The organism is Streptomyces sp. NPDC043996 (genome assembly GCF_056435225.1).
Map to the genome: position 1 here is coordinate 66,300 of NZ_JBWKEY010000003.1, position 114,439 is coordinate 180,738.

General features: G+C 72.6%; 96 protein-coding genes and 3 tRNA genes (1 of these 99 running past the window's edge). 57 read left to right on the plus strand and 42 right to left on the minus strand.

Annotated elements, in window-relative coordinates; all coding sequences use genetic code 11:
* Positions 1–95: 95 nt before the first annotated feature.
* The 3 genes from AC07A4_RS07755 to AC07A4_RS07765 all read right to left on the minus strand — a co-directional run bounded on the left by AC07A4_RS07755 (position 96) and on the right by AC07A4_RS07765 (position 9,055).
* The gene (locus AC07A4_RS07755; RefSeq protein WP_478594486.1) at positions 96–728 is read right to left on the minus strand and encodes a LuxR C-terminal-related transcriptional regulator; all 633 of its coding nucleotides are present in this window, start codon (positions 726–728) and stop codon (positions 96–98) included.
* Positions 729–1,307: 579 nt separating this feature from the next.
* Entirely contained in the window at positions 1,308–7,763 is a 6,456-nt protein-coding gene (locus AC07A4_RS07760) for a thioester reductase domain-containing protein (protein ID WP_478595882.1), read from the minus strand.
* A 47-nt stretch (positions 7,764–7,810) separates the two neighbouring features.
* Positions 7,811–9,055: a PucR family transcriptional regulator gene (locus AC07A4_RS07765; protein ID WP_478594489.1), complete on the minus strand. Its 1,245-nt coding sequence runs from the start codon at positions 9,053–9,055 to the stop codon at positions 7,811–7,813.
* A 338-nt stretch (positions 9,056–9,393) separates the two neighbouring features.
* Between AC07A4_RS07765 and AC07A4_RS07770 the strand changes: the two genes are divergently transcribed.
* Positions 9,394–10,713 (plus strand): acyltransferase domain-containing protein, encoded by a 1,320-nt coding sequence (locus AC07A4_RS07770; RefSeq protein WP_478594491.1) that lies wholly within the window; start codon positions 9,394–9,396, stop codon positions 10,711–10,713.
* 244 nt (positions 10,714–10,957) lie between these two features.
* Here the strand turns inward: AC07A4_RS07770 and msrA are convergent, their stop codons facing one another.
* Together msrA and AC07A4_RS07780 are read right to left on the minus strand one after the other, a co-directional pair.
* The gene (msrA, locus tag AC07A4_RS07775) at positions 10,958–11,506 is read right to left on the minus strand and encodes a peptide-methionine (S)-S-oxide reductase MsrA (protein WP_478594494.1); all 549 of its coding nucleotides are present in this window, start codon (positions 11,504–11,506) and stop codon (positions 10,958–10,960) included.
* A gap of 233 nt (positions 11,507–11,739) precedes the next feature.
* Entirely contained in the window at positions 11,740–12,360 is a 621-nt protein-coding gene (locus AC07A4_RS07780; protein WP_478594496.1) for a TetR/AcrR family transcriptional regulator C-terminal domain-containing protein, read from the minus strand.
* Positions 12,361–12,473: 113 nt separating this feature from the next.
* Between AC07A4_RS07780 and AC07A4_RS07785 the strand changes: the two genes are divergently transcribed.
* On the plus strand, positions 12,474–13,208 hold the full coding sequence (locus AC07A4_RS07785; protein ID WP_478594499.1) for a DUF998 domain-containing protein: 735 nt from the start codon (positions 12,474–12,476) through the stop codon (positions 13,206–13,208).
* Between the two features lie 114 nt (positions 13,209–13,322).
* Complete coding sequence (locus AC07A4_RS07790; RefSeq protein ID WP_478594501.1) at positions 13,323–13,535, plus strand: DUF4287 domain-containing protein; 213 nt, start codon at positions 13,323–13,325, stop codon at positions 13,533–13,535.
* A 100-nt stretch (positions 13,536–13,635) separates the two neighbouring features.
* Here AC07A4_RS07790 and AC07A4_RS07795 read toward each other — a convergent pair whose 3' ends face one another.
* Together AC07A4_RS07795 and AC07A4_RS07800 are read right to left on the minus strand one after the other, a co-directional pair.
* Entirely contained in the window at positions 13,636–14,835 is a 1,200-nt protein-coding gene (locus AC07A4_RS07795; protein WP_478594502.1) for a cytochrome P450, read from the minus strand.
* Between the two features lie 1,239 nt (positions 14,836–16,074).
* Positions 16,075–17,382, minus strand: coding sequence for a helix-turn-helix domain-containing protein (locus AC07A4_RS07800; protein ID WP_478594505.1), 1,308 nt, complete (start codon positions 17,380–17,382; stop codon positions 16,075–16,077).
* 191 nt (positions 17,383–17,573) lie between these two features.
* Here AC07A4_RS07800 and AC07A4_RS07805 point away from each other — a divergent pair, with 191 nt between their 5' ends.
* A complete protein-coding gene (locus tag AC07A4_RS07805; protein ID WP_478594508.1) occupies positions 17,574–18,014 on the plus strand; it encodes a glycine-rich domain-containing protein in 441 nt (146 codons plus the stop codon).
* Positions 18,015–18,181: 167 nt separating this feature from the next.
* Entirely contained in the window at positions 18,182–18,862 is a 681-nt protein-coding gene (locus tag AC07A4_RS07810) for a class I SAM-dependent methyltransferase (RefSeq protein WP_478594510.1), read from the plus strand.
* Positions 18,863–19,180: 318 nt separating this feature from the next.
* Here AC07A4_RS07810 and AC07A4_RS07815 read toward each other — a convergent pair.
* The 3 genes from AC07A4_RS07815 to AC07A4_RS07825 form a co-directional block, all read right to left on the minus strand.
* Positions 19,181–19,254, minus strand: a tRNA-Ile gene (locus AC07A4_RS07815).
* Positions 19,255–19,496: 242 nt separating this feature from the next.
* Positions 19,497–19,569, minus strand: a tRNA-Asn gene (locus AC07A4_RS07820).
* A 5-nt stretch (positions 19,570–19,574) separates the two neighbouring features.
* Positions 19,575–19,647: transfer RNA gene (locus tag AC07A4_RS07825), tRNA-Asn, on the minus strand.
* Between the two features lie 158 nt (positions 19,648–19,805).
* On the opposite strand from AC07A4_RS07825, the gene AC07A4_RS07830 reads away from it, so the two are divergent.
* The 4 genes from AC07A4_RS07830 (at position 19,806) to AC07A4_RS07845 (ending at position 25,598) form a co-directional block, all read left to right on the plus strand.
* Positions 19,806–20,117: a YtxH domain-containing protein gene (locus AC07A4_RS07830; protein WP_478594512.1), complete on the plus strand. Its 312-nt coding sequence runs from the start codon at positions 19,806–19,808 to the stop codon at positions 20,115–20,117.
* A 199-nt stretch (positions 20,118–20,316) separates the two neighbouring features.
* Positions 20,317–21,741: an FGGY family carbohydrate kinase gene (locus AC07A4_RS07835; protein ID WP_478594515.1), complete on the plus strand. Its 1,425-nt coding sequence runs from the start codon at positions 20,317–20,319 to the stop codon at positions 21,739–21,741.
* A 198-nt stretch (positions 21,742–21,939) separates the two neighbouring features.
* Entirely contained in the window at positions 21,940–23,673 is a 1,734-nt protein-coding gene (locus AC07A4_RS07840) for an ABC transporter ATP-binding protein (RefSeq protein WP_478594517.1), read from the plus strand.
* Between the two features lie 26 nt (positions 23,674–23,699).
* Positions 23,700–25,598 (plus strand): ABC transporter ATP-binding protein, encoded by a 1,899-nt coding sequence (locus AC07A4_RS07845; RefSeq protein WP_478594520.1) that lies wholly within the window; start codon positions 23,700–23,702, stop codon positions 25,596–25,598.
* Between the two features lie 6 nt (positions 25,599–25,604).
* On the opposite strand, the gene AC07A4_RS07850 is transcribed toward AC07A4_RS07845, so the two are convergent.
* The 5 genes from AC07A4_RS07850 to AC07A4_RS07870 all read right to left on the minus strand — a co-directional run bounded on the left by AC07A4_RS07850 (position 25,605) and on the right by AC07A4_RS07870 (position 33,043).
* Positions 25,605–26,897 (minus strand): RNA polymerase sigma factor, encoded by a 1,293-nt coding sequence (locus tag AC07A4_RS07850; protein WP_478594522.1) that lies wholly within the window; start codon positions 26,895–26,897, stop codon positions 25,605–25,607.
* Between the two features lie 185 nt (positions 26,898–27,082).
* Entirely contained in the window at positions 27,083–28,990 is a 1,908-nt protein-coding gene (dnaG, locus tag AC07A4_RS07855; RefSeq protein ID WP_478594524.1) for a DNA primase, read from the minus strand.
* A gap of 218 nt (positions 28,991–29,208) precedes the next feature.
* Positions 29,209–30,471 (minus strand): NAD(P)/FAD-dependent oxidoreductase, encoded by a 1,263-nt coding sequence (locus AC07A4_RS07860; protein ID WP_478594526.1) that lies wholly within the window; start codon positions 30,469–30,471, stop codon positions 29,209–29,211.
* Positions 30,472–30,587: 116 nt separating this feature from the next.
* On the minus strand, positions 30,588–31,994 hold the full coding sequence (locus AC07A4_RS07865; protein WP_478594529.1) for a deoxyguanosinetriphosphate triphosphohydrolase: 1,407 nt from the start codon (positions 31,992–31,994) through the stop codon (positions 30,588–30,590).
* A 47-nt stretch (positions 31,995–32,041) separates the two neighbouring features.
* Complete coding sequence (locus AC07A4_RS07870; protein WP_478594532.1) at positions 32,042–33,043, minus strand: sirohydrochlorin chelatase; 1,002 nt, start codon at positions 33,041–33,043, stop codon at positions 32,042–32,044.
* A 437-nt stretch (positions 33,044–33,480) separates the two neighbouring features.
* Between AC07A4_RS07870 and AC07A4_RS07875 the strand changes: the two genes are divergently transcribed.
* Complete coding sequence (locus AC07A4_RS07875; RefSeq protein ID WP_478594534.1) at positions 33,481–35,568, plus strand: molybdopterin oxidoreductase family protein; 2,088 nt, start codon at positions 33,481–33,483, stop codon at positions 35,566–35,568.
* Here AC07A4_RS07875 and AC07A4_RS07880 read toward each other — a convergent pair.
* Positions 35,534–35,956: an ATP-binding protein gene (locus tag AC07A4_RS07880; protein WP_478594537.1), complete on the minus strand. Its 423-nt coding sequence runs from the start codon at positions 35,954–35,956 to the stop codon at positions 35,534–35,536. The two genes, AC07A4_RS07875 and AC07A4_RS07880, sit on opposite strands and share 35 nt — an antisense overlap.
* 199 nt (positions 35,957–36,155) lie before the next feature.
* Here AC07A4_RS07880 and AC07A4_RS07885 point away from each other — a divergent pair, with 199 nt between their 5' ends.
* The 6 genes from AC07A4_RS07885 to AC07A4_RS07910 all read left to right on the plus strand — a co-directional run bounded on the left by AC07A4_RS07885 (position 36,156) and on the right by AC07A4_RS07910 (position 41,886).
* Positions 36,156–37,016: a helix-turn-helix domain-containing protein gene (locus AC07A4_RS07885; RefSeq protein WP_478594540.1), complete on the plus strand. Its 861-nt coding sequence runs from the start codon at positions 36,156–36,158 to the stop codon at positions 37,014–37,016.
* 3 nt (positions 37,017–37,019) lie between these two features.
* Positions 37,020–37,214, plus strand: a complete 195-nt coding sequence (locus AC07A4_RS07890) for a DUF397 domain-containing protein (protein WP_478594543.1) — start codon at positions 37,020–37,022, stop codon at positions 37,212–37,214.
* Between the two features lie 101 nt (positions 37,215–37,315).
* Positions 37,316–37,714: a DUF6507 family protein gene (locus AC07A4_RS07895; protein ID WP_478594546.1), complete on the plus strand. Its 399-nt coding sequence runs from the start codon at positions 37,316–37,318 to the stop codon at positions 37,712–37,714.
* Positions 37,711–39,822 carry a hypothetical protein gene (locus AC07A4_RS07900; protein WP_478594548.1) on the plus strand — a complete coding sequence of 704 codons (2,112 nt, stop codon included), beginning with the start codon at positions 37,711–37,713 and terminating at the stop codon, positions 39,820–39,822. Before AC07A4_RS07895 ends, AC07A4_RS07900 begins: the two co-directional genes overlap by 4 nt.
* Positions 39,803–40,450 carry a pentapeptide repeat-containing protein gene (locus tag AC07A4_RS07905; RefSeq protein WP_478594551.1) on the plus strand — a complete coding sequence of 216 codons (648 nt, stop codon included), beginning with the start codon at positions 39,803–39,805 and terminating at the stop codon, positions 40,448–40,450. Before AC07A4_RS07900 ends, AC07A4_RS07905 begins: the two co-directional genes overlap by 20 nt.
* A 32-nt stretch (positions 40,451–40,482) precedes the next feature.
* On the plus strand, positions 40,483–41,886 hold the full coding sequence (locus AC07A4_RS07910; protein WP_478594554.1) for a DUF6177 family protein: 1,404 nt from the start codon (positions 40,483–40,485) through the stop codon (positions 41,884–41,886).
* Between the two features lie 27 nt (positions 41,887–41,913).
* On the opposite strand, the gene cutA (AC07A4_RS07915) is transcribed toward AC07A4_RS07910, so the two are convergent.
* Positions 41,914–42,219 carry a divalent-cation tolerance protein CutA gene (gene cutA / locus AC07A4_RS07915; protein WP_478595884.1) on the minus strand — a complete coding sequence of 102 codons (306 nt, stop codon included), beginning with the start codon at positions 42,217–42,219 and terminating at the stop codon, positions 41,914–41,916.
* A 271-nt stretch (positions 42,220–42,490) separates the two neighbouring features.
* Between cutA (AC07A4_RS07915) and AC07A4_RS07920 the strand changes: the two genes are divergently transcribed.
* Together AC07A4_RS07920 and AC07A4_RS07925 are read left to right on the plus strand one after the other, a co-directional pair.
* Positions 42,491–43,240: a hypothetical protein gene (locus tag AC07A4_RS07920; RefSeq protein ID WP_478594556.1), complete on the plus strand. Its 750-nt coding sequence runs from the start codon at positions 42,491–42,493 to the stop codon at positions 43,238–43,240.
* Entirely contained in the window at positions 43,237–44,625 is a 1,389-nt protein-coding gene (locus AC07A4_RS07925; RefSeq protein WP_478594559.1) for an ATP-binding protein, read from the plus strand. The genes AC07A4_RS07920 and AC07A4_RS07925 overlap by 4 nt, the downstream gene beginning before the upstream one ends.
* An 8-nt stretch (positions 44,626–44,633) precedes the next feature.
* Here the strand turns inward: AC07A4_RS07925 and AC07A4_RS07930 are convergent, their stop codons facing one another.
* On the minus strand, positions 44,634–45,320 hold the full coding sequence (locus AC07A4_RS07930; protein WP_478594561.1) for an NADPH-dependent FMN reductase: 687 nt from the start codon (positions 45,318–45,320) through the stop codon (positions 44,634–44,636).
* A 64-nt stretch (positions 45,321–45,384) separates the two neighbouring features.
* Here AC07A4_RS07930 and soxR point away from each other — a divergent pair, with 64 nt between their 5' ends.
* From soxR to AC07A4_RS07950, 4 genes are all read left to right on the plus strand, one after another.
* Positions 45,385–45,843, plus strand: coding sequence for a redox-sensitive transcriptional activator SoxR (soxR, locus tag AC07A4_RS07935; protein WP_478594564.1), 459 nt, complete (start codon positions 45,385–45,387; stop codon positions 45,841–45,843).
* 204 nt (positions 45,844–46,047) lie between these two features.
* A complete protein-coding gene (locus AC07A4_RS07940; RefSeq protein WP_478594566.1) occupies positions 46,048–46,893 on the plus strand; it encodes an aminotransferase class IV in 846 nt (281 codons plus the stop codon).
* 206 nt (positions 46,894–47,099) lie between these two features.
* Positions 47,100–47,639 carry a hypothetical protein gene (locus AC07A4_RS07945; protein ID WP_478594569.1) on the plus strand — a complete coding sequence of 180 codons (540 nt, stop codon included), beginning with the start codon at positions 47,100–47,102 and terminating at the stop codon, positions 47,637–47,639.
* Positions 47,640–47,755: 116 nt separating this feature from the next.
* Positions 47,756–48,409, plus strand: coding sequence for a class F sortase (locus AC07A4_RS07950; RefSeq protein WP_478594571.1), 654 nt, complete (start codon positions 47,756–47,758; stop codon positions 48,407–48,409).
* 54 nt (positions 48,410–48,463) lie between these two features.
* Here the strand turns inward: AC07A4_RS07950 and AC07A4_RS07955 are convergent, their stop codons facing one another.
* Complete coding sequence (locus AC07A4_RS07955) at positions 48,464–49,246, minus strand: sulfite exporter TauE/SafE family protein (RefSeq protein WP_478594573.1); 783 nt, start codon at positions 49,244–49,246, stop codon at positions 48,464–48,466.
* Positions 49,247–49,457: 211 nt separating this feature from the next.
* Here AC07A4_RS07955 and AC07A4_RS07960 point away from each other — a divergent pair, with 211 nt between their 5' ends.
* Genes AC07A4_RS07960 through nirD form a run of 3 tightly spaced genes read left to right on the plus strand, consistent with a single transcriptional unit; the run spans position 49,458 to position 53,628 of the window.
* Positions 49,458–50,711, plus strand: a complete 1,254-nt coding sequence (locus AC07A4_RS07960) for an NAD(P)/FAD-dependent oxidoreductase (protein ID WP_478594576.1) — start codon at positions 49,458–49,460, stop codon at positions 50,709–50,711.
* 2 nt (positions 50,712–50,713) lie between these two features.
* Entirely contained in the window at positions 50,714–53,266 is a 2,553-nt protein-coding gene (gene nirB / locus AC07A4_RS07965; RefSeq protein WP_478594579.1) for a nitrite reductase large subunit NirB, read from the plus strand.
* A complete protein-coding gene (nirD, locus tag AC07A4_RS07970) occupies positions 53,263–53,628 on the plus strand; it encodes a nitrite reductase small subunit NirD (RefSeq protein WP_478594582.1) in 366 nt (121 codons plus the stop codon). The genes nirB and nirD overlap by 4 nt, the downstream gene beginning before the upstream one ends.
* A gap of 31 nt (positions 53,629–53,659) precedes the next feature.
* Here nirD and AC07A4_RS07975 read toward each other — a convergent pair whose 3' ends face one another.
* Positions 53,660–54,232, minus strand: a complete 573-nt coding sequence (locus AC07A4_RS07975; protein WP_478594584.1) for a hypothetical protein — start codon at positions 54,230–54,232, stop codon at positions 53,660–53,662.
* Positions 54,233–54,471: 239 nt separating this feature from the next.
* Between AC07A4_RS07975 and AC07A4_RS07980 the strand changes: the two genes are divergently transcribed.
* On the plus strand, positions 54,472–56,331 hold the full coding sequence (locus tag AC07A4_RS07980; protein ID WP_478594587.1) for an APC family permease: 1,860 nt from the start codon (positions 54,472–54,474) through the stop codon (positions 56,329–56,331).
* 474 nt (positions 56,332–56,805) lie between these two features.
* On the opposite strand, the gene AC07A4_RS07985 is transcribed toward AC07A4_RS07980, so the two are convergent.
* Together AC07A4_RS07985 and AC07A4_RS07990 are read right to left on the minus strand one after the other, a co-directional pair.
* Positions 56,806–56,979, minus strand: coding sequence for a hypothetical protein (locus tag AC07A4_RS07985; protein WP_478594590.1), 174 nt, complete (start codon positions 56,977–56,979; stop codon positions 56,806–56,808).
* Positions 56,976–57,233 (minus strand): hypothetical protein, encoded by a 258-nt coding sequence (locus AC07A4_RS07990; RefSeq protein WP_478594592.1) that lies wholly within the window; start codon positions 57,231–57,233, stop codon positions 56,976–56,978. Before AC07A4_RS07990 ends, AC07A4_RS07985 begins: the two co-directional genes overlap by 4 nt.
* Before the next feature lie 36 nt (positions 57,234–57,269).
* Between AC07A4_RS07990 and AC07A4_RS07995 the strand changes: the two genes are divergently transcribed.
* From AC07A4_RS07995 to AC07A4_RS08010, 4 genes are all read left to right on the plus strand, one after another.
* Positions 57,270–57,749, plus strand: a complete 480-nt coding sequence (locus AC07A4_RS07995; RefSeq protein ID WP_478594594.1) for a DNA-processing protein DprA — start codon at positions 57,270–57,272, stop codon at positions 57,747–57,749.
* Positions 57,750–57,774: 25 nt separating this feature from the next.
* Positions 57,775–59,109: a hypothetical protein gene (locus AC07A4_RS08000; RefSeq protein ID WP_478594595.1), complete on the plus strand. Its 1,335-nt coding sequence runs from the start codon at positions 57,775–57,777 to the stop codon at positions 59,107–59,109.
* Positions 59,110–59,226: 117 nt separating this feature from the next.
* Positions 59,227–59,925: an HAD family hydrolase gene (locus AC07A4_RS08005; protein ID WP_478594597.1), complete on the plus strand. Its 699-nt coding sequence runs from the start codon at positions 59,227–59,229 to the stop codon at positions 59,923–59,925.
* Positions 59,922–60,395, plus strand: coding sequence for an NUDIX hydrolase (locus AC07A4_RS08010; protein ID WP_478594600.1), 474 nt, complete (start codon positions 59,922–59,924; stop codon positions 60,393–60,395). Before AC07A4_RS08005 ends, AC07A4_RS08010 begins: the two co-directional genes overlap by 4 nt.
* Positions 60,396–60,601: 206 nt before the next feature.
* Here the strand turns inward: AC07A4_RS08010 and AC07A4_RS08015 are convergent, their stop codons facing one another.
* Positions 60,602–61,282, minus strand: a complete 681-nt coding sequence (locus AC07A4_RS08015) for a DUF4232 domain-containing protein (protein ID WP_478594603.1) — start codon at positions 61,280–61,282, stop codon at positions 60,602–60,604.
* 158 nt (positions 61,283–61,440) lie between these two features.
* Positions 61,441–64,296, minus strand: a complete 2,856-nt coding sequence (locus AC07A4_RS08020; RefSeq protein WP_478594605.1) for an AfsR/SARP family transcriptional regulator — start codon at positions 64,294–64,296, stop codon at positions 61,441–61,443.
* 244 nt (positions 64,297–64,540) lie between these two features.
* Here AC07A4_RS08020 and AC07A4_RS08025 point away from each other — a divergent pair, with 244 nt between their 5' ends.
* Positions 64,541–66,052 (plus strand): alpha/beta hydrolase, encoded by a 1,512-nt coding sequence (locus AC07A4_RS08025; protein ID WP_478594608.1) that lies wholly within the window; start codon positions 64,541–64,543, stop codon positions 66,050–66,052.
* A gap of 21 nt (positions 66,053–66,073) precedes the next feature.
* Here AC07A4_RS08025 and AC07A4_RS08030 read toward each other — a convergent pair whose 3' ends face one another.
* The 3 genes from AC07A4_RS08030 to AC07A4_RS08040 are packed head-to-tail and all read right to left on the minus strand — an operon-like array spanning position 66,074 to position 69,117.
* Positions 66,074–66,910: a carbohydrate ABC transporter permease gene (locus AC07A4_RS08030; RefSeq protein ID WP_478594610.1), complete on the minus strand. Its 837-nt coding sequence runs from the start codon at positions 66,908–66,910 to the stop codon at positions 66,074–66,076.
* Between the two features lie 3 nt (positions 66,911–66,913).
* A complete protein-coding gene (locus AC07A4_RS08035; protein WP_478594612.1) occupies positions 66,914–67,861 on the minus strand; it encodes a carbohydrate ABC transporter permease in 948 nt (315 codons plus the stop codon).
* The gene (locus AC07A4_RS08040; RefSeq protein WP_478594615.1) at positions 67,858–69,117 is read right to left on the minus strand and encodes an ABC transporter substrate-binding protein; all 1,260 of its coding nucleotides are present in this window, start codon (positions 69,115–69,117) and stop codon (positions 67,858–67,860) included. The genes AC07A4_RS08035 and AC07A4_RS08040 overlap by 4 nt, the downstream gene beginning before the upstream one ends.
* 236 nt (positions 69,118–69,353) lie before the next feature.
* On the opposite strand from AC07A4_RS08040, the gene cutA (AC07A4_RS08045) reads away from it, so the two are divergent.
* The 5 genes from cutA (AC07A4_RS08045) to AC07A4_RS08065 all read left to right on the plus strand — a co-directional run bounded on the left by cutA (AC07A4_RS08045) (position 69,354) and on the right by AC07A4_RS08065 (position 72,268).
* On the plus strand, positions 69,354–69,680 hold the full coding sequence (gene cutA, locus AC07A4_RS08045; protein ID WP_478594618.1) for a divalent-cation tolerance protein CutA: 327 nt from the start codon (positions 69,354–69,356) through the stop codon (positions 69,678–69,680).
* A gap of 175 nt (positions 69,681–69,855) precedes the next feature.
* Entirely contained in the window at positions 69,856–71,106 is a 1,251-nt protein-coding gene (locus tag AC07A4_RS08050; RefSeq protein ID WP_478594620.1) for a helix-turn-helix domain-containing protein, read from the plus strand.
* 91 nt (positions 71,107–71,197) lie between these two features.
* A complete protein-coding gene (locus tag AC07A4_RS08055; protein ID WP_478594622.1) occupies positions 71,198–71,668 on the plus strand; it encodes a hypothetical protein in 471 nt (156 codons plus the stop codon).
* On the plus strand, positions 71,665–71,838 hold the full coding sequence (locus AC07A4_RS08060) for a hypothetical protein (protein WP_478594624.1): 174 nt from the start codon (positions 71,665–71,667) through the stop codon (positions 71,836–71,838). The genes AC07A4_RS08055 and AC07A4_RS08060 overlap by 4 nt, the downstream gene beginning before the upstream one ends.
* The gene (locus AC07A4_RS08065) at positions 71,831–72,268 is read left to right on the plus strand and encodes a hypothetical protein (protein WP_478594627.1); all 438 of its coding nucleotides are present in this window, start codon (positions 71,831–71,833) and stop codon (positions 72,266–72,268) included. Before AC07A4_RS08060 ends, AC07A4_RS08065 begins: the two co-directional genes overlap by 8 nt.
* Before the next feature lie 124 nt (positions 72,269–72,392).
* Here AC07A4_RS08065 and ppdK read toward each other — a convergent pair whose 3' ends face one another.
* On the minus strand, positions 72,393–75,119 hold the full coding sequence (gene ppdK / locus AC07A4_RS08070; protein WP_478594629.1) for a pyruvate, phosphate dikinase: 2,727 nt from the start codon (positions 75,117–75,119) through the stop codon (positions 72,393–72,395).
* Between the two features lie 458 nt (positions 75,120–75,577).
* Positions 75,578–76,810, minus strand: coding sequence for an ROK family transcriptional regulator (locus tag AC07A4_RS08075; protein ID WP_478594632.1), 1,233 nt, complete (start codon positions 76,808–76,810; stop codon positions 75,578–75,580).
* Positions 76,811–77,050: 240 nt separating this feature from the next.
* On the opposite strand from AC07A4_RS08075, the gene AC07A4_RS08080 reads away from it, so the two are divergent.
* Positions 77,051–78,574 carry an MGH1-like glycoside hydrolase domain-containing protein gene (locus tag AC07A4_RS08080; RefSeq protein WP_478595887.1) on the plus strand — a complete coding sequence of 508 codons (1,524 nt, stop codon included), beginning with the start codon at positions 77,051–77,053 and terminating at the stop codon, positions 78,572–78,574.
* Entirely contained in the window at positions 78,567–80,591 is a 2,025-nt protein-coding gene (locus AC07A4_RS08085) for an amylo-alpha-1,6-glucosidase (protein ID WP_478594635.1), read from the plus strand. The genes AC07A4_RS08080 and AC07A4_RS08085 overlap by 8 nt, the downstream gene beginning before the upstream one ends.
* 13 nt (positions 80,592–80,604) lie before the next feature.
* Here the strand turns inward: AC07A4_RS08085 and dusB are convergent, their stop codons facing one another.
* On the minus strand, positions 80,605–81,678 hold the full coding sequence (gene dusB, locus AC07A4_RS08090) for a tRNA dihydrouridine synthase DusB (protein ID WP_478595890.1): 1,074 nt from the start codon (positions 81,676–81,678) through the stop codon (positions 80,605–80,607).
* A 200-nt stretch (positions 81,679–81,878) separates the two neighbouring features.
* Entirely contained in the window at positions 81,879–82,859 is a 981-nt protein-coding gene (locus AC07A4_RS08095; protein ID WP_478594637.1) for a helix-turn-helix transcriptional regulator, read from the minus strand.
* 101 nt (positions 82,860–82,960) lie between these two features.
* Here AC07A4_RS08095 and AC07A4_RS08100 point away from each other — a divergent pair, with 101 nt between their 5' ends.
* Together AC07A4_RS08100 and AC07A4_RS08105 are read left to right on the plus strand one after the other, a co-directional pair.
* Entirely contained in the window at positions 82,961–84,409 is a 1,449-nt protein-coding gene (locus AC07A4_RS08100) for an MFS transporter (RefSeq protein ID WP_478594639.1), read from the plus strand.
* Between the two features lie 35 nt (positions 84,410–84,444).
* On the plus strand, positions 84,445–85,908 hold the full coding sequence (locus AC07A4_RS08105; RefSeq protein WP_478594641.1) for an MFS transporter: 1,464 nt from the start codon (positions 84,445–84,447) through the stop codon (positions 85,906–85,908).
* 101 nt (positions 85,909–86,009) lie between these two features.
* On the opposite strand, the gene AC07A4_RS08110 is transcribed toward AC07A4_RS08105, so the two are convergent.
* Entirely contained in the window at positions 86,010–86,354 is a 345-nt protein-coding gene (locus AC07A4_RS08110) for a DUF6247 family protein (protein WP_478594644.1), read from the minus strand.
* Positions 86,355–86,546: 192 nt separating this feature from the next.
* Between AC07A4_RS08110 and AC07A4_RS08115 the strand changes: the two genes are divergently transcribed.
* The 3 genes from AC07A4_RS08115 to AC07A4_RS08125 all read left to right on the plus strand — a co-directional run bounded on the left by AC07A4_RS08115 (position 86,547) and on the right by AC07A4_RS08125 (position 89,815).
* Positions 86,547–87,563 carry an aldo/keto reductase gene (locus tag AC07A4_RS08115; RefSeq protein ID WP_478594647.1) on the plus strand — a complete coding sequence of 339 codons (1,017 nt, stop codon included), beginning with the start codon at positions 86,547–86,549 and terminating at the stop codon, positions 87,561–87,563.
* A 35-nt stretch (positions 87,564–87,598) separates the two neighbouring features.
* Entirely contained in the window at positions 87,599–88,192 is a 594-nt protein-coding gene (locus AC07A4_RS08120; protein WP_478594649.1) for a TetR/AcrR family transcriptional regulator, read from the plus strand.
* Between the two features lie 93 nt (positions 88,193–88,285).
* Positions 88,286–89,815 (plus strand): GMC family oxidoreductase, encoded by a 1,530-nt coding sequence (locus AC07A4_RS08125; protein ID WP_478594650.1) that lies wholly within the window; start codon positions 88,286–88,288, stop codon positions 89,813–89,815.
* A 16-nt stretch (positions 89,816–89,831) separates the two neighbouring features.
* Here AC07A4_RS08125 and AC07A4_RS08130 read toward each other — a convergent pair whose 3' ends face one another.
* Together AC07A4_RS08130 and AC07A4_RS08135 are read right to left on the minus strand one after the other, a co-directional pair.
* Complete coding sequence (locus AC07A4_RS08130; RefSeq protein ID WP_478594652.1) at positions 89,832–90,044, minus strand: hypothetical protein; 213 nt, start codon at positions 90,042–90,044, stop codon at positions 89,832–89,834.
* 145 nt (positions 90,045–90,189) lie between these two features.
* The gene (locus AC07A4_RS08135) at positions 90,190–91,569 is read right to left on the minus strand and encodes a glycine--tRNA ligase (RefSeq protein WP_478594654.1); all 1,380 of its coding nucleotides are present in this window, start codon (positions 91,567–91,569) and stop codon (positions 90,190–90,192) included.
* A gap of 432 nt (positions 91,570–92,001) precedes the next feature.
* On the opposite strand from AC07A4_RS08135, the gene AC07A4_RS08140 reads away from it, so the two are divergent.
* The 4 genes from AC07A4_RS08140 (at position 92,002) to AC07A4_RS08155 (ending at position 95,312) form a co-directional block, all read left to right on the plus strand.
* Positions 92,002–93,012: a metal ABC transporter substrate-binding protein gene (locus tag AC07A4_RS08140; RefSeq protein ID WP_478594656.1), complete on the plus strand. Its 1,011-nt coding sequence runs from the start codon at positions 92,002–92,004 to the stop codon at positions 93,010–93,012.
* Between the two features lie 41 nt (positions 93,013–93,053).
* Positions 93,054–93,836: a metal ABC transporter ATP-binding protein gene (locus tag AC07A4_RS08145; protein ID WP_478594659.1), complete on the plus strand. Its 783-nt coding sequence runs from the start codon at positions 93,054–93,056 to the stop codon at positions 93,834–93,836.
* Positions 93,837–93,848: 12 nt separating this feature from the next.
* Complete coding sequence (locus AC07A4_RS08150; protein ID WP_478594661.1) at positions 93,849–94,742, plus strand: metal ABC transporter permease; 894 nt, start codon at positions 93,849–93,851, stop codon at positions 94,740–94,742.
* A 159-nt stretch (positions 94,743–94,901) separates the two neighbouring features.
* On the plus strand, positions 94,902–95,312 hold the full coding sequence (locus AC07A4_RS08155; protein ID WP_478594664.1) for a Fur family transcriptional regulator: 411 nt from the start codon (positions 94,902–94,904) through the stop codon (positions 95,310–95,312).
* Positions 95,313–95,378: 66 nt separating this feature from the next.
* On the opposite strand, the gene AC07A4_RS08160 is transcribed toward AC07A4_RS08155, so the two are convergent.
* The 3 genes from AC07A4_RS08160 to AC07A4_RS08170 all read right to left on the minus strand — a co-directional run bounded on the left by AC07A4_RS08160 (position 95,379) and on the right by AC07A4_RS08170 (position 97,313).
* On the minus strand, positions 95,379–96,197 hold the full coding sequence (locus AC07A4_RS08160; protein ID WP_478594667.1) for an isoprenyl transferase: 819 nt from the start codon (positions 96,195–96,197) through the stop codon (positions 95,379–95,381).
* Positions 96,198–96,284: 87 nt separating this feature from the next.
* Positions 96,285–97,031 (minus strand): DNA repair protein RecO, encoded by a 747-nt coding sequence (gene recO, locus AC07A4_RS08165; protein WP_478594668.1) that lies wholly within the window; start codon positions 97,029–97,031, stop codon positions 96,285–96,287.
* Between the two features lie 66 nt (positions 97,032–97,097).
* Positions 97,098–97,313: a hypothetical protein gene (locus tag AC07A4_RS08170; protein WP_478594671.1), complete on the minus strand. Its 216-nt coding sequence runs from the start codon at positions 97,311–97,313 to the stop codon at positions 97,098–97,100.
* Positions 97,314–97,604: 291 nt separating this feature from the next.
* Here AC07A4_RS08170 and AC07A4_RS08175 point away from each other — a divergent pair, with 291 nt between their 5' ends.
* Genes AC07A4_RS08175 through AC07A4_RS08185 form a run of 3 tightly spaced genes read left to right on the plus strand, consistent with a single transcriptional unit; the run spans position 97,605 to position 99,419 of the window.
* Positions 97,605–98,447 carry a helix-turn-helix domain-containing protein gene (locus AC07A4_RS08175; RefSeq protein ID WP_478594673.1) on the plus strand — a complete coding sequence of 281 codons (843 nt, stop codon included), beginning with the start codon at positions 97,605–97,607 and terminating at the stop codon, positions 98,445–98,447.
* The gene (locus AC07A4_RS08180) at positions 98,429–98,779 is read left to right on the plus strand and encodes a DUF397 domain-containing protein (RefSeq protein WP_478594676.1); all 351 of its coding nucleotides are present in this window, start codon (positions 98,429–98,431) and stop codon (positions 98,777–98,779) included. The genes AC07A4_RS08175 and AC07A4_RS08180 overlap by 19 nt, the downstream gene beginning before the upstream one ends.
* A complete protein-coding gene (locus tag AC07A4_RS08185; RefSeq protein ID WP_478594679.1) occupies positions 98,769–99,419 on the plus strand; it encodes a helix-turn-helix transcriptional regulator in 651 nt (216 codons plus the stop codon). Before AC07A4_RS08180 ends, AC07A4_RS08185 begins: the two co-directional genes overlap by 11 nt.
* Here AC07A4_RS08185 and AC07A4_RS08190 read toward each other — a convergent pair.
* Positions 99,416–100,012, minus strand: a complete 597-nt coding sequence (locus AC07A4_RS08190) for a TetR/AcrR family transcriptional regulator (RefSeq protein WP_478594682.1) — start codon at positions 100,010–100,012, stop codon at positions 99,416–99,418. The genes AC07A4_RS08185 and AC07A4_RS08190 overlap by 4 nt on opposite strands.
* Positions 100,013–100,112: 100 nt before the next feature.
* Here AC07A4_RS08190 and AC07A4_RS08195 point away from each other — a divergent pair, with 100 nt between their 5' ends.
* Both AC07A4_RS08195 and AC07A4_RS08200 read left to right on the plus strand, forming a co-directional pair.
* Positions 100,113–100,538 carry a nuclear transport factor 2 family protein gene (locus AC07A4_RS08195; RefSeq protein WP_478594685.1) on the plus strand — a complete coding sequence of 142 codons (426 nt, stop codon included), beginning with the start codon at positions 100,113–100,115 and terminating at the stop codon, positions 100,536–100,538.
* Complete coding sequence (locus tag AC07A4_RS08200; RefSeq protein ID WP_478594688.1) at positions 100,531–101,400, plus strand: NmrA family NAD(P)-binding protein; 870 nt, start codon at positions 100,531–100,533, stop codon at positions 101,398–101,400. Before AC07A4_RS08195 ends, AC07A4_RS08200 begins: the two co-directional genes overlap by 8 nt.
* On the opposite strand, the gene AC07A4_RS08205 is transcribed toward AC07A4_RS08200, so the two are convergent.
* Positions 101,358–103,211: a beta-galactosidase gene (locus AC07A4_RS08205; RefSeq protein WP_478595893.1), complete on the minus strand. Its 1,854-nt coding sequence runs from the start codon at positions 103,209–103,211 to the stop codon at positions 101,358–101,360. The two genes, AC07A4_RS08200 and AC07A4_RS08205, sit on opposite strands and share 43 nt — an antisense overlap.
* Before the next feature lie 312 nt (positions 103,212–103,523).
* Here AC07A4_RS08205 and AC07A4_RS08210 point away from each other — a divergent pair, with 312 nt between their 5' ends.
* From AC07A4_RS08210 to AC07A4_RS08230, 5 genes are all read left to right on the plus strand, one after another.
* On the plus strand, positions 103,524–105,140 hold the full coding sequence (locus AC07A4_RS08210; RefSeq protein ID WP_478595895.1) for an ABC transporter substrate-binding protein: 1,617 nt from the start codon (positions 103,524–103,526) through the stop codon (positions 105,138–105,140).
* Between the two features lie 117 nt (positions 105,141–105,257).
* Entirely contained in the window at positions 105,258–106,217 is a 960-nt protein-coding gene (locus AC07A4_RS08215) for an ABC transporter permease (RefSeq protein WP_478594690.1), read from the plus strand.
* On the plus strand, positions 106,217–108,253 hold the full coding sequence (locus AC07A4_RS08220; RefSeq protein WP_478594693.1) for a dipeptide/oligopeptide/nickel ABC transporter permease/ATP-binding protein: 2,037 nt from the start codon (positions 106,217–106,219) through the stop codon (positions 108,251–108,253). Before AC07A4_RS08215 ends, AC07A4_RS08220 begins: the two co-directional genes overlap by 1 nt.
* On the plus strand, positions 108,240–109,349 hold the full coding sequence (locus AC07A4_RS08225; protein ID WP_478594696.1) for an oligopeptide/dipeptide ABC transporter ATP-binding protein: 1,110 nt from the start codon (positions 108,240–108,242) through the stop codon (positions 109,347–109,349). The genes AC07A4_RS08220 and AC07A4_RS08225 overlap by 14 nt, the downstream gene beginning before the upstream one ends.
* Positions 109,346–110,284 (plus strand): dihydrodipicolinate synthase family protein, encoded by a 939-nt coding sequence (locus tag AC07A4_RS08230; protein WP_478594698.1) that lies wholly within the window; start codon positions 109,346–109,348, stop codon positions 110,282–110,284. Before AC07A4_RS08225 ends, AC07A4_RS08230 begins: the two co-directional genes overlap by 4 nt.
* Positions 110,285–110,631: 347 nt before the next feature.
* Here AC07A4_RS08230 and AC07A4_RS08235 read toward each other — a convergent pair whose 3' ends face one another.
* The 3 genes from AC07A4_RS08235 to AC07A4_RS08245 all read right to left on the minus strand — a co-directional run.
* Positions 110,632–111,252, minus strand: a complete 621-nt coding sequence (locus tag AC07A4_RS08235) for a response regulator (RefSeq protein WP_478595897.1) — start codon at positions 111,250–111,252, stop codon at positions 110,632–110,634.
* A 62-nt stretch (positions 111,253–111,314) separates the two neighbouring features.
* Entirely contained in the window at positions 111,315–112,541 is a 1,227-nt protein-coding gene (locus tag AC07A4_RS08240) for a sensor histidine kinase (protein WP_478594700.1), read from the minus strand.
* Positions 112,542–112,655: 114 nt separating this feature from the next.
* Positions 112,656–114,439 carry the 3' portion of an MMPL family transporter gene (locus AC07A4_RS08245; protein ID WP_478594702.1) on the minus strand. The gene runs 313 nt beyond the window's last position, so 1,784 of the gene's 2,097 nt are visible here — the last part of the coding sequence; its start codon lies beyond the right edge, outside the window — the gene reads right to left on this strand; it ends in the stop codon at positions 112,656–112,658.

Here is a 114,439-nt window from a genome sequence, read left to right on the forward strand (position 1 = left end):
GGAGGGTTGGGGAAGCCTTTCGGGGCCCCTGAAACCGGGGCCTGTCTTTCCCTGGTCGTTCCCCCCCCCCCCCCCCCCCCCGGGGCGGCCCCGCGCTACACGTCCTCCTCCAGGTCCGCCTCCTTCACCAGGTAGCCGAACTGGAAGCGGCTCGTCGCGCCGAACATCTGCATGACCTGACCGATGTGCTTGCGGCAGGTGCGCACGGACGTCCCGAGGCGCCGGGCGATGGCCTCGTCCTTGACGCCGGAGATCAGCATCTTGACGATCTCCTTCTTCATGTCCTCGCTGATGGCGTCGATCTCGGCGCGCCCGGTGTCGAACTTCTTGGCCGTCGCCCAGCCGTGCTCGAACGTGGAGTACAGGAAGTCGATGAGCGAGCGCTCCTGCACGATCACGGCCCCGCCGCTCTCCCCGCTCAGCGGGACGAACGCCACCGACCGGTCAAAGATGATGATCTTGCCGAAGAGCGCGCCCGCCGTCCGTATCTCGGCGCCGGAGTCGAGCAGCTTCTCCACGTGCTCCCGCGTCGGGGTGTCGAACCGGGCCGCGTGCTGGTACAGCACGCGCATGCGCACGCCCCGGGCGAGCACCTGCAGATCCCGGGTCTGCGCCTCGATGAGCTCCTCCGCGGATTCCTCGCTCTCGGGCTGCATGCAGACGATTTCATGGGAGCTGTTCGCGGCGGCCTCCGACAGGAGGGAGCGGACCACCTCCGGGACTTTCACGATGTCGAACGAGTTCGCGTGCTGGCTGGCGAACTTGCTCGACCTGAAAAGCAGTGAGAGGCGTGCCAAGTCATTGCGGAGATGACCTATGGCCAGCTTCCGTTCGAGCAAATCAAGTTCGCTCGGAGTCAGTACTTGCGAATAGGAGATGCCAGGGTCGACTGGCACGAACCAGGCGTCCTCGTTGCGGGAAGGACGGATGAGTTCGAGCTCCAGGAGGCTGGCGATGATCTCCCTTCCCTTTTCGGGAGCAAATTCGAAATCACGTGTGATGTCCTCGACCGTGAATCCGTCCCGGTCCAGGCTCCATTCATAGACTTCAAAGCTTCCAGTGACTGGCTTAGGGAACAAGGGCGCTCCAAGTTTCTAAGTATCCCTTCAGATTGCCCTGGCGAAGGGATATTGACTCGAGCGGTGTTCGGCGTCAGCGCCAATATCAATCTATGGGACTCCTCCCCGATAATCCAGTGGCGACGGAACGGGCCTGGGCCCCGTGACCGGGGTGCGGGCACGCGAAACGGCCGGGCCGAGGACATGGGTCCCCGGTCCGGCCGTAGGGGCGGAAGGCGGGCGGCGGCGCTAGCCGAGCGCCCCCGGCGCCGGGAAGTACCCGGCCTTCGCGAAGAACTCCGTGTACGTGCCGAAGAGTTCCGCGTCGATCTCCGGGCAGGCGATGCCCGTGCCCGCGAGGGCGGCTTCCGTCGCGCTGACGTCCATCCGCATGTACAGGGCCGCGCCCGCGGTCATGTACGCCCGGAAGATGTCGATCGTCGGGAAGAGCGCGTTGTCCCGGTCGGCGCGGACGGTGGCGACGAACTCGTCCCAGCCCACCTCGTCCAGGGCGTACCCGGAGGCGCGCAGCCGCTTGACCATCTCGGCGAAGCTGACCGCCACGGGGTTGAACAGGTGGAAGGTACGGCCGTGCCCGGTGCGGGACAGGGCGAGGACGGCCGCGCTGACGTAGTCCACCGGCACCATCGGGAACAGCGCGTCCGCGCCCGCGGGGACCGCCCGCGCCTGGAGGCTGCCCTTCAGGCTCAGCCAGACGAAGTCGCGGGTCTGGCAGGCGCCGTTGGTGCGCGCCCCGGAGATCACGTCGGCGCGGTAGACCGACACGGGAAGGCCGCGCTCCCGCGCGAGGCCGATGATCTTCTCGCCGACGTACTTGCTCTGCCGGTACCCGTTGGTGAGCTCCTCCGGCGGCCCGGTCGGGTCGTCAGGGGTGAGCCCCGCGCCGTCGGGCGCGGGCCGCGCGAAGACGCCGGTGCTCGACACGTAGTGCAGCGGCACCGTGCGGTGCAGCGCGGCGAGCCGCAGCGCCTCCTCCGTGCCGGTCACGTTGGCGGCCTTCAACGACGTGTACGGGTGCAGCCAGTTGACCGTGGCGCCCGCGTGGTACACCACGTCGACCTCGCGGGCGAGCCGGTCGTACGTCTCGGCGTCGAGGCCGAAGCGCGGCTCCGCGAGGTCGCCGGTCAGGACCGTGAGGCGGCCGGGGTCGACCTCGTCCCAGATGCCGTACCAGGTGAGGTTGGCGCGCAGCCGGTCGAGCGCGGCGCGGTCGTCGGCGCCCCGGATCAGACAGTGCACGGTGGCCCCGGTGGACCGCATCAGGTCCCGCAGCAGGAAGGCGCCGACGAACCCGGTGGCTCCCGTGAGGAACACCTGCCCCGGCTCCGCGACCGTGGTGACGACCTCGGCGGCCGGGACCACGTCGGCGGCGAGCCGTATCTCGGCGGCGAAGTCCACCGCGGTCTGCGTGGCCTCGCCGGTCCGGGTGGCGAGCTCCGCGCGGAGGTACTCGATCAGGGCCGCGGGGTGGTCGTAGTCGAAAAGGAGGGTCGGCGGAAGCCGCAGGCCCGTCTCGCCTTCGAGCCGGTTGCGCAGCTCGACCGCGGTCAGCGAGTCGAAACCGAGCTGGGTGAAGACGGTGGCGGGGGCGATGTCGTCGGTTCCGCTGTGGCCGAGCACGGCGGCCACGGAGCCGCGTACCAGATCGAGCAGGAGCTCGCGCTGGCCCCTCTCGTCGAGCGGGGCGAGGCGCTCCGCGAGCTGCCCGGTGTGCTGGGCGGTCGCGGTGACCACGCGCCGCGATGGGCCGCGGACGAGGCTCCACAGGACGGGCAGGACGGGTCCTGGCTGGCGCGCGATCAGGGCGACGTCGAGGTGCATCGGTACGGTCGTCGGGTGGCCCGCGGCGAGCGCCGCGTCGAACAGGCCGGTGCCCTCGTCGGGTGCGATGGGCCTGAGGCCCGACTGCGTCGCCCGCTTCCAGTCGACCTCGGAGAGCCGGGACGCCATGCCGTGCGCCTGCGCCCACGCCGCCCAGGCGAGGGAGTCGCCGGGCAGCCCGTTGGCCCTGCGGTGCTGGGCGAGGGCGTCGAGGAACTGGTTGGCGGCCGAGTAGTTGGCCTGTCCCGGCGAGCCGACGACACCGGCGACGGAGGAGAAGAGGACGAACAGGGCGAGCGGCCGTTCCCGGGTGAGTTCGTGCAGGTTCCAGGCAGCGTCGACCTTGGGCCGCAGCACAGCCGACACCCGCTCCGCCGTCAAGGCGGTGACGATGCCGTCGTCGATCACACCAGCGGTGTGGACGACACCCGTCAGCGGATGCTCCCCCGGCACCGACTCCAGCAGCGCCGCAAGGGCCGCGCGGTCCGCCGCGTCACACGCCTCGACGCGCACCCGCGCGCCCAGCGCGGAAAGCTCCTCCACCAGCTCCGAAACGCCGGGAGCCGCAGCCCCCCGCCGACTCGTCAGCACCAGATGCCGAACGCCGTACTCCACCACCAAGTGCCGCGCGAACAAGCCGCCCAGCGCACCCGTGCCACCCGTCACCAGGACCGTGCCGTCCGGATCAAGCTCGCGCCGGGCCGTGGCGGCCGGGTGGGCCCGCGCGAGGCGGGGTGTGCTCGCCCGCCCCGCGCGGAGCGCCACCTGCTCGTGGCCGGAGGCGATCGCGGCGGCCAGCCGCCCGGCGCTCTCCGGGCTGCCGTCGACGTCGACGAGCGTGACGCGGCCGGGGTTCTCGACCTGCGCGGACCTGACCAGGCCCCACACCGGGGCCGCGCCGGGGTCGATGTCCTCGCCGTCGTGGGTGGCGACGGCGTGGCGCGTGACCAGGACCAGGCGCGCGGTGCCGTGCGCGAGCCCGTCCCGCACCAGGTGGAGGGTCCGAGCGGTGGCCCGGTGCGCGGCGGCCGCCGCGTCGCCGTCCCCGGCCGCCGCGTCGACGACGGCGACGAGGGTGTTCCCCGCGGCGTCCGCGACGCTGTCGACACGGTCCCCGAGGCCGTCCAGGCCCCCCAGGCCGTCCAGCGCGCTGTCGCCGAGTACGGCACAGCGCGCGGGCGTGAGGTCCTCCGCGTCCGGCAGGGCGACCGACGGCCAGACGACGTGGAACAGCGAGTCGCCGTGCGCGCCGTCGGCCTGCCCGGCGGGGGCCGTCGGGCGCCGCCGCAGCGCGCGGGCCTCGCCGACCGGTTCGCCGGTGTCGTCGGCCAGCCACAGCCGGAACGCGTCGTCGCCCTTGGGCCTGATCCAGACCCGGAGCGCGCGCGGGCCTGCCGCGTACAGGTCGAACCCGTGCCAGGACAGGGCGGTGGTGTCGTGCCCGTCGGCGAGCAGCGGGTGCAGCGCGGCGTCGAGCAGCGCGGGGTGGACGCCGAACGACTCCGGGTCGGTGTCGTCGGGCAGCCTCACCTCGGCGAACAGGTCTTCGCCGCGCCGCCACAGCGCCCGCAGGCCCTGGAAGGCCGGGCCGTGGGCGTACCCCTTCTCGTCGAGCCGCGTATAGAAGTCGTCGAGCCCGGCGGGTGTCGCCCCCGGCGGCGGCCAGGCCGCCAGGGAGACCGCGGGCGGTGGCGCCGACTCCGTGAGCAGCCCGGTGGCGTGCACGTGCCAGGGCGCGGCCGGGTCGTCGCGGTCGGGCCGCGAGGCGACGGTGAGCCGCCGGTGACCGTCGTCGCCCGCCGCGCCCACGGTCACCTGGACCTGGACTCCGCTCTTGGCGGGCAGGGCGAGCGGCGTTTCGATCGTCAGGTCGGCGACGGCGGCGCAGCCGACCTCGTCACCGGCGCGGACCACCAGCTCGGCCAGGGCCGCCGAGGGCAGCGTCACGGCGTCGCCGACGCGGTGGTCGGCGAGCCAGGGGTGGGTGTGCCGCGAGAGCTTCCCGGTGAACACCGCGCCGTCGCCGCCCGCGAGGGCGATGCCGGTCGAGAGGACCGGGTGCGTCGGCCCGGCGAGGCCGAGCCCGGGGGTGTTCCGCGCGCCGGGCGAGGTGCTGTCCAGCCAGTACCGCTGCCGCTGGAAGGCGTACGTGGGCAGGTCGACCAGCGCCGCGCCGGTCCCGGCGAAGACCCGCGCCCACTCCACCGCGTGCCCGGCCGCGTACAGCCCGCCCAAAGCACTGAGTACGGTACGCACTTGGGGCTTGTCCCGGCGCTGCGACGCCACGAACGACGCCTCCACGATCTGCGGCCCCATCGACGTCAGCACACCCGCGGGGCCGATCTCCAGGAACCGGGTCACCCCCTGCTCCCGCAGCCGGGTCACGTGGTCCGCGAACCGCACCGCCTCACGGATGTGCTCGACCCAGTACCGGGCCGAGCACACCTCCTCCGCACTCGCGGCCATGGCAATCACCGGCTCGTGGAAGGTGACGGCCTCCACCACCGCCGCGAACTCCTCCAACACCGGGTCCATCAACGGCGAGTGGAAGGCGTGACTGACCGTGAGCCGGTTCGTCTTGACGCCCCGCTCCCGCAGGGCCTCCGCGATACCGGTGACCACGTCCTCGTCCCCGGAGATCACCACCGAGGAAGGCCCGTTGACCGCCGCGACACCGGCCCGCTCCTCATGCCCGTGGAGCAGTTCCCGGACGTCGGCCTCGGTGGCCTGCACCGCCACCATCGCGCCACCGGCGGGCAGCGCCTGCATCAGCCGCCCGCGCGCGGCCACCACCCGGCACGCGTCGGTCAGCGTCAGCACCCCCGCCACATGCGCGGCGGCCAGCTCGCCAATGGAGTGCCCGGTCACGAAGTCCGGCACCACACCCCACGACTCCACCAACCGGAACAGCGCCACCTCGACCGCGAACAGCGCGGGCTGCGTCCACCCCGTCTCATCCAGCCCCGCACCACCGAACACCACATCCCTCAACGACCCGGGCAGCAGGCCGTCGAAGGCGGCACACACCTCGTCGAACGACGCCGCGAACACCGGGAAGGCCTCGTACAACTCACGCCCCATACCGGCCCGTTGCGCCCCCTGGCCGGTGAACAGGAACGCCGTACGGCCTTCCGCCGCGACGCCCGCCACCACCGCACCGGCGCCGGTCTCCCCGGCGGCCAGCGCCCGCAGGCCCGCCACGAGCTCGTCACGGCCGGACCCCACCACGACCCCGCGGTGCTCGAACGCCGACCGCGATGTCGCGAGGGACAGGCCCACGTCCAGCGGGGACGCGCCGCCCTCCACCACGGAAAGGAGCCGCTCCGCCTGCGCCCGCAGCGCCTCCGCCGACCTGGCCGACAGCGCCAACGGCACGGCGGGCAGGGCGCGTTCCGGAGTCTCCTCCGTTGCCAGCCCGGTGTCCTCCGGGGCCTGCTCCAGGACCAGGTGCGCGTTGGTGCCGCTGACTCCGAAGGAGGACACCGCCGCCCGGCGCGGGCGGCCCGTCGTCGGCCACGCGCGCCGCTCGGTCACGAGCTCGACCGCGCCCGCCGACCAGTCGACGGCGGGCGTGGGCTCGTCCACGTGCAGGGTCTTCGGCACCTGGCCGTGCCGCATCGCCATGACCATCTTGATGACACCGGCGACCCCGGCCGCGGCCTGCGTGTGCCCGATGTTCGACTTCAGCGAGCCGAGCAGCAGCGGCTGGTCGTCGGGACGGGACTGGCCGTACGTCGCGAGCAGCGCCTGCGCCTCGATCGGGTCGCCGAGCCGGGTGCCCGTGCCGTGCGCGTCGATGACGTCGACCTCGGCGGGCGAGAGCCCGGCGCTGGCCAGGGCCTGCCGGATGACCCGCTGCTGCGAGGGGCCGCTCGGCGCCGTGAGGCCGTTGGAGGCGCCGTCGGAGTTGACCGCGCTGCCGCGGATCACCGCGAGCACCGGGTGCCCGAGCCGCTGGGCCTCGGACAGCGGGGCGAGGAGCAGCATGCCCACGCCCTCGGACCAGCCGGTGCCGTCGGCGGCCGCGGCGAACGCCTTGCAGCGGCCGTCGGGGGCGAGGCCGCGCTGCCGGGAGAACTCCACGAAGCCGTCCGGCACCGGGATGGCCATCGCGCCGCCCGCCAGGGCCAGCGCGCACTCGCCGCCGCGCAGCGCCGTCACGGCGTGGTGGATCGACACCAGCGACGACGAGCACGCCGTGTCCATGCTGACCGTCGGCCCTTCGAGGCCGAGGACGTAACTGATGCGGCCGGAGGCGACGCTGGTGAGCATCCCGGTCATCGCGTAGCCCTCGGTGCCCGTCGACGAGGAGTCGACCATGGAGGCGTACCCGGTGTACGGCACGCCGACGAACACCCCGGTGTCGCTGCCGCGCAGCGAGCGCGGGTCCACCCGAGCCCGTTCGATGGCCTCCCACGCGGTTTCGAGCAGCAGCCGCTGCTCGGGGGCCATCGCGAGCGCCTCGCGCGGCGAGATCCCGAAAAACGCGGCGTCGAAGCCCTTGATGTCGCTGAGGAACCCGCCCTCGCGCGCGGAGAACTTGCCCACCGCGTCGGGGTCCGGGTCGTACATGCCCTCGACGTCCCAGCCGCGGTCGGCGGGGAAGTCGCCGATCGCGTCGACGCCGTCGGCGGCCAGGCGCCACAGCTCCTCGGGGGTCGACACGTCGCCGGGGTAGCGGCAGGCCATGCCCAGGATGGCGATGGGCTCGGACCGGCTCGACTCAAGCTCGTCGATGCGGGCGCGGGCCTTGTGCAGGTCCGCGGTGACCCACTTGAGGTAGTCGAGGAGCTTCTCGTCCTTGCTCACCTGCTGACCGCCGCCCGCCTGCTGACCGCTCTTCGCCTGCTGACCGCTGCTCATCCGCTCACCGCTGTTCGTCCGCTGACCGCTGTTCGCCTGCTGACCGCTCACTTGGACACCGCCCGGATCGAGTTCTCAAGACCTGCCGCGGGCCCCTGTTCGGCGAGGACCGAAGGGCCGAGCCGTCCCGCCAGGTACAGCGCGAGGTGCAGCCGCAGATGGTCCTCGCGCAGGGAGCGCCCGAGCAGCTGCTCCGCCTTCTTCACCCGGTAGACCACGGTGTTCTTCGCGATGTGCAGGTGCTTGGCCGTGAGGGCCACGCCCCGCTCGTTGTCGAGGAGGCAGCGCACGGTCTCGCGCAGCGCGGCCATCGACCGGGTGTCGTCGGCGAGCGGGCCGAGCTCTCGGCGCACGAAGTCGGCGGTGGAATCGGCGTCGTTGCCGAGGAGGATCACGAGTTCCAGGTCGCCGTAGTCGCACAGCCCGGACGGGCCGGGTTCGGTGATGCGGCCGATCCGCTCCGCGGTGACCGCCTGCTCGTGGGAGCGCTGGAATCCGGCCACTCCGTCGCCGGGCAGCCCTGAGGCGACGCGGACGTGCGGGGGCAGGGCCACCGGCTTGTCCGCCCTGCGCAGTTCGCCCGGCCGGTCGGTGGCGCGGCCGCCCCACGCCCACAGCCGCCCCGGACCCGCGGGGAGCAGCAGCGTCGAGGAGCATCCGGCCTGGTCGAGGAGGCGCAGCGCCGCCGTCTCCAGTTCGCGGGCGCTGTCCGGGGTGATCTCGTCCTGCCACAGGACCAGGGCGACGTGGTGCAGCGTCAGGTCGTAGCGCAGCTGGCGCAGCGTCGTCCTGGTGTCGACGGGCGTCCCCTCAAGAATGGCGGACACCAGTTCGAAGCGCTCACCGACGGACCCCGCGAACCAGCGGTCGCGTTCGGCGGTGAACGTCTCGGTGACCGCGGCGGTGAGGGTCTCCATTCCGTCGAACAGGTCGGCGGATATGGACCTCATCATCGCCGCCTGTTCCTGCGCGGGAATCGTTGTCGCGCAGAACTCGAAGAGACCGCGGGTGAAACTCGCGTGGGTCGCCCTGACGTAGCGGAGCAGGAGGTCGACGGTGGTGTTGTCGCCGATGCGTTCCCTTATGGCATTCGTGAGCTCGATGGCGAGAATCCGGGGAATGGCCCGGATGCCGCTGAGCCTGAGGACGCCCCAGAGCGATATCGCCTCAACGAGTCGGGTTTCACTGCGGGATGTCAGATCGAAGCGGGCGAAAGGATCCTCGGCAAGATCCGCGAGGAGCATGCGACTGTTCTCGATGGCCCATCCTGTGGCGCCGGGCCCGGCGCGCATGACCGCCTCTTCGACCAACTGTGGATTCGTCGCTGGTAAATGGAGTACGGAGTCATCGGTGGGGCGCAGCAGATACAGCAGAGAGCAGGGGGACGAAATCTGCGGTGGCACAGGCATGGTCGCCTGCGACGTGGGATAGCCTGACAAAGCGTAGCCTCCGTACCGGAAAGCGGACGCGACTTGGGTAGTGGAAGCCTATACAAGGCATCACTGGCGGTGGGTAATCCTCCGGTAACCGCCTCCGAGCTGCGGAATTACCGCGCGGTGGGCGGAAGTGGGCGGGAGTGGCGATAACTTGACTTTCGCCGTCCGCTGATTGGCCGTGATGAGGAGTGCTCGTGACCAAGCCGTCCACACAAGACGTCAGGACCGCCGCCGCGACCGGTCCGGTGCCCTGGGTGCTCTCCGGGCGCAGCGCGGCGGGCCTGCGCGCCCAGGCCACCCGGCTGCTCGCCCGGCTCGAGTCCCCGTCGGCGCGCGGCGCCGACGACCTCACGGCCGTGGGCCGCTCCCTGGTGGCGGCCGGTGCGGCCCACGAGCACCGGGCGGTGGTCCTCGGCCGCGACCGCGCGGAGCTGCTCGCCGGGGTGCGCGCGCTCGCCGAGGACCGGCCCGCGCCGCACGTGCTCGGCGGGCGCGCGGCCCGGCCTGGCCCGTCGGGCGGCCGACCGGTGTTCGTGTTCCCCGGCCAGGGCACCCAGTGGGCGGGCATGGCGGTGGAACTCCTGGACACCGCGCCCGTGTTCGCGCGCTCCGTGGCGGACTGCTCGCGGGCGCTTTCGCCGTATCTGGCCTGGTCCCTTGAGGACGTGCTGCGGGAGGTGCCCGGCAGCCCGCCCCTCGACCGGGTGGACGTCGTCCAGCCCGTGCTGTTCTCGATGATGGTGTCGCTGGCCCGGCTGTGGCGTTCGTACGGCGTGGAGCCCGGGGCGGTGGTCGGCCACTCGCAGGGCGAGATCGCGGCCGCGCACGTCGCGGGCGCCCTGTCGCTCGAGGACGCGGCACGCATCGTGGCGCTGCGCAGCCAGGCCCTGATCAAGATCCGCGGCCGCGGCGAGATGCTGACCGTGATGGCGCCCGAGGCGAAGGTGCGCGAGCTCCTCGCCGACTGGGAGGGCCGCGTCTCGGTGGCCGCGGTCAACGGCCCCGCCACCACGACGGTCTCCGGCGACGCGGCCGCGACCCGCGAGTTCAACGCCGCGCTGCGGGCGGCGAAGATGATGCGCTGGCAGGTCCCCGGCGTGGACTTCGCCGCGCACTCCGCGCACGTGGAGGACCTGCGCGAGACCCTGCTCGACCTGGCCGCACCGACCAGGCCGGTACGGGGCGGTGTGCCCTTCTGCTCGACGGTGACCGGCGGCCGCGTCGACACCGAAGGCCTGGACGCCGAGTACTGGTACCGCAACCTGCGCCAGACGGTCCGCTTCGACGAGGCCGTACGCACGCTGCTGACCGACGGCCACACGGTCTTCGTCGAGTGCAGCGCCCAGCCGGTGCTCACGGTCGGCATGCAGGACACCGTCGAGGAACTCGGCGGCTCCGCCGCCCTGATGGGCACGCTGCGCGGGGACGACGGCGGCATGAACCGCTTCCTCGCGGCCCTCGCGGAGGCGTACGCGCAGGGGGTCGCGGTGGACTGGACGGCGGCGTTCGCCTGACGGGTCGCCGCCGGGGGCGGGCCGGGTCCGCGCGGTGGGCCTGGCCCGCACACTAGGGGGCGCGCACACCAGGGGCCCGCACGCCCGGGGCTCGCACCCAGGCGAGGCCGCACGAGTGAGGCCCTGACCGACGCCACGGCCAGGGCCTTTCTATTCTTTCCGCGCCTTTCCGCGCTCTTCTTTCCTTGCTTTCCCCGATCTTTCGCGCGTACTCTCACACGCGCTGCGCACCCTTTTGGTGCCCTCAGTCGACGTCGAGCCCCAAGGTGCGGAGCTTCGGTGCGATCACGGCACGGCAGTAGGGCTGATACCGATTGCTGTTGTAGTAGTCCTGCTGATCGGCATCGGCCTCGAAGAACTGCTCGTACGGCCTGAGGTCGGTCACGATGTCCTGTCCGAGTTTCTGCCGCACCTGTTCCATGACCTTCTCGGAACGCACGCGCTGGTCCTCGCCCGCGTAGAAGATCGTGGAATGGTAGATGGTGCCGAGATCCGCACCGCTCTGGTTGGGAGTGGTCGGATCGTGGCTCTGGAAGAACAGCACGAGTACGTCTTCGAGGGAGATCTCCCCCGGCTTGAACACCACCTGCACGGCCTCGACGAATTTCTGTGGGTTGAGCCCGTGGCGCACATAGCCCTCATAGTCGGGCGGCGGCCCGTGGTCACCGGCGAACCCGGCGACACTGGAAGTGATCCCGGGCGTCCGCCGCGCCACCGCGTCGAACGACCAGAAACACCCGGGCCCGAGCGTCAGCCTCTCCGTGCCCCCGCCCGTGGATTCTTCATCGCCCATCAAAAACCCTCCCCTAAACAGTGCCCGTATTCCACATTCCGCTTCGACTGTAGCAGGGGAGGCTCTTTTCAGTTAGGGTCCTGCATACCACTCGGAAAGAAATCGGAAGCCGTGTCCGATAAAGGAGACAGAGGTGGCCGACCGGCGGCTTCGCTGGCCGAAAATCACCCCTCGCACAGCACGTCCGACACCTCAATGACGACAACACGGCCCCGTCCCCCTCGCCGAACGCGTCAGCGGTAGGCCGCGAGGAAGGCGCGCACGCCCGCCGTGGCGTAGTGGTCGAGTTCCGCGTCGGTGTGCCGGGCCGAGCCGGTGAACATGGCCTGGTTCACCGGGATCCACAGCAGCAGGCCGGAGAAGTGGTGGGCGGCCAGGAGCGGTTCGTCGACGCGGAGCAGCCCCTCCCCCGCGAGCCGCCGGAAGGTGTCCGCGAGGGTGGCGAGGACCCGCTCGAAGCCCCGCTCGTACCAGGCAGCGCCCAGTTCGGGGAAGACGTCGGCGTTGGCGATGACCAGCCGCCGCAGCTGCAGCACCTGCGGCCGGGTGAGCGCGTCCAGGAACCGGCGGGCAAGGCGGAGCAGGTTCTCCTCCAGGGCCTCGGCGTCGGCGGGGATGTCGGACACCAGGTCGACCATGGCGTCGATCTGGTCGGTGGTGGCCAGGACGATCTCCGCGAACAGCTTCTCCTTGTCGGCGAAGTGCTTGTAGACGGTCTGCTTGGACACCGCGGCCAGCTTGGCGATGTCATCCATGCTCGTCCCGGCGTACCCCTTCGTCATGAACACCTGGGTGGCCGCCCCCATGATCGCCTGACGCTTGCGAGCCGACCGGCCCTGCTCGTTGTCAACCACTCCGACCTCCTGAAGACGAGTACTGGACAGTCCAGTTTCTTCGTGGGTACTGTACCGTCCAGTTCCTGGCAGTACTACACCGTCCAGTTCTCGCGCCTCGTAAGGAGACCCCCATGGCCCAGATCCAGCCGCTCCCCGGCCACCCGTACCCGTCGTCGGCGGACCTGGCCGCGTCCGGCTCCCCGCGCACCACGCCCCGCACCACGCCCCGCTCCACGCCCCGCGCCCCGCACCGGCTCCTGCTGGCGGGCGGCATGGCGGCGGGCCCGCTCTTCCTCGTGGCGGGCCTGGCCCAAGGCCTGACCCGGGACGGGTTCGACTTCGGCCGCAACGCGCTCAGCCAGCTCAGCCTCGGCCCGCTCGGCTGGATCCAGATCACCGTCTTCCTGCTCACCGGCGCCCTGGCCCTGGCGGGCGCGGCCGGTGCGCGCCAGGTGCTGCGGGAGAGACCGGGCGGCACCTGGGCGCCACGGCTGATCGCCGTCTTCGGCGTCTCGTTCCTGCTCGCCGCCGTGTTCACCGCCGACCCCGGCGCGGGCTTCCCCTCCGGCGCCCCCGAGGCGGCGCCCTCCTCGCTGAGCTGGCACGGCGCGCTGCACATGGCCAGCGCGATGGTCGGCTATCTGTCGCTGTGCGCCGCGTCGTTCGTCCTGGCCCGGCACTTCGCCGCCGCCGGCCAGGGCGGCTTGGCCTGGGCGTCCCGCCTCGTCCCGGCGGCCGTCCTCGCGGGTTTCGCCGCCTCGTCCGCCACGGTCGCGGCTTTCACCGCGGGAGCGGCGCTCGGCCTGCTGTGGCTGACGACGCTGACGGCCCGCCTCGCCACGCTCCCCGCCGACACCGGCAGCTAGGCGCCCACCGGGCACAAGCCCCGCGCCCCCACACCCCCGTACCCAAGCACCCCACGCACCCCACGCACCCCTCGTAACCCTCGTAACCCTCGCAACCCAAAGGAGAACCCCGAAATGGCCGCACCCGGAAATGGCCCCGCCAGCTACTTCCCCTCGATCGAGAAGAAGTACGGCCGTCCGATAGAGGAGTGGGTGGACATCATCCGCGCCTCGCCCCTGACCAAGCACATGGAGCTGGTCACCTGGCTGAAGGCCGAACACGGCCTGGGCCACGGCCACGCCACCGCCCTGGTGACCCACACCCGCACCACGACGCCCGGCGAGTGACGACGGGGGCGGCCGGGACAACGCCCCGGCCGCCCCCACACGCATCCCGTACCCCTAATCCCGCCTCTCCCCTATTGCCTCTATTACCTCTATCCCCTTATCAGCGGGTGAGGAGGTTCAGGGTCCTGACTCCCGTGAGGTCGGCGGAGGGCAGGAACGTGGGCGGGTTGTCGGGGTCCGCGCGCAGGACCGGGAAGCGGTCGAGGAGGATGTCGAGGACGATGCGGCCCTCCAGGCGGCCCAGCGGGGCACCGATGCAGAAGTGGATGCCGCGGCCGAAGCCGAGGTGCGGGTTGGTGGCGCGGGCCGGGTCGAAGGTGTGCGGGTTCGCGAAGACGCGCTCGTCGCGGTTGGCGGCGCCGAGGCGCACCGCGAGCAGCTGGTTCTTCGCGATGTGCTGCCCGCCGAGCTCCACGTCGGTGGTGGTGGCCCGGTACAGGGCGGAGAACGGCGACATGAAGCGCAGCGACTCCTCGATGACGCCCGACAGGAGCGAGCGGTCGGCGCGCACGCGCGCGTCGACCTCGGGCTCCGCGTCGAGGCACAGGAGCGTGTTGCCGATGAGCATGGTGGTGGTGACGTGCCCGGCGACGAGCAGCACCGTCGCGAAGTTGGCGACCTCGACGGAGTCCAGGCGCTCCCCGTCGACCTCGGCCTCGACGAGCTTGGTCAGGAGGTCGTCACGGGGCGCGGTCCGGCGCAGATCGGCGTGGTCGCGGAGGTAGCCCTGCAGCTTCCGGGAGAGTTCCAGGGCCTCTTCCAGATCCTGCTTCTGCTCCTCGGTGGGGTTGACCGTCACCTCCTGCTCGTTGTCGAAGATCTTGTCCACCCAGTCCTTGAACAGGCCCCGGTCCTCGGCGGGCACGCCGAGGAGTTCGGCGATGACGATGACCGGCAGCTGGTAGGCGAGGGCGGACACGATCTCGATGCTCTCCTGGCCCGCGACCTCGTCGAGGAGCTCGTGGGTCAGGGCGGCGATCCGCGGCTCCAGATCGGCGACGGTCTTGGGGGTGAAGGCGCGGTTGACGAGTTTTCGCAGCTTGCCGTGGTCCGGCGGGTCCATCTGGGTGGGGTTCCCTTTGAACGCGTCGCCGAAGTCCATCTCGGTGTCAGCGGCGAACACCTTCGCGGTGTTGGACGAGAACGTCGCCGGGTCCTCGAGGACCGCGAGCGTCTCGGCGTGGCTGTAGACGTTCCACAGCCCCGTGGCCTCGTCGAACCGCACGGTCTCGGGCGGCACCTTCCCGTGCAGCCAGAAACGGCTCTCGTCTATGCCCCACTTGGCGGCGATGTCGGTCATGGTCGGTTCCTTTCATCGGAGGTACGGGGCCTGGGGCAGGCGTCCGCTTCCGGGCGCACGCGAGCGCGGCACGGGCGGGTACGGCGGTACGGCGGTACGCCAGTCCGGCATGCGCGAGAGGGGCCCCGGGGGCGACGACGTCGATTCACGCCCGGCGCGCCACCAGGGCGCCGTCACCCGCGGAGGGCGGGAGCGTCGAGGGGGAACGATGCCGGGGGCTCGTTCGGTGCCGGGGCTCGTTCGGTGCTGAGTTCACAGAAGCCGGGTCGATGTCGAAGCCATAGCGCCATCGTGGCACCGCAATGACACCACCACAAGGCCACACTGACCCAACTTGGCACCACACAAAGGCAGTTGAGCGCCACCGATGGCATCACGCGCCACGCTGCCGCACCGAGCGGCACCGCGACCCACCACCCTCCCGCCCGAGCCGTCGGCCACCACCGCCGGAGCGGGACCGGCGCCCCGCACACACCCCTCCCCGGCACCAACCACGGCCACACCACGGGGACTACGGCACCTGGCACCCCCGGGCCCCGCCCACTACCGCGCACATCACCCCACCCCGGGCACCCCGAGAAGCACACCTTCCACGACGCCCACAACCCCAAGAGCTGACCACCGAGAGATCTTTCCGAGAACGCCGGACCCGATCCCGGCCCTCGGGGCCGGACGGCGGCAGGGTCACACACCGCCACCGTCCTGGCGGCAGGACGCCCAAGAGATCAGCGACAACACACACCCAAAACCTGACATTTACCCAAACAACAACCCACCCCACCACTCACCCACCACTCACCCCCCACTCACCCCACCCCCACTCCACCCCCCTCCATCAAGCCGCTCGTCTTGACCCCGGCCCGCGAAGCGCTCGTCGGCCAGCAGCAGGGCGGCGACGGGCAGTTCGACGCGCTCGATGAGAGCGATCCACTCCCGGCCCGCCTGTGTGGTCGCAAGCTGTTCGCCGCGCACCCGGCGCAGCGGCTGCCCCCCTCCGGAACCCCCACGAACCCCGCCACTACCTGCGGCCAGCGGGCGCCATCCGGGGGCGTTCGCGGTCACGGCGGACGGGAGGACGGGAGGACGGGTGGGGCTCACCCCAACCCGGCGACGCGTCCCCAAGCAGCAAGGGTGCGCTGCGGCTGCTGACTCTAGGGCGTGGCGCAGAGCGCATCGGGCGGCGGGGCTCCGCTACAGCGGCGGCGTCGCTCACTCCTTGTCGCGACGGGAGCCAGACGGTCAGGCCTCAGGCAATCCTGCGGCCTTAGCCAGTTCGCGTACGCCCGGTGTCCGTGGGTGTTTGGCGCGCAGGTCGGAGATGATCGTCCGGATCGCGGGGCGGTCACGTACCTCGCCCGGCGAGACCCGGGCGGCCGAGAGCAGCTCCGTCGCCGTCTGTTCGGGCTTGCCCCACTGCCACCACGCGCGGCCGAGGTCGGTGTGCAGCCTGGCCTTGCGCTCGGATGTCTTGAACTGGCCGGCGTACAGGCCACGGCCCACATCGAGGGCCGTTCCCGCGTCGCCGAGCGCCCAGTGCACGCCAACCGCGTACAGGTCGACGGCAGCCGGGGTCAATGGAAACAGGCGCTCCGCAGGAGCCTCATCGGGAAGACCGCGGGCGGCACGGCGGGCCTCTCCGATCATGGAGAGGGCCTGGTCGCGGTCGTCGGCACGCGCCGCTGTGTACGCGGTGGTGCAGAGCATCTGGGCGTACGTCGAAGCCTGGGCGCCGGTCCTGAGCCCGGTCCTTTCGACACCCCGGAGGGCCTGGTGGACCAAGCGTTGCGCGGCCGGGGACTGGTCCTGGTGGCGCAGGACAATGCTCAGCTCACGGGCGGCGGAGGCTGCGACCAGCGGTGATCCGGACAGCTCGGCGTGGGTGGTGGCGCGGTCGGCGGTCAGACGCGCCCGCGGGTAGCGGCCCATCTTGATCAGGGCGGCGGTGGCCAGGCCGTAACAGGCGGACAGGCGGGCATGGGCGTGATCGGTACCGCGCGTACGAACGTCGTGGTGCAGGTCGCCGAGGAGGCCGGGCAAGCCGTGGAGAAATGCCGTGTGGCGACCGGCGTCGAAGATGGCGCGGGCCTTGGCGAGGCGGGCGTCGAGAGGCACCGGTGACCCGGTCGGGTCGGGCGTGACGGCCAGCGCGTCGTCCAGCGAGCTCAGCAGCGCGGCGGGGCCGACGAGCCCTGCGGCGGCGAGAAGCGTACGACGGCGCATGGGATCGGCCTCCTCGGCGCAGCGTGGCCTGTCGCGGGCCACCCTAGTGGCTGGGGAGGCGCTGAGCCCGAGCGACGCAGCCAGCACGTGTGTCGGTACACCCACCTCGCGGGCGGCGCGCCGCAGGAGGGTGAGGTCGGTGCGTGTGCCGCGCTGTTCGAGGCGGGAGACGGTGGAGGCCGAGCAGCCGATGCGCGCGCCGAGGTCTGCCTGGCGCCAGCCGCGGTGCCCGCGGCCGAGCCGGATGAGCCCGCCCGGGTCACAGTGGGCGACGAGCGTGCAGACGAGTGCGCTGTTCCACAGCGGGTCGGTACCGGTGGCAGGCATGCCCACCTCCGCTCGCGGGGGCAGGAAAGTCCACGCTAGAAGCCCGGACCTGCCCCGTCTACGACGTGTGCACGACCTGCAAACGGCATGCACGGTACGGGAGTTGGCTGCCTACGCGGTCGCGCCAGCGCTTTCGTGGAGGCAGTCGCCCCGACAGTCCGTCGGCGACACCGGCACACCGGGAGGTCCACATGACCACAGCATTCGAGACTCGCGTACGCGATCCGCGTACATACGTGAAGCCGGAGGTATGGGAGCGCGAGGTGCAGCTCCTGATGCGGGACCATCCCTTCGACGAGGTGATGGCCACCCGCCTCTTCCACGCGGCGGTGAGCTATCTGATCACCGCGATGGAGAAGTGGGGACAAGGCCTGGAAATGTGCTGCGGGCGCATCGTGGACATCGCGGTGCACGTGTTCATCCTGGATACGCGGAACTACCGCGAGTTCTGCGCCGAGCACTTCGGCGGCCGGTTCCTGGAGCACATCCCTGAGATCGCCTTCAAGTACGACGGCTCGGTCGAGCGCACCGCGCACATCGTCGCCGACAACGGCTTCGAGGTGGACTGGAAGCTGTGGGAGGCCGACTTCGCCAAGTGCGGCCCCTGCCGTCCGGGGTCGAACTGCCACTGAGAACCGGCCTCACCCGAACGGGCCCGGAAGCGCACCGCACGCTTCCGGGCCCACCTTCGTGCTCCTTCGTGCTCCTTGAGTCGATTGCCCCCGTCCACCCGCACACGGCCGGACGGGTCGGTACGGTGTCCCACTCCACCGGCCGCGCCGCCCCCTCAAGGAGCCTCATGCCCCACGCGCCGCAAACCCCGGCCGAGTACTGGGACACCTACAAACCGAACTGCGGCGAGGGCCCCGCGCCGCGCCCGGACGCGGCGGTGTTCGAGTGGACGCAGTACCCCGGCCACGGGCCCGGCGCCGAATTCCTGGGCTCCCCCCTGCCCCGTCGCGCCCTGGACCTGGGCCCCGCGGAAGGCGCGGAAGCCGCGCACCTCGCCCGGCGGGGCGTGGAAGTGACCGGCGTGGACCTGTCCCCCGTCCAGATCGCGCGCGCCCGCACCTGGTGGCAGGACACCCCTCGGCTCGACTTCGTACACACGGACGCCGTGGAGTACCTCGCCAGCACCTCAACGGCGTTCGACGCGATCTACAGCGTGTGGGGAGCGGTCTGGTTCACCGACCCCGACCGCCTCCTGCCGCTCATCGCCCGCCGCCTCACACCGGGCGGCGTCCTGGCCTTCGCCCACGCCGAACCGACCAGCGAGACATACGGACCCCAGCGCATGCGCGGCAAGTGGCTGGAGGGCCGCGAGCACGAACTCACCGTGCTGCGCTGGCAGTACGGAGCCGAAGCCTGGATGAGCCTCCTCAAGCGGCACGGCTTCACCAACGTCGATGCCCAGGTCCTGCCAGCCCCCGCCAACGAGCCGGTCGGCACCCTCCTGGTACGCGCCCGCACTCCTTCCTGACGGCCTCGCTCGCCCGACGGCCAACGTGGGTAAGGGGCTGCGCTCCTACGGGAACAGGCCTGGTTCCAGTTGACCGCCAGCCTGCGTCCGCAGCGGCAGAGGGCTACACCTTCGACCTGGCCCAGCGCGTGGTGCCGGGCTCGACGCACCTCTCCGCCTCCAGCCCGCCGAACGGCCCCGCGCGACACGGCGCCCAGCTTGCTCGTGCGGAGCCCGGTGCGGGTCGTAGCATGCCCGCCAAGAGGCCCCGTGCGGCGACGGCCCAGCGAAAAGGCCCACGGAGTGACGTTTCCGCAGGCCAGATCGATTCTGCTTCGGTGGGGCGGGTGGGACTCGAACCCACGGCCGACGGATTATGAGTCCGCTGCTCTAACCGGCTGAGCTACCGCCCCCAACGGCGCGTCGCGCACATTTGTGCGCGCCGTCTGCCGCAGCATAGCCGCTCATACGATCTCCTGCTTCGGCTGGTCGGCAACGCACGACCATGAGGACCCCGCTGCGGGCCGCGCGGTTCCACCAGGGGCGAAACGAGTTCGTACGAGCGCTCGTTGGGGGGACGGCGCCGGGGGCGCCGCCGGCACGCGCGAAGGCCCCTGGGCGCCGTGGTGGCGCCTCAGGGGCCCTCGTCGTACAGCTCTCCCGACTGGACTCGAACCAGTAACCTGCCGGTTAACAGCCGGCTGCTCTGCCAATTGAGCTACAGGAGACCGAGCTCCCCCGACTGGACTCGAACCAGTAACCTGCCGGTTAACAGCCGGCTGCTCTGCCAATTGAGCTACAGGGGAATGACTCTTGGTGACGGAGTCACTGCAACAATGTCACCTACCTGGGGATTCCCGGGCGGCGTGCGCTCGCTGCGACACATACATTAGCGCAAGCAGGGGGGTGCTCCGCCAATCGGTATCCCCAGGCGACCGACGTCGGCAGTCGAGGCAAGGGAAGGGTGGCCGTCATGCGCTACCGGCTCACATTCGCGGCAGGACTCGTCCTCGGGTACGTCCTGGGGACGCGGGCCGGACGCGAGCGCTACGAGCAGCTGAAGAAGACCGTGCGCGAGATCGCGCAGAACCCGGCCGTGCGCAACACCGTCGAGTCCGCCGCCCAGCAGGGCCGCGACGCGGCGGGCAAGGCCTTCCACTCGGTGTCGGAGAAGGTGGGCGACCGCATGCCCGAGTCCGTCGCCGACCGGGTGCGGTCGCTGCGCGAGCGGGGGCAGGGTGACTCCGAGGACGACTGGGGGACGAGCAATACGTAGCGGGTACGAGGCGGGGGACCGCTCTTCGGAGGGGTAGGACCGCTGGTCACGGCCGTTCCGGGTGGAAGGACTCCGCCTGGGGCGGCCGTGACGCGTGCGGGCGGGCTTCCGGCCGGGAGCGGGCGGAGGCGGCGCGGGGGCAGTGCGGGGTGCGGACATCTGTGCGGGGCATCCCCCCGGGTGCGGCAGAATCCTCGCCATGGGGATAGTCGCGGGGTTGGACAGCTCGCCCGATTTCACACGCATCGTGGTCTGTGACACCGACACGGGCGCCGTACTCAGGCAGGGGTACGCCCCGCATCCGCTGGAGGGCGGCGAGGGCGGCCGGCCCGCCGACGTCGATCCACAGGCCTGGCTCCTCTCGCTCGGCGAGGCCGCGGGCGGCGGGCTCCTCGAAGGCGTCCAGGCCATCGGCGTCTGCGCGCAGGACCACGCCCTGGTGCCGCTCGACGCGCAGGGCGCCACGGTGCGGCCCGCGCTCGTCGGCAACCACCCGCGCGCCCAGGTCGCCGCGGCCGACCTCATCGACGGGCTCGGCAGCCGCCAGGCCTGGGCCCAGGCCGTGGGCTGCGTCCCGCAGGCGGCGCAGCCGGTGGCGAAGCTGCGCTGGCTGGCCAAGCACGAGCCGGAGTCGGCGCGGCGCGTGGCGCGGCTGACGCAGGCGCACGACTGGCTGGTGTGGCAGCTGCTCGGGCGGCCCGCGCGGCACACCACCGACCGGGGCGGGGCCTCGGGGACCGGTTACTGGTCGGCGGCGACGGGCGCCTACCGGCCGGACCTGGTGGAGCTCGCGCTCGGGCACCAGGTGATGCTGCCGGAGGTCATCGGCCCCGCGGACGCCGCGGGGACGACCCCGGAGGGCCTGATCATCTCGGCGGGCACGGGCACGACGATGGCCGCGGCGTTCGGGCTCGGCCTGATGCACGGCGACGCGGTGGTGTCGCTCGGCGCCTCCGGTTCCGTGATGGCCGTGCACCACGAGGCCCTGGTCGACCCGAGCGGCACCATCACCTCGCTCGCCGACGCCACCGGCATGCATCTGCCGGTCGTGCACACGGCGAACGCGGTACGGGCGCTGCGCGGCACCGCCGAGATGCTGGGCGTTCCCGACCTGGAGTCGCTCTCCGACCTGGCCCTGAAGTCGACCCCGGGCGCCCACGGGCTCGTACTGCTGCCGTATCTGGAGGGTGAGAAGACGCCGAGCCTGCCGCACGCGGCGGGCACGCTGACCGGGCTCAGGCGCGAGTCGATGAAGCCCGAGCACCTGGCGCGGGCCGCCTTCGAGGGGATGCTGTGCGGGCTCGGGGACGCCCTTGACGTGCTGCGCGGGCGCGGCGTCGAGGTGCGGCGGGTGTTCCTGCTCGGCCCGGCCGCCGATCTGGCCGCGGTGCGGGCGGTCGCGCCGATGCTGCTCGGTACCCAGGTCGTGGTCGTCCAGCCCGCCGACTACGCGGCGATCGGCGCGGCCCGGCAGGCCACCTGGGCGCTGACCGGGCAGCTGCCGCAGTGGCAGGGCCCCGCGGGGCAGGTCTTCGAGCCGGGTGAGGAGCTCCCGGTGGGCCAGGCGGTGCGGCAGCAGTACGTGACGGTGCGCGAGCAGGCCCATCCGGGGGCCTTCGCGTAACCCCCGGCCCCCCGAAAGGTGGCGTTCCGCCACGTTCCGTGAGAGGCGCGAAACGTTCAGTGGGACCAGATCTTGACCAGGGCTGATTTTTGACCGGGTCATGGGTTAATCGGTTGCACACGGCTGGGGTCGTTGGCGGAGGATGGTGGGCGACTTTCGCCCGCCACCCCGACTCCGAAACTCTGCCGAGAGACGAGCGTGCTCATACGACTCCTGCGGACCCATCTGGGCCCGTACCAGAAGCCCATCGCCCTGTTGGTGCTCCTGCAGTTCCTGCAGACCTGCGCCTCGCTCTATCTGCCCACCCTCAACGCGGACATCATCGACAACGGTGTCGTGAAGGGGGACACCGGCTACATCCTGTCGTTCGGCGGCCTCATGCTGGCCGTCACCGTCGTCCAGATGGCCTGCAACATCGGCGCCGTCCTCTACGGCGCGCGCACCGCGGCCGAACTCGGCCGTGATGTGCGCGCCGCCGTCTTCGACCGCGTCCAGGACTTCTCCGCCCGCGAGGTGGGCCAGTTCGGGGCGCCCACCCTGATCACGCGGACCACCAACGACGTCCAGCAGGTGCAGACGCTCGTCCTGATGGCGTTCACCCTGATGGTGTCGGCGCCGATCATGTGCGTCGGCGGCATCGTGATGGCGCTCGGCCAGGACGTGCCGCTCTCGGCGGTGCTGCTCGCCGTCGTGCCGGTCCTCGGCATCAGCGTCAGCCTGATCGTGCGGCGCCTGCGGCCGCTGTTCCGCACGATGCAGGAGCGGCTCGACACGGTGAACCGCGTGCTGCGCGAGCAGATCACGGGCAACCGCGTCATCCGCGCCTTCGTCCGCGACGGCTATGAGAAGGAGCGCTTCCGGGGCGCCAACGCGGAGCTGACCGACATCTCGCTCGGCACCGGCAAGCTGCTCGCCCTGATGTTCCCGATCGTGATGACGGTGGTGAACCTTTCGTCGATCGCCGTCGTCTGGTTCGGCGCCCACCGCATCGACGACGGCGCCATGGAGATCGGCGCGCTCACCGCGTTCCTCGCCTATCTCATGCAGATCGTCATGTCCGTGATGATGGCCACCTTCATGTTCATGATGATCCCCAGGGCCGAGGTGTGCGCCGAGCGTATCCAGGAGGTCCTGGACACCGAGCCGAGCGTCGTCCCGCCCGCCGCGCCCGTGCGCGCGCTGCGCGGCCACGGCCAACTGGAGCTGCGGGGCGCCGGATTCCGCTACCCGGGAGCCGAGGAGCCGGTGCTCAAGGGCATCGACCTGGTCGCGCTGCCCGGCGAGACGACCGCCGTGATCGGCTCGACCGGCAGCGGCAAGTCGACGCTCCTGAACCTCGTGCCCCGGCTGATGGACGCCACCGAGGGCGAGGTCCGCGTCGGCGGCGTCGACGTCAGCACCCTCGACCCGGCGCTGCTCGCCCGCAGCGTGGGGCTCGTCCCGCAGAAGCCGTACCTCTTCGCGGGGACCGTGGCCAGCAACCTTCGCTACGGCAATCCGGATGCCACGGACGCCGAGCTGTGGCACGCCCTGGAGGTGGCGCAGGCCAAGGAGTTCGTCCAGTCCCTCGCGGAGGGCCTGGACGCGCCCGTCGCGCAGGGCGGCACGAACGTGTCCGGCGGTCAGCGCCAGCGCCTGTCCATCGCCCGCACCCTGGTGCGGCGCCCGGAGATCTATCTGTTCGACGACTCGTTCTCCGCGCTCGACTACGCCACCGACGCGGCCCTGCGGTCCGCGCTCGCGCACGAGACCCGCGAGGCCACGGTCGTGATCGTGGCCCAGCGCGTGTCGACGATCCGCGACGCCGACCGCATCGTCGTCCTCGACGAGGGCCGCGTCGTCGGCACGGGACGCCACCACGAGCTGATGGCGGACAACGAGACGTACCGGGAGATCGTCCTCTCCCAGCTGACGGAAGCGGAGGCCGCGTAATGCCCCCAGGCGGCGTGGGTGGACCGATGATGGGGCCGGACTCCCGGTCCATGGACTTCAAGAACTCCGGCAAGCGGCTGCTCGGGCAGTTCCGCGCGGAGCGCGTCACGATGTACGGGATGCTCGCGGCCTGCGTGCTGAGCGTCGGCCTGAGCGTGCTCGGCCCCAAGATCCTGGGGCACGCCACCGACCTGGTGTTCGCGGGCATCGTCGGGCGGACCATGCCCGAAGGGGAGAGCAAGGGCGAGGCGATCGAGCGGCTGCGCGACAGCGGCGACGGCGGCATGGCCGACATGCTGTCCGGGCTCGACTTCACCCCGGGCCAGGGCATCGACTTCGGCGCGATCGGCTCCGTACTCCTCTTCGCCACGGTCGTGTTCGTGGCGGCGGGCCTGCTGATGACGGTGGCCACGCGGCTCTCCAACCGCGCCATCAACCGCACCGTCTTCCGGCTGCGGGGCGAGGTGCAGGCGAAGCTGTCGCGGCTGCCGCTGTCGTACTTCGACAAGCGCCAGCGCGGCGAGGTGCTCAGCCGGGCCACGAACGACCTCGACAACATCAACCAGACCCTCGGGCAGACGATGGGCCAGCTCATCAACTCCCTCCTGACGATCGTCGGCGTCCTGGTGATGATGTTCTGGATCTCGCCGCTGCTCGCGCTGGTGGCGCTGGTGACGGTGCCGCTGTCGTTCGTCGTGGCGACGAAGGTCGGCAAGCGGTCGCAGCCGCAGTTCGTGCAGCAGTGGAAGTCCACCGGCGCGCTGAACGCGCACGTCGAGGAGATGTACACCGGGCACACCCTGGTGAAGGTGTTCGGCCGCCAGGAGGAGTCCGCGAAGGCGTTCGCCGCGCACAACGACGCGCTGTACGAGGCGTCGTTCAAGGCGCAGTTCAACAGCGGCGTCATGCAGCCGCTGATGTTCTTCATGTCGAACCTCAACTACGTGCTCGTCGCCGTGGTCGGCGGCCTCAGGGTGGCCTCCGGCTCCCTGTCGATCGGTGACGTGCAGGCCTTCATCCAGTACTCGCGGCAGTTCTCGATGCCGCTCACGCAGGTCGCGTCGATGGCGAACCTGGTGCAGTCCGGCGTCGCCTCCGCCGAGCGCGTCTTCGAGCTCCTGGACGCCGACGAGCAGGAGGCCGACCCGGTGCCGGGCGAGCGGCCCGCGGACCCGCGCGGGCGCGTCGGGATGGAGCGGGTCTCCTTCCGGTACGAGAAGGACAAGCCGCTGATCGAGGACTTGTCCCTGGCCGTGGAGCCTGGCCACACCGTCGCCATCGTCGGGCCCACCGGCGCGGGCAAGACCACGCTGGTGAACCTGCTGATGCGGTTCTACGAGGTCAGCGGCGGGCGCATCACCCTGGACGGCGTGGACATCGCACGCATGAGCCGCGACGACCTGCGCGGCGCCATCGGCATGGTGCTCCAGGACACCTGGCTGTTCGGCGGCACCATCGCGGACAACATCGCGTACGGCGCGGCCAAGGAGGTCACGCGCGAGCAGATCGAGCGGGCCGCGCGGGCCGCGCACGCCGACCGGTTCATCCGCACCCTGCCCGAGGGCTACGACACCGTCATCGACGACGAGGGCACGGGCGTGAGCGCGGGCGAGAAGCAGCTCATCACCATCGCGCGGGCGTTCCTGTCCGACCCGGTGATCCTGGTGCTCGACGAGGCGACCAGCTCCGTCGACACCCGCACCGAGGTGCTCATCCAGAAGGCCATGGCGCGGCTCGCGCACGGGCGCACCTCGTTCGTGATCGCGCACCGGCTCTCCACCATCCGGGACGCCGACACCATCCTGGTGATGGAGGACGGGTCCATCGTGGAGCAGGGCACGCACGACGTCCTGCTCGCCGCGGGAGGCGCGTACACGCGCCTCTACCAGGCCCAGTTCGCCGAGGCCGTGGCCGAGGTGGACTAGCCGCGATCAGTCCAGGTAGCCCCTGAGCTGGTCCGCGAAGGCGTGGTCCCGCAGCTTGTTGAGGGTCTTCGACTCGATCTGGCGGATGCGTTCGCGCGTCACGCCGAAGATCCGGCCGATCTCCTCCAGGGTGCGGGGCCTGCCGTCCGCGAGGCCGTAGCGCAGCTGCACCACCTTGCGCTCGCGCTCGCCGAGCGTGGAGAGGACCGCCTCCAGGTGCTCGCGAAGGAGCAGGAAGGCCGCCGACTCCACCGGGCTCGCCGCGTCGCCGTCCTCGATGAGGTCGCCGAGCGCGACGTCGTCCTCCTCGCCCACGGGCGCGTGCAGCGACACCGGCTCCTGCGCGAGCCGAAGGACCTCGCTGACGCGCTCGTGCGGCAGGTCCAGGTGCGCGGCGACCTCCTCCGGCGTGGGCTCGTACCCGCGCTCCTGCAGCATGCGGCGCTGCACGCGCACGACCCGGTTGATGAGCTCCACGACGTGCACCGGTACGCGGATCGTGCGGGCCTGGTCGGCGAGCGCGCGGGACATGGCCTGGCGGATCCACCAGGTCGCGTACGTGGAGAACTTGTAGCCGCGGGCGTAGTCGAACTTCTCGACGGCCCTGATGAGGCCGAGGTTGCCCTCCTGCACGAGGTCGAGCATGGTGAGCCCGCGCCCCACGTACCGCTTCGCGACGGACACCACCAGGCGCAGGTTCGCCTCGATGAGGCGGCGCTTGGCCATGCGGCCCACGACGACCAGCTTGTCCAGGTCGAGGGCGAGCTGGGAGTCCAGGTCGGGGGTGCCGGCGAGCTTCTCCTCGGCGAAGAGGCCGGCCTCTACGGCGCGGGCGAGCTCCACCTCCTCGGCGGCGGTCAGCAGGGGTATGCGGCCGATCTCGCGGAGGTACTGGCGGAACAGGTCGGAGGACGGTCCGCCGGTGTCGGCGCGGCCGCGCGGGCTTGGCAGCTCGGCGGGCTCGGCGGGCTCCGCGCTCTCGGCGCTCTCGGCGGGGCCCGTCAGCTCCGGCGGCAGCTCGGGGTGGAGGGTGCCGCGGCTCTGCGCCGGCACGGTCGCGATGACGTCGGCTTCCGCCTCCGCGTCCGCGCTGGGCGCGGTGCCGGTCTGGGTGAGGGTCTGGGTCTGCACGGGGGCGACCTCCAGAGTGATCACTGCTGAGGCGTGTGGCAGCGGTGCGACGGGACCGGCGTTGACGGCCTCGCCGCTGTCCGTCCCGAACACGATGTGTGGAACCGCGGAATCACCGGACCCGCATCCGCTGTCTGTGGTCCGGCCGCGCTCCGAGGACTCAGGCACCGCACCCCAGTGTGGAGTACGACACACGGTCGCCACGAGGGGCGTGCGGTGACTTTTTGAGTCCGGTCCGTAACCACCCGGTTACCCCTCGCGGGGCGCCCCAGACATGGGCGCGGCGCGGGCGTTTCAGCCCGTCCGGCGTTTGAGGACGAGGCGCGGAGCGCCGATCGTCTTGAGCCGCGAGGTCAGAGGGCTGCCGCGCCGCGTTCGCGGAGGGCCCGGCCGTACTGCTGGAGGACCCAGAGTTCGTTCTGGACCGCGGTGAGTTGCTCGGGGTCGCCGTGGCTGCCGCTGAGGCGGGTGAAGGTGCCCTGGACGTCGCGGACGCGCCGGTCCACGGCCCGCAGCCGGACCGTCACCAGCTGCTCCCCCGCGTACGCCTCGTCGACCGTGCGCCGCATGATCGCCTCCACGGCCAGCTCCGTGACCATGGCGCGGACGGTGTCGTCGGGGGCGGCGTCCCGGACGCGGACCAGATACTCCTGCGGGTCCTGGATGCCGAATTCCGCGCCCCCGGCGTCGAGGACGGCCTGCCGCACGGCCGCGTACGGCGGGGCGGTGAACTCGTCGACGCCGTACGCGTCGAACGCCGGGGAGACCAGCTCCGGGCGCTGGAGCGCGAGCTTGAGGAGCTCACGCTCGGTGGCGTACACGGGGTTGCGGAGGTTGAGCGCGGGTCCTGCGGGGCCCGAGGGCGCGGGCGACCCGGACGGGGCGCCCTGCTGGGGGCCGCCGCGCGGGGCGGGCCCGCGGCCGCCGCGGTCGCGGGCCCAGCGGGCCAGCTGGGCGACGCGCTTGACGACGAACTGCGTGTCGAGGATGCCGAGCATGCCCGCGAGCTGCACGGCGACCTCGTGCTGCGCGCCGCTGTTCTTGATGCGGGCGACGACGGGCGCGGCCTCGTCGAGGGCGGCGGCGCGGCCCGCCGGGGTCTCCAGGTCATAGCGCGCGACGATCTGGCGCAGCGCGAACTCGAAGAGCGGCGTGCGCGGTTCGACCAGGTCGGTGACCGCGGCGTCGCCCTTGGCGAGACGCAGGTCACAGGGGTCCATGCCGTCGGGTGCGACGGCGATGTACGTCTCGGCGGCGAACTTCTGGTCGTCCTCGAAGGCGCGCAGGGCCGCCTTCTGGCCGGCCGCGTCGCCGTCGAAGGTGAAGATCACGCGGGCCGAGCCGTTGTCCATGAGGAGGCGCCGGAGGATCTTGATGTGGTCGCCGCCGAAGGCGGTGCCGCAGGTGGCGATGGCCGTGGGCACCCCGGCGAGGTGGCAGGCCATGACGTCGGTGTAGCCCTCGACGACGACGGCCCTGCTGGACTTGGCGATCTCCTTCTTGGCGAGGTCGATGCCATACAAAACCTGGGACTTCTTGTAGATCGGGGTCTCGGGCGTGTTCAGGTACTTCGGGCCGTTGTCGTCGTCGCGGAGCCTGCGGGCGCCGAAACCGACGACCTCGCCGCCGATGTCGCGGATCGGCCACATCAGACGGCCCCGGAAGCGGTCGATGGGGCCGCGGCGGCCGTCCTGGGAGAGGCCGGAGAGGGTGAGCTCCTTGTCGGTGAAGCCCTTGCCGCGCAGGAAGCGCGTGAGGTGGTCCCAGCCCGCCGGGCTGTAGCCGACGCCGAAGTGCGCGGCGGCGGCCTGGTCGAAGCCGCGCTCGGCGAGGAACGTGCGGCCGATCTCCGCCTCGGGGGACTCCAGCTGGGCCGCGTAGAACTCGGCGGCCGCCTTGTGGGCCTCGATCAGGCGGATGCGCTCGCCGCGCTGGTGGGAGGGGTTGTACCCGCCCTCCTCGTAGCGCAGGGTGATGCCCGCCTTGGCCGCGAGGCGCTCCACCGCCTCGGAGAAGGTCAGGTGGTCGACCTTCATCACGAAGGTGAGGGTGTCGCCGCCCTCCTGGCAGCCGAAGCAGTGGAAGAGGCCCTTGCTGGGGCTGACCTGGAACGACGGGGACTTCTCGTCGTGGAAGGGGCAGAGGCCCTTGAGGTTTCCGCCGCCCGCGTTGCGCAGCTGGAGGTACTCGGACACCACGGCGTCGATCGGGACCGCGTCCCGAACCGCCTTCACGTCCTCATCATTGATCCGTCCAGCCACGGTCGAAATTCTACGGCTCTCTGGCGGGGGCGCCTTGAGCCGGTGGTCGGATCGCGCTGGCGCGCTCGTCCTCAAACGCCGGACGGGCTGAAACCACCGGCAGGTTCCAGCCCCTCCGGCGTTTGAGGAGCGGGGTCTGGGGCGGAGCCCCAGGTCGGGAAGGGGTGCCCGCGCGCGGAGCGCGCTAATGGACACAGCGGGGCGTCCCGCGAGGGCCGTCAGGGGAGCAGGGTCGTCAGGGGGTGGGACGGGTCGGCCAGGGCTTCGGGGTCGGGGTGGGCGGATGTGCGGATGAGCTTCTGGATGGGCTCCGTGACATCCCGCACATTCACGTTCATCCCGGCGAGCACCCGCCCCTCGCTCAGCCAGAACGCGATGAACTCCCGCTTGCCCGCGTCACCGCGGATCACCACCTGGTCGTACGACCCGGGGGGCGCCCAGCCCGAGTACTCCAGGCCGACGTCGTACTGGTCGGAGAAGAAGTACGGCACCCGGTCGTAGGTGACGTCCCGGCCGAGCATGGCGCGGGCCGCGGCCGGGCCGCCGTTCAGGGCGTTCGCCCAGTGCTCCACGCGCAGCCGGGTGCCGAACACGGGGTGCTTGACGGCGGCCACGTCACCGGCGGCGTAGATGTCCGGATCGGAGGTGCGCAGGGTGGCGTCGACGGCGATGCCGCCGCCGTCGGCGCGGTCGACGAGGGCGAGGCCCGCGGACTCGGCGAGCGCGGTGCGCGGGGCGGCGCCGATCGCGGCGAGCACGTCGTGCGCCGGGTGCTCCTCGCCGTCGTCCGTGCGGGCGGCGAGGACCATGCCGTCCTGGCCCGCGATCTCGGTGAGGCGGGCGCCGAAGTGGAAGCGGACGCCGTGCTCGGCGTGCAGGTCGGTGAACATCTGGCCGACCTCGGGGCCGAGGACGGCGTGCAGCGGCGTCGGCTCGGGCTCGACGACGGTGACCTCCGCGCCGTACTCCCGCGCCGCCGCGGCGACTTCGAGGCCGATCCAGCCCGCGCCCGCGATCACCAGGTGGCCGTTGTCGCGGCCGAGGGCGGCGAGGACGTGGCGAAGGCGGTCGGCGTGGGCGAGGCGGCGCAGGTGGTGGACGCCCGCGAGGCCGGTGCCCGGCACGTCCAGGCGGCGGGGCTCGGCGCCGGTGGCGAGCAGCAGCTTGTCGTAGCGGATGACGGTGCCGTCACCGAGGCGGACGGTGTGCGCGTCGCGGTCTATGGCGACGACGGTCTGGCCCAGGTGCAGTTCGACGTCCGCCTGCGCGTACCACGCGGGCTCGTGGACGAAGACGCTGTCGCGGTCCTCCTTGCCGAGGAGGTAGCCCTTCGACAGGGGCGGGCGTTCGTAGGGGTGGTCCCGTTCGTCCCCGATGAGGATCACCCGGCCGGTGAAGCCCTCGGCGCGCAGCGTCTCGGCCGCTTTCGCACCCGCGAGACCTCCTCCGACGATGACGAACGTCTGATCCGCGTCGACCACTTGATGCCTCCTCGAAACCTCAGGTCCACTGGGAGAGTCCCGCACGGAGCGTGATGGCGGAAGGGGTACTGCGTCGTTCCGGCCACTTTCTGTCACACCCTGTGCTCACTCCATGGTCACTCATGGCGGTGCGTATTCCGGTGCGGTGCGGTGAGCCGCGCGTGCAGGGCGCGGGCCGCGGCATCCGTGAGGGACGCGATCTGGTCGATGACCACGCGCTTGGCGGCGCGGTCGTCGGGCGCGGCGTCGTACAGCGCGCGGAACTGGGGGTCGAGGCCCTCGGGGGCGCGCGCGGTGAGCGCCTCGGCGAGCTCGGCGACGCAGACCCGCTGGTCGGCGCGGAGCCGGGTCTGTTCGGCGCGCTGCATCACGTAACGGTCCGCGACGGCCTTGAGGACCGCGCACTCGAGCCGCGTCGCGCGCGGGACGACGAGTTCGGCGGCGTAGCGCGTGAGGGGGCCCGTGCCGTACCGCTCGCGGGTCGCGGTCTCGGCGGCGAGGCAGAAGCGGCCGATGAGCTGGCTGGTGGCGTCCTTCAACCGGGCCTGGGCGACGGCCGATCCGTCGTACCCGTGCGGCCACCACTCCTGCTCCTGGAGGCGGTCGAGGGCCTCGGCGAGCTCTTCGGGGGCGGTGTCCGCGGGGACGTAGCGGCCGATGGCGACGGCGAACACGTCCTGGCGCTCGGGCTCGGCGTGCAGCAGGTTCGGGTCGATGTGGCCCGCGTGCAGGCCGTCCTCGACGTCGTGCACCGAGTACGCCACGTCGTCCGACCAGTCCATGATCTGCGCCTCGAAGCAGGTGCGGTGGCCGGGTGCTTCCTTGCGGATCCAGTCGAAGACGGGCCGGTCGTCCTCGTACACGCCGAACTTCACCGAGCCCGGGTCGCTGGGGTGGGCGCCGCGCGGCCAGGGGTACTTGGTGGCGGCGTCGAGGGCGGCGCGGGTGAGGTTCAGGCCGACGCTGACCAGTTCGCCGTCCGCCTCGCTGCGCGTGAACCGCTTGGGCTCGATGCGGGTGAGCAGCCGCAGGGACTGGGCGTTGCCCTCGAAGCCGCCGCAGTCCTGGGCGAGGTCGTTCAGCGCCTGTTCGCCGTTGTGCCCGAAGGGCGGGTGGCCGAGGTCGTGGGAGAGGCAGGCGGTCTCCACCAGGTCCGCGTCGCAGCCGAGGGCGGCGCCGAGCTCCCGGCCGACCTGGGCGCACTCCAGGGAGTGCGTCAGGCGCGTGCGCGCGCTGGCGTCCCAGGCCTGGCTCTTGGTGCCGGGCGTGACGACCTGGGTCTTTCCGGCGAGGCGGCGCAGCGCGGCGGAGTGCAGGACGCGCGCGCGGTCGCGTTGGAAGGCGGTCCGGCCCGGGCGTTTGTCGGGCTCGGCGGCCCAGCGCTCGGCGGCGGCCTCGTCATAGGAGGACGCGGCGTGCTCGGTGCTCTGGGGCTGCTGGGTCTGCTGGATGTTCTGGGCGTTCTGGGTGTTCTGGGTGTTCTCGGTGGGCCCGGTGGTCGCGTTCGGTGCGGTGCCTTCCATGCACCGACAGTAGACGCAGCCACCGACAGCGCGCGCTACGGCCCCGGTCAGGCGGGCGTCAGCCGGCGCGCGGACGCCGGGGCCCGCGTGCGGGAACACGCCTGGTCGTAACGGTGCAGCAGGAGGGCGGCGAGAGCCGGGTGCGCGCCGAGCGGCGCGGCGGCGCACTCCGGCGCGGCGGCGGCGGCCTCGGCGGCGAACCGGCCGGGCGCGGTGAAGTACGAGGCGACGGCGACCCGGCGGACACCCGCGGCGGCGAAGGCGGCCACGGCGCCGGGCACGGTGGTCGGCGTGGCCGGGGTCGGCGCCGCGTAGGCGGGCTCCACGGGCACGCCGAGGCGGCGGGCGAGCAGGGCGGCGGCGCGGCGGGCGTCGACGGCGTGCGCGGGGTCGCGGGACCCGGCGGCGGCGAGGACGACGCCGTGGCCCCGCCCGGGCGCGCCCGCGGGCCAGCCCGCCTCGGTGAGCCGGTCACGCAGCACCTCGGCGAGGAGCCGATGCGGGCCGAGCGGCGCGGCGACCCGGCTGGTGAGCCCCGGACACACCGCGCGCACGGCGGCCGCCGTGGCGGGGATGTCGTGCGTGACGTGGTGACCGTGGCTGAGGAGCAGGGGGACGAGTACGGCGCGGGGGTGCGGCGGGGGGTGGGGAGTGGCTGGGGAGCCGGGAGAGCCGGGAGAGCTGGCTGAATTGGCTGGAATGAGTGAGTGGGGTGGGTGTGGTGGGTGGGACGGGGTTTCGGCGGCCAGGGCGTGGAGCGTGTCCGCGAGCAGGGGGGCGTTGAGCTCGATGTGGCCGAGGCGGACGTCGAGCCCGGGGCGCAGCGCGCGGACGGCGTCGAGGAGCGCGGTGACCGTGGCCAGGGCGCGGGGGTCGCGGCTGCCGTGCGCCACGACGACCAGGGCGGGCCGCGCCGCGACCGGGGGGCGGGAACTCGTGGGGTGGCGGTAGCCGTTGAGCGTGGCGAGGCCGAGGCGGCTGCCGAGTTCGTCGGTGATGCGGGTCAGGAGCTGGGCCGCGGTGTCCAGGGGCGGGGTCGACGGCGTCATGGGCCGAGCATGGCCGGGGCGCGTTGCCTGGCCGTTGCGGCGCCGTGACGGTTCTTTTCGTCCGGCTCACGGTCGGGGGTGGGGGCGCGGGGCGCGGGGCGCGGGGCGCTGCGGGTGCGGCGTCCGGTGCCCGCCGCTTCGCGGCGGGGTGTTTCCCACCCGCCCACCCGTCTCTCCCTGGCTTCGCAGGCGCGGCTCGGCGCGGAGCGCTGCGGGTGCGTGGATCGGTGCCCGCCGCTTCGCGGCGGGAGGTTTCCCACCCACCCGCCCGCCTCTCCCCGGCTTCGCCGGTGCGCGTAGGCGCGGAGCGCTGCGGGTGTGTTCTCCGGGGGGCGGTATCGGGCTCACAGCACCCGCCCCCGCCCTCGGAGTCGTGCGTACCGTCGTCGTAACCAAAAGCGGCCGGGGGTGAAACACGGGGCTCGGAGGGTGGGGGCATGCGACAGGAGCTTCGATCCGGGGCCGTCACGCCCACCCACTGTCCCTACTGCGCGCTCCAGTGCGGCATGGGGCTTGCGCGTGACGCCGAAGGCGTGAAGGTTGTGGAGCGGCCCACGTTCCCGGTCAACGGGGGCGCGCTGTGCGGCAAGGGCCGTACGGCGCCCGCGGTGCTCTCCTCCCGGGTGCGCCTGACCGAGCCGGTCGTCCGATCCCACGCCACGGGCAGGCTCACACCGGCCACCTGGGAGGAGGCCCTCGACCGCGTGGCCGAGGGGCTGGCCCGCGCCCGGTCCCGGTACGGGGCGGACGCGTGCGGGGTGTTCGGCGGCGGCGGCCTGACCAACGAGAAGGCGTACGCGCTCGGCAAGTTCGCGCGGGTCGCGCTCGGGACGTCGCAGATCGACTACAACGGGCGGTTCTGCATGTCGTCCGCCGCGGCGGCGGGCCAGCGGGCGTTCGGCGTCGACCGGGGCCTTCCGTTCCCGCTCGCGGACGTCGCCCGTACCGACTGCCTGATCCTGGTCGGCTCGAACCTGGCGGAGACCATGCCGCCCGCGCTGCGGTATCTGACGGAGCTGAAGGAGCGCGGCGGCACCCTGGTCGTCGTGGACCCGCGCCGCACCCGCACGGCCGCCCACGCGGACCTGCACCTCGCGCCCCGCCCGGGCACGGACCTGGCGCTCGCGCTCGGCCTGCTGCACCTGGTGGTGGCCGAGGGCCGGGTCGACGAGGCGTACGTACGGGAGCGCACCAGCGGCTGGCCGGAGGCGCGGGCGGCGGCGATGGCGCACTGGCCGGAGCACGTGGAGCGGATCACCGGCGTGCCGGTGCCGCTGCTGCGGGAGGTGGCGCGGCGGTTCGGCGAGGCCCGGCACGCCATGGTGCTCACCGCGCGGGGGCCCGAGCAGCAGTCCAAGGGCACGGACACGGTGTCCGCGTGGATCAACCTGTGCCTGGCGACGGGCAGGCCGGGCCGGCCGCTGTCCGGGTACGGCTGTCTGACCGGCCAGGGCAACGGCCAGGGCGGACGTGAACACGGCCAGAAGGCCGACCAGTTGCCCGGCTACCGCAAGCTGACCGACCCGGCGGCGCGGGCGCACGTCGCCGGGGTGTGGGGCGTGGACCCGGAGGCACTGCCCGGCCCCGGCCGCTCGGCGTACGAACTGCTCGACGCGCTCGGCGGCGACGTGCGGGCCCTGCTGCTCATGGGCTCCAACCCGGTGGTGTCGGCGCCGCGCGCCGCGCACATAGAGGAGCGCATCCGGTCCCTGGACTTCCTGGCGGTGGCGGACGTGGTGCTCTCCGAGACCGCCGAACTCGCCGACGTCGTGCTGCCGGTGACGCAGTGGGCGGAGGAGACGGGGACGGTGACGAACCTGGAGGGGCGGGTGCTGCTGCGGCGCCGGGCGGTGGACCCTCCGGCCGGGGTCCGCAGCGACCTCACGGTGCTGCGGGGGCTCGCGGAGCGGCTCGGGCACGGGAAGGGGTTCCCGGACGAGCCGGAAGAGGTCTTCGAGGAGCTGCGGCGGGCCAGCGCGGGCGGGATCGCGGACTACTCGGGGATCACGTACGAGCGGCTCGCCGAGGGCGACGGGGAGGGGGTCTTCTGGCCATGCCCCGAGGGAGCGGACGGTACACCCCGGCTGTTCCTCGACCGCTTCGCGACCGACGACGGGCGGGCCCGGTTCGTGCCGGTGACGCACCGGGACGCCGCCGAGGAACCCGACGCGGAGTATCCCGTGCTCCTGACCACGGGGCGGGTCCTCTCCCAGTACCAGTCCGGCGCCCAGACGCGCCGCGTCGCCGAGCTGAACGCCGCCGCGCCGGGACCGTTCGTGGAACTGCACCCCCGCCTCGCGGCCCACCTGCGCGTGTCCGACGGGGAGCCGGTCGCCGTGACGTCACGGCGCGGCCGCGTCGTCGTCCCCGCGCGGGTCACGCCCGGGATCCGGGCGGACACCGTGTTCATGCCCTTCCACTGGCCTGGCCCCGGCCGCGCCAACACCCTGACCCACCCCGCGCTCGACCCCGTATCCCGGATGCCGGAGTTCAAGGTGTGCGCGGTCCGCCTTGAGCGCGCCTGACGACGTCCAGCTCACACCACACCGCCTTGCCGACGGTCAGTTGGCACACGCCCCACCGCGCGGCGAACTCCCGCACGATCAGCAGCCCCCGGCCGGACACGTCGTCCGGCGCGGCGTCCCTCGGCTCGGGCAGCGCCGTGCCCTCCGGGTCGGACACGGAGATCCGCAGGACCCCTGCGGCAAGGGCCAGCTCCACGCGGAACAGCCGGTCCCGCGAGCACCCGTACAGCACGGCGTTGCCGCCCAGCTCGGACACCAACAGGGCGGCACTGTCGGCCAGTTCGGGGTGCCCCCACTCCGCGAGGAGGCGGTGGGCTCGGTGGCGGGCGAGGGTGACGCTCTTGGGGAGCGGGGTGTAGTCCAGGCGGTCGTAGCGGGGGGCGACCATGTCGCTCACCTCCGGGCACAGGGGTCAACTGGCGCCGCTCTGCGAGCGGTTGAACACGGAAGGTAGCGGTGACTTTGTGATCCTAACAAGTTCCTTCTGAGGGAAATCCCCCGAACGTGGTTGCAGACGCGGCTCGTTGGCCGCCAGACTGGCCGCGCACTGACCCCAGGAGGAACAGCACGTGACCGCGAATCCACCGATGCAGGGCCACAGCATTTCGACCGTCTTGGGCCGCCGCCTGGGCGGGGAGCTCATCAAGCACCGCGTCGCCGCCGGGCTGAGGCAGAACCACGCGGCCGAGGCGCTCACCGCGTCCACGACGAAGGTCGCGAAGATGGAGCGCGGGTGGGTGCCGATGCGGGCGCCCGACATTCGCACGCTGTGTGAGCTGTACGAGGTGCGCGACCCCGGCACGGTCGGAAGCCTCCTGGAGTTGGCACGGGTCGACCGTGAGCGGCGCAAGGCCAAGGGCTGGTGGGACGACACCGACCTGGGTGATATGCACGAGTACGTGACGCTGGAGCACGCCGCCACCACGATCAGGACGTGGCAGCCCTCGTTCGTACCAGGACTCCTCCAGACGGCAGACATGATGCGCGCGATCCGGGCCGACTTCGAGCGGACCGAACTCACCGATGCGGACGAGGTGTTCGTCGCCGCACGGCTACGCCGTCAGGACCTGCTCACCGGCGATTCGCCACTCACGCTACGGACCCTGATCTACGAGGCCACCCTCCGGAACGCGATCGGCAGCCCCGCCATCATGCGCGAGCAGTTGGAGCACCTGACTACAGTGGCGCGGCGGCCGAACATCGCCCTGTCAGTGGTCCCCTTCGGCGCGGGCGCCCACCCGGGCCTGAACGGGCCCTTCAACATCCTCTCGTTCGCGGAGCCGGGCGCCATGGACGTGGTGTTCACGGAGCTTCCGTTCTCCGAGGTCTGGCACGAAGGCGGGGAGGAGGCCGCACGATACGATGAATTGTTCGAGTTGATCGCGCAACGCGCACTCAGCGAAAGCGATTCGCTCGCGTTCATCCGTAGCTTGAGCAAGGAGCTTTGAGCCATGCCCGGCGCCTTCGACTTCCGCAAGTCCAGCTACAGCGACGGCAAGGCCGAGTGCGTAGAGGTAGCCACCAACATCCCAACGACCACCGCCATACGCGACTCCAAGAACCCCGATGGGCCCACGGTCACCGTCGCCCCCACCACCTGGACGGCCTTCCACGCCGCCCTCGCCGAAGGACACTTCTCCCACTGACGGAATCGCGCCACCGCCGACCCAACCTCGTTGCGTCTGCAACCGCGTAAGCGAGAACATGTTCGGTGCACTACGTGTAGGGAGCGGCAGGGGGGTTTGGTGTGACGGGGTGGGACATCTCGCCGTCCGGGGTGAGTTCGGTGGTGTCGCTGGTGAAGCTGGCGATGGACGACGTGGCCAAGGACGTCAAGGCGTACGGGAAGGACGTGAAGAGCGCCGCGACCTGGGCCGGCACGATCGGTCCTGAGATCTGTCCGCCGGGGCCGCCCGGCCCGGTCGGCGTAGCCCTCGCGCTGTTCGTCGAGAGGACCACGGGCGACGCGCTCTTCCTCGGCGCGCGGGCGGCGAAGTCGGTGAACGGGGCGATCGAGGCGACGAACGCGTACATCGCCGGAGACTTGGAGCAGGCCGCGAACGCCCAGCGCAGGGCGGGGCAAGCCGTCGACGTCAAAGCCCTGCTTGAGGCCGCCCGCAAGAAGGCGGGGCAGGAGAAGCAGTGATCGACCCTGACGGCATACCTCAGTACTCCGGCAACTTCGAGACCTTAGAGAAGGCCATCTCGGCGCTGCGGACCGACGCCACCGGCATCCGTAACGGCGGGTCGGACGTGCACGCGCGCTTCCAGGCGCTGGGCGCGTACTACGTGGCGCCGGAGGCCGGGGACCTGTTCGCCAGCACGCGCCCGGTGATGGACAAGGCCGACGCGTTCGCGGCCAAACTGGAGACGGTGGCGGACGCGCTGGAGACGTACGCGGCCGAGGCGCGGCCGCTCGCCAAGCGCCTGAAGGACCTCAAGGACGAGGCCGTCGCCTTCGCCGCCAGCGTCGAGGGCGACGACGACTGGGAAGAGGACGGCGACAAGACCGCCCGGAGCAACGAGCTGCGGGACGCGGTGTCCGAGGCGGAGAGCGCGTTCAAGGCGGCGGAGCGGCGGGCCGCGACCAAGATCTCCGCGCTTGTGGGCGGTCCCCGGTTCGTCGAGGACGACGGCAGTGGGCGCAAGGCGACCAAGAAGGTCGTGCCGTACGGCTATGACGCGGGCCTGTTGAAGAAGTCCAAGGAACTGCCCTGGGGCACGCCGGTACAGGAGTCCCTCCAGTTCTGGGAGGTCCACCGGATGGCCAAGCGCTACGTCTGGGACGGTTTCGTCCTCGACGGGGGCCTCGCGGCGCTGAAGGGCCTGGGGCACCTGGTCGGCATCGGGGGCTCGGCGAAGGACGCCTGGAGCACGCTGGGTGATGTCGCCGGAGGCATCGGCCAGTACACCCTGAAGCCGTACGACTGGGTGCTGGACAAGACCATGCTGGCGGACCAGGACAGCGCGGGGGAACGGCGGCAGAAGACGGCCGCGCGCGAGTTCGCCAAGGGGGTGGTCGCGTGGGACCAGTGGAAGGAGAACCCCTTCCGTGCGGCGGGCGCGACGACCTTCAACGTCCTCACGTTGGGGGCGGGGCCGCTGGCGGTGGTGTCCAAGGGCGGCGGTGCCGTAGCGAAGGCCGCGGGGGTCGGGGCGAAGGTCGGCACGTACGCCGATCCGCTCGGGGCGGGGGTCGCGCTGGGCGGCAAGGCCGTCGGGGCCCTGCCGAAGGTCTCCGACCTGGCCAGCCGTGTCCGCGTCGGCGCCACGGCGGGTGGGGCGGGCGTCCACACCGTCCTCGACTTCAAGGGGATCTCCAAAGTCCGCATCGAGGACGGCCAGTTCACCGTCACGAACAACGGTGCCGATCAGGCCGGGGCGGCCCCGCACGAACCCTCCGCCGTCGCACGCGCGGCCGCCGCGCCCGAGCCTGCTCGGCGGTACGAGCTGGCTGGCGCGGGGGCGCGGGGGCCCGAGCGGGCGGCCGGCGGGGGCGAGGGGGCGGCGCCGCACGCCGCGGGCGGGGGTGGCGGGCACGCCTCCGGTTCCGCTGGTTCCGCTGACTCCGGTGCGGACCCTGCGGGTAGCGGGAGCTCCGGTGCGCATGGCGAAGGCCAGAGCTCCAGTGGCCACCCGGGGAGAGCCCACGGTGAGACCGTCGGGCCGACAGAGCACGGGCCACGGAGCCCTCACGAAGGTTCTGCCGACGGGCCGGCCGCGGAGCTCCCGCCCCCGGATCGCGTGAACGAACCCCTGCCCGAGCTCACGCCCGACGAAAAGGCAGCTCACTGGGACCACTTGAGCAAGGTGGAAGGGCGGAGCCCCGAAGACTTCGACCAATTGCAGCGAGACCCGGACAAAAACGGTGGCATCTCCGATCCGTCCAAGGACGAAGCCAGGGTCGGACTGGACCTTCGTGAGCAAGGGCGCCTCCCTGACGACATTCGGCGCCCGACGGGAGCTGACGGCGGCGAGTTCTACTCCCCCAGCACGGGGAGGTCCTATGACATCAAGGGGGTCCATTCCGATTGGCCACCCTTCAATAACGTGCGGGATAAATCCCAGCCATTCAAGGGCGCATACAATCCGGCAAGAAACAAGAGGTGGGTAGAGAAGCTTGCCGAGCAGATCATCGAAAAGCGGCGCATCGTGATCATTGATGTCCGGAACGCAAATCAAGCAGCAATCGACGACATCAAGTCGATCGTGGAGAAGAACGGCTGGGAAGACGATGTCATCTGGTACCCGTGACGACTGGGCCCCCCGCGTGTTCCCCGCGGACCCTGACGCCGCAGGCCGGCTGCGGGAGTGGATGCGGCAGGAGCGGGGCGGGTTCGACGCCGTCGGGCTTGACTTGAGCGGTGCGGACCTGTCCGGCGGCGACTTCTCGGAATCCTGGTTCACCGACGCCAAGCTGGTGGACGCCAAGCTGGTCAGGGCGGATCTGTACCGCAGCGACGCGGAGGGAGCCGACTTCTCCCGCGCGGACCTCACGGGCGCTTCCCTCGTACGTGCCAACCTCGATGACGCCGTCCTGCGCGGTGCGACGCTCGACGGAGCGGACCTCGTCAAGGCCTCCCTCTACGACGTGGACGCGTGCGGCGCGTCCCTGCGCGGCGCACGGATCATGGGCGCGTCCCTCCTGAACGTCAACTTCTGCGGCGCGGACCTCTCCGCAGCGATCCTCCAAGAGAACTCTTTCAAGGTCACACTGGATGGAAGTACACAACTCCAAGGCCTTTCGGGGACGTTGTTCGGTCCGATTCAGTTGGTGGACCAGGGTGTGACCACTGAGATCGGTGGCGCCGACCTGGGGCGCTGGCTACGCGCCAGAGGGAGTGAAGCGCGCGTTCTCACTCCTCGCGGCGACAACGCCTAGCCGTCGTCCTTCAGGAAGGGTCCGGAAGCCGCGTGACCAGAGACGTCATAGCCCTCACCCCCACCATGCCCGAGCCCGAGGTCGTGTTGGCCGGGTTGCTCGCGGGTGGGCCCGGGTTGGAGGTTCGTACGCTGGCTGATGGTGCGGTGGTGCAGTTGTGCGCGCCTGATGGGCGGGGGCTGGTGTCCATTGAGGTGCCTGTCCTTGTGCACACCGCAGGGGAGGCCGAGCGGCTGCTTGGTGCGGGGGTGGCGGTGCCTGAGGTTCCGTTCTGGTGGACCGAGGCCCGGGCCTCCGTGGCCGTGGCGGAAGCCGAGCGGCTCGCCGGGTCGTTCGCGGGGCGGCTTGTCGCGATTCTGGGCGGGGCCGTGTGGCCGGAGGGCGTGGGGCATACCGATGTCGTGGCCGTCGCCGCCGAGGAGGGCGGCGCGGTCGCCGACCTGCCTCCGGCCGTCGACGCGCTCACCGACACGGCCGCCGTCGTCATCCAGGACCGGCCGGTCATCGCCATGAGCAGTTGGCTGTCCGACGCGCTGCGCGAGGCCACCGCCGCCGACCGGGCGCTGCAGATCGTCACGCCGCCCGACGCCAGGTTCACGCTGCCCGCGCGCGTCGCCCTGCACGGCCACCCGAACCGCTGGGTCGTCCAGGGCCCCGGCGACGGCTACTACGACGGTCTGTCCGGCGTCGAACTCCACTGGGAGGACGGGACGTTCACGCCGAGGCGGGACGGGGACGGCGCGACTCGGGTCGCCGACGCCTTCCAGCCCGCGCCGGACCGGGGGGAGCGGCAGCTCGTCCTGTCCCTCCACACCCGCCACGACGCCGACGAGCGCCTCGTCATCGGCGGCGCCCTGGAGACCGCGTTCCGCCTGCTCACCGGTGCCCCACCGGCGGGCTGGGGCACCGCCGAGCCCGTCAGCCTCCCCTGGTCCACCCGCCAGTTGACCGACCTGGCCCGCAGCCGGGCCCCGCAGCCCACGTGGCTGATCGCCGTCGGCCGCGCCGAGCGCCCGGCCCTGGCCACGGTCAGCGTCCTGCGGACCACCGCCGGTGTGGAGGAGGACATCACCCTCACGCTCGGCTACGGCGGCCCTGATGACGACGCGCCCTTGGATGCCGTACCGGCCCTGGCGAAGGCCCTGGCCGCCGAGCACGGGCTGATGTCGATGCTGGTCTCGGTGCGGGCCGGACGCCGTGACCTGTTCGTCCCGCCCCGCTTCGAGACACCGCCCGTCCCGGTGTCCTTCACGCTCGGCCCGGACGCGGTGCGCGATGTCGGACTCGCGCACGCCCGGCGTCCGCCGCTCGGCGTCGTTCCCGTGCCGCTCGGCTCCGCCGCGCACCCCGCTCTGCACTATCCGCTGGGCGACGGCAGCGACGCCGCCGCCTGGGAGGCGCTGGAGGCCCTCACCCGCCATCTCCAGGCCGTGTGAGTCGGCGCGGGCCCCTAGGCGCTCCGCTCAGGCGCGCGTCTCCTGCTCCACCCACGCCAGATACGCCGCGCTCCCCCGTACGACGGGGGTCGCGATGATCTCCGGCGTGTCGTAGTCGTGGGCCGCGCGGAGCCAGGACTCCAGTGCCTCGTACCGGAGGTCGGTGGTCTTCAGGAGCACCTGCCACTCGCGGGCCTCCTCAATGGCGCCGTCCCAGCGGTAGACGGACGTGACCGGGCCGTTGATCTGGGCGCAGGCCGCGACCCGGGCCTCGATCGCGCCCCGGGCCAGGGTGTCGGCCTTGTCGGCGGTGTCCGTGGTGGTCAGGACCATCAGGAAGGTCGGGGAAGTCGGGGAAGCCAGAGAAGTCGGGTCAGTCACGGATCGTGTTCCTCTCGTGTCGGAGTGCCGGGCCAAGGGAGGCTACCGGCCAGGCCGAAGGTCCTCTGATGGGGTTTTCCCCGGCTTTGATGGCTGCTGTTACACAACCTCCCGGTTTCCGTGATGCGTCCTCCTTAGCGTCGACCAGGTGGCCGGTCCCGCCGCACCGCGGTGCTTCCCTGGGGACCGGCCGCCGCCAAGCCCTCCGTCCATCGGTCCCGCCATGATTCTGCGCCTCCGTCCCCTGCTGGGCCTGCCCCTCGCCGCCCTGGCCGTCGTCGTGCTGTCCGCCTGCGGCGGCGGGGGCGGGCTCGACGCCGGTGCGCCCGCGCCGCCGGTGTCGGCGCAGCCGAGCCCGAAGGCGCTGTGGCCCGCCTGGTCCGGTCCCTCGCCGTCGGCGCCCGGCGCGGACACGTCCGAGCGGCAGCCGCCGCCCGAGCCGCTCGAAGGCCTGGGCGCGCTCGGCCCGGGCGGGCTCGCCAAGGCCGACGTACGGGACCTGCTGCGCGCCGATCCGAGGCTGCGGCCGCTCGCCGACCGGCCGACGATCAAGGAGCCGGGGCGGTCCGGCATCCGGCCGCCGACGCTCACCGACCTCACCGGCGACGGCCACCCCGAGCTGCTCGTGGCGATCGACCTGGAGAGCGGGCGCAGCGCGCTCGTCGTCTACCGCGAGCACGGCGGCAAGGTCTACCCGGTGCTCTTCACCGCGGGCAAGCGCCTGTCCATCGAACTGCTCGGCACCGATCTGCTGGTCCGCAGCCCGTGTGAGGACGGCGGCGAGCAGGCCGTGCGCTACCACTGGGACGGCACGCGGATGTCCACGGTCACCGACACCAAGAACTACAAGAAGCCCGGCCACGGCTCCGGCCACGGTCCCGGCCACGGTCCCGGCGATGGCCCCGGCGATGGCCCCGGCGGCGGGGGCGCGCCCGCGCCCACGCCGCCGAAGGACCAGGGAACCGGCCCGTGACGCCCGGACAGACCCACGGCATGGACGGCACCTCATCCGTGAAGCCCCCGCCCCGCGGCCGCACCCGGGCCCGCACCCGTGCCCGCGGCGCGCTCGCGCGTGCGCCCCGGCGCGTCCTCGCCGCCCTCAACACCCTCGGCCTGCGCTGGAAGATCGCGGCGCTCCTCGCGGCCGGGTGCGCCGTCGTGGCCGTCGCCATCGGGCTGCTCGTCCACCAGGCGCGGCTCGACCAGGTGTGCGCGGGCGCGCGCGCCGGGGCGACCGCGCAGCTGGTCCGGGTGCGGCAGCTGTACGAGGTGACGGGGCAGGTCGAGCAGGACGACACGGACGCCGCGATCGACGCCCGCGACCTGCCGGGGCCGCTGCGCGCCGCCGCGCTCGACGGGCGGCGCGCCACCTACCTCGACCTGGACTCCGCCGACCCGGCGGTGTGGGCCGCGCGGCCGCTCGGCGACGACCGGGTCCTTTCCGTGCGCCTTCCGCTGCGCCACCAGGCCGACGAGATGGCCGAGTTCGACCGGCAGCTGCTGGTGTCGGGGGCCGTCGTCGTCGCCCTCGCCGCGCTCGGCGGCGCCGCGCTCGCCAGCCGCCTCAGCCGTGATCTGCGCGCCGCGGCCGCCACCGCGCGCCGCATCAGCCAGGGCGAGCTCGACGCCCGCATCGGCCATCCGCTGCCGCCGGGCTTCCGGCACGGCCGGGACGAGGTCGCGGACCTGGCGACGGCCGTCGACACGATGGCCGCCTCGCTCCAGCGGCGCCTGGAGGCCGAGCAGCGGTTCACCGCGGACGTGGCGCACGAGCTGCGCACCCCGCTGACCGGGCTGCACACCGCCGCCGAGCTGCTGCCGCCGGGCCGCCCCACGGAGCTGGTGCGCGACCGGGTCGCCGCGCTGCGCACCCTCACCGAGGACCTCCTGGAGGTGGCCCGCCTCGACGCCGACGCCGAGCGGCCCGACCTGGAGGTGCACCCGCTCGGCGCGCTGGTCGAGAAGATGGCCCGACGGGGCGTGTCCGCCGGGCAGTTCACGGCCGAGGAGGTGCGGTTCACGAGCGGGTGCGAGCGTCTCGTCCGCACCGACGCGCGGCGCCTGGAGCGCATCCTGGCGAACCTCGTCGGCAACGCCCGCAGGCACGGCGGCGGCCCCGTCGACGTCGCGGTCGACGGGGCCGTGGTGACCGTGCGCGACCACGGCCCCGGCTTCCCCGGGCACCTGCTGCGGGACGGCCCCGCGCGGTTCAAGACGGGGGCCCGCGAGCGCGGTCAGGGCACGGGGCTCGGCCTGACCATCGCGCTCGGCCAGGCCGCGGTCATCGGCGCCCGGGTGGAGCTGGCCAACGCGCCCGAGGGCGGCGCGGTCGCCGTCGTCCGCTTGCCCGAGGCCTGAACCGGGGCTCAACCCGCGTACGCCCGTACCTCCTTGGCCGCGCGCAGCGCCCATGCCCACCAGCTCAGCTGGTCCAGCATGGCCTTGGCCGCGCTGGCGGCGGCGACCGGCTCCTTGTGGTTGCCCTCGTCGTCGAAGAGGGCGCCCGCGTTGGCGAAGGCGACGGTCTCGCGGATGGTGACCGCGTGCAGCTCGGCGAAGACCGGGCGCAGGTGCTCCACCGAGCGCAGGCCCGCGGAGATGCCGCCGTAGGAGGCGAAGGCCACGGGCTTGGCCTGCCACTCGGTGAAGTGCCAGTCGATGAGGCTCTTCAGGGACGCGGGGTAGGAGTGGTTGTACTCGGGGGTCAGGATGATGAACGCGTCGGCGGCGGCGAGCTTCGGGGTGACCTTGGCGAGTTCGGCGCGCACCTCGTCGGAGGGGCGGTAGGACAGGGACGTGGGCAGGTCGACGTCGGCGAGGTCGACGACGTCGACCTCGAAGCCCTCGTGGGCGCGCACGTGGCTGAGCAGCCACTCGGCGACGACCGGGCCGAAGCGGCCTTCGCGGTTGCTGCCGATGACGACGGCGACCTTGACGGGGGTGTCGACGGAGCCGGACAGCTCGGCGGCGGGGGAAGGAGAAGGGGAACCGGTAGAAGAGGAATCAGTAGAAGTAGAGGAATCGGTCGGGGAGGCGAGCGTCGTCGTGTTCATGCGGTAAAGCCTCGTAGCTAAACCAAGGTTTAGGTCAAGCGCTTCCCGCGACTAATCTGTCGGCATGACCTCGCATCTCGCACCGGACGCCAAGGAAGCCACCGTCGGCGAAGTCGCCGAACGCAGTGGAGTGGCGCCCTCCGCACTGCGTTTCTACGAGCGCGAAGGGCTCATCAGCAGCCGCCGCACCAGCGGCAACCAGCGCCGCTACGGCCGTGACACGCTGCGCCGGGTGGCGTTCATCCGCACCTCGCAGCGGCTCGGCATCCCGCTGGCCACGATCCGCGAGGTGCTCGCCCTGCTCCCGGACGACCGCACCCCGACCCGGGAGGACTGGGCCCGCATCTCCGCGTGCTGGCGCGAGGACCTCGACCGGCGCATCCGCACCCTGGAGCAGCTGCGCGACAACCTGTCGGACTGCATCGGCTGCGGCTGCCTCTCCCTGGACCGCTGCGGCCTGTCGAACCCGTGGGACGAACTGGCCGCGCACGGCCCGGGCCCACGCCGCCTGATCGAGGACTGAGCGAGGGCCGGCGGAGATCCAGCCCGTCCGGCGCTTGAGGACGAGGCGCGAAGCGCCAATGTCTGTGAGCGGGGGAACGGGGGCAGCCGCACCCGGAGCGGGAAGGGGCGGGCCTGGGGCGCCCCGCGAGGGCCCCGCCAAGCGAGAGCCGGGCGGGGGCCGGGCGAAGGCCGACCGGGTGCCCCCGGCTCGTACCGTGTCCCCATGACGCCAGCAGACCCCACCGACGTACGGCGACTTGAGATCGACCAGGCGCCCGCGACCCCCGAGCAGCTCGCCCGGCGCGTCCTCGACGGCTTCGGGCACTTCACCGCGATGCAGGTCAGGGGCGGCCGGGTGCGCGGCCTCGCGGAGCACCTGGACCGGCTTGACACCGCGACCCGCGAGCTGTTCGACCAGGGCCTGGACGGCGACCGCGTCCGCGCGGCCGTCCGGCACGCGCTCGCAGGCGCAGGCGCAGGCGCAGGCGTGGGCGCAGGCGTGGGCGCGGGCGCGGAGCAGGACGCCTCCGTACGCGTATACGTGCACGCCCCAGACGGCGAGCCGTCCCTGATGGTCACCGTGCGCCCGCCGGTGGAGCTGCCCGGCGTCCTCGCCGAGCGGGCGCAGGCGCTGATGTCCGTCCCGTACGTACGCCCGGTCGCGCACATCAAGCACCTGGGCGGCTTCGGGCAGTCATACCACCGGCGCGAGGCGCGGCGCGCGGGCTTCGACGAGGCGCTGCTCACCGGCCCGGACGGGCTGATCAGCGAGGGCGCCGTGACGAACGTGGTGTTCTTCGACGGGCACGGGGCCGTGTGGCCCGACGGGCCGCGGCTCTCGGGCATCACCCTGCGCCTGCTTGAGCCGCTGCTCGCGGGCGCAGGGCTGCCCTCGCGCCGGGGTCCGGTGTTCCTGCGCGACCTGGGCGCCTACCGGGCCGCCTTCGTCATGAACTCCTGGGGCGTCTCGCCGGTGCGACGCGTCGACGACACGGACTTCCCCGTGGACGAGGAGCTGACGGCGACGGTCGCCGGGCTGTACGAGGGCGTTCCCTGGGACGAGATCTGAGGCCGGGTCACCCATTCACAGGTGCCGCGCCGCGCCTTCGCGGCCTTCCTGTCAGCACCTCGATGACCTGCTGGAACGCCGCTTTCGGAGCGTCAGGGCACGGGGCGGCCCGGCGTTTCTGATGGGCCATCAGCAGGCGGCGGGGGCCGAGGGCACGTTACCTCGACAGTGCGTACCGCCCGAAGGCCCACACAGGAGCACGCACCATGCGCACTGCCCGCCAGCTGACGACCTCCGCCGCGCTCGCCGTCACCTGGGCGGGGCTGCTCGGCGCCCCCGCGGCCGCCGCGGGCGCGGGCGGCCTCGGCATCACGCCGTCGCCGGTGACGCCCGGCACCACGGTCACGGTGCGCACGACCGCGTGCGGCGCGGACGGCACGGCGACGGGCGACGCCAGCGCGGTGGGCGCGGGCACGTTCACGCTGGCGTCGGCCGCGCGGGAGCGGGTGGCGGCCGGGCGGTTCCGGGTGCCGCCGTCGGCGCAGCCGGGGACGTACGAGATCGTGGCGCGCTGCTCCGGCGCGGGCGGCCGGGCGGTCGTGGGCGACCTGACGGTGACCCTGACGTCCACGGCGTCCGCGGGCGCGCGCGAGCCCGTGCATCCGAGGGGGCGGGTGAAGACGGGGGTCGGCGGCGCGCTCGGCCCCGACCCCGTGCAGACCGCGGCGGGCGTGGCCGCTCTCGGCGTCGCCGCCGCGGGCGGTACCTGGCTCCTGCATCGCCGGGCGAGAGGCGACAGGTTCTGACGGACACCCTCCGCTGTCCGCGGGTACCGCCGTCCCCTCCCCCGCCCGGCCGCACGTCCCTCGCGGCCGCGGCGGCGGGAGGGGCCCCACCCCCGACCGACCCCTTCGAGGACGCCATGGCCCACAGCTCTCGCGCACCGCGCGGCCGGACCGGCACCGGCACCGCGCTGATAGGGGCCGTCACCGCGCTCGCCCTGTGCTCCGGCGCCTGGCTGCTGCACAGCGGCACCACCGAGCACCCGCCGCCGCAGCCCTCGGCGGCTCAGGCCGCGTCGCCCGGGGTGCGCGGCGCCCCGGCCGCGGCGCCGCTGCCGCCCTCGCCGCCCGACCGCGTCCGCATCCCCGCGATCGGCGTGGACGCCCCGCTGATGGGCCTCGGCCTGACCCGCCAGGGCAGCCTCGACGTGCCGCCGCCCCGGCACGACAACCTAGCCGGGTGGTACGAGGCCGGGACGACGCCCGGGGAGCGCGGCACGGCGATCCTGGCCGGGCACGTCGACAACGCGGAGGGCCCCGCGGTCTTCTACCGCCTGGGCGCGCTCACCAAGGGCCGGGTCATCGAGGTGGAGCGGCGTGACGGCGGCGTCGCCCTTTTCACGGTCGACGCGGTCGAGGTGTACGACGCGGCGGGCTTCCCCGACGAGAAGGTGTACGGGCCCGCCGCGCGGGCGGAGCTGCGGGTGATCACCTGCGGCGGCGCGTACTCCCGGCGGGGCGGGTACGAGGGCAACGTCGTGGTGTTCGCCCACCTGACAGGCGTACGGCAGTAGCTGACGGACGTGCGGCAGCAGCCGCCCGGCTCGCGGCACGGTCCCCTGGAAGCCTCACGCCACCCACTGCTCGTACGCCATCTTCGTCACCAGCGCCACCACCGTGACCAGGAGCACGATCCGCACGAAGCCGCTGCCCCGCTTCAGCGCCGTGCGGGCGCCCAGCATGCCGCCCGCCAGGTTGAAGACGGCGAGCAGCGCGGCCAGCTGCCACAGGACGGCGCCCTGCCAGGCGAACATCGCGAGGGCGCCCGCGTTGGTGCAGCAGTTGACGATCTTCGCGTTGGCCGAGGCCTGGACCAGGTCGAGCTGGAGCACGGCGGTCAGCGCGAGCACGAGGAAGGTGCCGGTGCCGGGGCCGATGAGGCCGTCGTAGAAGCCGATGCCGACGCCCGCGACGCCGATCGCCGCGAGGATCCGGCGCGGCTCCACCGGGCCGGTCGCGGGGGCCGTGCCGAAGTCGGGGCGGAAGATCACGAACGCGCCGACGCCGACGAGGACGGCCATGATGACCGGCTTGAGCACCTCGGTGCTCATCCCCGCCGCGAAGAACGCGCCGCCCATCGACCCGGCGAGCGCCGCGAGGCCGATCCGCACGGCCGTCGGCACGTCGATGGGCGCCTTGCGGACGTAGGTCACGGCGGCGCCGGTGGTGCCGACGATCGCCACCGCCTTGTTGGTGCCGAGCGCCGTCGCGGCCGGGGTCGACCCCGGCAGGCCGAGCAGCAGCGCGGGCAGGAGCAGCAGTCCCCCGCCGCCCACCACGGCGTCGATCCATCCGGCCGCGAGCGCGGCCAGGCACAGGACGACGACCGCGGTCGTCGATATATCGGGCATGATCGCGACCCTAGGGAGCGGAAACGTGGCATGTCCACGAATGCCGGGAGACTTGAGCGTCTTCTGAGGCTCCAAAGGCTCCGGTCCCACCAGGCGAGACGCGGCAGGGCGGCCTCCTCACAACGGGGCCACCGCCGCCCGGAGGCCGGCTTTCCGCGCGGGAAACACTCCGGCCGCCGCGGGGAAACACCGTCCGCGCAGGCTGCGGTGCATGACCACTGCGACCGACCGCACCGCGCCGCCGCCGCGCGTCGTCGTGCTCGGGGCGGGCCCGGCCGGCGCCAGGCTCGCCGCGCGGCTCGGTGCCGACGCGCTGCTGATCGGGGAGGAGCCGCACGCCCCGTACAACCGGGTTCTGCTCACCGACGTCCTTGCGGGGCGCTACGGGCCCGAGGTGATCGCGCTGCCCGCCCCGGCCCGGCAGCTGCGCGCGCGGGCCGTGCTCCTGGAGCGCGCCGAGCGGGTCGTGGTCTGCGCGGACGGCTCGCGGGTGCCCTACGAGACGCTGGTGCTCGCCACCGGCGCCAACCCGGTCCTGCCGCCGCTGCGCGGCCTGTTCGCGCCGGGCGCCACCGGTCTGCCCCCGGGCGTGCACGCGTTCCGGACCCTTGACGACTGCCTCGCCCTGTCGGAAGCGGTGCGGCCGGGACGCCGTGCCGTGGTCATCGGCGGCGGCCTGCTCGGCGTGTGCGCGGCCCGCGCGCTCGCCGACCGGGGCGCGCAGGTCGTCCTCGCCCAGCAGGGCGACCGGCTGATGGAGCGCCAGCTCGACCCGGCCGCCTCGGAGCTGGTACACCGCCACCTCACCGGGCTCGGCGTGGAGGTGCACACCGAGTGCCGGGTGCGGGGCGTCGCGCGCGGCGGCCCGGACGGCGCGGTCACGGCGGTGGAGCTCGCCGACGGCTACCGCCTCGACACCGAGCTGACGGTCCTCGCGTGCGGGGTCCGGCCGCGCACCGGGCTCGCCCGCGCGGCGGGGCTCGCCGTGGCGCGCGGCGTCGTCGTGGACGACGCGCTGCGCACCAGCGACCCCCGCGTCCACGCCATCGGCGACTGCGCCGAGCACGCGGGCCGCACGCCCTGCCTGGCCGCGCCCGCCCTGGAGCAGGCCGACGCGCTGGCCGCGGCCCTGACCTCGCCGGGCTCCGCACGCCCGTACGCGGGCACCCGCTCGCTGACCCGCCTCACCCTGCCGCACGCGCACACCCCCTTGGACATCGCCGCGTTCGGGGAGCCCGAAGCCCTCCCCGACGACGACGTGCTGCGGCTCACGGACGCCACCCGGGGCACGTACCGCAAGGTCGTCACGCGCGGCGACCGGCTCGTCGGCGGCGTGCTGCTCGGCGACCTCGCGGCGGTGGGCGCGCTCGCCCGCGCCTGGGAGCTGGACGAGCCGCTGCCCGCCGACGGCTCCCCGCCGCTGCACCTGCTCACCCACGACCTCACCCACCACGGAGGTTCCTGAAGATGGCGCCCACCCTTGTCCTCGTCGGCCACGGCATGGTCGGCCAGCGCTTCCTGGAGGCCCTGGCCGAGCGCGGCGTCACCGGCACGCACCGCGTGGTGGTGCTGTGCGAGGAGCCGCGCCCCGCCTACGACCGCGTCCAGCTCACCTCGTACTTCTCGGGCCGCACCCCGGACGAGCTCTCCCTGACCGACAAGGAGTTCATCGACCGGCACGGCATCGAGCTGCGGGTGGGCGATCCGGCTGTGCGCGTGGACCGCGCGGCGCGCACCGTGACGGCCCGCTCCGGGTTCACCACCGGCTACGACACGCTCGTGCTCGCCACCGGCTCCTACCCGTTCGTGCCGCCGGTGCCGGGCAAGGACGCCACGGGCTGCTTCGTGTACCGCACCGTGGACGACGTCCTCGCGATCGAGGAGTACGCGGGGGCGCACGCCACCACCGGCGCGGTCGTCGGCGGCGGGCTGCTTGGCCTGGAGGCGGCGGGCGCGCTCCAGGGGCTCGGACTGCGCACCCACATCGTGGAGTTCGCGCCGCGCCTGATGCCCGCGCAGGTCGACGAGGGCGGCGGCGCGGCCCTCCTGAAGACGCTGACCGGCCGTGGGCTCGCCGTGCACACCGGCGTCGGCACCCAGGAGGTCGTGACGTCCGCCGAGGGCACGGTGACCGGCATGCGCCTGTCGGACGGCTCACAACTGGCCGTCGACATGGTGGTGTTCTCCGCCGGTGTCCGCCCCCGCGACCAGCTGGCCCGCGACTGCGGCCTGGCGGTGGGCGAGCGCGGCGGCGTCACCGTCGACGAGCTGTGCCGCACCGGCGACCCGGCCGTGTACGCGATCGGGGAGTGCGCGCAGGCCGCCGACGGGCGCGTGTACGGCCTGGTCGCGCCCGGCTACGAGATGGCGCTCACGGCGGCCGACGCGATCGCCGCCGGTACCGGGCGGCCGTTCACCGGCGCCGATCTGTCCACCAAGCTGAAGCTGCTCGGCGTGGACGTCGCGTCCTTCGGCGACGCGCACGGCGCCGCCGAAGGCTGCCTGGACGTCGTCTACTCCGACTCGCGCTCGGGCACGTACAAGAAGCTCGTCGTGGGCGCGGGCGGCGAGCTGCTCGGCGGTGTCCTGGTCGGCGACGCGGAGGCGTACGGCACGCTGCGCGCGCTCACCGGGCAGGTGCCGCCGGTGCCCGCCGAGCGCCTCGTGCTGCCCGCGGGGGCGGGCGCGGCCCCGGCACTCGGCCCCGAGGCCCTGCCCGGCGACGCCGTCATCTGCACCTGCCACAACGTCACCAAGGACGCCATCCAGGCCTGCGCCACGCTGGCGGAGGTGAAGAGGTGCACCAAGGCCGGTACCGGCTGCGGCAGTTGCGTCAAGGTCATCGGCCAGCTCCTGCCGGAGTCCGGCGACAAGGGCCTGTGCGGCTGCTTCGCGCACACCCGCGCCGAGCTGTACGAGATCGTGCGGGTGCGCCGCGTCACCACGTACGCCGAACTGCTCGACGCCCACGGGCGCGAGGCCGCGCGCGGCGGTGAGGGCTGCGAGACGTGCAAGCCCGCCATCGGCTCGATCATCGCCTCGCTGGCCCCGGCGATCGGCGCGGACGGCTACGTCCTGGACGGCGAGCAGGCCGCGCTCCAGGACACCAACGACCACTTCCTCGCCAACCTCCAGAAGAACGGCTCCTACTCGGTCGTGCCGCGCGTGCCCGGCGGCGAGATCAGCCCGGAGAAGCTCATCGTGATCGGCGAGGTCGCGCGGGACTTCGGGCTCTACACGAAGATCACCGGCGGGCAGCGCATCGATATGTTCGGGGCCCGCGTCGAGCAGCTGCCGCTGATCTGGGCGCGGCTCGTGGCGGCGGGCTTCGAGTCCGGGCACGCCTACGGCAAGGCGCTGCGCACGGTGAAGTCGTGCGTGGGCTGGACCTGGTGCCGGTACGGGGTGCAGGACTCCGTGCGCATGGCCATCGACCTGGAGCTGCGCTACCGGGGCCTGCGCGCGCCGCACAAGCTGAAGTCGGCCGTGTCGGGGTGCGCGCGCGAGTGCGCGGAGGCCCGCTCCAAGGACTTCGGCGTGATCGCCACCTCGGGCGGCTGGAACCTGTACGTCGGCGGGAACGGCGGCGCGAGCCCGCGCCACGGCGACCTGCTGGCCCAGGACCTGGACGACGCCGCCCTGGTGCGCCTGATCGACCGGTTCCTGATGTTCTACATCCGCACCGCCGACCGCCTGGAGCGCACCTCGACGTGGCTGGAGCGGCTCGACGGCGGCGTCGAGCACGTGCGCGAGGTGGTCGTCGACGACTCCCTCGGCCTGTGCGCCGACCTTGACGCGCTGATGGCGGAGCACGTCACGCACTACCGCGACGAGTGGGCGGCGACCCTGGACGACCCCGAGCGGCTCGCGCGCTTCGTGTCGTTCGTGAACGCTCCCGGGGCGCCCGACCCGATGGTCGCGTTCGTCCCCGAGCGCGAGCAGATCAAACCGGACCTGCCGCTGCTGACCCTCCACCCCCCGGCCCCGGCCCCGGCCCTGGAAGGAACCCCCACGCGATGACCCCCGCGACCGCCACCGCGACCCCGATCGACACCAGCGTCCAGCTCCGCGTCGACGGCGCCTGGCTGACCGTGTGCGCCGCCGCGCGCCTCACACCGGGCCGGGGCGTGGCCGTGCTCCTGCCCGACGGGCGGCGGCAGGCGGCGGTGTTCCTCGACCGCGCCGGGCGGGTGTACGCCGTCGACAACCGCGACCCGTTCTCCGGCGCCGCCGTCCTCTCGCGCGGCCTGCTCGGCTCGGCGGAAGGACGGGTGTTCGTGGCCTCGCCGCTCCTGAAACAGCGCTTCGACCTGGAGAGCGGGCGGTGCCTGGACGACGACGAGGTGCGCGTGGGGGTGTACGGAGTACGGCTGCACCCCTAGAGCGCCTAGAGCCCCTGCCGCGGCGGTGCGCTCAGCGCAGGCCCGACGCTTCGAACACGGCCTTCGCTCCCCTGCCGTCCACGCGTGCCGTGAGCCGCTCCAGGTCGGCGGTGCCGTGGCGCAGCAGGCCGCTCTCGCGGGCCGCGCGGGCCCCGGCGTCCAGGCGGTGCAGCAGCAGCGGGTTCTCGGCCAGGACCTTCGGGTCGAACTCGACGCGGTGCCCGAGCGAATCGCACAGCACGAGCCGGGCGGCGACGGTCTCGCTGACGTGCACGCTGGTGAGCAGGCTGACGCAGACGTGCCGCCGCCGCAGCGGGCCGCGCACGGCGAGCCAGCCGGGGCCCGCGGAGACGCGCACCGGGTGCAGGACCGCGTACAGGAGGGCGGAGAGCGCGGTCCACAGGCCGGTCCGCAGCGGGCTGAGGGTGCCCGCCGCGTAGTCCACCAGGACGATCAGGACGAGCAGGGCGAGGGAGCAGAAGACGGCGGCCCGCAGGTCGGCCGCCCACCGCCGGTCGGCCACCACGTCGTCGGGACCCGGCCGCGCGTGCTCCCGCTCGGCGCCGTGGTGCGTCGTGGCCCTCGTCCTCCAGTCATGTCCCATGTGCCGCACCGTAGGACCGCGCCCGGGCCGCGTCGTCGGTGTTGACGACCCGTATACACATCCATGCCACACCTTGACGCGGCGCTGACGAACCCCCTTAACACCACGTCAAGAAGCATCGCCTCCCCGCCAAGGAGGCGCCAAGAAGTGCCGGAGTGCCCGGTTCGTGCGCTGACCCTGAGCTCAGCCACGCAATTGGCCATCCGTTCGAGTGGCCACCCGTTCGAAAGGCACGCACCATGACGACCGTCACCGAGCGCCCCGGCGCGCCGGCCATCGAGGAACCTCCCGATACCGGCTCCGGCGTCGCGGACCCCGGCGAGCGTCATCGCCTCACCGCGCTGCAGGGCCTCGCGGCCCTGTCCCTGGACGCCATGGCCTCCGTCGCCTACGGGCCCGAGGCCATCGTGCTCGTCCTCGCCGCCGCCGGCGGCTACGGTCTCGGCTTCACCCTGCCCGTGACCCTCGCGATCGCCGGTCTCCTGGCCGTCCTGGTCGCCTCCTACCGCCAGGTCATCGCCGCCTTCCCGGACGGCGGCGGCAGCTACGCCGCCGCCAAGGCGCACCTCGGCCGCCGCTCCGGCCTGGTCGCGGCCGCCTCCCTGGTCCTGGACTACGTCCTGAACGTCGCGGTCGCCGTGACCGCGGGCGTGGCCGCCCTCACCTCCGCCTTCCCCGAGCTGTACGCCGACCGGCTGTGGCTGTGCCTGGGCGTCCTCGTACTGATCACGGCCGTGAACCTGCGCGGCATCGTCGAGTCGGCGCGCGTGTTCATCGTGCCGACCGCCGTGTTCGTGGGCGCGATCCTCACCATGGTCGCCGTCGGCCTCTTCCGCGATGGCCCTGTCTCCACCGAGACCGCCTCCGGCCACGCCTCCGTGCTGTCCGACAACGCCACCACGGTGGGCGCGCTGCTGCTCCTGAAGGCCTTCGCGTCCGGCTGCTCCGCCCTCACCGGCGTCGAGGCGATCGCCAACGCCGTGCCCTCCTTCCGGACGCCGCGCGTCAAGCGCGCCCAGCACGCCGAGGTCGCCCTCGGCGCGCTCCTCGGCGTCATGCTGATCGGCCTGTCCGTCCTCATCTCCCGCTTCGGCCTCCAGCCGGTCGAGGGCGTCACCGTCCTCGCGCAGCTCACCGACGCCTCACTCGGCCACAACTGGGCCTTCTACGTAGTGCAGTTCGCGACAATGATCCTCCTTGCACTCTCCGCGAACACCTCCTTCGGCGGCCTGCCCGTCCTGATGAGCCTGCTCGCCCGGGACAACTACCTGCCGCACGTCTTCGCCCTGAAGGCCGACCGCCAGGTCCACCGCCACGGCGTGCTCGCGCTCGCCGTCGCCGGGGCCGGACTCCTCGTCTTCTCCGGCGGCGACACCAACACCCTCGTGCCGCTCTTCGCCATCGGCGTCTTCGTCGGCTTCACGCTCTGCCAGACCGGCATGGTGATCCACTGGCGCAAGGCGGGACAGCCCGCGAAGGCCCTCCTGAACGGCTTCGGGGCGGTGCTCACCGGGGTCTCGGCCGTCGTCGTGACCGCCACGAAGTTCACCGAGGGCGCCTGGCTGATCGTGATCGCGCTGCCCGCGATCGTGTGCGCCTTCGAGCTCGTGCACCGCGCGTACGGCCGCATCGGCGAGGACCTCGGCCTCGGCCGCGTCCCCGAGCCGCCGCACCGCGACCACTCCCTGGTGATCGTCCCGGTCTCCGGCCTCTCCCGCCTCACCTGCGAGGCCCTCAACGCGGCCGTCTCCCTCGGCGACGAGGTCCGCGCCGTGACCGTCACCTACGACGACCCCGAGGACCGCGAGGCCGCGGCCAGGCTGCGCCGCGACTGGGAGCTGTGGAACCCCGGCGTCGACCTGGTGGAGGTCCCCTCCACCGCCCGCACGGTCGGCCGCCCGGTCGCCGAGTACGTCCGCAAGGTGTACCAGTACCACCCCGCGACCCGCGTCACCGTCCTCATCCCCGAGGTGGAACCCGCCCACCTGTGGCAACGCCTGCTCCAGAACCAGCGCGGCGCGGTCCTCGCCCACGCGGTCCGCCGCGACACGGACGCGGTCATCTGCCGCCTCCGCTTCCGCCTGTCCGCTCGGCGCTGACCGTACCCGCCAAGGGGCGGCGCCCTGTGCGGGGTGCCGCCCCTTCACGCGCGGGCGTGGAGGTAGCCGAGTACGGGCCCGTTGAGGCCTTGCCAGAGGTGCGGCCGGATTGGTTCGCCGGGCGCGATGCTGGCCCGGCATTCCGCACACGAGGGCTCGGGCCTACCGGCTTGCTTATGGGCATCGAGGTGCGCCTCACGCAGACCGCGGGCTCGCGCGCAGGGCCCGTGCGGGCAGCGTTGGCATCCGATGCCGTGGTCGTGCCAGTCCAGGTAGGTAGCCACGACGTGGTTCTCGATCTCGCAGCAGGGTACGCAGCCGTGGGGGCGCCAGTCGCCGGTGCCGCCGAGGTCGATGCCTTCGCCGGGGCGGAGTTCGTAATGGCACCAGACGCAGACGGTGCCTGATCGCTGGGGCGGCGGAAGGGCGTGGGGGTCTGCTGGTAGGGCGTACAGCGCCAGGAGCGAGGGTCGGTCAGACATCGGCGCGGGCTCCCGTGGTCCAGGCGGCGCGCAGTTGGGTGCCCTCGACGCAGTCGGTGAGGAGGCCGAGGTGTCTGCGGGGGCAGGTGTCGAGGTGGGCGCGGTAGGCCGCGTACCGGTGGTCCTCGTCGCTGTCCCCGTGGTCGGCGGGGCCGGGGGCGGTCACCTCGCCGCACCGGGGGTCTCGTCGACGGCGAGGACTCGTGAGATGCGATCGGCGCACTCCCGCTCTGCCCCCTGCACGCCGATCTCGTAGTCGAAGCCGGTGACGTACCGGTTTCCGACGACGAGAATCTCCTCAGACAGGCGACTGTTCAGGGGATTGGTCACGGTGAGCCGCATCGCGGGTGCGTCCACGAGGGTCAGCAGGCCGAGCTTCTCCAGGTGGCCGGAGAGCTGCTTCAGGTCGTTGGTGTCCACGCTCTGACGATCCCAACGAGGGGGCAGGGGCGGGATATGACAAGGTATGACACGGAGTTGATCATGCGCGGGGTGGCCGTGACCGGCACCAGGAACACCGGGCACCGGGGCCTCGTCGAGTACGCGGACCTGTTCCGGGACTACCTCGGACCGTTCGCCCTGCCAGGCGCGCACTTCTACATCGGAGGCGCCAAGGGCATCGACTCCATGTCCTTGGTCTGGCTGGCGGCCAGCACGTCGGCGGCGATCACCATCGTCGTCCCCGGCCGCGTCGACCAGCAGCCCGTCGAGGCCCGGCAGGCCATCGCCCGTACCCGCGACCGGATCAAAGAGATCGTCGAGCTGCGGACACCGGAGCTGAAGACGCCCGCCTATCACGCACGCAACCGGTGGCTGGTCGACCGCGCGAGCATGACGATCGGCTTCCCTCACCACGCCGAAGAGTCCTCGGGCACGTGGCAAACCCTCAACTACACACGCGATCAGGGGAAACCGCGCCTGATAGTGCCCGTGTAGGTCCGGCTCGCGCCACTATGACGATATGGAGGACCGAGCCGCTGGGGCGGCACGACTCAAGGCACTGCGGCACCGCCGCGGCTTATCCCTCGCCGACGTCGCCCGCGCACTCGTCACCCTCGCCCGGGAGCTGTATCAGCCCGCTCTGCCCCGCGTGGCCAGCGTGCAGCGCTCCGTCGCCCGCTGGGAGTCCCCCCGGCCGACCATGCCGGACGAGCGGTACCAACTCCTGCTCGCCCATCTCTACGCGCGCACCCCCGCAGGCGACGCCTCGCTCGGAAAGGGCTCCGACTTCGCCGAGTTCATGGATGTACTCGGCCTGTTCGGCGAGAGCGAGCGCCGTGTGGCCGAGCTCCGCAGCACGGTCCTGCGCGTGGTCACCGACTCCGGGGGCGGGCTGCTCGCCCTCCTCGCACCGGGCACACAGGCCGGGCTGAACGTGGCGCTCACGGACCCGGCACAGGCCGACGAGGCGACAGTGGCGGCACTGGCCGCAGTCGTGACTGATGTGAACGCCGAGGTGGGTTCACTGCCCATGGTGCGGCTCCAGCTCCTCCTCGCACCGGCCGTCGAGGCGGCGAGGCGCCTGCTCGCGGGCCCGGCGCCAGCCCCGCTCCTGCCCCATCTGCGCGACGTCGTCGTCACCGCGACGGCCTTGGGGGGCCGACTCGCCTTCGAGACACGGGACGATGCCGCGTCCCGGGCCCTGTACGCCGAGGCCACCCGCGAGGCGAGCCTACTCGGACAGCCGTGGCGGCAGGCCAGCGTGCACATGAGCCATGCCCTCGTCACCCTCTACGCGACGAACGGGCTCGACGGCGCGCGGTGCCTGGTCGACCAAGCCGTACGCGCCGCCCGATCCGGCGAGAGCGCGCTGATCCGCGCGCGGGCCCACGCGCTTCAGGCCGAGTTGGCCGCGCGCGCCGGGCACGAGAGGCAGACGCGTGCCGCGCTGGGGCTCGCCTGGTACGACGTCGAGACCGACCACGCCGACGACCCGGCGCCCAGCTCGTTCTCACCCGGGCACCTGCGCGGCTTCGAGGGCGTTTGTGAGCTCTACGTCGGCGATCCGGCCCAGGCGCATGACCGGTTCGCCCGGTCCGTGGAGGCGCTGTCCGCCCCACGGGAGCAGGTGCAGAGGGCCATCGTGACGACGGACCAGGCGCTCGCCCGCGTCCGGCTTGGTGAACCGCGGGATGCCGTACGGCTGCTGCACCGATGCGTTGGCGCGGCGTCGGCCACGGGGGGCCGAGTACCCGCCCTTCGCCTGCGCCAGGCCCGCCGGGAACTGCGGCCGTGGCGCCGGGAGGTTTGGGTAGCCGATCTCGACGACCATCTGATGGACGTCCTCGGCGTCTGAAGTCCATCCGGCCAGCGGCACGCTGCGACTATGCCGTCCCCCGCCTCTCGCTCACTGCCTGAGCGTAGGGTTCCGGCTAGTCGGGGAACACGCGAATCCGCTGAGACAGGGGGCGCCGTGCCGAGGCTCGTGTTGTGGGACATCGACCACACGCTGATGGCCACAGGAGGCCTGGGGCGTGAGCTGTGGGCACAGGCCTTCCGAGAGGTGACGGGCATCGAGTTGAGAGAACATGCTTCCGTCACCGGATCGACGGAGCGCGTCATCCTGCGGGAGACCGCGCGTCTGCACGATCTGCCCTTCAGCGCTGACCTGTTCGACTCCTTCGCTCAGGCCCTCGGTGCCGTACACGTGCGGCGGGCCGCCGAACTGCGTGAGCGCGGGCACGCGTTGCCCGGGGCCGCCGCAGCCCTCGCCCACCTCGCGAAGCAGGGCGTGCGTCAGACCGTGGTGACGGGAAACGTCCGCGCGGCCGCAGAGGTCAAGCTCGCGGTCTTCGGCCTCGACACGTACCTGCGCCTTGAGTACGGGGCGTATGCCGAGGACGGGGAGAGGCGAACGGAGTTGCTCCGCGCCGCACTGTCCCGTTCCTCGGCTCGGCCTGGGGACGCGGTGTTCCTGGGGGACACGCCCGCGGACATCGCGGGCGGACGGGGTGCTGGTGTGCGGACGGTCGCTGTCGCCACGGGGCGCACCTCGGCGGCAGACCTGCGAGGGGCTGGCGCATTCGCCGTGCTGGAAGACCTGGCGGACACGGACGGGGTACTCGCCGCCGTGTGGAACACGGCCCACCCTGTAGCGGAGCAGCCCCGGTGACCCGCACTGAGTACTACGACGACCCGGACGCGCCCCAGCCCAACTCGCTCGTCGTGGCGGCCTCGGCGGTCGTGACGGACGGCCAGGGGCGCGTCCTGCTCCAGCGGCGCCGGGACAACGATCTGTGGGCGCTGCCCGGCGGCGGCATGGAGATGACGGACTCGCTTCCCGGTGCGGCGGTACGGGAAGTGAAGGAGGAGACAGGCCTCGACGTCGAGATCACGGGGCTGGTCGGCACGTACACCGACCCGAAGCACATCATCGCGTACACCGACGGGGAGGTGCGCAGGCAGTTCAACGTGTGCTTCACCGCACGCGTCACCGGCGGACAGCTGGCCATCTCGGAGGAGTCGACCGAGCTCCGGTTCGTCGCGCGGGAGGAGGTGGAGGAGCTGCCCATGCACCACACACAACGGCTCCGCTTGCGGCACTTCCTTGACGCGGGCCGGTCCGAGCCCTACTTGGGGTAGTTCCAGGCGTGGCGGAGCGGCCCTCCTCCGGCCCATCACCACGCCACCCCCAGAAACACACGGCCGCAATACGCCTGTCGTAATCACCCCCGCACGGACGCGGCGTTCGCGCTGCTCAGTGCGTGCGGGTCCAGCGCTCGAAGGGGCGGCACCCGCGCGGGTGCCGCCCCTTCGCTGCCCGTGACGGGGGGATCTCCGGGCAGGTCTCAGAAGTCGTACGGCTTGGCCGGGTTCCAGTGGGTGACGTCCGCGCTGGACCAGGTGAACTTCGACGGGGCGCCCTTGGCGTCGAAGGCGTCCTGGCCGGTGCCGGGGCCGGTGTCGCCGGTCTGGTCGCGCAGCGCCAGGGACAGGCTCGTCGAGGTGTGGGGCGTGCCGCCGTCGGTGAAGAGGTTCACCGCCGAGTAGACCTTGCCGCCGGGCTTGACGGTGATGCGGGCGGTGCCGCCGGGGGCGTCCTTGGGAGAGTGGCGGAGGACGTTCGCGGTGTTGCCGAGCATCACCGAGGGGTACGACGTGACCCAGCACGGCTTGGCGTCGGCGTTCACCGCGGTGATCAGCAAGTGCTCGCCGCGCTGCTTGGCGAAGCGGTGCTGGACGGCGTACGACATCTCGTTCCCGGCGCACTGCCGCACGCTCGTGGAGCGGGAGGGTCCGGCCTGGCCGCCACCGGTGTCGGTGCCGCTCGTTCCGGCCGTGTTCTCCTTGTGCTCTGTGGACCGCGTCGTCCGCGCCGCGTTCTCGCCGCTCGCGGCGTCGGCGGCCTTGTGCGCGCCGGGCTTCCCCGCGCCGTCGTCGTCCGGGCTGCCGCAGGCGGTCAGGGACAGGGCGAGGGCGGCGGTGCCCACGGCGGCGAAGGCGGTGGTGCGGATGCGTGACGTACGCATAGAAGGTCCCCCGTGCGGTGGTGCGGGCCGGTCGCGTCGGCGGGGGTCACCTCCGCCGCGCACCCCACTCTCGTCGCCCCCGCTGGCGTTCCGCTGGCGCCCGGCTGACGTTCCGCTGACGCGCCGCCCGCGCCGCCTTGACAACCGTGACGGCCACGTCAGCCCCGCGCCGTCACCCGCATCACCGCCGTGTCGTAGCGGGCCCGCAGGCCCACGTCCGCCGAGACGCGCAGGAGGGCGCCGAGGGCCCCGACCGCGCCCTCGTCGAAGCCGGAGGCCTCGGCTTCGCGGGCCGCCGTCTCCAGGCGCCGGACGCCGTCGGCCTCGTCGCCCAGGCCGATCAGGGCCTCACCGGCCACGGTGAGGAGCAGCACCCGGGACGCGGCCGACGCCCGGGCGGGGATGTCGACGGCGAGGGCGGCGGTGGCCGTGTCGAGGGCGGGCCGCCACCGCTTGAGGGCCAGCTGGTGGCGGGCGAGGTGGTACAGGGCGAGGCGTTCGGTGTGCCGGTCGCCCGCCGCGCGCGCGAGGCGCACGGCCCGCTGACAGCCCTCCGCCGCCTCCTCCGGGTCCCCGAGGGCGGCCTGCGCGAGCGACAGGTTGACCAGCGCCGTCGCCTCGCCGGGCGCGTCCCCGGCGCGCGCGGCGAGCGCCGCGGCGGCCTCCAGGTGGGCCAGGGCGTCGGCGGTGCGGCCCTCCATGGCGAGGACCCAGCCGAGCAGGGCCCGCACCCGTGACTCGGCGCGGACGTCGGCGTCGGCCCGGGCGGCGTCGAGCGCCGTCTCCAGGAGCGGGGCCCAGCCGTCCCGGTGCCGCCACACGATGTGCGGCCACAGCGCGAGCACGAGCCGCCAGGTCCTGTCGTGGAGCCCGGCGGCGCACGCCGCGGCCACCATCAGGGTCAGGTCGTCGCACTCGGCGGCGTACCAGGCCATGGCCTCCTCGCGGCCGCCGAACTCCCGTACGGCGGACGGACGGTGGAAGTCCGCGGGCAGCGCGAAGCACGCCTCGTCACCCGGCTCGGCGGCCGCGACCGCCGCCACAGCGGTGGCGATCTGATGGTCGAGGACGCGGGGGACCGCGTCTGGACCGGCGTCCAGACCGCGCGCATAAAGCCGCACCAGGTCGTGCAGCGACCAGCGCCCCGGCGCGGAGCGGGTGACGAGGTGGGCCCCGGCGAGGCGCTCCAGGGCGGCCTCGGCCGCCAGCGGGTCCGTGCCCGCGAGGGCGGCGGCCGTGAACCGGTCGACGTGCGTGCCCGGGTGGCGGCCCAGGTGGGCGAAGTGGTGCGCGACGTCCGCGGGCAGGCGGCGCACGGTGAGCCGCAGCGCCGCCCGTACGCCGGTGTCCTCCACGTCAAGCAGGCCCAGGCGGCGCGACTCGTCGGACAGTTCGGCGGCCATCGCGGCGAGGGACCAGTCCGGCTGGTCCGCGAGCCGGGCGGCGGCCACGCGCAGCGCGAGCGGCAGGCCGCCGCACAGCTCGGCCAGGCGGCGGGCGGCCAGGGCCTCCGCGCGCACCCGCTCCTCGCCGAGGACGGCGGCGAGCAGGGCCGTGCCGTCCTCCGGTTCGAGGACGTCCACCGGCACGGGCCGGGCGGCGTCCGAGGCGATCAGGCCCTGCAGCCGGTAGCGGCTCGTGACCACGGTGACGCAGCGGGAGCCGCCCGGCAGCAACTCCCTGACCTGCGCGGAGTCGCGCGCGTTGTCGAGGACGACGAGGAGCTGCCGGTCGGCGGCGAGGGAGCGGTACAGGGCGGCGGCGCCGCCCGCCGACTCCGGTATCCGGCGCGGGGCGACGCCGAGCGCGAGCAGGAACTCGCGCAGCACCTCCAGGTGGCCCGGCTCGCCCGTGTCGCTGAACCCGCGCAGGTCGGCGTAGAGCAGACCGCCGGGGAACGCGGCCCGTTCACGGTGCGCCCAGTGCACCACGAGCGCCGTCTTGCCCACGCCCGCGGGCCCGGTCACCAGGCACACCGGCGCCTCGCCCGCGGCGGCGCGGGACAGCGCGGTGAGTTCGGCGGCGCGCCCGTGGAAGCCGCGGGGCATGCGCGGCAGGAGGTCGACTGTCACGGCGGGCCCGGGGACCGGGGGCGCGAGCGGGGCGGCCAGCGGGGCCGGGGGCGCGCCGGTGGCAGGGGCGCCGTCCAGGCCCTGGCCCGCGCCCCGGCCCGCGCCCCCGGGCGCGCTCCCGGGCGCGCTCCCGGCCGCGCCGCCGCCCCCCGTGCCGCCGCCCGCGTCGCTGAACCCGCCCACGTCGTCGGCGGCGTCGTCGTCCGCCCCGCGCAGCGCCGCCGTGTACGCGTCCGCGAGCTCCCGGCCCGGGTCCACGCCCAGCTCGTCCGCGAGCAGCCGCCGGGTGCGGTGGAACCAGTCGAGCGCCTCCGAGCGGCGCCCCGCCCGCTGGAGCGCCCGCATCAGCGCGGCGGAAAGGGACTCGCGCAGCGGATGGGCCCCGGCCTCGGCGCGCAGCACGGCCGCGGCCCGGTGGTGCTCGCCCTGGCGCGCGTACGCCGCGGCGAGCAGTTCCACGGAGGCGAGCCGGAGCTCTTCGAGGGCGTGCGCGGCGGCAAGGAGCGGCGGGCTCGGGTAGGCGCCGGTCAGCGCGGGCCCCTGCCACAGCGCGAGGGCCTCCTGGTACAGGGCCACGGCGTCGCCCGGCACGTGCTGTCTGCGGGCCAGCGTCACCAGTTCCTCGAAGCGGTGCGCGTCGAGCAGCGGCTCCGGCATCAGCAGGGTGTACGCCGCGCCCAGCGTGACCAGCTCCACCCCGAACGCCTCGGCGTCCGCGTCGGCCAGCAGGCCCCGCAGCCGTGACACATGGCCTTGGATGACGCTGCGGGCGCGCGGCGGCGGCTCGTCGTCCCACAGGGTGGCCGTCAGCTGCTCCACCGGAACGGGGCGGTTCGGGCGCAGCAGCAGGGCGGCGAGGAGGCTGCGCCGCTTGGCGGGACCAAGGGGCAGCTCACCGGCCTCGGTGCCGACGGATACCGCTCCGAGCAGCCGGAACTCCACGTGCGCAACTCCTCCTGGGCGAAGTGCCCAGATTATCGGAGGGGCCGGTGGGCGCCGGGCGCGGCTTGCCCCGATCCGTATGTGACGTCTGTTTCCCTCTGTTTCCCTCGCGCAGGTTGACCGCTTCTGATCTCACTGTGGCGGGATTCTCCTCATGTGGAAGGAGGTCCTCTGCCTGCCGTGGCGTCCCCCAGGTCGGTACGTCCATACGTCCGTACGTCCACACGACCGAAGGGAGTTGTCCGTGGCTCACTCCGCACTGCGACGTCTCACGGTGCCGCTGCTCGCGCTCGGCCTGACCGCGACGCTCGCGCCCTCGCTGGCCGCGGGCCCGGCGGCGGCCGCGCCCCGCGCCACCGAGGCACGGGACCTCACGCGCTACACCCAGCAGAAGCTCACCTGGACGAGATGCGCCGCCGACAAACCGGCGGCGTTCCAGTGCGCGACGCTCAAGGTGCCCCTCGACTACAGCGCGCCGAAGGGCAAGACCCTTGAGGTCGCGGTGTCCCGGGTGCGCACGAGCGAGCCGGGCAAGCGGCGCGGCGTCCTGGCCCTCAACCCGGGCGGGCCCGGCACGCCGGGGCTCACCGTGCCGTCGGCGGCGGCCGAGTGGCTGCCTCAGGCCGTGCGCGAACGCTACGACCTGATCGGCTTCGACCCGCGCGGGATCGGCCGCAGCTCGCCGCTCGCGTGCGGGCTGACCGACGGCGAGAAGGCCTTCCCGCGGCCCACCCGCTCGGCGGCCGAGTTCGCCGAGAACACCGCGTGGGCCAAGGGCGTCGCGGACAAGTGCAGGGCCGCGAGCGGCGACGGCGTACTGCCGCACATCACCACGCGCAACACCGCCCGCGACCTGGACGTCCTTCGCGCCGTCCTGGGCGAGCGGAAGCTGTCGTACTTCGGCTACTCGTACGGCACCGCGCTCGGCGCGGTCTACACCCAGCTGTTCCCCGGGCGCGTGGACCGGTTCGTCCTCGACAGCGCCGACGACCCGGCGAAGCTGTGGCGCGAGATGGTCCGCATCTGGGCCCCGGAGGCCGAGCGGGCCTTCGCGCGCTGGACGAAGTGGACCGCCGCGCACGACTCCACGTACCAGCTGGGCGATTCGCCGGAGGGTGTCGCCCGGGCGTTCTGGAAGCTGGTCGAGGACGCGGACCGCGAGCCGATCACCGTCGGTGACGCGAAGCTGGACGGCGCCGCCGTGCGCCACCTCATGCGGCCCCGGCTCTACGCCGTCCGCAAGGGCGCCGAGACGTTCGTGACCCTGCGCAAGGCCGCCGCGGGCGAGACCGTGCCGGGCTTCCCGTCGTCGCCGCAGCCGGACAACGTGTTCGCCGGGCAGTTCGCCGTGGTGTGCGCGGACGCCGACTGGCCGCGCGACCCCGGGACGTACTACCGCGACGGCCTCGCCGACACCGCCCGCTACCCGCTGTACGGCGACTTCGTGTCGTCCATCAACCCGTGCGCGTTCTGGCCCCAGGGCGCCGAGCCCGCCACGCGCGTCGACAACCACGTGCCCGCGCTGATCGTGCAGAACGAGTGGGACTCGCAGACCCCGCTGGCCGCCGCCCAGGGCATGCGCCGCGCCCTCAAGGGCTCGCGCCTCGTCACCGTCGCCGACGGGGAGGGCCACGGCGTCCTCTTCGGCGGCACCCGCGACGCCTGCGCGGAGCGGGCCGCCGTGGGCTATCTGGTCACCGGCGAGCTCCCGGCCGCGGACGTGACCTGCCAGGCCGCGGCGCCGAAGCCCTCCTAGCGCCCCGCGGGGGCGGAACGGTCACTCGTCGATCCCCGACCGCTCCACCCCCGCCACGATCCACCGCTGGAAGAACAGGAACACCACGAGCAGCGGCAGGATCGACACGGCGGCCGCGACGAACAGCTCGTGCAGCCGGATCACTTGAGAGGTGGTGAAGGAGGCCAGGGCCACCTGGACGGTCCACGCGTCCCGGTCCTGGCCGATCACCAGCGGCCACAGGAAGGAGTTCCAGGCGCCGATGAACACGATGGTGCCGACGGCCGCGAACACTGGGCGCGTGTTCGGCACGACGACGCGCCAGTACGTACGCCAGTAGCCGAGCCCGTCGACACGCGCCGCGTCCTCCAGCTCACGTGGGAACCCCAGGAAGTACTGCCGGAAGACGAAGCACGCGAACGCCGAGAACAGCGTCGGCACGATCAGTCCCCGCAGCGTCGACACCCAGCCGAGCGACGACACGAGCACGAAGCTCGGTACGAAGGTGACGGCGGCCGGGACCATCAGGGTGGCGAGGATCGCGTAGAAGACGTGCTGGGCGTAGCGGTAGGGGATGCGGGCCAGGCCGTAGCCCGCGAGCGAGGCCACGAAGAGCGTGCCCGCCGTCGTCAGGACCGCGATCAGCGCCGAGTTGAGCAGCGAGCGGGCCATGGGCACCGTGGAGTCGCGGAACAGCTCGGTGACGTTCGAGAAGTGCAGGGTGGAGGGGAAGAACGTCCAGTCGGGCGAGGTGATGTCCTCCTCGGCGGCGAGCCCGTTGCGCACCAGGAGGTAGAAGGGGATCAGGAAGAGCAGGGCGAGGGCGATCAGGAGGGCCAGGCGCAGGGCCCTGCCCACGCGCACCCAGGCGTCGTGCACGGCTCAGGCTCCCTTCTCGTCGGCGCGGCCGAGCCCGAACCAGCGGGCCTGGCCCACCGTCACCACGGCGATGATCAGGGCGAGGAGCACCGCGCCCGCGCTGCCGAGGCCTAGGTTCTGCCCCTGGCCGAGCGCCGTGTAATAGAGGTAGACGAGCGGCGGGCGGGCGTACGGCGGGTAGCCACGGGCGTCGGACAGCAGGTTGTAGAACTCGTCGAAGGCCTGGAAGGCGTTGATGACGAGGAGCAGCACCACGGCGACCGACGTGGCGCGCAGCTGCGGCAGCGTGATGTGCCGCAGGACCTGCCAGCCGGGCCGGGCGCCGTCGACGGCCGCCGCCTCGTACAGCGTGGGCGAGATCCGCTGGAGCCCCGCCAGGAAAAGAACCATGTAGAACCCCGCCTGGAGCCACAGGCGTACGGTGACGATCACCAGCCAGTACCAGGGCGGTTCGGTGGTCGAAAGCCACGCCGTCTGGTCCGCGCCGAACCAGCCGAGCACGGTGTTCGCGAGCCCGAACCGCACCCCGTTGAAGATCGACATCTTCCAGATCAGGGCGGCCACGACATAGCTGCACGCCGCGGGCAGGAAGAACACCGACCGGAAGAACGCCTGCGCGCGCCGCAGCCGGTTCACCATGAGCGCGAGCGACAGCGACAGCACGAACGTCGTCGGCACGATGAACGCCGTGAAGACCGCGAACGTCCACAGGCTGTCGGTGAACGCGTCGTTCTTCAGCATCGACGTGTAGTTGTCGAAGCCGACGAACTCGGTGGGCGAGACGGTGTTGTGCGCGTCGAAGAAGCTGAGGTAGACGCTCCAGCCGAGCGGTACGTAGGTGAAGACGAGCAGGCCGAGCGCGAAGGGGCCGACGAACACCCAGAACCACAGGTTGCGGTTCTGCGGCCCGGCGAGCCGCCGCGCCAGGCCTGGGCGGCCGCCGCCGCTCACGCGGACTTCTTCCGCACGCGGTCCAGCTCAGCCGACACCTTCCTGACCACCGACCGCAGCTCGCTCTCCGGATTCGCCCCGGACTTGATGATCCGGCTGAGCGCGTCCTGGTAGGCGACGCGGCTGGCGGGCGTCCACAGCAGCGGCTCGGCGTGGCCGTTCTCGGTGGAGAAGCGCACGGCGTCGGCGGCGGGGCCCTTGGCGAGCGCGTCGGCCTTCTTCGCGAGGGAGAGCCGGGCGGGAATGTGGAAGCCGTAACTCAGCGCGAAGTCCCGCTGGTACGCGGTCTCGTCGATCCACAGCCACTTCAGATAGTCCTTGGCGGCGTCCTTGTGCTTGCTGCGGGCGCTCACGGCCGCGCCGTATGCGCCCACCGGCACGGCGGGCTTCCCTTCGGGGCCGTCCGCCGGGAACGCGAGCACCCCGAAGTCGTCCCCGAGCGCCTTGCGCACGGCGGGCAGCGCCCATAGGCCCGACCACTGCATGGCCGTGAGCCCCTGGACGAACGCCGACGGATCGGACCAGTCGGACGGCGCCCCCAGCAGCAGCGTCTTCGCCGCGTACAGCTCGCGCACCTTGGCGAGCGCGCGGGCGGCGGCCGGGTCGTCGAAGCCGACCTTCCCGTCGTCGGTGACGAGGCTGAGGCCCGCCGCGTACAGGGGCGTGCCGCCGAGGACACCCGCGCCACCGTCGTTACCAAGGAAGAGCCCTTTGACCTTCTTGTCGGTCAGCTCCTTCGCCGCGTCGACGAGCGCGTCCAGCGTGCGCGGCGGCTCGACGCCCGCGTCGTCGAGGAGGCTCTTGCGGTAGTACAGCAGCTGCATGTCGATGACCTGCGGGACCGCCCAGATCCTGCCGTCGTACGTCTTCGGCGCGAGCGCCACCGGGTTGAAGTCGTCCTTCACCCCGTCGAACAGGTCCGTCAGGTCGACGACCTGACCGCCCCTGATCTGGTCCAGGCTCGGCCCGTTGACCTCGAAGACATCCGGGCCCGACGTGGTGAGCAGCGCGGCGGCGGTCTGCTCGTCGTAGTTCCCCGGCCGCCACTGGACCTCGACGTCCGCCTTCCGGTACGCGGCCGCGTACCGCTTGACGGCCTGCTCGGTGCCCGCCTCGCCGTACTGGTGGTACCAGTGCGAGAGCTTCGGCCCCTTCCCACCCGAACCGCCGCCGTCGCGGCCGGTGTTGGACCCGCACGCGGTCAGCAGACCGGCGGCGGCCGCCGTGCCGAGCAGTGTCCTGCGCCTGATGGTCATGACGTTTCCCCCTGTGTGGATCGACGGGTACGTGTCGGGCCCAACGATCAACCATGCGGGGGGATTACGACAGGCGTATTGCGGCCGTGTGTTTCTGGGGGTGGCGTGGTGATGGGCGGGAGGGGGCGCGGCGCGTTAGGCGATGCCGCGTACTCGTGGCGGCCCCGCGCCCGTCCGCTCCGCGCGGGTCTGGGGCGTGTACCGGGGAGCCGTCGGCCGGGGCTACGCTCACTGCCATGGCTGACTACGTGCAGGTATCGACCGCTACCGAAACCCGTGACCAGGCCATCGAGTTGGCGCGGACGGCGGTCCGCGAGAGGCTCGCCGCGGGCGCGCAAGTCATCGGCCCCGTCGTGTCCGTGTTCTGGCACGCCGGTGAATTCGGCACCGGGGAGGAATGGCAGCTCCTCCTCAAGACCACCACCGACCGGTATCCAAAGCTGGAGGAGCACCTCGTCGGCAACCACCCTTGGAAGAGCCCGGAGGTGTGCGCCACGGCGATCACATCGGGCGCCGAGCCATACCTTCAGTGGATCCGTTCGTCCACCACCCCCGCCGACTAGCGGCGGGCCTGCTCCAGCACCTCGACGACCACAGGCAGGGTCCGGTACCTGGCTGCCGACAGCTCCGCCAGGACGGGCGCGAGCCGCTTCCTCGGCCTCGCGGACGCCTCACATGAGAACGGCCCCGCCCCCTACCCTGACAGTGACGAGCTGTTCCGAGAGAGGCAAGGCCGCGATGTCTCCAGACGCTACTCCGGACCCCTACGCCGACCCGCTGCGGTTCGGGCAACGCGTACAGGTCCTCCGCGAGCGTCGCGGTATGACGCGGCCCCAGTTGGCCGACTTGGTGGGCGTCTCGCCGTACACCCTCAAGAAGATCGAGAATGGCCAGCAGCAAGCTCCCGGCCTGGTCATGGTGTTGCGCATCGCCGAAGCGCTGCGCGTGCGCCAACTGTCCGATCTGACCGGGCACCCAGACACGCGCATTGATCTCTTCATCGGCCCCGGGCACCCTCGGCTCGCCTCCGTGAAGGCCGCTGTCGACTCCTTCGCCCTGGCCTCCGACGTCGAACCACCTCCCGTGGCCCACCTGGAGGCCCGTCTCCACGCCGCGTGGAAGGCACGCCACCAGGCGCCCAACCACCGCGAGGTCGTCGGTCGCCTGCTGCCGGACCTCATTCGCGACGGGACGGCCCTCGTCCGCCACGCCGACAGAGCGGCTGACCGGCGAGCAGCTCAGGCCCTGCTCGCGGAGGCGTACAGCCTCTGCCAGTTCTTCGTGGCCTACCAGCCCGACTCCAGCCTGCTGTGGCGCGTCGCCGAACGCGGGATGACCGCGGCGCGGGAATCGGAGGACGCGCACGCGATCGGCGTGGCGGCGTGGCTGCTGGCGCAGGCGCACCGCGATACCGGCCCGCGCCACTTCGATGCCGCCGACGCCGTCAACCTCGAAGCGGTCCGCTACCTGGAGCCGCTGCTGCCGGACGCCTCGGACGACGTCCTGGCCATCGCGGGGGCCCTCCAGTTCGAGCTCGGGTACACCGCGGCCCGGCGGCGGGACACCGGGACCGCGTGGCGGCACTGGGACAACGCGAACGCGATGGCCGCGCGTCTGCCGCGGGACTACTACCACCCGGTCACGTCCTTCAGCCGCGCCATCATGGGCGCGCACGCCGTGACGGTCGCTGTCGAGCTGCACCAGGGCGGGGAGTCCGTGCGGCAGGCCGCGAAGGCGGACGAGGCCGTCATCAAGTCCCGTCCCCGCCGGGCCCGGCACAGGATCGAAGAGGCACGCGGCTTCCAGCTCGACGGGCAGCCCGATGTCGCCATCGCCACGCTGGAGAAGGCTCACCGCGCGGCGCCGGAGACGATCGCGTACAACGGCTACGCGCGCCGGATCATCCTCGAAGAGGTCGAGTCGTGGCAGCCGGGACGCCGCCGTCGCGCGAGTGAACTGGCGGCGGAGATCGGCATCCTGGCGGCGTGACGAAGGGACCGGATTCCGGTCCCTGCCTCGTTCCCCCTACGCCTACGGTCGCGGACGTGAGCCACATCACCGCGACCGTGAGGGCAGCCCGATGACGACCGAACCAGCGGCCAGGAGAGCGATCGCCGACTGGCTGGCGGGGGCCGACCCCGACCCCGGCCGGGTCTGGAAGGAGTGGGGCGAGCGCGGCGTCGCCCTGCTCCCCCTCGGCCGCCGTTTCGACGCGATCCGTGTCCCCGCCGAGCGCGTCCACGCCGCCGTCGGCAGCGACCGGCCGGAGGCCGTAGCCGAGACCCTGGCCGCCTGGCTCGAAGGACCGGTGATCCGCGACCTCCGCAGCCCCCTCGGCCCGTACTACGCCCTCATCCCACCGGATGCCCACTGGGACGGCCCGCAGGAACGGCTGAGCACCCACACCCTCCTCGGCGTGCCGCGCCCCGGCCACCTCTCGCTCCTCGCCTGCTGGGTCGTCCCACCGCACACTCCCGGCAACCTGTGCGACCCCGTACACCTGCGCACGCTGCTCACACTGGCCAGCCCGCTGCGGACGGTGGGCCAATGAACACGCACGACGACACCGACGACGGCTACGAACTCCCGGACCAGCGGTACGCGGCCTACCGCGCCCACCTCGCCACCTGCCCCCGCAGACACCTCGGCCTCCTCACCGACTGCGTCGAGGGCACCCGGCTGCGCGCCGCCTGGACCACGGGAGAGCGCACCCATGCCTGACCAGACCCCGCTCCTGGCCCTGTACGCCCTACCGGCGGACCCCGGCACCCTTCCGCCGCCCCAATGCTCGGGCGCCGTCTGCGTCTGGTGCCAGTACGAACTCCGCCCCGGCGAAGGCATCGACCTCGGCGGCACCGGCGGCTGGCGCCCCCACGGCTGCGTCCCCTGCTGCGAAATCGAAAACCACGTCATCGCCACCTACCTGGACTGGCACGACCACGGCATCACCTGCCAACGCTGCCCGCACGGGCCCTGCGCGCGAGCCCACGACCTGCGCGAAGCGCACCTCAACGCCCACAAGCAGGCCGGTAGACCCCAGCCAGCATGCGCGCAATGCCAAGCCCCCATCACACCCGGCGAACCCCTCCGCCCCCACCTCTGGCAAGGACAGAACGGCCCCGTACCCGGCTACCTCCACACCCGTGCGTGACCGCAGGGCGAAGGGGCGGCACCCCCGCACAGGGTGCCGCCCCTTCCTCGTGGACCGGGACCGCCGCCGCATCGGTTGAGGGTCGGGGACACGGCGGCGGTCCCGGGGTTCATTCCCCGGTGGGTCAGCGGTGGTCGCTGCCCTGGGCCTGGGAGGCCGCGCGGCCCGCCTCCAGGCGGGCGACCGGGATGCGGAACGGGGAGCAGGAGACGTAGTCCAGGCCCACCTCGTGGAAGAAGTGGACGGACTCGGGGTCGCCGCCGTGCTCGCCGCAGACGCCGAGCTTGATGTCGGGGCGAGTGGCCCGGCCGGCCTCGACGGCGCTGCGGACGAGGGCGCCGACGCCGTCCTTGTCGATGGTCTCGAAGGGGCTGACGCCGAAGATGCCCTTCTCCAGGTACGCGGTGAAGAAGGAGGCTTCGACGTCGTCGCGGGAGAAGCCCCAGACCGTCTGGGTCAGGTCGTTGGTGCCGAAGGAGAAGAACTGGGCGGCCTCGGCGATCTGACCGGCGGTCACGGCGGCGCGCGGCAGCTCGATCATGGTGCCGATGGCGAGCTTGAGGTCGGTGCCGGTGGCGGCCTGGACCTCGGCGATGACCTGGTCGGCCTCCTCGCGGACGATCTCCAGCTCCTGGACGGTGCCCACGAGCGGGATCATGATCTCGGCGCGCGGGTCGCCCTTGGCGTTCTTGCGCTCGGCGGCGGCCTCCGCGATGGCGCGCACCTGCATGGTGAACAGGCCGGGGATGACCAGGCCGAGGCGCACGCCGCGCAGGCCGAGCATCGGGTTCTGCTCGTGCAGGCGGTGCACGGCCTGGAGGAGACGGAGGTCGTTCTCGTTGTGGTCCTTGCGGGACTCGGCGAGCGCGACGCGGACCGAGAGCTCGGTGATGTCGGGCAGGAACTCGTGCAGCGGCGGGTCGAGGAGGCGGACGGTGACCGGCAGGCCGTCCATCGCCTCGAAGAGCTCGACGAAGTCCTTCTTCTGGAGCGGCAGGAGCTCCTTGAGGGCGTCCTCGCGCTCCTCGTCCGTGTCGGCGAGGATCAGGCGCTCGACCATCTCGCGGCGCTCGCCGAGGAACATGTGCTCGGTGCGGCACAGGCCGATGCCCTGGGCGCCGAAGCGGCGGGCGCGCAGCGCGTCCTCGGCGTTGTCGGCGTTGGCGCGCACCCGCAGGCGCCGCTTGCCGTCGGCGAACGCCATGATGCGGTGCACGGCCTGGACGAGTTCGTCGGCGTCGTCGGCGCCCGCGTGCATGCGGCCCTCGAAGTACTCGACGACCGGGGAGGGGACCACGGGCACCTCGCCCAGGTAGACCTTGCCCGTCGAGCCGTCGATGGAGACGACGTCGCCCTCCTCGACGACGGTGCCGTTCACGGTGAGGCGGCGGCGCTTGGTGTCGACCTCCAGGTCCTCGGCGCCGCAGACACAGGTCTTGCCCATGCCGCGGGCGACGACGGCGGCGTGGGAGGTCTTGCCGCCGCGCGAGGTCAGGATGCCCTCGGCGGCGATCATGCCGTCGAGGTCGTCGGGGTTGGTCTCGCGGCGGATCAGGATGACCTTCTCGCCGGAGCGGGACCACTTGATCGCGGTGTACGAGTCGAAGACGGCCTTGCCGACGGCGGCGCCCGGCGACGCGGCGATGCCGCGGCCCAGCTGCTCGACCTTCGCCTCGTCGTCGAAGCGCGGGAACATCAGCTGCGCGAGCTGCGCCCCTGTGACGCGCTGGAGCGCCTCGGCCTCGCTGATCAGGCCCTGGTCGACGAGCTGGGTGGCGATGCGGAAGGCCGCGCCCGCGGTGCGCTTGCCGACGCGGGTCTGGAGCATCCACAGCTGGCCGCGCTCGATGGTGAACTCGATGTCGCAGAGGTCCTTGTAGTGGGTCTCAAGGGTCTCCATGATCTGCATGAGCTGGTCGTACGACTTCTTGTCGATCCGCTCGAGCTCCGCGAGGGGGACGGTGTTGCGGATGCCCGCGACGACGTCCTCGCCCTGCGCGTTCTGCAAGTAGTCGCCGTACACGCCCTGGTGGCCGGAGGCCGGGTCGCGGGTGAAGGCGACGCCGGTGCCGGAGTCGGGGCCGAGGTTGCCGAAGACCATGGAGCAGACGTTGACGGCCGTGCCGAGGTCGTGGGGGATGCGCTCCTGGCGGCGGTAGAGCTTGGCGCGGTCGCCGTTCCACGAGTCGAAGACCGCCTTGATGGCGAGGTCCATCTGTTCGCGCGCGTCCTGCGGGAAGTCGCGGCCCGCCTCGGTCTTGACGATCTTCTTGAACTTGGTGACGAGCTTCTTGAGGTCGCCCGCCTCCAGGTCGGTGTCGACGGTGACCTTCTTGGCGGCCTTGGCCGCCTCCAGGGCGTCCTCGAAGAGCTCGCCGTCGACGCCGAGGACGGTCTTGCCGAACATCTGGATGAGGCGGCGGTAGGAGTCCCACGCGAACCGGTCGTCGCCGGCCTGCTGGGCCAGACCCTGGACGGACTTGTCGGAGAGCCCGATGTTCAGGACGGTGTCCATCATGCCGGGCATGGAGAACTTGGCGCCCGAGCGGACGGAGACGAGCAGCGGGTCGTCGGCCTGGCCGAGCTTCTTGCCCATCGACCGCTCAAGGGCGTCGAGGTGCGCACTCACCTCGTCACGCAGTGCCGCGGGCTCCTCGCCGCTGTCGAGGTAGACCTTGCAGGCCTCGGTGGTGATGGTGAAGCCCGGAGGCACCGGAAGACCCAGGTTGGTCATCTCGGCGAGGTTCGCGCCCTTCCCGCCGAGGAGGTCCTTGAGGTCCTTGTTGCCCTCGGTGAAGTCGTAAACGAACTTCACGTCCTGAGCTACGTGGGGATCTTTGTTTTCCGACACGGGTCTCGACTCCTCGAGGACGCGGTGGCTGCCCTGACGGCGAGGAACATACCCAGATCGAAGGCTCATGGGTACGTCCACTTGTGCGTCACACGGCTGTAACCACCCGTCCGCCGCTAGATCGAAAGTGACTCATGGGTAGGGGGAGTGGGGGTCACGTGTTCAAGTCTTGAATGCGCTATCCCCGTAGACCCCGCGTTTCGCTCAGATGAGCACCGAAGTCCCCAGTTGTGAGTTCAGGTCGTAAATGATCGAGCGATGGCACTCAGTGCCACCACTTGGAGAAGTGCAGCCACGCTTTTGTCGCTCATCTGAGCGCAAGGCCTATCAGGGGTGGCGAGAATCACGCCGTTTCCGGAGGCGAAATACCGGCATCCGGGCACCCGGCGAGCCGCGTGCGCCCGACCCGCCGGAGCCTCCCCGGACCGCCTGGTTCCGCTCGGGGGTCCGCAGTCCGCTCAGAGGCCGAGCGCGGCGAGCCGCTCCTCCGCCCGCTGCGGCGCGTAGAGGTGCTCCACCACCAGCGCTCCCGCCCCGATCAGGCCCGCCCGCTCGCCGAGCCGCGAGGTGACGATCTCCAGGTGGGCCGTGGAGCGCGGCAGCGCCCGCTGGTAGAGCAGCTCCCGCACGCCCGTGAGGAAGGGAGTTCCGGCCAGATCTCCGGCGATCATGAGAACGCCGGGGTTGAGCAGCGTCACGACCGTGGCGAGCACCTCGCCGACCTGGCGGCCCGCCTCGCGGGCGAGCCGCACCGCCTCCGGGTGCCCGGCCGCGATCAGGCGGGCCACGTCCCAGCCGCTGGCCGCCGGGACGCCCGCCGCCGCGAGCCGCCCGGCGAGCGCACGGCCGCTGGCCACGGCCGCCAGACAGCCGTACGAGCCGCACTTGCACAGGGCGCTCTCGCTGCCGGGGACCCCGGGCACCCGGACGTGCCCGATGTCGCCCGCGCCGCCGTCCACGCCCCGGTAGACGAAGCCGTCGACGACCATGCCCGCGCCGATGCCGGTGGAGACCTTGACCAGGGCGAAGGCCGTGCAGTCGGGGTAGGAGGCGCGCTGTTCGCCGTACGCCATCAGGTTCGCGTCGTTGTCGACGAGCACCGGGACGCGGGCGGACCCGTCCGTCCGCGCGGCGAAGGCCCGGCGCAGGCGCGCTCTTATGTCGTAGCCGTCCCAGCCCGGCATGATCGGCGGCTGCACCACGCGGCCCGTCTCGCTGTCGACCGGGCCCGGCACCGCGAGCCCGATGCCGCACACGGCCCGCGCGGGGCGGGCGCCCTCGCGCAGCAGCGCCGCGAACCTGGCGCCGAGCTCGTCCAGGACCCGCTCGGGGCCCTCGTCGACGCGCAGCGCCCCGGTGTGCTCGGCGATCACCTCGCCCGCCAGGGTGAGCAGGGCGGTGCGGGCGTGCCGGGTCTCCAGGTCGGCGGCGAGGACGACGGCGTGCGCGTCGTCGAACTCCAGGAGCACGGCGGGGCGGCCGCCCAGCGGGGACTCCACGGGCGCGCCCGCGCCCTCGCGCAGCCAGCCCGCGCGGAAAAGCCGGTCCAGGCGCTGGCCCACGGTGGCCCGGGACAGGCCCGTGGCCTGCTGGAGGGCGCCGCGCGTGGTGGCGCGGCCGCTGCGCACGAGGTCGAGCAGATCGCCCGCGCTGGCCTGCGCGCCCCCGCGCACCGGCGTTCCGCTCCCCATGCCCACGCTCACTCCCCCGTTGTACCCGATTCTCCCCTTGTGCAGGTCAACTCCACGTTACATATTGGGTTTTGCGTGTTGAGTATGCGTAACCCTAGGCTGGTCGAAGCCAAACTGACAGACCGTCGGCGAGATGCCGTCGGGCTGAGGGAGTGACGCGTGGACCGCACCTCCTCCACGGGCGCGGCGGCGCCCTTAGACCACACCGCGACGGCGCCACCGCCACCGGCCGCCCCGGCCGTGACCTCCGCCGCGGCTCCCCGCGCCCCGGCGCGGCCGCACCGCCCCGACGCCCTGCGCGAGCGCGCCGCCCGCGTGCTGCACGGCAACTGGACCGGCACCTCCACCGTCCCCTCCCGCGCGCTCTACCCCCACCAGTGGTCCTGGGACTCGGCGTTCATCGCGATCGGCCTCCGCCATCTGTCGCCCCTGCGGGCCCAGCTGGAGCTGGAGACGCTGCTGCGCGCGCAGTGGGCCGACGGCCGCGTGCCGCACATCGTGTTCAACCCGGCCGTGCCCCACGACGCCTACTTCCCGAGCCCCGACTTCTGGCGCTCAAGCACCGCGGGCCGCGCGGCGGGGGCGCCCGCGGCGGCCCAGACCTCCGGCATCGTGCAGCCGCCGGTGCACGCGCTCGCCGCCTGGCTGGTGCACCTCGCCGACCCCGGCCTGTCCCGGGCCCGCTCCTTCCTGGCCCGGGTCCACCCCCGGCTCGCCGCCTGGCACCGCTTCCTGCTGCACCGCCGCGACCTGGGCGGCGCCGGGCTCGCGGCGGTCGTCCACCCCTGGGAGCAGGGCATGGACAACAGCCCCTGCTGGGACGCGCCGCTGAGCCGCGTCGCGCCCGCGCGGCCCCGCACGTTCCGGCGCGCCGACCTCGACCACGGCAGCCCGCGCGACCGGCCGACGGACCTCGACTACGGCAGGTACGTGCGCCTGGCGGCGGACTACCGCGACCGGGCCTACGGCGCCGCGGACCACCCGCGCGCCATCCGCACCGGGGACTTCGCCGTCGAGGACCCCTCCTTCAACGCCCTGCTCATCGCCTCGGAGTACGCGCTCGCCCGGATCACCGGCGAGCTCGGCGTGCCCGCGACGGCCCGGCACGAGCGGGCACAGCGCCTGACGCGGACCCTGGTGGAGCGGCTGTGGGACCCAGCGGCTGGGATCTTCCGCTGCCGTGACCTGCGGGCCGGGGCGGCACACGGGGCGCTGGTGGCCGAGCGCGGCGTCAGCGGGCTCGTCCCGCTGCTGCTGCCCGGGCTGCCGGGCGAGGTCGTCGCGGCCCTGGTGCGCACCGCGTGCGGGCCGCACTTCGAACTCGGCGGCCGGGCCCGCCTGGTGCCGAGCCACGACCTGCTCAGCCCGGCGTTCGACGCCCGGCGGTACTGGCGCGGGCCCGCCTGGATCAACACCAACTGGCTCCTTGAACGCGGCCTGAGACGCCACGGCGAGCGGCAGCGGGCCGACGCCCTGCGCGCCGCGCTGCTTGAGGTCGCGGCCGCGTCCGACTTCTCGGAGTACGTGGATCCGTACACGGGACAGGGCTGCGGCGCCCGCGGCTTCAGCTGGAGCGCCGCCCTCGCGCTCGATCTGCACCTGGACACCGGCCACGGCGGGCACGCCACGGTGGGGCCCGGCGTGAGCACGCACAACGACGAACACGTCGGACACGACGGACACGACGGCGCACGCGACGACGAACACGACGAACGCAACGGCCAGCGGGACGAGGACAGGGACGAGGAGAGGGAGCATGACTGACCGGCAGCAGCACCGGCTGCTCGTGCGCGGCACGACCTTCGCGGCGCTGGGCGTGGGCGGCGACGTCCGCGGCGTCCCGGGCGGCGGTGCCCCGGACGGCCTGTTCGTACGCGACGCGCGGCACCTGAGCCGCTGGCAGCTGACCGTGGACGGCGCGGTGCCGGAGGTGCTCGCGGCGGACGACGGCGTCGACGCCACCGGGGCCACCGGGGCCACCGGCGCCGCGGCGGGCGCGGGCGCGGACGTGGCGCGCTGTGTGCTCGTGCCGCGCGGCGGCCGCCAGGAGCCGCCCGCGTACACGGTCTTCCGCGAACAGGCCGTCACCGACGGCACGTTGGTGGAGGCGGTGCGGATCACCAGCAACCGCCCGGTGCCGACGACGCTGCGGCTCGCGTTGACCGCCGACGCCGACTTCACCGACCAGTTCGAGCTGCGCTCGGACCACCGTACGTACGCCAAGCCGGGCGCCGTCCGCTCCCGGCGGGTCCTGCGGACGGCGGACGGCGACGGCGAACAGGGGCCGGGCGGCGTCGAGTTCGCCTACCGGCGCGGCGACTGGCTGGCCCGTACCACCGTGACGTCCGAGCCCGCGCCGGACGCCGTCGAGGAGACCGGCACCGGCGCCCGGCGCCTGGTGTGGTCCTTCGAGCTCCAGGCGCACGCCTGCGCCGAGCTGGCCCTCACCGTGGTCGCCGCGCCGCACGGGGCGCCCCCGCCCCCGCCGCCGCCCGCCTCACCCGGCGCGGCCGTGCGCCAGCTCGCCGCCGCCCAGCGGGAGTTCACGGCCGCGGTGACGCTGCCCCCGGACTGGCCCGAGCTGGCCGCCGCGTGCGGCCGCGGCCTCGCCGACCTCGCCGCGCTCCAGGTGCCCGCGCGCGGCCCGGACGGCGAGGACCTGCGGGTGCCCGGGGCCGGTGCGCCCTGGTTCCTCACCCTGCTCGGCCGCGACGCCCTCCTGACCTCCCTGTTCGCCCTGCCGCAGCTGCCGCGCCTGGCCGCCGCGACGCTGCCCGCGCTCGCCGCGACGCAGGCCGCGCCGGACACCGAGGGGCGCGTCGCCCAGCCCGGCAAGATCGTGCACGAGGTGCGGCACGGCGAGCTCGCCCACTTCGGGCAGGTCCCCTACGGCCGGTACTACGGCTCCGTCGACGCCACGCCGCTGTTCCTGGTGCTGCTCGGCGCGTACACCGAGCGGACCGGCGACACCGCGCTCGCCCGCCGTCTCGCGCCGCAGGCGCGCGCCGCCGTCGGCTGGATGCTGGACCACGGCGGGCTCACCTCGCGCGGCTACCTCGTCTACCGCGCCGACGAGGGCGGGCTCGCCAACCAGAACTGGAAGGACTCCCCCGGCGCGATCTGCGGCGCCGACGGCACCCGGCCGACGGGCCCAGTGATGGCGGCGGGCGCGCAGGGGTACGCGTACGACGCGCTGCGGCGCACGGCGTGGCTGGCGCGGACGGTGTGGGACGACGCGGTGTACGCGGACCTGCTCGCGCAGGCCGCGGCGGACTTGCGGGACCGCTTCCAGCGGGACTTCTGGATGGCCGCGCACGGCTTCCCCGCGCTCGCCCTGGACGGCGAGGGCCGCCAGGTCGACGCGCTCGCCTCCGACGCGGGGCATCTGCTGTGGTCCGGTCTCCTGGACAAGGAGTACGGCGAGACGGTCGGGCGCAGGCTCCTGGAGCCGGACTTCTTCTCCGGCTGGGGCGTGCGCACGCTCGCCTCCGGCCAGGGCGCCTACCATCCGCTGTCCTACCACCGGGGCTCGGTGTGGCCGCACGACAACGCCCTCATCGCGCTCGGCCTGTCCCGCTACGGCCTCCACGACGAGGCACGGACGGTGGCCCGCGGCCTCGTCGACGCCGCCACGGCCGCCTCCGGCCGCCTCCCGGAGGCCCTGGCGGGCTACGACCGCGGCGCCTACCCCACCCCGGTCCCCCACCCGCACGCCTGCCCCCGCGAATCCCGCTCGGCGGCGGCGCCACTGGCGCTGCTCACGGCGGTGACGGGAGGGTGACCCGAGGGGCCGCTCAGCCGCCGGAGGTGTCCAGTTCCGCCTCGGCGGAGACGCCAGCGCAGTCGTAGGGGTCCCGCAGCCAGCCGTCCGGCAGGACCACGCGGTTGTTGCCGGAGGTCCGGCCGCGCGGGCCGTCCGCCCCGTCGGGCCAGCCCTGCGCCAGGTCCAGCTCGTCGAGGCCGGCGCGCAGCTCGGCGAGGGACGAGGTGATCGCGAGGCGCTTGCGCATCTCGGAGCCGACGGCGAACCCCTTCAAGTACCAGGCCACGTGCTTGCGGAAGTCGATCACTCCGCGTGCCTCGTCCCCGATCCACTCGCCGAGGAGCGTCGCGTGCCGGATCATCACGTCCGCGACCGTGCCGAGGTCCGGCCGCGCCACGTCACCGGCGCGCCCCTCGAACGCCGCCACCAGGTCGCCGAAGAGCCACGGCCGCCCCAGGCAGCCGCGCCCCACGACCACTCCGTCGCACCCGGTCTCGCGCATCATCCGCAGCGCGTCGTCCGCCGACCAGATGTCGCCGTTGCCGAGCACGGGGATCTCCGGGACGTGCTCCTTGAGGCGGGCGATGGCCGACCAGTCCGCCGTGCCGCCGTAGTGCTGCGCGGCCGTCCGCCCGTGCAGGGCGATCGCGGTGACGCCCTCCTCGACGGCGATGCGGCCCGCGTCCAGGTACGTGATGTGGTCGTCGTCGATGCCCTTGCGCATCTTCATGGTGACGGGCAGGTCACCGGCGCCGGACACCGCCTCGCGCAGGATCGCGCGCAGCAGGTTCCGCTTGTACGGAAGCGCGGAGCCGCCGCCCTTGCGGGTCACCTTGGGGACGGGGCAGCCGAAGTTCAGGTCGATGTGGTCGGCGAGGTCCTCCTCCGCGATCATGCGGACGGCCTTGCCGACGGTGGCGGGGTCGACCCCGTACAGCTGGATCGAGCGCGGCTTCTCGCTCGCGTCGAAGTGGATCAGCTGCATGGTCTTCTCGTTGCGCTCGACCAGGGCCCGCGTCGTGATCATCTCGCTGACGAAGAGGCCCTTGCCGCCGGAGAACTCCCGGCACAGCGTCCGGAACGGCGCGTTCGTGATGCCCGCCATGGGCGCGAGCACGACGGGCGGCTCTACGGCGTGCGGGCCGATCGCGAGGGCCGCGGGCGCGGCGGACGGCTGGACCGACGACGACGGCTGCGACGGCTGCGACGGCGACGGCTGCGACTGGGACATCGGGCGGCACTCCGGTGGCGTACGAGAAGGGGGCAAGCCTCCATTGTCCCTCAGCCCGCGCCCGGCCCGTCCCCTCAGCCCCCGCCCGGCCCGTTCCCGCCTCCCGCGCCCGCCCCGTCCCCGAGCTCCGCGAGCCGCTCCAGGCGGGCCTCCGTCGCGTCGTCGGCGGGCACGTACGCGACCAGGCGGTAGGCCCGCGACTCCGGGGCGAGCCACATGTTGCGGTGCTCCAGGTTGAGCAGCCCCACCTCGGGGTGCTGATAGCGCTTGACGTGCGGGGACATCGTGGCGACCTCGTGCCGCTCCCACAGCGCGCGGAACTCGGCCGACTCCTCCAGGAGGCCCCGCAGGCGCTCCTTCCAGGCGGGCTCGGCGACGTGCTCGGCCATGCCCGCGCGGAACTTCGCGATCAGGTCCCGCAGCATCTCGTCCCGGTCGAGGAACGTCTCGCGCCAGCGCTTGCTCGTGGTCAGCAGCCACAGGCAGTTGCGCTCGCGCGGCGGCAGCTCGGTCAGCTCGCCGAAGACCTGCGCGAAGGGGCGGTTGTGGGCGAGGACGTCGTACCGGGCGTTCTGCAGCGTGGCCGGGTAGGGCGCGATGCGGTGCATCAGGCGCAGGGCGGTGCCGGACACCAGGGGGCAGTCCGTGTCCGGGCGCGGGTCGACGGCGCCCGCGAGGGCGAAGAGGTGGCCGCGCTCGGTCTGGTCCATGAGCAGCGCGCGGGCGATCGCGTCCAGGACCTGCGTGGACACGCGGATGGGCCGCCCCTGCTCCAGCCACGTGTACCAGGTGACGCCGACGGCCGACAGCTGCGCGACCTCCTCGCGCCGCAGCCCCGGGGTGCGCCGCCGGGCGCCGCGCGGCAGGCCCGCCTGCTCGGGGGTGATCCGCTCGCGGCGGCTGCGCAGGAAGGCGGCGAGCGCCTGGCGCCGGGAGTCCGCGTCGCTGGCGGGGGCGTCGTGGCGGGCAGGGGCGTCGTGACGGGCGGGGGCGTCGTCACGGGCGGGCACGGGGAACGTGGTGGCGTACGGTGCCGCCGTCTGCTCTGCGGTCATGGTCACGCTCCCAGGCTGCCCGAGCCCGCACCCGGTTGCCAGGTGCGTCTACTACCAGGATAAGGAGACTCTGGTACCCGTCTTGGCGGCCGCCCATCGTCGTGTCCGTGACTCTCTCGACCGCCCCCTCCGCATCCCGTACCAGCTCCTCGCCTGCCGCCGCCCCGACGGCCCTCACCCCCCTCGGCCTCGTCACCATCCTGCTCGGCGCCGCGCTGCCGATGGTCGACTTCTTCATCGTCAACGTGGCCCTGCCGAGCATCGAGGCGGACCTGCGGGCCTCGCCCGCCACCCTGGAGATGATCGTCGCGGGGTACGCCGTCGCGTACGCCGTGCTGCTCGTCCTCGGTGGCCGCCTCGGCGACAGCTACGGCCGCCGCCGGCTCTTCCTGTGGGGCGTGGCCGCCTTCGGGATCACCTCGCTGGCCTGCGGACTCGCGCCGACCGCCTGGTGGCTCGTGGCCGCGCGGGTGGCCCAGGGCGCCGCGTCCGCGCTGATGCTGCCGCAGGTGCTCGCCACCATCCACGCGACCACGAGCGGCGCGCGGCGGGCGAAGGCCGTGTCGCTGTACGGGTCCGTCGGCGGGGTCTCCATGGTGCTGGGGCAGATCCTCGGCGGCGTCCTGGTGGCCGCCGACGTCGCGGGCACCGGATGGCGCATGACGTTCCTGGTGAACGTGCCAGTCGCCGCGCTCGCGCTGGTGTTCGCGGTGCGTTCCGTGCCGGACAGCCGCGCCGAGCGGCCCGCCCGCGGTGACGTCGGCGGGCCCGTCCTGCTTGCCGTCGCCCTGACGGCGCTGCTCCTTCCGCTGACGGAGGGCAGGGCCGCGGGCTGGCCCCTGTGGTCCGTGCTCACGCTGCTCGCCTCGCCGCTGCTGATCTGGGCGTTCGCCGCGGTGGAGCGGCGGGCCGAGCGCACCGGCGGCAGCCCGCTCCTGCCGCCGTCCCTGATGCGCGAGCCCGGTGTGCGCCGGGGCCTGGTCATCGGCGTACCGATCTTCATCGGCTTCAGCGGGTTCATGTTCGTGAGCGCCGTCGTGCTCCAGGAGGGCCTGGAGTTCAGCGCGCTCAAGGCGGGGCTGACGCTGATCCCCATGGGCGTCGCCCAGTTCACGGCGTCGATGCTTGCGCCGCGCCTGACCGACCGGCTCGGCACCCGCGTCCTGACCCTGTGCGCGCTGGTGCACGGCGCGGGCCTCGTCGTCCTCGCCCTGACCGTGCTGTGGACCCCGTGGTCGGCGCTCTCACCGCTGGCGCTCGCGCCGGGCCTCGCGCTGTGCGGGTTCGGGCAGGGCATCCAACTGCCGCTGTACTTCCGCATCCTGCTGTCCGCGGTGCCCGCCGCGCGGGCCGGGGCGGGCAGCGGGCTCGCCGCGACGGCCCAGCAGTCCTGCCTGGCCGTCGGCGTGGCGACCCTCGGCTCGCTGTTCCTGACGCTGGACACCGGCATGGGGACGCGGGGCGCGTTCGCGACGGTCCTCGCCGTGCAGTTGGCCGGGCTCCTCGGCCTGGCGGCGCTGACCCTGCGGCTGCCGCGCGACCTCGGCTGAGGCACCCCACGCGCCCCGGGGTTACCGTCGGCTGTATGCCCGAGTCCGAACTGAGCCTGAGCCCCCGGCGCCGCCAACTGGTGCTCGCCATCTGCTGTATGAGCCTGCTGATCGTCAGCCTGGACAACACGATCCTGAACGTGGCGCTGCCCACCATGGCGCGCGATTTCGACACCAGCATCTCGGGCATGCAGTGGACAATCGACGCCTACACCCTGGTCCTCGCGTCGCTGCTGATGCTGGCGGGCTCGACCGGGGACCGCGTCGGCCGCCGCCGGGTCTTCCAGGCGGGCCTGGTGGTGTTCACCCTGGGCTCGGTCCTTTGCTCGCTGGCCCCGAACCTGGAGTGCCTGGTCGCCTTCCGCATGATCCAGGCCGTCGGCGGCTCCATGCTCAACCCCGTCGCCATGTCGATCATCACGAACACGTTCACCGACCCGCGCGAGCGGGCCCGCGCCATCGGGGTCTGGGGCGGGGTCGTCGGCATCTCCATGGCGGCGGGCCCGCTGGTCGGCGGGCTCCTCGTGGACGCCGTCGGCTGGCGGGCGATCTTCTGGGTGAACCTGCCGGTGGGCCTCGTGGCGCTGTTCCTGACGGCGCGCTACGTCCCGGAGTCCCGCGCGCCGAAGCCGCGCCGCCCCGACCCGGTCGGCCAGCTCCTGGTGATCGTGCTCCTTGGCGCGCTGACGTACGCGATCATCGAGGCGCCCACGGCGGGCTGGACCTCGCCGCTGATCACGCTGTTCGCGGCGGCCGCCGTCGCGGCGCTCGCGGGCCTCCTCCTCTACGAGCCGCGCCGCACCGAACCCCTCATCGACCTGCGGTTCTTCCGTTCAGCCCCGTTCAGCGGCGCCACGGTCATCGCGATCAGCGCGTTCGCCGCGCTAGGCGGCTTCCTGTTCCTCTCCACCCTCTACCTCCAGGACGTACGCGGCCTGGACGCGCTCCACGCGGGCCTGTGGATGCTGCCCATGGCGGCCATGACCCTGGTGTGCGCGCCGCTGTCCGGCCGCCTGGTCGGCAGCCGGGGCCCGCGCCTTTCCCTGCTGATCGCGGGCGTCGCGATGACGGCGTCCGGGGTGCTCTTCGCCGCCTTCGAAGCGGAGAACGCGACGGTCTCCCGCCTCCTCGCGTACGTCCTCTTCGGCCTGGGCTTCGGCTTCGTGAACGCCCCCATCACCAACACCGCCGTCGCCGGAATGCCCCGCACCCAGGCGGGCGTCGCCGCCGCCGTGGCCTCCACCAGCCGCCAGACCGGCCAGACCCTGGGCGTCGCGGTGATCGGCGCGGTCCTCGCCTCCGGCGTGACGTCCTCCCACGCCACCGACTTCACGACAGCGAGCCGCCCCGCCTGGTGGATCATCACGGGCTGCGGCGCGGCGGTACTCGCCGTAGGGGCCCTGACCAGCGGAAAGTGGGCCCGCGACACGGCCCGCCGAACGGCGGAACGCCTGTCCACGGAACCGACCGAGCCACCGAAGATAGCCAACCGCCACTAAACCCCTGCCAGGGCCGTCCACGCGGTGCGTGAAGACGTACCGGAGCCAGCCGCGTGAGGTTCAGTCCATCTGCCAGGGAGGCCCGAAGAACGCCTCGTCGCTCACTGGCCGGGCTCCGTGCGGGCGGCGAGGTGGCGGATGTTGGATGCCTTTTCCAGGAGGGTCCCGGCCTCGGTGGCGTCCGTGGCTTCGGTGGCGCGGGCTTCCAGGTCGGTGACGTGGGCGTCGAGGCGCGGGTCGCGGGCGATGGCGTACTCGCCCCACCAGCGGGCCATGAACGCGGGCACGGGCGCGAGGTCGTACGTGTCGGCGATCGCCCGCTTCCAGTGCGCGTCGAAGTCGGCGAGCAGCCGCGGCGCGTGCTGGGCGATGGCTTCGCGCAGGGCCTTGGGGGTTCTCTCCGGCATAGGCGGGACGCCGGGCGAGTCGGTGGCGGCGGTGCTCATGTCGTGTCCTCCCTCGGCCCGTGGCTCTCCGGCTCCGGAGCCTACCGCCGCCGCCCCACCCCAGCCCGAGGTTACAGATAACAAAACTTGAAATCTGTCAGCGCAGGGTGCATGGTGGAGGCACGGCGCTCGCCCGTCCCTCCCCGGGAGGCGGTCGCGCCGCCTCTCTCCAGCACACCCCCAGGAGCCCTCATGCGCACCTCGAAGCTCGGCAAGACCGGTCCCGTCTCCTCCGCTCTCGGCCTCGGCTGCATGGGCATGTCCGCGCTGTACGGCGAGGCGGACCGGGCCGAGTCGATCGCCACCATCCACGCCGCCCTCGACGCGGGCGTCACCCTGCTCGACACCGGCGACTTCTACGCGATGGGGCACAACGAGCTGCTCATCGGCGAGGCGCTGCGGACCGCGCCCGCCGCCCACCGCGAGCAGGCGCTCACCAGCGTGAAGTTCGGGGCGCTTCGCGACCCGGACGGCGGCTGGGCCGGGTACGACGGCCGCCCGGCCGCGGTGAAGAACTTCGCCGCGTACTCGCTCCAGCGCCTCGGCGTCGACCACATCGACGTCTACCGCATCGCCCGCGTCGACGACACCGTGCCGATCGAGGAGACCGTCGGCGCCATCGCCGAGCTGGTGGAGAAGGGGCACGTGCGGCACATCGGGCTGTCGGAAGTGGGCGCGGACACGCTGCGCCGGGCCGCCGCCGTCGCGCCGATCTCGGACCTCCAGATCGAGTACTCGCTGATCTCGCGCGGCATCGAGGCCGAGATCCTGCCGACGGCCGTCGAGCTCGGCATCGGCGTCACCGCGTACGGCGTGCTCTCGCGCGGCCTGATCTCCGGGCACTTCACCCGCGACCGCAAGCTCGCCGCGAACGACTTCCGCGGCGTCAGCCCCCGCTTCCAGGGCGAGAACCTCCAGCGCAACCTCGACCTGGTGGAGGCCCTGCGCAAGATCGCCGACGCCAAGGGCGTGAGCGTCGCGCAGACCGCGATCGCCTGGGTGCTCGCCCAGGGCCCGGCGTTCGGCGCGGACATCGTGCCGCTGGTCGGCGCCCGCCGCCGGGACCGCCTGAGCGAGGCCCTCGGCGCCCTGGACGTCCGCCTGGACGCCGCCGACCTCGCCGCCATCGAGGAGGCCGTCCCCGCGGGCGCGGCCGCGGGCGCCCGCTACCCCGAGGCGCAGATGGCACACCTCGACAGCGAGCACTGACCAGGGCCCAGGCGGCGGCAGGTACCGTCTTGACCATGGCCCCGACCGAGACCCTGACCGCCGAGCGCATCCTCGTCACGACCGAGGAGGTGCTGCGCCGCCACGGAGCCGCGAAGGCGACGGTGGTGGACGTGGCCCGCGCGCTCGGCGTCAGCCACGCCGCCGTGTACCGCCACTTCCGTACGAAGGCGGCGCTGCGCGAGGCGGTCACCAAGCGCTGGCTGGACCGGACGACGGCCGAGCTGCGGCTGGTCGTCGAGGACGGGGCGGCGCCCGCGGACGAGCGGCTGCGCCGCTGGTTCGGGACGCTGTTCGCGGCCAAGCGCCGCAAGGCGGGCGACGATCCGGAGCTGTTCGCCACGTACGAGGTCCTGCTCGGCGAGAACAGCCGCGTGGTCGAGGAGCACATCGACGACCTCGTGGGGCAGCTGCGCCTGATCATCGAAGAGGGCGCGGCGGCGGGCCGGTTGCGGCCGCTGGACTCCGGGGTGCCGCTCACCGCGCGGGCCGTCTTCGACGCGACGGGCCGCTTCCACGACCCGCAGTACGCGAGCCACTGGTCCCGCCCGGGCATCGACGAGGCCTTCACGGCGGCCGTGGAGCTGACCCTGGCGGGCCTGCGCCCCTGAAGGACCGCTGACTTTCCTCGTTCCGCCCCCTCGCGTCCACCCCTCCTGATTGCCTGGCCCCACCAGTCGCACCAGGGACGCGGGAGGCGTGAAGTGGGTTTAGGGACACGGGAGTTGGCGGCGGAGTACGACTACGTGGTGGTGGGCGCCGGGTCCGCCGGGTGCGTGGTGGCGGCCCGCCTCAGCGAGGACGCGGACCGTACGGTCCTGCTGCTCGAGGCCGGACCCCGCGCCACCAAGGCGGATCTCGCGACGCCCTCCGCGTGGCCGTCGCTATGGGGCAGCGAGGTCGACTACGGCTATACGACGGTGCCGCAGCCCGGGGTGGGCGGGCTCGCGCTGCCGTGCCCGCGCGGGCGGACGCTCGGCGGGTCGAGCGCCATCAACGGCATGGTGTTCCTGCGCGGGCACCGCGCGGACTACGACCACTGGGCGGCGGCAGGCTGCGCCGGGTGGGGGTTCGACGACCTGCTGCCGTACTTCCGGCGGATGGAGTCGGCGCCGGGCGGCGACCGCGCGTTCCGCGGCGACGCGGGCCCGCTGCGGGTCGCGCCCGTGCGCCCCGAGGAGGCCAACCCGCTGTCCCAGGTGTTCGTGGACGCCGCCGTCGCGGCCGGGCATCCGCGCACCGGCGACTTCAACGGCGCGGTCCAGGAAGGCGCGGGCTGGCCGGACCAGACGATCGCGGACGGCGCCCGGCAGAGCGCGGCCGACGCGTATCTGCGCCCCCTGGACGGCACCCGCCCGAACCTCACGGTGGCGTCGGAGGCCCGCGCCCGCCGCCTGCTCCTCGACGGCGACCGGTGCGCGGGCGTGGAGTTCGTACGCCGGAGCGCGCAGGGAACGGCGTACGCGCGCGGTGAGGTGATCGTGTGCGCGGGCGCCGTCGACACGCCCCGGCTGCTGCTGCTCTCGGGCGTCGGCCCCGCCGACGAGCTGCGCGCGGCCGGTGTCGGCGTCCGGCACGACCTGCCGGGGGTGGGCCGCGCCCTCCAGGACCATCCGCTGTGCGGGGTGGTGTTCGAGGTGGACCGGCCGATCCCCGCGGCCCGCACCAACTTCTCGGAGGCGTCGTTGCACTGGCGCAGCGACCCGGCACTCCCCGGCCCCGACATGCAGCTCCTGTTCATCCACATCCCGTACCACCCGCCGACGCTGACGGCGCCCGAGAACTGCTTCACGCTGGGCGTGGCGACGGTGCCGCGCGCCCGGGGCACGATCCGGCTCGCGGACGCCGACCCGGACACGCCGCCGCTGATCGACCCGGGCTATCTGCGCGACGAGGACGACGTACGGCGCATGCTGCACGGCATCGAGGTGGCGCGGGATGTGGCGGGCTCGGGCCCGTTCGCGGCGTGGGGCGCGCGGGAGGCGCTGCCGGGCGACGCGGAGCCGCGGGCGTTCCTGACGGCGGCGACGGGCCCCTACTTCCACCTCGCGGGCAGCTGCGCGATGGGCACGGGCGCGGACGCGGTGGTGGACCCGGAGCTCAGAGTGCGCGGACTGCGCGGGCTGCGGGTCGCGGACGCGTCGGTGATGCCGACGGTGGTGTCCGTGAACACGAACGCGGCCGCCCTGGTGATCGGCGAGAAGGCGGCGGACCTGGTGCGCGCCGGGGCGTGAGGGGCGCGCGGGCGGCTCAAGGGGTGCGTGACGAGGGGTCCACCGTCGCCTGGTGGGCCCGCTCCAGGTGTTCCTCGGCCTTGAGCCACGGCAGGAACTGCGCCTTCTTGCGCCAGCCGCAGGTATCGCAGGCCAACTGCCGCTGTACGCCCGTCCGCTGGACCCGCACGACGTGCTCGCGCCCGTGCTGGTCCCATCTGCTGACCTTGCTCATGGCCGTCGGAAGCATGGCCCACAGTGTGCACCGAAGCCCCCGGTTCCGCTCCTGGAACCGGGGGCTTTCGTGCGAAGAGGGCGTGAACGTCAGCGGCCGAAGAACATCAGCGGCCGGGGAGACGTCAGCGGCCGGGGAGACGTCAGCAGCCGGGGAGACGTCAGCAGCCGACGAGGCGCGTCGCCAGGTAGCCCTCGATCTGGTCGAGGGAGACCCGCTCCTGCTTCATCGTGTCGCGCTCGCGCACGGTCACCGCGTTGTCCTCGAGGGTGTCGAAGTCGACCGTCACGCAGTACGGCGTGCCGATCTCGTCCTGGCGGCGGTAGCGGCGGCCGATGGCGCCCGCGTCATCGAACTCGATGTTCCAGTTCTGCCGGAGCGCGGCGGCGAGGCCCTTGGCCTTCGGCGACAGCTCCGGGTTGCGGGACAGCGGCAGGACCGCGGCCTTCACCGGGGCGATGCGGTGGTCGAAGCGCATGACCGTGCGCTTCTCCAGCTTGCCCTTGGCGTTGGGCGCCTCGTCCTCGAAGTACGAGTCGAGCAGGAAGGCGAGCATGGTGCGGCCGACACCGGCCGCGGGCTCGATGACGTACGGCGTGTACCGCTCGCCGGCCTCCTGGTCGAAGTACGAGAGGTCCTGGCCGGAGGCCTTGGCGTGCGCGGACAGGTCGTAGTCGGTGCGGTTGGCGACGCCTTCCAGCTCGCCCCACTCGCTGCCGCCGAACTGGAAGCGGTACTCGATGTCAGCGGTGCGCTTGGAGTAGTGGGAGAGCTTCTCCTTCGGGTGCTCGAACCACCGCATGTTCTCCTCGCGCAGGCCGAGACCGGTGTACCAGTTCCAGCGCTGCTCCATCCAGAACTCCTGCCACTTCTCGTCCTCACCCGGCTTGACGAAGAACTCCATCTCCATCTGCTCGAACTCACGGGTGCGGAAGATGAAGTTGCCCGGGGTGATCTCGTTCCGGAAGCTCTTGCCCATCTGGGCGATGCCGAACGGCGGCTTGCGGCGCGAGGTGGTCTGCACCTGGGAGAAGTTGGTGAAGATGCCCTGCGCGGTCTCCGGGCGCAGATAGGCGACCGAGCCGCTGTCCTGCGTCGGGCCGAGGTGCGTGGAGAGCAGCCCCGAGAACTGCTTGGGCTCGGTGAACTGGCCCTTGGTGCCGCAGTTGGGGCAGTTGATGTCCGCGAGGCTCTCGGGCGCGCGGCCCTTCTTCTCCTCGTACGCCTCTTCCAGGTGGTCGGCGCGGTACCGCTTGTGGCAGGACGTGCACTCGGTCAGCGGGTCCGTGAAGGTGGCGACGTGGCCGGAGGCCTGCCAGACCTCGGTGGCCAGGATCACGGACGAGTCGATACCGACGACGTCTTCCCGCGAGGTGACCATGTAGCGCCACCACTGGCGCTTGATGTTCTCCTTCAGCTCGACGCCCAGCGGTCCGTAGTCCCAGGCGGCTCGCTGGCCGCCGTAGATCTCGCTGCAGGGGAAGACGAAGCCTCGGCGCTTGCTCAGGCTGACGATGGTGTCGATCTTGTCGGCGGCCACGGTGCTCTCTTCATTACGACGACGACGAAGCGGCCGCCCTGTGGGCGGCGGCTCCAGGAGCGAATGCTTCAGGTTACCGGCGCCCGCACCCCCCGGATCAAATCGGTTCCCCCCACGGCCGGATCTTCGCCTTCGGCGCCGTGTCCTCAAGCGCCGGACGGGCTATCTCCCACCCGCCCACCCTTACACCTGCGGCTGCCCCCGCACCCCCCGACCTAGCGGCTCGCGGGTGGGTGGGTGGGAAAACAGCCGGAGCAGGCGGACATCCAGCCCGTCCGGCGTTTGAGGACGAGGCGCGCCAGCGCCGAAAGGCTTTGAGCGGGGGAACGGGGGCAGCCGCACCCGGAGCGGGGAGGGGTGGGCCTGGGGCGCCCCGCGCGGGCATCGACACTTTGTTGACAATCGTTTCCACATTAGATGAAAATGACTGTCATGAACGTACGACGCCTCATACCCACCGCCACCCTCGCCACCGCCACCGTCCTGGCCCTCACCACCCTGACGGCCTGCTCCACCGACGACGCTGCGGCCAAGAACAACGAGGGCAAGCTCGACGTGGCGGCGTCGTTCTACCCCATGGCCTACCTCGCGGAGCAGATCGGCAAGGAGCACGTCGAGGTCAGCAGCCTCACCGAGCCCGGCCAGGAACCGCACGACCTGGAGATCAGCGCCAAGCAGCGCGCCCAGCTCGAGGAGTCCGACGCGGCCCTGTACCTGAAGGGCCTCCAGCCGAACGTGGACGAAGCGATCGGCCAGTCCGGCATCAAGACGAAGATCGACGCGGCCTCCCTCACCAGCCTGGAGAAGCACGGCAACGAGGTCGAAGGCCACGAAGAAGGCCACGAAGAGGGCCACGAAGAGGGCCACGACGAAGAGGGCGAAGGCGACCACGAAGGCCACGGTCACGACCACGACCACGGCGGCCAGGACCCCCACATCTGGCTGGATCCGGTCCGCTACGCCGAGGTCGCCGAGGGCGTCGGCAAGGCCTTCGCGAAGGCCGACCCGGACAACAAGGCCGCGTACGAGAAGAACACCGCGGCCCTGGTGAAGAAGCTGAACGCCCTCGACACGGAGTTCAAGAACGGCCTGAAGGACACCAAGTCCAAGGTCTTCATCACCACGCACGCCGCCTTCGGCTACCTCGCCGAGCGCTACGGCCTCACCGAGGAGGCCATCACGGGCCTGGACCCGGAGGGCGAGCCGAGCGCGCACCGCGTCAAGCAGCTCCAGAAGACGGCCAAGGACGACGGCGTGACGACGGTGTTCTACGAGACGCTCGTCAGCGACAAAACCGCCAAAACCCTGGCGAACGACGCGAACCTGAAGACGGACGTCCTCGACCCCGTCGAGGGGATCACCGACAAGTCCCGCGGCGACGACTACGTCGAGGTGATGCGGGCCAACCTCAAGGCGCTGCGCACGGCGCTGGGCGCCAAGTGACCGACGGCGGCGGGGCGACCCCGTCCGGAAAGGGGCGAGTCATGGGTGAGGGCAAGGGCACGGGCGAACCCGTCATATCCCTGCGCCAGGTGCGCGCCGAGCTCGGCGCGCGGCCGGTGCTGCGCGGCATCGACCTGACCGTGGGCGCGGGCGAGGTGGTCGCGCTGCTCGGCGCGAACGGCTCGGGCAAGTCGACGGCCGTGCGCGCGGTCATCGGCCAGGTCCCGGTGACGAGCGGCGAGATCGAGCTCTTCGGCACCCCGCGCCGCCGCTTCCGCGACTGGTCCCGCGTCGGCTACGTCCCGCAGCGCACGACGGCCGCGGGTGGCGTACCCGCGACGATCACCGAGGTCGTGGCCTCGGGCAGGCTCTCGCGCGCCCGCTTCGGCGTGCTGCGCAAGGCCGACAGGGACGCGGTGCGCGACGCCCTGGAGCAGGTCGGCATGGCGGACCGGGCCAAGGACTCCGTGAACGCCCTCTCCGGCGGCCAGCACCAGCGGGTGCTCATCGCCCGCGCCCTGGTCTCCGAGCCCGATCTGCTGATCATGGACGAGCCGATGGCGGGCGTGGACCTGGCCAGCCAGGAGGTCCTCGCGGCCACCCTGCGCCGCCAGGTGGAGCGCGGCACGTCCGTCCTGCTCGTGCTGCACGAGCTGGGCCCCCTGGAGCCGCTGATCGACCGCGCGGTGGTGCTGCGCGACGGCTGTGTCCTGCACGACGGGACGCCGCCGAAGGCCGTGGGCCAGCACGCGCTGCCCGGCCACGACCACGTACACCCGCACGAAGCCGACGCGACGCCGGTCCGCACCGGCCTGCTCACCTGAGGACGACACGCGATGGAAATCCTGAACTACGCGTTCATGCAGCGCGCGCTGCTCGCCGCCGTCCTCGTCGGCATCACGGCCCCCGCGGTCGGCATCTATCTGGTGCAGCGCCGCCAGGCCCTGATGGGCGACGGCATCGGGCACGTGGCGATGACGGGCGTCGGCCTCGGCTTCCTGCTGTCCACGTCGCCGGTGTGGATGGCGACGGCGGTCGCGATCGTCGGCGCGGTGGCCATGGAGCTGATCCGCTGGTACGGCCGCACGCGCGGCGACATCGCCCTCGCGATGCTGTTCTACGGCGGCATGGCGGGCGGCGTCATGCTCATCAACCTGGCGCCGGGCGGCTCGAACGCGAACCTCAGCTCGTATCTCTTCGGCTCCCTGTCCACGGTCTCCGAGGACGACGTGACGGCGGTCTGCCTGCTGGCGGCGTTCGTGGTCGCGGTGACGGTCGGCCTGCGCCGCCAGCTGTTCGCGGTGAGCCAGGACGAGGAGTTCGCACGGGTCACGGGCCTGCCGGTGCGCGCCCTGAACCTGCTGACGGCCGTCACCGCGGCGGTCACCGTCACCGTCGCGATGCGCGTCGTGGGCCTGCTCCTGGTGTCGGCGCTGATGGTGGTGCCAGTGGCGGCGGCCCAGCAGCTGACCCGGAGCTTCGCGGCGACCTTCGCGATCGCGGTGGCGATCGGCGTCAGCGCGACGCTCGGCGGCACCGTCACCTCGTACTACCAGGACGTGCCGCCCGGCGCGACGATCGTGCTCCTGACGATCGCCGGGTTCATCGCCCTGACGATTCTGGCCACACCGCTGGCCCGCAGAAGGGCGCGGGCGCAGGCACGGGGCGGGGCGGCGTGCACGGCGGACGTGCCGGGCGCCCGAGGCACGACGGACGGGATCAAGGTCTGAGGAGGCCGCGGCCGGGGCAGTGATCGAAAGGGCGCGGTCTGGACCACGCCCGATCACTGTCCGAGAGCACTCTGGTCACGTTCCTATAGCGACCTGGCACAATGGCCGGGCGAGATGAGGACTGTGACACGTGTGCGGACGAAGGCTGAGGAGGCATCTGTGACGACGGCGGGACCCCCCGTGCGAGGCCGGGCCACACGGCAGCGAGCCGCGGTGGCGGCGGCTCTCGACGAGGTGGACGAGTTCCGCAGCGCGCAGGAGCTGCACGACATGCTCAAGCACCGCGGCGACTCCGTCGGTCTGACCACGGTCTACCGCACGCTCCAGTCCCTCGCCGAAGCGGGCGAGGTCGACGTGCTGCGCACCAACGACGGCGAGTCGGTCTACCGCCGCTGCTCGACGGGCGACCACCACCATCACCTGGTGTGCCGCATGTGCGGCAAGGCCGTGGAGGTCGAGGGCCCGGCCGTGGAGAAGTGGGCGGAGGCCATCGCCGCGGAGCACGGCTATGTGAACGTGGCGCACACGGTCGAGATCTTCGGCACCTGCTCGGACTGCGCCAAGAAGTAGCGGTACGTACGACTCGGGGCCCGCACCGTCGCGCTGACGGTGCGGGCCCCTTCTCGTACCCGCCCGCTACTTCTTGAGCTGGTCCTCGTTCGGGATGGCGCCGCCGAAGCGGCGGTCGCGCGAGGCGTACTCCAGGCAGGCGCGCCACAGGTCGCGCCGGTCGAAGTCCGGCCACAGGACGTCCTGGAAGACCATCTCGGCGTACGCGCTCTGCCAGATCAGGTAGTTGGAGGTGCGCTGCTCACCACTGGGCCGCAGGAACAAATCAACATCCGGCATATCGGGGTAATACAGATACTTCGCCAGGGTCTTCTCATTCACCTTCGACGGGTCCAGGCGGCCGGAGCGCACGTCCTCCGCGAGGGCCTTGGCCGCGTCGGCGATCTCGGCGCGGCCGCCGTAGTTCATGCAGAAGTACAGCGTGAGCTTGTCGTTGTCCTTGGTCTGCTCCTGGGCGACCAGGAGCTCCTTGGCCACGGACTTCCACAGCTTGGGCATGCGGCCCACCCAGCGCACCCGCACGCCAAGGTCGTCCAGCTGGTCGCGGGTCTTGCGGATGAAGTCGCGGTTGAAGTTCATCAGGAAGCGCACCTCGTCGGGCGACCGCTTCCAGTTCTCCGTCGAGAACGCGTACAGGGAGATGTTCCCGACGCCCATCTCGATGGCGCCCTGGAGGACGTCCAGGACGCGCTCGGCGCCGACCTTGTGCCCTTCGGTGCGCGGCAGGCCGCGCTCCTTGGCCCACCGGCCGTTGCCGTCCATCACGACGGCGACGTGCTGCGGGACCAGCTCGCCGGGGATCTTCGGCGGCCGCGCGCCCGAGGGGTGGGGCTCGGGCGACGTGTACTCACGGCGGGACCGTCCGAGGATGCCGCGTCGTGCCATAAGGAACTACTCCCAGTTCTTCCGCGTTGTCCGCGCACCACGCGCGCTACTTCTGTACTTCTGCACTTCTCTACTTCTCTACTTCTCCTACTTCTCTACGTACCGAAGCGAGCGCAGTCCGCGCTCCAAGTGCCAGTGCAGATAGGCCGATACGAGCCCGCTGCCCTCCCGTGCGTGCCGCGCCTCGCAGGCGTCCGCCGTGCCCCAGTCGCCGGTGAGCAGCGCCCCGAGGTGCGTCAGCGCCTCCGCCGACGGTACGACGCTGCCGGGCACCCGGCAGTCCGCGCAAATCGTGCCGCCCGCGGCGACCGAGAAGAAGCGGTTGGGTCCCGGCATGCCGCACTTGGCGCACGCGTCGAAGCTGGGCGCGTAGCCGTTCACGGCGAGCGAGCGCAGCAGGAACGCGTCGAGGATGAGGTGCGGCTCGTGCTCGCCGCGGGCGAGCGTGCGCAGCCCGCCGACCAGCAGCAGATACTGCTGCACCGCGGGCTCGCCCTCGTGGTCGGTGAACCGCTCCGCCGTCTCCAGCATGGCCGTCCCCGCCGTGTACCTGGCGTAGTCCGTCACGATCCCGCCACCGTACGGAGCGATCGTCTCGCTCTGCGTGCACAGCGGGAGCCCGCGCCCGACCAGCTCGCTGCCCCGCGCGAAGAACTGCACGTCCACGTGCGAGAACGGTTCGAGGCGGGCCCCGAACTTCGACTTGGTCCTGCGCACCCCGCGCGCCACGGCCCGCACCCGTCCGTGCCCGCGCGTGAGCAGCGTGATGATGCGGTCCGCTTCACCCAGCTTCTGGGTGCGCAGCACGACACCGTCGTCACGGAACAGGCTCATGGGGCCATTCTCGCGCATGCCGCGGGGGCGCCGGTCCGGGGTTCCCCCCTCGCGCCGCCCCCGGCGTCAGGGCACTTCCCCCCGGCTGCGTGCGTTGGCGTACGCCGTTGCCGCGCGCAGGCGCTCCGCCGTCGTCGCCGTGCGCAGCACGTCCGGGGCGCAGTCCCACTCCCGTCCGCCGCCGTACGGGCGCAGCTGTACGTACGGGCCCTCGTGGCCCATCACCCTGCCCACCCTGCCGTTCCGGGTGTCGACCGCGTACGTTCCGATGGGCAGCCTCATGGGTGCGCCCCCGTACCTGGCAGACGGACGGCCGGACGCGCCGTCGGTTCCCTCTTCAACGACGGCAGAAGAATTCCCGCCCTCTCCAGGGCAGCGTGCATTTCTTTCACGGTGTCCTCCGCCTCTTCCGTGCCTGCCGCCGGGCGCGACTCGCCTGCGGCTCTTTTCGCCGTCACGTGGCTCCCCTTAGCCATCTGATTTCACTCTTCGTATCCCTACGGTGACGCATCGCCTCTACAGTTGGCAGGAGTCTGTGCCCTACAACGGCGGGGCAGAGGAAGGGAGTTATCCATGGCCAAAGGTGCCCATGGGTCACGCCAGGCGGCCTGGGAGTTCTTCGGTACGGAGTTAAAGCGGCGGCGCGAGAACGCGGGCCTCACCCAAGTGCAGTTGGGGGCCCGCGTTTTTGTGTCCGGCGGATACATCGGCCAATTCGAACAGGCGATTCGTAAGCCGCAGTTGGACGTGGCTCATCGGATCGATGAGGTGCTGCAATCCGAGGGTTTTTTCGAGCGCACCTGGCGCAAGCTGATCGACGACAAGCGCTACGCGGACTATTTCGCCGCCGTCGCGGACCTGGAGGCCCTGGCCACCAAGATCTGCGAGTTCGCCCCCTCGGTGATTCCGGGCCTGCTCCAGACCGCGCCGTACGCGAAGGCGGTCACGCTGGCGGCCAATCCGTTCGCGGCCGACGAGTACGTCGACGACATGGTGTCCGCCCGGCTGGACCGACAGCGCATCCTCGCGGACGCGACGAGGCCCGTGTACTGGGTGATCCTGCACGAGAACGTGCTGACCGTGCCGGTCGGCGGCCCCGCCGCCATGGCGGCACAGCTGGAGCACATCGCCGCGCTGGCGCGCAAGCGCAAGGTACTGGTGCTGTTGCTGCCGCGTGCAGAGGGAGCATGCGCCTCCATGGGCGGAATGCTGACACTGATGGAGTTCGACGAAGCGCCGCCAACGGTCTATACAGAGACCTCGTTTTGGGGCGAACTGTTGGACGAACCAGCCGTGGTGAAGCGTGCGCAGCGCGCATACGATCTGCTCAGGGGCGCCGCGCTGTCGCCGGGGGTGTCCCTCGCCCGGATCGAATCGGCGGCTGAGGATTTCAGACGATGCGCGAGTACGACCTGAGCGACGCCTGCTGGCGCAAGAGCAGCTACAGCAACGGCGAAGGCGGTAGCTGCGTCGAGGTCGCCTACGACTTCACGGGCGCTGCCCGCTGGCGCAAGAGCAGTCACAGCAACGGCGAAGGCGGCAACTGCCTTGAGGTCGCCGAGGGCTTCACCGGCGCTGCTCGCTGGCGCAAGAGCAGCTATAGCAACGGCGAAGGCGGCGACTGCCTTGAGGTCGCCGCCGAGGTCGACGGGGTCGTGCCCGTCCGGGACAGCAAGGTCCCGGACGGGCCCGCCCTGGTCATAGGCGCGCCCGCCTGGCGGCGGTTCATCCGCAGCCTTGCGAGCTAGCCGACTGCTCGCCGCCCTCATGCTGTTGCAGGCTCGGGGGCGGGTTACCGGGGTGCCGGTGTACGGCGAAGCCGGGCAGGGCGGTGGCTACCGCCTGGTCGACGGGTTCCGGACCGGGCTGACGCGCGGCGAGGCGGATGCGCTGTTCCTGACCGGGCTGCGGGACCAGGCGGAGCGCGTCGCCGAACGGTTCCACCTGGACACACCCCGCTGGTACGGCGACGCGGAGCCGACCCCGCACCTGACCGCCCTCGAACCCCACCAAGTAGAACGAACGCTCTATCCACTGGGACTAGTACTCAAGGCAGGCCAGTGGTACCTGGTGGCGCACCGCGCGGACGCCGAACCCCGCACGTACCGGGTCTCCCGCGCCCTCGCCCTCGACGTCCTGCCGGAGACGTTCCCGCGTCCTGGCAGGCGCACCTCGCCGAGTTCGACGCGCGCCGCCACCAGCGGGAGGCGGTCCTGCGGCTGTCCCCCACCGGGATGCGGCGCCCGCCCGACGAAGACTCGCCGAACTCTACGAAGCCTGACGAGCCAACAACGAACCCGCGAGCGCTCCGCGCCCCGCACGCAGTGGACACCGCCGGGTGCTCGGGCGGGCGGGTGGGAGAGTCCCAAAAACGCGCCGCACGGCTAACGCAGCACGTACGCCACGTACTCCGCGAGCCGCGCCCGCAACTCACCCGGCGGCGCCCCCTCCGAAAGGTGCTGCACCAGATCCGCCCGCACCGCCGCAAGCAGCGCATGCGCCACGAAGTCCGCATCAGGGACGCCCCCAACCCCCGCGAGGGCGTCGCGCAGGATGCCGTGCCACCAGCCGTAGTACGCCGACAGGTAAGGGCTGGAGCTACCCGACTCCTCCAGGGCGAGCACCAGATGGCGATGGTCCAGCTTGAAGACGAGCAGCGCGTCAAGCAGCGCGGGCACGCGCGAGCGCGGGGGCTCGGCGGGGCCGAGCGGCGCCGGGCCCGACGACACAGCCGCGCGCAGCGCCTCGCTGCGGGCCTCGAACACCGCGCGGATCAGCCCGTCCCGGTCCCCGAAGCGGCGGAACAGCGTGCCCTTGCCGACCCCGGCCGCCGCCGCGACCTGCTCCATGGACACGCCGTGCGGACTCTCGGCGCGGGCGAAGAGCGCGTCGGCGGCGGCGAGGACGGCCTCGCGGTTGCGGGCCGCGTCGGCACGGGCCTTGCGCTCGGGCTTCTCGGGCTGCTCGGGCTTCTCCGGCATGGGCTCACCTTTACAAAGCGGACCAGCGGTCCGTATCGTCAGAGCGGAAGCGGACCAGCAGTCCGCATCTGTTCCGCATCGTAGAGGACGGTGTCCCCGCATGCCCGCATCCCCGCCCGCCACCCCGGCCGACGTCTTCCGCCACGGCCTCGCGCTCCTGCTGCGCGGCGACCTGGAGGACTGGGCCGCCCTGTTCGCCGAGGACGGCACCATGGAGTTCCCGTTCGCGCCCGACGGCTACCCGAAGCGGCTCGACGGCCGCGCCGCCATCGCCGCCTATCTGCGCGGCATCGGCGACCACGTCGCGTACGACGCGTTCCCGAGCGTGGAGATCCACGAGACCCGCGAACCGGACACCCTCGTCGTGGAGATGAGCGCCGAGGGCCGCGTGACCGCCACCGGCGGGCCCTTCCGGATGGCGTACGTCGCCGTCGTCACCGTCACCGGCGGCCGCTTCGTGCGCTACCGCGACTACTGGAACCCGCTGGCCGCACCCGACTCCCTGACGGAGGCCGTCCATGCCTGAGCGCCACACCGTCCTGGTGACCGGGGCGACCGGCACCACCGGCAGCCGCGTCGCCGCCCAGCTCACCGCGCTCGGCCACACCGCGCGCCCCACGAGCCGAAGCGCCCGCCCCGGCCACGTCCGCTTCGACTGGTACGACCCGGACACACACGCCCCCGCCCTGCGCGGCGCCGACCGCGCCTACCTGGTGCCACCGCTCGCCGAACCCGACCCGGCCGCCGTCATGGCCCCCTTCCTGGAGCGGGCCCGTGCGGCGGGCGTGACTCGTGTGGCGCTGCTCAGCTCGTCGGCCATCCCGCAGGGCGGGCCCGGCGTCGGGCGCGTACACCAACTCCTCGCCGAGGGCGGCCTGTTCGAGGAGTGGTCCGTCCTTCGGCCCTCCTGGTTCATGCAGAACTTCACCGGCGACCACGTCCACGCCCACGCCATCCGGGACGACGGCGTGCTCACGACCGCGACCGGCACGGGCCGCGTCGCCTTCGTCGACGCCGACGACATCGCCGCCGTCGCCGCCCGCGCCCTCACCGACCCGCGCGTACCGGACGGCGACCTGGTCCTCACCGGACCCGAGGCGCTCAGCTACGGGGACATCGCGGACGTCATCACCCGCGTCACGGGCCGCGCCGTCAGCCACCGGCCCGTGCCGCCCGCCGAATTCGCCGCCCGGCTCGGCGCTTCCGGCATGCCCGCCGCGTTCGCCGACTTCCTCGCCGGGCTCGACGCGGCGATCGGCCGGGGCGCCGAGGACCGGGTCACGGACACCGTCGCGCGGGTCACGGGGCGGGCGCCCCGGGCCTTCGCGGAGATGTACGCAGCGTCCTACGCCTCGTCGCGCTCCACGGCCACGGAACCGTCCCGGTAGTCCAGGCGCACCCGCAGCCTCTCCCCCGCCGCCGTGACCCGCGCCCGCACCTGGACGCCCTCCGCGAGCCCCGCCGCCACCGGCCGCACCCCGCACTCCGCGCGCACCTCGTCAAGGAGCGCGCGCAGCGCATCGGGGGCGAGGTCGCAGCCCGCGTACCAGGCGGTGCCACGGCCGAACGCGTGCCGGGTCACGGCGGGCCAGCCGGGCATGGCCTCGGCGCCCTCCAGGCGGATGACCTCCGCCCAGCCGCCGTCGGGGCGCGGGGCGAACTCCTCCACCGTCAGGCCGAGGACCTCGCGGAAGGGGCCCGGATAGCCGCCCAGATACACCCGGTCGTGCTCGTCGGTGATCCCGGAGAAGTACGTCATCACGAGCGTCCCGCCGTCGCGTACGTACGCCACCAGGCGCGCGGCCGCGTCCTCCGACACGGAGTAGAGGTGCGGCACGAGCAGCAGCCCGTAGGCGCCCAGGTCCCCGTCGAGCGGCAGCACGTCACACGCCACGGACGCGTCGTAGAGCGCCTTGTGCCAGGCGAGCGCCCCGGACAGGTAGTCCACCTGGCTGGGGTGCGCGTCCGTCTCCAGGGCCCACCAGGCGGGCCAGTCCACGACCAGCGCGGCGTCCGCCCGCTCCGGGCGCGCCCCGAGCAGAGCGGGCTGTCCGGCGAGCTCGGCGCCCAGCTCCGTCACCTCGCGGAAGATCCGCGTGTCGCGGCCCGCGTGCGGCACCATCGCCGAGTGGAACTTCTCGGCGCCACCGCGCGACTGGCGCCACTGGAAGAACAGCACCGCGTCCGCGCCGTGCGCCACCGCCTGCCAGCTGTCCAGGCGCATCCGCCCCGGTTCCTTGCGGCCGTTGTGCGCGCGCCAGTTGACCGCCGACGGCGCCTGCTCCAGGAGCAGCCAGGGCTGTCCCGCCTTCAGGCCGCGCATCACGTCGTAGCCGAACGCGGCGCGCTGCGCGGCGTGAGGGTCGTGCGGGTCCGGATAGGAGTCGTACGCGATCACGTCCAGGTGCGGGGCCCACCGGAAGAGGTCCAAGGTCTTGGCGACCGGCACGAAGTTCGTGGTGACGGCGATGTGCGGCGTCACCCGGCCGAGGACCTCCTTCTCCGCCAGGTAGCAGGCGAGCAGTTCGTCCGAGGAGAACCGCCAGTAGTCGGCGCGCTGGGCGGGGTTGCGGAAGGAGGGGGCCGTACGCGGGGTGTGGATCTCGTCCCAGGCGGCGTAGGACTGCGACCAGAAGGCCGTGGACCAGGCGTCGTTGAGCGTGTCGAGGGTGCCGTAGCGCTCGCGCAGCCAGGCCCGGAAGGAGGCCGTGGACACCTCGCAGTGGCAGTGCCGGGAGACGTGGCAGCCGTACTCGTTGCCGATGTGCCACAGCGCGAGCGCCGGGTGGTCGGCGTACCGCGTGGCGAGGCGCTCCACGAGGCGCACCGCGTACCGCCGGAAGACCGGGCTTGAGGGGCACCAGTGCTGGCGCGAGCCCGGGTAGAGGCGGGTGCCGTCCTCCAGGACGGGCAGCGTCTCGGGGTGCAGGCGGGCCAGCCACGGGGGCGGCGAGGCGGTCATGGTGGCCAGGGACACGTGCACGCCCGCCGCGGCCAGGCGGTCCATGTGGTCGTCCAGCCAGGTGAACTCGTACGTCCCCGGCACCGGTTCGGTGCGCGCCCAGGCGAAGATGCCGAGCGTGACGAGGCTGACCCCGGCCTCGCGCATCAGCTCGACGTCCTCGGCGTGCGTCTCGGGCCCCCACTGCTCGGGGTTGTAGTCCCCGCCGAAGGCGATCGCCCCCAGCCGTCCGTACATCCCCGCGAGCCGTCCCTCAGGCCCCCGGCCGCCGGGCCGCGCCGCGTCCGCCGTCACGTCATCCGACCTTCCTCAGCCGCTCGCCACCAGGGAAAGCTTCCCCCGCCGGCCGGTGGACGAAGCCCCGTCAACCTCCCCCGAAACACCCCGGCCCGACACCTTGACCACGCCCTGCCCCGCTCCTATGGTCGCTCCGCCAGCACGACGTAGGACGTCGGACCTCTGCGACGCAGCGTACTCCCGCCGGGCCCGCGCAGGGCCCGTGACCCGCACCCTCCACACGACTCCTTCAGGGAGGCACCTGTGAGCGATCTGAACCCCGTGACACGTGACGGCGAAGGCCCCGGACGGCGGTCCGTCCTCAAGTACACCGGCGCCCTCGGCCTCACCACCGGCCTCGGGGCCGGGCTCGTGGGGTGCGGCGGGCCCGAGTCCACCAATGAGACCGGGGGCGGCTCGGGGACGCTCACGACGGTCATCGGATACGGCAACGACGGCAGTTGGGACCCCACCCAGACGGCGTCCGCGTTCGCCATGGCGGGTAACGAACACATCTACGAAGCGCTGCTCGGCACCGACCCGATCACCCGCGAGCCCTACCCCCAGCTCGCCACCGCCGTGCCCAGCGACCTCAAGGCGACGACGTGGAAGTTCGAGCTGCGCGCGGGCGCCAAGTGGCACGACGGCAAGCCCGTGACGGCCGACGACGTCGTCTTCGTCTTCGCGCGCATCCTCGACCCCGGCACGCAGACCCTCGCCAAGGGGTTCTTCGCCAGCTGGCTCAAGGAGGTCAGGAAGGTCGACGCGCGCAACGTCGAACTGGTGCTGAAGTTCCCCTTCCCCGACGGCGCGGCCCGGCTGACGCTCGCGAAGATCATGCCGAAGCACGTGTACTCCAAGGCGGGCGCCTGGGAGGACGCGACCAAGGGCAAGGCGGTGGGCTCGGGCCCGTACCGGCAGACCGCCCACCACCCGAAGTCCAACACGACCTTCGAGGCCTTCGACGACTACAACGGGCCCCGCAAGGCCGCCTTCAAGAAGATGAACTGGCTGACGATCGTGGACGCCGCCCCCCGCGTCGCCAAGATCTCCGGCGCCAGCGCCGACGCCCAGCTCGCCGACAACATCCCGTACGCCAACATCGAGCAGCTCAAGGGCGGCGGCATGACCGTCGAGGGCGGCGCCGGGATGAACAACCTGTTCCTGATGTTCAACACCGCCCACAAGCCGTTCGACGACGTGCGCGTGCGCCAGGCCCTGCACTACGCCATCGACCGGGCGAAAATGATCGAGGTCGCCCTGAAGGGACACGGCAAGGCCGCCACCTCGTTCCTCAACGAGGGCAACCCCAGCTACCGGCCCGCCAAGACCGTCTACGGATACGACCCCAAGAAGGCAAAGGCGCTCCTGAAGGAGGCCGGGGTCTCCGGTCTGAAGATCAACCTCATGGCCGTCAACGTCAGCTGGATCTCCGACTGCCTGCCCACCATCAAGGCCTCGTGGGACGCCATCGGCGTCAAGACCACCCTCGACCCGCAGGAGACCACGGCCGTCTTCACCAAGCTGGACCAGAAGAAGGACTACCAGGTCGTCGCGGCCGCCTCCAACCCCAACCAGTTCGGCATCGAGGCCGACCTGATCATGCACTACAACTACGGGCCCGAGAACATCTGGATGGGCTACGCCCGCTGGGCGAAGAACGCCCGCGCCAAGGAGCTGTTCCGGCGCATGGACAAGGCGACCCGCGAGTCCGACGCCACCCGCAAGAAGGCGATGGTCCAGGACTACATCGACCTCGTCGCCGAGGAGGCCGTGCTCTACCCCGTCGTCCACAACGAGCTGATGACGGCGTGGAACCCCAAGCGGCTCAGCGGCATAAGGCCCCAGCCCTACCCCGGCGTCAACCTCCTCCAGGCCCGGTGGGTCTGACAGGCCTCGTGGGTCTGACAGGCCCGGTGGGTCTGACAAGCCCGGTGGGTCTGACGGACGCCCGCCGCGAGCCGGCCTCAAGGGGCCGCACCACTCCGGAATGAGGAGCCGTACCACGTGACCGCGATCCTGCGCATCCTGCTCCGCCGCATCGCCCTGCTCGTCCCGCTGCTGCTGGGCATCGTCCTGTTCGTGTTCCTGGTCATGCGGTTCTCGGACGTCGACCCGGCGTCCGCGTTCTTCCAGGGCGCGAACCCGACCCCCGAGCAGCTGCACCAGTTCCGCGAGGACAACGGCCTGCTCGACCCGCTGCCCGTGCGGTACGCCGACTTCGTCGGTGATCTGGTCGGCGGCGACATGGGCGTCAGCGTCCTGACCCGCTCCCCCGTCATCGACCAGGTCACCACCGCCCTGCCGCTGACCATGCAGCTCACGTTCCTCGGCCTCGGCATCGCCGTCGTCGTGTCGCTGCTGCTCGGCGTGACCGCCGCGATCTACCGCGACCGCCTGCCCGACCAGATCATCCGCGTGGTGTCCCTGACCGGCGTGGCCGCGCCCGGCTTCTGGCTGGCCCTGCTGATGATCCAGTACCTGGCCGTCGACCTCGGCTGGTTCCCCACCGGCGGCTACATCAACCCCGCCGACTCCTTCACCGGCTGGCTCAAGACGATGACGCTGCCCGCGCTCGCGCTGTCCCTGCCGGTGGCCGCGCAGATGACCCGCATCATCCGCACCGCCGTCGTGGAGGAGCTCGACAAGGACTACGTACGCACCGCCATCGGCAGCGGCCTGCCGCCCGTCGTGGTCGTCGGCCGCAACGTCCTGCGCAACGCCCTGATCAACCCGCTGACCGTGCTCGGCCTGCGCGTCGGCTATCTCCTCGGCGGCGCCGTCGTCATCGAGACGATCTTCTCCCTGCCCGGCATGGGCAAGCTCATGATCGACGCCGTGAAGAACGGCGACCCCGCCGTCGTCCAGGGCGTCGTCATCACCACCGCCGTCGGCTTCGTCGTGGTCAACCTCGTCATCGACATCCTGTACCTGCTGGTCAACCCGCGTCTGAGGGGGACCTCCTGATGCTGTTCTCCTCACGCAAGGCGCTCACCGAGCGGCTCGCCCGGCCGGGGCTTCGGCTGCGCTCACTGCGCAGGCTGCCGGTCCTGTCCCGCGTCGCCGTCGCCGTGCTGGCCGTCGTCGTCCTCGTCGCCCTGTTCGCCCCGCTGCTCGCCCCGCACGACCCGCTCGACCAGCAGTCCCTCGTCGACGGCACCGGGCGGCCCTCCGCCGAGCACTGGATGGGCCAGGACAGCCTCGGCCGGGACATCCTCAGCCGGCTGATGTACGGGGCGCGCTGGTCGCTCGCCATCGGGCTGGGGGCGACGCTGCTCGCGCTCACCGTCGGGGCCGTGATCGGCGCGGTCGCCGCGACCTCGCGCAAGGCCACCGACGAGACGCTGATGCGGATCCTGGACGTCGTCATGGCGTTCCCCGGCATCGCGCTCGCCGCCGTCCTCGTCGCCGTCTTCGGCGGCAGCCTCACCGTCCTCATCTGCGCGATCGCGTTCCTGTTCACCCCGCCCATCGCCCGCGTCGTGCGCGCCAACGTCCTGGACCAGTACGGCGAGGACTACGTCACCGCCGAGCGCGTCGTCGGCGCCCGCACCCCGCACATCCTCATCAAGCACGTCGCCATCAACTGCGCCGCTCCCGTCCTGGTGTTCTGCACCGTGCAGGTCGCCGAGGCCGTCGTCTTCGAGGCGTCGCTGTCCTTCATCGGCGCGGGCGTCAGGCCGCCCGACCCGTCCTGGGGCAGCGTCATCGCCGACGGCAAGAACATGGTGCTCATCGGCGGCTGGTGGGCGACGGTCTTCCCCGGCCTCCTGATGCTCCTGACCGTCCTGTCCCTCAACGTCCTGTCCGAGGGCGTGTCCGACGCGTGGGCCGCGCCGTCGGGCCGCGCCGTCGACCTCGACCCGGCCCGCGCCGAGGACCGCGTCGAGGCCCCCGAGCCCGGCAGCGGCGAGGTCCTCGAACTGCCGGGCCTCGGCGAGGCCGCCGCCCGCCTGCGCGCCCGCGCCCGCCCGCTGCCCGAGGGCGAACCCATCCTCGACGTACGGGACCTGGCGATCGGCTTCGACGCCCGGCACGACGGCGTGGACATCGTCGACGGCATCAGCTTCCAGGTGCGGCCCGGCGAAGTCCTCGGCCTCGTCGGCGAGTCCGGCTGCGGCAAGTCCCTGACCGCGCTGACCGTCATGGGCCTGGAGCCCAAGGGCGCCCGGGTGCGCGGGCACGTCACGTTCGACGGCCGCGAGCTGACCGGCCTGCCCATGCGGGCCCGGCGCAAGCTCCTCGGCCACGACATGGCGATGATCTACCAGGACGCCCTGTCGTCCCTGAACCCCGCGATGACCGTACGCGCCCAGCTCAAGCAGGTCGTCCGGCGCGGCGGCCGCCGCACCCCCGCCGCACTCCTCTCCCTGGTCGGCCTCGACCCGGACCGCACCCTGCGCAGCTATCCGCACGAACTGTCCGGCGGCCAGCGCCAGCGCGTCCTCATCGCGATGGCCCTCTCCCGCGACCCGAAGCTGATCGTCGCCGACGAGCCCACCACCGCCCTGGACGTCACCGTGCAGGCCCAGGTCATCCAGCTCCTGCTGCGGCTGCGCGCGGAGCTCGGCTTCGCCCTGATCCTCGTCTCGCACGACCTGGCCCTCATCGCCGACGTCACCGACCGCGTCGCGGTGATGTACGGCGGCCAGATCGTCGAGACCGGCGTCACCGCCGATCTTGTGGAGGCCCCCACCCACCACTACACCCGGGGCCTGCTCGGCTCCGTGCTCTCCCTGGAGTCCGCCGCCGAACGCCTCACCCAGATCAAGGGCGTCGTGCCCTCGCCCGCCGACTTCCCCGCCGGGTGCCGCTTCGCCGACCGCTGCCCCCTGGCCGACGCCACCTGCCGCGACACGGCCCCGGACCTCGTCGGCGACGCGCTGCACCTGACCGCCTGCCACCACCCGGCCCTGGCCCCGCGCGAACGCGAGGTGACGGTCCGGCCGCCCGCCGCCATCGAGGACCCCCGGGAAGGCGAGACCGTCCATGACCGCAGCTGAGCCGCCGCCCGCCGGGCAGGCGCCGCCCGCCGATACCCCGCTGGTGACCCTGCGCGACGCCCACGTCGTCCACAAGGCCCGCACCGGCGGGGTGTTCACCCGCGACCGGGTGTACGCCCTGACCGCCGCCGACCTGACCATCGCGCCCGGTGAGACCGTCGGCGTCGTCGGGGAGTCCGGCTGCGGCAAGTCGACGCTCGCCAAGGTCCTCGTCGGCATCCAGCGCCCCACGGCGGGGACCGTCGCCTACCGGTGCCGGGACCTGTGGGAGATGAAGCCGCCGGAGCGCCGCGCCACCATCGGCAGCCACACCGCCATGATCTTCCAGGACCCGTCGACGGCCCTGAACCGGCGGCTGCCCGTCCGCCAGATCCTGCGCGACCCCCTGGACGTCCACCGGCGCGGCACCTCCGCCCAGCGCGACGCCCGGGTACGGGAGCTGATGAGCCTGGTCGGCCTGCCCACCGCGCTCGCGGACGGGCTGCCGGGGCAGCTGTCCGGCGGGCAGCGCCAGCGCGTCGCGATCGCGCGGGCCCTCGCGCTCGAACCCGAACTCGTCGTGGCCGACGAACCCACCAGCGCGCTCGACGTCTCCGTCCGCGCCCAGATCCTCAACCTCCTCCTGGACCTGAAGGAACGCCTGGGCCTGGCCCTGGTCTTCGTCTCCCACGACATCCAGACCGTGCGCCGGATGAGCGACCGCGTCATCACCATGTACCTGGGGCGCGTCGTGGAGGAGGCACCCGCCGCCGACATCCTCGACCAGGCCCGCCACCCCTACACCCGGGCCCTGTTCTCCGCCACGCCCGGCCTCCTCGACCCCATCGACCCCATCCCGCTCGTCGGCCCCGTCCCCTCGGCCACCCGGCCGCCGAGCGGCTGCCCCTTCCGGACGCGGTGCTGGAAGGCGGACGACGTGTGCGCGGACGCCATGCCGGACATGACAGACGCGGGGGCCGCGCACCGCTTCCGGTGCCACCACCCCGTACCGGCGGGCGAGACCACACGTGACCTCGTCGGCCAGTCGGCGCGGGCGACCGCGCCGGCGTCCACCGCGACGGCCGCCGCCACGGCCACGTCCAAGGAGGCTCCATGACGCTTCTCCCCACCCTGTTGACCGGTGTCGTACCGCCCGTCTGCACCCCTTTGACCCCGGACAACGAGGTGGACGTCGCCTCACTGGAGCGCCTCGTCGACCATCTGGTCGGCGCGGGCGTGGACGCGCTGTTCGTGCTCGGCTCGTCCTCGGAGGCGGCGTACCTGCCCGACGCTCACCGCAGGACCGTGGTGTCGACCGTCGTCCGCCACGTCGGCGGTCAGCTGCCCGTGCTCGCCGGGGCCATCGACATGGCCACGCTCCGCGTCCTCGACCACGTGCGGCACGCGGCCGCCGACGGGGCCGACGGGGTCGTCGTCACCGCCCCCTTCTACACCCGCACCCACCCCGCCGAGATCGCCCGCCACTACCGGCTCGTCGCCGAGCGCGGGGGCCTGCCCGTCATGGCGTACGACATCCCCGCGTCCGTGCACACCAAGCTCGACCCCGCACTCGTCCTGGACCTCGCCGCCGACGGCGTGATCACCGGCTTCAAGGACTCCAGCGGTGACGACGGGGCGCTGCGGCGGGTGGTCATCGGCGCGCGCGAGCGCGCCGACGGGCCCTCGCTCAGCGTGCTCACGGGGTCCGAGCTCACGGTCGACTCCGCCCTCGCGATGGGGGCGGACGGGGTCGTCCCCGGGCTCGGCAACGTCGACCCCGACGGGTACGTACGGCTCTACCGCGCCGCCCGCGCCGGGGACCTGGACCGGGCCCGGGCCGAGCAGGAGCGGCTGTGCGCGCTGTTCCGCATGACCGGGGTCGGTGATCCGGCGCGGATGGGGGCCAGTTCCGCCGGGCTCGGGGCGTACAAGGCCGCGCTGCACCTCCGGGGCGTCATCGCCTGCCCGGCGACGGCTGCCCCCCAGGTCCCCCTCTCCCGAGACGAAACGGAACGCGTCGCCAAACACCTGGCCACCGCCGGGCTCCTCTGACCGCGTGTCCTCAATCGCCGGACGGGCTATCTCCCACCCGCCCACCCTTACACCTGCGGCTGCCTCCGCACTCCCCGACCTAGCGGCTCTCGGGTGGGTGGGTGGGTGGGTGGGTGGGAAAAACAGCCGGAGCAGGCGACGATCCAGCCCGTCCGGCGTTTGAGGACAAGCGCGAAGCGCGGTGATTCAGCCCGTCCGGCGCTTGAGGACAAGCGCGAAGCGCGATGATTCAGCCCGTCCGGCGTTTGAGGACGAGGCGCGGAGCGCCGAAAGGCTTTGAGCGGGGGAACGGGGGCAGCCGCACCCGGAGTGGGAAGGGGCGGGTCTGGGGCGCCCCGCGAGGGCCGTCAGGAGCCCGGGGTCACCAGGCCCGACTCATAGGCCGCCATCACCAGCTGCGCCCGATCCCGCGCCCCCAACTTCCCCATGATCCGGCTGACATGCGTCTTGGCCGTGAGGGGAGAAAGCCCCAACTCCGCCGCCACCTCCGTGTTGTTCAGCCCCCGAGCCACCAACGCGAGCACCTCCCGCTCCCGCCCGGACAGCGGCAGCAGATCCCCACCGCCCCCGGCGACGGGCCCCCGCGGCCCCCGGGGCAGCCGCAGCACCCGCTCGATGAGCCGCGCGGTCGGCCCCGGCGACAGCAGGGACTCCCCGGCGGCCACCGTCCGTATCGCGTCCAGGAGTTCGGCGGGCCTGGTGTCCTTCACCAGGAAGCCCGACGCCCCCGCCCGCAGCGCGTCGACGACGTGCTCGTCGGTGTCGTACGTGGTGAGCATGAGCACCCGCACCCCGGCGAGGTCGCCGTCGGCGGCGATGAGCCGGGTGGCCTCGATGCCGTCGAGGTCGGGCATGCGGATGTCCATGACGACGAGGTCGGCCCGCTCGGAGCGGGCGAGGTCGACGGCCTCGCGCCCGGAGCACGCCTGCCCGACCACCTCCATGTCGGGCGCGGACTCGATGAGCATCGTGAACGCGGCCCGCACGAGGGCCTGGTCGTCGGCGAGCAGCACCCTGATCACGCCCCCGCTCACCGGCCGCCCCCGAGCGGAAGGGCCGCCGCCACCTCGAAGCCCTGGCCGGGCGTGCGCGGCCCCGCCTCCAGGGAGCCGCCCACGCTGCGGGCCCGCTCGCGCATCCCGAGGATGCCGAAGCCGCCGGGCTCGCCGGAGCCGGGGGCGGCCCCCGCCCCCGCGCCGTCGTCCGTCACGGTCACCTTCAAATCGCCGCTCTCCTCCCGTATGGCCACGGCCACGCTCAGGCCTGGGCCGCCGTGGCGCACGGCGTTGGTGAGCGCCTCCTGCACGATGCGGTAGGCCGCCGCGCCGACGGCGGGCGGCACCGTCACCTCCACCGCCGCGAGGTCCACCTTGGCACCGGAGGTGCGGGCGGCGTCGGCGAGGTCGGCGATGCCGTCGAGTCCGGGCAGCGGCCCGCGGGACTCGTCGGCGCCGCCCCCGGCCTCGGTGCCCGAGCGCAGCACTTCGAGGGTGGCGCGCAGTTCGCCGCGCGCGGTGCGGCAGGTCTCGGCGATGTCGTCGAGGGCGGCGGCGATGGCCGCCCGGTCCAGGCGTTCGGGGTCGGCGGCCAGGACGTGCGCGGCCACCGACGTCTGCACGCCGACGAGGGTGATGCTGTGCGCGAGCAGGTCGTGCAGGTCACGGGCGACCCGCAGGCGCTCCTCGGCGACGCGGCGGCGCGCCTCCTCCTCGCGCGTGCGCTCGGCCCGCTCGGCGCGTTCGACGACGGAGGCCACGTACTGCCGGTGGACGCTGACGTACGTACCGAAGATCAGTACGGCGACGATCCAGCCGGTGATCCGCACGATCTCGGAGGCCGGGTCGCCGCCGACGGTGACGTTGAGGATGAGGAAGAAGCCGATGACGTGCAGGCCGAGCAGCAGGGTGCGGCGGGGGCGCCCGGCGACGGCGACGGAGTACAGGGCGACCATGCCGACGTGGGTGGCGGCCGCGTGCGTGTAGTCCAGGGCGTGGTAGGGCCCGATGAGGGCCGTGGTGGCGAGCAGCGCCGTCATGGGCCTGCTGCGGCGCCAGACCAGCGGGATGTGGCCGCACAGCAGGAGCGTCCAGCCGAGCGCGTCCGGATCGCGGCCGTCCTTGATCAGGAAGGCGAGCAGCACGGCGAACGCGGCGAGCGCCGTCGCGAGGAGCGCGTCCTCGCGCAGGGCGCGCGGGGTCCCAGGCGCGGCGCCGGAGAACGGCCACCACGGGCGCGAGACGGAGGGCGGGTGGGACACGTCGTCGACTGCCCCTTCTCGTGCGGCTGCGGACATGCGTGGCCCTCATCTTCCCGTACGGCGGCGCCCCTCCGGCAAGGGAGGGGCGCCGCGCGCATGTGGTTCAGGTTCCGCTCAGGGTGAGCGGACCAGCTCCGGAGCGTGGCCTTCCGGGGCCTTGGGGTCCGGCCCCGCCTTCGACAGGGGTCCCGGCCACCACACCTTGCGGCCGAGGGCGAGGCTCGCGGACGTCACCAGGTACGTCCGTACCAGGAAGGTGTCCAGGAGCACGCCGACCGCGATGACGAAGCCGAGCTCGACGAGCTGGACCAGCGGCATGTTGGTCAGGACCGCGAAGGTGGCGGCGAGGACGAGCCCCGCGGAGGCGATCACTCCGCCGGTGGTGCGCAGCGCGGTGAGCGCCGCCGCGCCGGTCTCCGCCCCGGCCAGGCACTCCTCGCGCATGCGGTGCATGAGGAAGATGCCGTAGTCGACCCCTAGGGCGACGAGGAAGACGAAGGAGAGGAGGCCGAGGCCCGGGTCGGTGCCCTCGAAGCCGAAGACGGGGCCGAAGACGAGCCCTCCGATGCCGAGGGACGCGCCCCACACCGCGACGACCGCGAGGAGCAGCAGCAGCGGCGCGACCAGGCTGCGCAGCAGTGCGACGAGGATGAGGAACACGGCGGCGAGGACGATCGGCACGACGACCAGGCGGTCGCGCGCGTTGGTGTCCTTCAGGTCGATCTGCTCGGCGCTTGGGCCGCCGACGTAGGCGCCGTGCGGGTCGAGGGCGTCGCGCAGGGCCTCGATGGTCGCGGTCTCCGCGGACGTCTGCGGCGGGGCCTTGGCGACCACCGAGAGCTCCGTCCACTTCTCGCCGGAGCGGCCGCGCTCGGCGCTGTCGACGCCCGCCACGGCCTTGGCCCGGCTGAGGAGTTCGCCGGCCTTGGCGTTCGGCACGATGACGTTGATGGGCTGGGTGCCGCGCTCGGGGTAGGCCTTGGCGAGCGTCTCCATCGCGACGATGGACTCGGGCTCGCTGGTGAAGGAGTCCTCCTGCTTGAGGGTGCCCGGCAGGTTGAACGCGCCGAGGGCGAGCGCGCCGAGCAGCACGGCGCCGGAGGCGAGGACGACCACGGGCCTGCGTCCGGCGGAGTTGCCCATGGACGCGAACAGCGAGCGGCGTTTCTTGGGCTCGCTGCCGAAGGCGGGCACCAGCGGCCAGAACACGCGCCGGCCGAGGAGCACGAGCAGCGCGGGCAGCAGCGTCAGCATCGCGACCAGGGCGCACAGTACGCCGAGGGCGCCGAGGGGGCCCATGCCGCGGCTTGAGGTGAGGTCGGCGGCGAGCAGGCAGAACAGGCCCGCGGCGACGGTGCCGGAGGAGGCGAGCACGGCGGGTCCGCAGCCGCGCAGGGCGGTGACCATGGCGTCGTAGGGCCGCTCGACGCGGCGCAGTTCCTCGCGGTAGCGGGAGGCGATCAGGAGCGCGTAGTCGGTGCCCGCGCCGAAGACGAGGATCGTCATGATGCCGGAGCTCTGGCCGCTGACGGAGGTGCCGAAGCCCTGGTTGAGGCCGTAGGCGATGCCCATGGCGAGGAAGTCGGCGACACCGGCGACGACGAGCGGGACGAGCCACAGGAAGGGGCTGCGGTAGATGAGGATGAGCAGGATCGCGACGACGGCGACGGTCGTGTAGAGCAGCGGCCCGTCCAGGGACTCGTAGACCTCGCTGGCGTCGGTGCCGAGGGCGCCGGACCCGCCGACGTCGGCGGTGAGGCCGCCCCCGCCCTTCACGACGTCGCGGACGTCGTTGACGAAGGCGTCCCGCTTCTCCTCGTCCGTGCCGGGCGCGTTGCTGGCGACCGGGTACATCAGTGTCGTGCCGTCCTTCGACGCCACCCCCGTGGGCGCCGCGA

Excerpts from the sequence above, each read along its gene's own strand:
- AC07A4_RS07790 (WP_478594501.1), top strand. The coding sequence starts at position 13,323 with ATGGCCGCACCCGGAAATGGCCCCGCCAGCTACTTCCCCTCGATCGAG.
- AC07A4_RS08195 (WP_478594685.1), top strand. The coding sequence starts at position 100,113 with ATGCCCGCATCCCCGCCCGCCACCCCGGCCGACGTCTTCCGCCACGGC.
- AC07A4_RS07980 (WP_478594587.1), top strand. The coding sequence starts at position 54,472 with ATGACGACCGTCACCGAGCGCCCCGGCGCGCCGGCCATCGAGGAACCT.
- AC07A4_RS07930 (WP_478594561.1), bottom strand. The coding sequence starts at position 45,320 with ATGAACACGACGACGCTCGCCTCCCCGACCGATTCCTCTACTTCTACT.
- AC07A4_RS08130 (WP_478594652.1), bottom strand. The coding sequence starts at position 90,044 with ATGCTTCCGACGGCCATGAGCAAGGTCAGCAGATGGGACCAGCACGGG.
- AC07A4_RS08060 (WP_478594624.1), top strand. The coding sequence starts at position 71,665 with ATGAACACGCACGACGACACCGACGACGGCTACGAACTCCCGGACCAG.
- AC07A4_RS08220 (WP_478594693.1), top strand. The coding sequence starts at position 106,217 with ATGCTGTTCTCCTCACGCAAGGCGCTCACCGAGCGGCTCGCCCGGCCG.
- AC07A4_RS08235 (WP_478595897.1), bottom strand. The coding sequence starts at position 111,252 with ATGCTCATCGAGTCCGCGCCCGACATGGAGGTGGTCGGGCAGGCGTGC.
- nirB (WP_478594579.1), top strand. The coding sequence starts at position 50,714 with ATGGCGCCCACCCTTGTCCTCGTCGGCCACGGCATGGTCGGCCAGCGC.
- AC07A4_RS07810 (WP_478594510.1), top strand. The coding sequence starts at position 18,182 with ATGCCCCACGCGCCGCAAACCCCGGCCGAGTACTGGGACACCTACAAA.
- AC07A4_RS08230 (WP_478594698.1), top strand. The coding sequence starts at position 109,346 with ATGACGCTTCTCCCCACCCTGTTGACCGGTGTCGTACCGCCCGTCTGC.
- AC07A4_RS08110 (WP_478594644.1), bottom strand. The coding sequence starts at position 86,354 with ATGAGCACCGCCGCCACCGACTCGCCCGGCGTCCCGCCTATGCCGGAG.
- AC07A4_RS07760 (WP_478595882.1), bottom strand. The coding sequence starts at position 7,763 with ATGAGCAGCGGTCAGCAGGCGAAGAGCGGTCAGCAGGCGGGCGGCGGT.
- cutA (WP_478595884.1), bottom strand. The coding sequence starts at position 42,219 with ATGGTCCTGACCACCACGGACACCGCCGACAAGGCCGACACCCTGGCC.
- AC07A4_RS07785 (WP_478594499.1), top strand. The coding sequence starts at position 12,474 with ATGGCCCAGATCCAGCCGCTCCCCGGCCACCCGTACCCGTCGTCGGCG.
- AC07A4_RS08050 (WP_478594620.1), top strand. The coding sequence starts at position 69,856 with ATGTCTCCAGACGCTACTCCGGACCCCTACGCCGACCCGCTGCGGTTC.
- AC07A4_RS07845 (WP_478594520.1), top strand. The coding sequence starts at position 23,700 with ATGATGGGGCCGGACTCCCGGTCCATGGACTTCAAGAACTCCGGCAAG.
- AC07A4_RS07975 (WP_478594584.1), bottom strand. The coding sequence starts at position 54,232 with ATGGGACATGACTGGAGGACGAGGGCCACGACGCACCACGGCGCCGAG.
- AC07A4_RS07945 (WP_478594569.1), top strand. The coding sequence starts at position 47,100 with ATGCGCACTGCCCGCCAGCTGACGACCTCCGCCGCGCTCGCCGTCACC.
- AC07A4_RS08095 (WP_478594637.1), bottom strand. The coding sequence starts at position 82,859 with ATGACCGCAGAGCAGACGGCGGCACCGTACGCCACCACGTTCCCCGTG.
- AC07A4_RS08180 (WP_478594676.1), top strand. The coding sequence starts at position 98,429 with ATGCGCGAGTACGACCTGAGCGACGCCTGCTGGCGCAAGAGCAGCTAC.
- AC07A4_RS07950 (WP_478594571.1), top strand. The coding sequence starts at position 47,756 with ATGGCCCACAGCTCTCGCGCACCGCGCGGCCGGACCGGCACCGGCACC.
- AC07A4_RS08055 (WP_478594622.1), top strand. The coding sequence starts at position 71,198 with ATGACGACCGAACCAGCGGCCAGGAGAGCGATCGCCGACTGGCTGGCG.
- AC07A4_RS07835 (WP_478594515.1), top strand. The coding sequence starts at position 20,317 with ATGGGGATAGTCGCGGGGTTGGACAGCTCGCCCGATTTCACACGCATC.
- AC07A4_RS07955 (WP_478594573.1), bottom strand. The coding sequence starts at position 49,246 with ATGCCCGATATATCGACGACCGCGGTCGTCGTCCTGTGCCTGGCCGCG.
- dusB (WP_478595890.1), bottom strand. The coding sequence starts at position 81,678 with ATGGCGGGCATCACGAACGCGCCGTTCCGGACGCTGTGCCGGGAGTTC.
- AC07A4_RS08105 (WP_478594641.1), top strand. The coding sequence starts at position 84,445 with ATGCCCGAGTCCGAACTGAGCCTGAGCCCCCGGCGCCGCCAACTGGTG.
- AC07A4_RS08140 (WP_478594656.1), top strand. The coding sequence starts at position 92,002 with ATGAACGTACGACGCCTCATACCCACCGCCACCCTCGCCACCGCCACC.
- AC07A4_RS08075 (WP_478594632.1), bottom strand. The coding sequence starts at position 76,810 with ATGGGGAGCGGAACGCCGGTGCGCGGGGGCGCGCAGGCCAGCGCGGGC.
- AC07A4_RS07875 (WP_478594534.1), top strand. The coding sequence starts at position 33,481 with ATGCGACAGGAGCTTCGATCCGGGGCCGTCACGCCCACCCACTGTCCC.
- msrA (WP_478594494.1), bottom strand. The coding sequence starts at position 11,506 with ATGGGCGATGAAGAATCCACGGGCGGGGGCACGGAGAGGCTGACGCTC.
- AC07A4_RS08190 (WP_478594682.1), bottom strand. The coding sequence starts at position 100,012 with ATGCCGGAGAAGCCCGAGCAGCCCGAGAAGCCCGAGCGCAAGGCCCGT.
- AC07A4_RS08160 (WP_478594667.1), bottom strand. The coding sequence starts at position 96,197 with ATGGCACGACGCGGCATCCTCGGACGGTCCCGCCGTGAGTACACGTCG.
- AC07A4_RS08120 (WP_478594649.1), top strand. The coding sequence starts at position 87,599 with ATGGCCCCGACCGAGACCCTGACCGCCGAGCGCATCCTCGTCACGACC.
- AC07A4_RS08175 (WP_478594673.1), top strand. The coding sequence starts at position 97,605 with ATGGCCAAAGGTGCCCATGGGTCACGCCAGGCGGCCTGGGAGTTCTTC.
- AC07A4_RS07995 (WP_478594594.1), top strand. The coding sequence starts at position 57,270 with ATGACAAGGTATGACACGGAGTTGATCATGCGCGGGGTGGCCGTGACC.
- AC07A4_RS07905 (WP_478594551.1), top strand. The coding sequence starts at position 39,803 with ATGTCATCTGGTACCCGTGACGACTGGGCCCCCCGCGTGTTCCCCGCG.
- soxR (WP_478594564.1), top strand. The coding sequence starts at position 45,385 with ATGACCTCGCATCTCGCACCGGACGCCAAGGAAGCCACCGTCGGCGAA.
- AC07A4_RS08115 (WP_478594647.1), top strand. The coding sequence starts at position 86,547 with ATGCGCACCTCGAAGCTCGGCAAGACCGGTCCCGTCTCCTCCGCTCTC.
- AC07A4_RS07890 (WP_478594543.1), top strand. The coding sequence starts at position 37,020 with ATGCCCGGCGCCTTCGACTTCCGCAAGTCCAGCTACAGCGACGGCAAG.
- AC07A4_RS07805 (WP_478594508.1), top strand. The coding sequence starts at position 17,574 with ATGACCACAGCATTCGAGACTCGCGTACGCGATCCGCGTACATACGTG.
- AC07A4_RS07865 (WP_478594529.1), bottom strand. The coding sequence starts at position 31,994 with ATGGAAGGCACCGCACCGAACGCGACCACCGGGCCCACCGAGAACACC.
- AC07A4_RS08150 (WP_478594661.1), top strand. The coding sequence starts at position 93,849 with ATGGAAATCCTGAACTACGCGTTCATGCAGCGCGCGCTGCTCGCCGCC.
- AC07A4_RS08000 (WP_478594595.1), top strand. The coding sequence starts at position 57,775 with ATGGAGGACCGAGCCGCTGGGGCGGCACGACTCAAGGCACTGCGGCAC.
- AC07A4_RS08085 (WP_478594635.1), top strand. The coding sequence starts at position 78,567 with ATGACTGACCGGCAGCAGCACCGGCTGCTCGTGCGCGGCACGACCTTC.
- AC07A4_RS08225 (WP_478594696.1), top strand. The coding sequence starts at position 108,240 with ATGACCGCAGCTGAGCCGCCGCCCGCCGGGCAGGCGCCGCCCGCCGAT.
- AC07A4_RS08015 (WP_478594603.1), bottom strand. The coding sequence starts at position 61,282 with ATGCGTACGTCACGCATCCGCACCACCGCCTTCGCCGCCGTGGGCACC.
- AC07A4_RS07960 (WP_478594576.1), top strand. The coding sequence starts at position 49,458 with ATGACCACTGCGACCGACCGCACCGCGCCGCCGCCGCGCGTCGTCGTG.
- AC07A4_RS07885 (WP_478594540.1), top strand. The coding sequence starts at position 36,156 with ATGCAGGGCCACAGCATTTCGACCGTCTTGGGCCGCCGCCTGGGCGGG.
- AC07A4_RS08170 (WP_478594671.1), bottom strand. The coding sequence starts at position 97,313 with ATGAGGCTGCCCATCGGAACGTACGCGGTCGACACCCGGAACGGCAGG.
- AC07A4_RS07940 (WP_478594566.1), top strand. The coding sequence starts at position 46,048 with ATGACGCCAGCAGACCCCACCGACGTACGGCGACTTGAGATCGACCAG.
- cutA (WP_478594618.1), top strand. The coding sequence starts at position 69,354 with ATGGCTGACTACGTGCAGGTATCGACCGCTACCGAAACCCGTGACCAG.
- AC07A4_RS07880 (WP_478594537.1), bottom strand. The coding sequence starts at position 35,956 with ATGGTCGCCCCCCGCTACGACCGCCTGGACTACACCCCGCTCCCCAAG.
- AC07A4_RS08145 (WP_478594659.1), top strand. The coding sequence starts at position 93,054 with ATGGGTGAGGGCAAGGGCACGGGCGAACCCGTCATATCCCTGCGCCAG.
- AC07A4_RS07800 (WP_478594505.1), bottom strand. The coding sequence starts at position 17,382 with ATGCCTGCCACCGGTACCGACCCGCTGTGGAACAGCGCACTCGTCTGC.
- AC07A4_RS08065 (WP_478594627.1), top strand. The coding sequence starts at position 71,831 with ATGCCTGACCAGACCCCGCTCCTGGCCCTGTACGCCCTACCGGCGGAC.
- AC07A4_RS07765 (WP_478594489.1), bottom strand. The coding sequence starts at position 9,055 with ATGCGCGCCGGGCCCGGCGCCACAGGATGGGCCATCGAGAACAGTCGC.
- AC07A4_RS07870 (WP_478594532.1), bottom strand. The coding sequence starts at position 33,043 with ATGACGCCGTCGACCCCGCCCCTGGACACCGCGGCCCAGCTCCTGACC.
- AC07A4_RS08040 (WP_478594615.1), bottom strand. The coding sequence starts at position 69,117 with ATGACCATCAGGCGCAGGACACTGCTCGGCACGGCGGCCGCCGCCGGT.
- nirD (WP_478594582.1), top strand. The coding sequence starts at position 53,263 with ATGACCCCCGCGACCGCCACCGCGACCCCGATCGACACCAGCGTCCAG.
- AC07A4_RS07920 (WP_478594556.1), top strand. The coding sequence starts at position 42,491 with ATGATTCTGCGCCTCCGTCCCCTGCTGGGCCTGCCCCTCGCCGCCCTG.
- recO (WP_478594668.1), bottom strand. The coding sequence starts at position 97,031 with ATGAGCCTGTTCCGTGACGACGGTGTCGTGCTGCGCACCCAGAAGCTG.
- AC07A4_RS08200 (WP_478594688.1), top strand. The coding sequence starts at position 100,531 with ATGCCTGAGCGCCACACCGTCCTGGTGACCGGGGCGACCGGCACCACC.
- AC07A4_RS07795 (WP_478594502.1), bottom strand. The coding sequence starts at position 14,835 with ATGACCGACATCGCCGCCAAGTGGGGCATAGACGAGAGCCGTTTCTGG.
- AC07A4_RS08205 (WP_478595893.1), bottom strand. The coding sequence starts at position 103,211 with ATGTACGGACGGCTGGGGGCGATCGCCTTCGGCGGGGACTACAACCCC.